This is a genomic window from Prauserella isguenensis (genome assembly GCF_014191605.1).
Taxonomy (GTDB): Bacteria; Actinomycetota; Actinomycetes; order Mycobacteriales; family Pseudonocardiaceae; genus Prauserella; species Prauserella isguenensis.
Genome location: NZ_JACHWU010000007.1, coordinates 1 through 113,164, shown reverse-complemented (window position 1 = coordinate 113,164; position 113,164 = coordinate 1). Strand labels below are relative to the sequence as shown.

General features: G+C 66.5%; 108 protein-coding genes, 1 tRNA gene and 1 pseudogene (1 of these 110 cut by a window edge). 51 read left to right on the top strand and 59 right to left on the bottom strand.

Translation table 11 applies throughout. From position 1 onward, the window contains the following. Both FHS23_RS20785 and FHS23_RS20780 read right to left on the bottom strand, forming a co-directional pair. A protein-coding gene (locus FHS23_RS20785) for a M24 family metallopeptidase (protein WP_183658746.1) crosses the window boundary here: on the bottom strand, positions 1-1,100 show its 5' portion. Its footprint begins 175 nt before the window's first position; only the first 1,100 of its 1,275 coding nucleotides appear in the window; it begins with the start codon at positions 1,098-1,100; its stop codon lies beyond the left edge, outside the window. A 53-nt stretch (positions 1,101-1,153) separates the two neighbouring features. Beyond that, a complete protein-coding gene (locus tag FHS23_RS20780; protein WP_183658744.1) occupies positions 1,154-1,888 on the bottom strand; it encodes an SDR family NAD(P)-dependent oxidoreductase in 735 nt (244 codons plus the stop codon). A 101-nt stretch (positions 1,889-1,989) separates the two neighbouring features. On the opposite strand from FHS23_RS20780, the gene FHS23_RS23845 reads away from it, so the two are divergent. The 4 genes from FHS23_RS23845 to FHS23_RS20760 all read left to right on the top strand — a co-directional run bounded on the left by FHS23_RS23845 (position 1,990) and on the right by FHS23_RS20760 (position 4,821). Continuing rightward, the gene (locus tag FHS23_RS23845; RefSeq protein WP_183658742.1) at positions 1,990-2,823 is read left to right on the top strand and encodes an MmyB family transcriptional regulator; all 834 of its coding nucleotides are present in this window, start codon (positions 1,990-1,992) and stop codon (positions 2,821-2,823) included. A 254-nt stretch (positions 2,824-3,077) separates the two neighbouring features. Next, the gene (locus tag FHS23_RS23840; protein ID WP_343054141.1) at positions 3,078-3,236 is read left to right on the top strand and encodes a hypothetical protein; all 159 of its coding nucleotides are present in this window, start codon (positions 3,078-3,080) and stop codon (positions 3,234-3,236) included. A 112-nt stretch (positions 3,237-3,348) separates the two neighbouring features. Continuing rightward, the gene (locus FHS23_RS20765) at positions 3,349-3,591 is read left to right on the top strand and encodes a hypothetical protein (RefSeq protein ID WP_183658740.1); all 243 of its coding nucleotides are present in this window, start codon (positions 3,349-3,351) and stop codon (positions 3,589-3,591) included. A gap of 18 nt (positions 3,592-3,609) precedes the next feature. Then, a complete protein-coding gene (locus tag FHS23_RS20760) occupies positions 3,610-4,821 on the top strand; it encodes an MFS transporter (RefSeq protein ID WP_183658738.1) in 1,212 nt (403 codons plus the stop codon). A gap of 186 nt (positions 4,822-5,007) precedes the next feature. Here FHS23_RS20760 and FHS23_RS20755 read toward each other — a convergent pair whose 3' ends face one another. Beyond that, positions 5,008-5,589, bottom strand: a complete 582-nt coding sequence (locus FHS23_RS20755; RefSeq protein ID WP_183658736.1) for a TetR/AcrR family transcriptional regulator — start codon at positions 5,587-5,589, stop codon at positions 5,008-5,010. 640 nt (positions 5,590-6,229) lie between these two features. Between FHS23_RS20755 and FHS23_RS20750 the strand changes: the two genes are divergently transcribed. The 7 genes from FHS23_RS20750 (at position 6,230) to FHS23_RS20720 (ending at position 13,935) form a co-directional block, all read left to right on the top strand. Then, a complete protein-coding gene (locus tag FHS23_RS20750; RefSeq protein ID WP_183658734.1) occupies positions 6,230-7,162 on the top strand; it encodes a LysR family transcriptional regulator in 933 nt (310 codons plus the stop codon). A 103-nt stretch (positions 7,163-7,265) separates the two neighbouring features. Next, positions 7,266-8,456, top strand: coding sequence for a cytochrome P450 (locus FHS23_RS20745; protein WP_183658732.1), 1,191 nt, complete (start codon positions 7,266-7,268; stop codon positions 8,454-8,456). A gap of 31 nt (positions 8,457-8,487) precedes the next feature. Then, entirely contained in the window at positions 8,488-8,814 is a 327-nt protein-coding gene (locus FHS23_RS20740) for a 2Fe-2S iron-sulfur cluster-binding protein (protein ID WP_183658730.1), read from the top strand. After that, a complete protein-coding gene (locus FHS23_RS20735) occupies positions 8,792-10,060 on the top strand; it encodes an NAD(P)/FAD-dependent oxidoreductase (protein WP_183658728.1) in 1,269 nt (422 codons plus the stop codon). The genes FHS23_RS20740 and FHS23_RS20735 overlap by 23 nt, the downstream gene beginning before the upstream one ends. Positions 10,061-10,085: 25 nt before the next feature. After that, complete coding sequence (locus FHS23_RS20730) at positions 10,086-11,285, top strand: cytochrome P450 (RefSeq protein WP_183658726.1); 1,200 nt, start codon at positions 10,086-10,088, stop codon at positions 11,283-11,285. A gap of 80 nt (positions 11,286-11,365) precedes the next feature. Beyond that, positions 11,366-12,763: an MFS transporter gene (locus FHS23_RS20725; protein WP_183658724.1), complete on the top strand. Its 1,398-nt coding sequence runs from the start codon at positions 11,366-11,368 to the stop codon at positions 12,761-12,763. Positions 12,764-12,906: 143 nt separating this feature from the next. After that, positions 12,907-13,935 carry an AraC-like ligand-binding domain-containing protein gene (locus FHS23_RS20720; protein ID WP_183658722.1) on the top strand — a complete coding sequence of 343 codons (1,029 nt, stop codon included), beginning with the start codon at positions 12,907-12,909 and terminating at the stop codon, positions 13,933-13,935. Here FHS23_RS20720 and FHS23_RS20715 read toward each other — a convergent pair. Together FHS23_RS20715 and FHS23_RS20710 are read right to left on the bottom strand one after the other, a co-directional pair. Continuing rightward, positions 13,914-14,216: an EthD family reductase gene (locus FHS23_RS20715; protein WP_183658720.1), complete on the bottom strand. Its 303-nt coding sequence runs from the start codon at positions 14,214-14,216 to the stop codon at positions 13,914-13,916. The two genes, FHS23_RS20720 and FHS23_RS20715, sit on opposite strands and share 22 nt — an antisense overlap. After that, positions 14,216-15,475, bottom strand: coding sequence for a styrene monooxygenase/indole monooxygenase family protein (locus FHS23_RS20710; RefSeq protein ID WP_183658718.1), 1,260 nt, complete (start codon positions 15,473-15,475; stop codon positions 14,216-14,218). Before FHS23_RS20710 ends, FHS23_RS20715 begins: the two co-directional genes overlap by 1 nt. A 333-nt stretch (positions 15,476-15,808) precedes the next feature. Between FHS23_RS20710 and FHS23_RS20705 the strand changes: the two genes are divergently transcribed. Further along, positions 15,809-16,309, top strand: coding sequence for a flavin reductase family protein (locus FHS23_RS20705; protein WP_183658716.1), 501 nt, complete (start codon positions 15,809-15,811; stop codon positions 16,307-16,309). A gap of 52 nt (positions 16,310-16,361) precedes the next feature. On the opposite strand, the gene FHS23_RS20700 is transcribed toward FHS23_RS20705, so the two are convergent. The 7 genes from FHS23_RS20700 to FHS23_RS20670 are packed head-to-tail and all read right to left on the bottom strand — an operon-like array spanning position 16,362 to position 26,255. Then, on the bottom strand, positions 16,362-17,759 hold the full coding sequence (locus FHS23_RS20700; RefSeq protein ID WP_221219890.1) for an aldehyde dehydrogenase family protein: 1,398 nt from the start codon (positions 17,757-17,759) through the stop codon (positions 16,362-16,364). 30 nt (positions 17,760-17,789) lie between these two features. Further along, the gene (locus tag FHS23_RS20695) at positions 17,790-19,691 is read right to left on the bottom strand and encodes an FAD-dependent monooxygenase (protein ID WP_183658711.1); all 1,902 of its coding nucleotides are present in this window, start codon (positions 19,689-19,691) and stop codon (positions 17,790-17,792) included. Between the two features lie 55 nt (positions 19,692-19,746). Further along, entirely contained in the window at positions 19,747-21,213 is a 1,467-nt protein-coding gene (locus FHS23_RS20690) for an NAD-dependent succinate-semialdehyde dehydrogenase (protein ID WP_183658709.1), read from the bottom strand. Next, positions 21,210-22,283 (bottom strand): 3,4-dihydroxyphenylacetate 2,3-dioxygenase, encoded by a 1,074-nt coding sequence (gene hpaD, locus FHS23_RS20685; protein WP_183658707.1) that lies wholly within the window; start codon positions 22,281-22,283, stop codon positions 21,210-21,212. The genes FHS23_RS20690 and hpaD overlap by 4 nt, the downstream gene beginning before the upstream one ends. 29 nt (positions 22,284-22,312) lie before the next feature. Then, entirely contained in the window at positions 22,313-23,806 is a 1,494-nt protein-coding gene (gene hpaE / locus FHS23_RS20680) for a 5-carboxymethyl-2-hydroxymuconate semialdehyde dehydrogenase (protein WP_183658704.1), read from the bottom strand. Continuing rightward, the gene (gene dapA / locus FHS23_RS20675) at positions 23,803-24,762 is read right to left on the bottom strand and encodes a 4-hydroxy-tetrahydrodipicolinate synthase (RefSeq protein WP_183658702.1); all 960 of its coding nucleotides are present in this window, start codon (positions 24,760-24,762) and stop codon (positions 23,803-23,805) included. The genes hpaE and dapA overlap by 4 nt, the downstream gene beginning before the upstream one ends. Then, complete coding sequence (locus tag FHS23_RS20670) at positions 24,759-26,255, bottom strand: fumarylacetoacetate hydrolase family protein (RefSeq protein WP_183658700.1); 1,497 nt, start codon at positions 26,253-26,255, stop codon at positions 24,759-24,761. The genes dapA and FHS23_RS20670 overlap by 4 nt, the downstream gene beginning before the upstream one ends. A 128-nt stretch (positions 26,256-26,383) precedes the next feature. On the opposite strand from FHS23_RS20670, the gene FHS23_RS20665 reads away from it, so the two are divergent. The 4 genes from FHS23_RS20665 to FHS23_RS20650 all read left to right on the top strand — a co-directional run bounded on the left by FHS23_RS20665 (position 26,384) and on the right by FHS23_RS20650 (position 31,874). After that, positions 26,384-27,061: a GntR family transcriptional regulator gene (locus tag FHS23_RS20665; protein ID WP_221219889.1), complete on the top strand. Its 678-nt coding sequence runs from the start codon at positions 26,384-26,386 to the stop codon at positions 27,059-27,061. A gap of 724 nt (positions 27,062-27,785) precedes the next feature. After that, on the top strand, positions 27,786-29,942 hold the full coding sequence (locus FHS23_RS23835) for a LuxR C-terminal-related transcriptional regulator (RefSeq protein ID WP_183658698.1): 2,157 nt from the start codon (positions 27,786-27,788) through the stop codon (positions 29,940-29,942). Positions 29,943-30,066: 124 nt separating this feature from the next. Beyond that, positions 30,067-31,362, top strand: coding sequence for a styrene monooxygenase/indole monooxygenase family protein (locus FHS23_RS20655; protein ID WP_030532039.1), 1,296 nt, complete (start codon positions 30,067-30,069; stop codon positions 31,360-31,362). After that, positions 31,359-31,874 carry a flavin reductase family protein gene (locus FHS23_RS20650; RefSeq protein WP_183658696.1) on the top strand — a complete coding sequence of 172 codons (516 nt, stop codon included), beginning with the start codon at positions 31,359-31,361 and terminating at the stop codon, positions 31,872-31,874. Before FHS23_RS20655 ends, FHS23_RS20650 begins: the two co-directional genes overlap by 4 nt. Before the next feature lie 481 nt (positions 31,875-32,355). Here FHS23_RS20650 and FHS23_RS20645 read toward each other — a convergent pair whose 3' ends face one another. Further along, positions 32,356-33,957, bottom strand: a complete 1,602-nt coding sequence (locus FHS23_RS20645) for a BCCT family transporter (protein WP_183658695.1) — start codon at positions 33,955-33,957, stop codon at positions 32,356-32,358. 235 nt (positions 33,958-34,192) lie between these two features. Here FHS23_RS20645 and FHS23_RS20640 point away from each other — a divergent pair, with 235 nt between their 5' ends. Genes FHS23_RS20640 through FHS23_RS20605 form a run of 8 tightly spaced genes read left to right on the top strand, consistent with a single transcriptional unit; the run spans position 34,193 to position 41,111 of the window. Then, complete coding sequence (locus tag FHS23_RS20640; RefSeq protein ID WP_183658693.1) at positions 34,193-34,894, top strand: GntR family transcriptional regulator; 702 nt, start codon at positions 34,193-34,195, stop codon at positions 34,892-34,894. A 1-nt stretch (position 34,895) separates the two neighbouring features. Beyond that, positions 34,896-36,029, top strand: a complete 1,134-nt coding sequence (locus FHS23_RS20635) for an LLM class flavin-dependent oxidoreductase (RefSeq protein WP_183658691.1) — start codon at positions 34,896-34,898, stop codon at positions 36,027-36,029. Next, on the top strand, positions 36,026-36,649 hold the full coding sequence (locus FHS23_RS20630) for an amino acid synthesis family protein (protein WP_183658689.1): 624 nt from the start codon (positions 36,026-36,028) through the stop codon (positions 36,647-36,649). Before FHS23_RS20635 ends, FHS23_RS20630 begins: the two co-directional genes overlap by 4 nt. Then, positions 36,646-37,200 carry an amino acid synthesis family protein gene (locus FHS23_RS20625; RefSeq protein ID WP_183658687.1) on the top strand — a complete coding sequence of 185 codons (555 nt, stop codon included), beginning with the start codon at positions 36,646-36,648 and terminating at the stop codon, positions 37,198-37,200. The genes FHS23_RS20630 and FHS23_RS20625 overlap by 4 nt, the downstream gene beginning before the upstream one ends. Before the next feature lie 2 nt (positions 37,201-37,202). Continuing rightward, positions 37,203-37,970, top strand: a complete 768-nt coding sequence (locus FHS23_RS20620; protein ID WP_221219888.1) for an alpha/beta fold hydrolase — start codon at positions 37,203-37,205, stop codon at positions 37,968-37,970. Beyond that, complete coding sequence (locus FHS23_RS20615) at positions 37,967-39,493, top strand: aldehyde dehydrogenase (RefSeq protein ID WP_183658683.1); 1,527 nt, start codon at positions 37,967-37,969, stop codon at positions 39,491-39,493. The genes FHS23_RS20620 and FHS23_RS20615 overlap by 4 nt, the downstream gene beginning before the upstream one ends. 11 nt (positions 39,494-39,504) lie before the next feature. Then, on the top strand, positions 39,505-40,029 hold the full coding sequence (locus tag FHS23_RS20610) for a flavin reductase family protein (RefSeq protein WP_183658681.1): 525 nt from the start codon (positions 39,505-39,507) through the stop codon (positions 40,027-40,029). Beyond that, positions 40,026-41,111, top strand: a complete 1,086-nt coding sequence (locus tag FHS23_RS20605) for a 3,4-dihydroxy-2-butanone-4-phosphate synthase (protein WP_183658679.1) — start codon at positions 40,026-40,028, stop codon at positions 41,109-41,111. Before FHS23_RS20610 ends, FHS23_RS20605 begins: the two co-directional genes overlap by 4 nt. A gap of 865 nt (positions 41,112-41,976) precedes the next feature. Here the strand turns inward: FHS23_RS20605 and FHS23_RS20600 are convergent. Then, entirely contained in the window at positions 41,977-42,171 is a 195-nt protein-coding gene (locus tag FHS23_RS20600; protein ID WP_183658677.1) for a hypothetical protein, read from the bottom strand. Between the two features lie 381 nt (positions 42,172-42,552). Between FHS23_RS20600 and FHS23_RS20595 the strand changes: the two genes are divergently transcribed. The 7 genes from FHS23_RS20595 (at position 42,553) to FHS23_RS20565 (ending at position 49,264) form a co-directional block, all read left to right on the top strand. Further along, positions 42,553-43,323 (top strand): SDR family NAD(P)-dependent oxidoreductase, encoded by a 771-nt coding sequence (locus tag FHS23_RS20595; protein ID WP_183658675.1) that lies wholly within the window; start codon positions 42,553-42,555, stop codon positions 43,321-43,323. Positions 43,324-43,374: 51 nt separating this feature from the next. Next, the gene (locus FHS23_RS20590; RefSeq protein WP_183658673.1) at positions 43,375-44,754 is read left to right on the top strand and encodes a GntT/GntP/DsdX family permease; all 1,380 of its coding nucleotides are present in this window, start codon (positions 43,375-43,377) and stop codon (positions 44,752-44,754) included. 23 nt (positions 44,755-44,777) lie between these two features. Beyond that, positions 44,778-45,716 carry an NAD(P)-dependent oxidoreductase gene (locus FHS23_RS20585; protein ID WP_183658671.1) on the top strand — a complete coding sequence of 313 codons (939 nt, stop codon included), beginning with the start codon at positions 44,778-44,780 and terminating at the stop codon, positions 45,714-45,716. Then, positions 45,713-46,609, top strand: coding sequence for a transketolase (locus tag FHS23_RS20580; protein WP_183658669.1), 897 nt, complete (start codon positions 45,713-45,715; stop codon positions 46,607-46,609). Before FHS23_RS20585 ends, FHS23_RS20580 begins: the two co-directional genes overlap by 4 nt. Continuing rightward, complete coding sequence (locus FHS23_RS20575) at positions 46,606-47,628, top strand: transketolase family protein (protein ID WP_183658667.1); 1,023 nt, start codon at positions 46,606-46,608, stop codon at positions 47,626-47,628. The genes FHS23_RS20580 and FHS23_RS20575 overlap by 4 nt, the downstream gene beginning before the upstream one ends. 56 nt (positions 47,629-47,684) lie before the next feature. After that, on the top strand, positions 47,685-48,344 hold the full coding sequence (locus FHS23_RS20570; RefSeq protein ID WP_183658664.1) for a GntR family transcriptional regulator: 660 nt from the start codon (positions 47,685-47,687) through the stop codon (positions 48,342-48,344). 362 nt (positions 48,345-48,706) lie between these two features. Continuing rightward, positions 48,707-49,264, top strand: a complete 558-nt coding sequence (locus FHS23_RS20565) for an FCD domain-containing protein (protein ID WP_183658662.1) — start codon at positions 48,707-48,709, stop codon at positions 49,262-49,264. Between the two features lie 295 nt (positions 49,265-49,559). Here FHS23_RS20565 and FHS23_RS20560 read toward each other — a convergent pair whose 3' ends face one another. From FHS23_RS20560 to FHS23_RS20515, 10 genes are all read right to left on the bottom strand, one after another. Next, positions 49,560-50,939, bottom strand: coding sequence for an MFS transporter (locus FHS23_RS20560; RefSeq protein ID WP_183658660.1), 1,380 nt, complete (start codon positions 50,937-50,939; stop codon positions 49,560-49,562). A gap of 64 nt (positions 50,940-51,003) precedes the next feature. Next, positions 51,004-52,119: an alcohol dehydrogenase catalytic domain-containing protein gene (locus FHS23_RS20555; RefSeq protein WP_183658659.1), complete on the bottom strand. Its 1,116-nt coding sequence runs from the start codon at positions 52,117-52,119 to the stop codon at positions 51,004-51,006. A gap of 55 nt (positions 52,120-52,174) precedes the next feature. Continuing rightward, complete coding sequence (dmpG, locus tag FHS23_RS20550) at positions 52,175-53,182, bottom strand: 4-hydroxy-2-oxovalerate aldolase (RefSeq protein ID WP_183658657.1); 1,008 nt, start codon at positions 53,180-53,182, stop codon at positions 52,175-52,177. Further along, the gene (locus FHS23_RS20545) at positions 53,179-54,126 is read right to left on the bottom strand and encodes an acetaldehyde dehydrogenase (acetylating) (RefSeq protein ID WP_183658655.1); all 948 of its coding nucleotides are present in this window, start codon (positions 54,124-54,126) and stop codon (positions 53,179-53,181) included. Before FHS23_RS20545 ends, dmpG begins: the two co-directional genes overlap by 4 nt. A gap of 29 nt (positions 54,127-54,155) precedes the next feature. Continuing rightward, positions 54,156-55,097: a 3-carboxyethylcatechol 2,3-dioxygenase gene (locus tag FHS23_RS20540; RefSeq protein WP_030532045.1), complete on the bottom strand. Its 942-nt coding sequence runs from the start codon at positions 55,095-55,097 to the stop codon at positions 54,156-54,158. Next, entirely contained in the window at positions 55,094-55,981 is an 888-nt protein-coding gene (locus FHS23_RS20535; protein WP_183658653.1) for an alpha/beta fold hydrolase, read from the bottom strand. Before FHS23_RS20535 ends, FHS23_RS20540 begins: the two co-directional genes overlap by 4 nt. Then, the gene (locus FHS23_RS20530; RefSeq protein ID WP_183658651.1) at positions 55,978-57,780 is read right to left on the bottom strand and encodes an FAD-dependent monooxygenase; all 1,803 of its coding nucleotides are present in this window, start codon (positions 57,778-57,780) and stop codon (positions 55,978-55,980) included. The genes FHS23_RS20535 and FHS23_RS20530 overlap by 4 nt, the downstream gene beginning before the upstream one ends. Before the next feature lie 113 nt (positions 57,781-57,893). Next, on the bottom strand, positions 57,894-58,694 hold the full coding sequence (locus FHS23_RS20525) for a 2-keto-4-pentenoate hydratase (protein WP_183658649.1): 801 nt from the start codon (positions 58,692-58,694) through the stop codon (positions 57,894-57,896). 64 nt (positions 58,695-58,758) lie between these two features. Further along, positions 58,759-59,382, bottom strand: coding sequence for a cysteine hydrolase family protein (locus tag FHS23_RS20520; RefSeq protein ID WP_183658647.1), 624 nt, complete (start codon positions 59,380-59,382; stop codon positions 58,759-58,761). 20 nt (positions 59,383-59,402) lie between these two features. Then, entirely contained in the window at positions 59,403-60,476 is a 1,074-nt protein-coding gene (locus FHS23_RS20515; protein WP_183658645.1) for an LLM class flavin-dependent oxidoreductase, read from the bottom strand. Positions 60,477-60,663: 187 nt separating this feature from the next. On the opposite strand from FHS23_RS20515, the gene FHS23_RS20510 reads away from it, so the two are divergent. Both FHS23_RS20510 and FHS23_RS20505 read left to right on the top strand, forming a co-directional pair. Next, on the top strand, positions 60,664-61,383 hold the full coding sequence (locus FHS23_RS20510) for a GntR family transcriptional regulator (protein WP_221219887.1): 720 nt from the start codon (positions 60,664-60,666) through the stop codon (positions 61,381-61,383). Positions 61,384-61,753: 370 nt separating this feature from the next. After that, positions 61,754-61,939, top strand: a complete 186-nt coding sequence (locus FHS23_RS20505) for a hypothetical protein (RefSeq protein ID WP_183658641.1) — start codon at positions 61,754-61,756, stop codon at positions 61,937-61,939. Between the two features lie 257 nt (positions 61,940-62,196). Here the strand turns inward: FHS23_RS20505 and FHS23_RS20500 are convergent, their stop codons facing one another. From FHS23_RS20500 to FHS23_RS20490, 3 genes are all read right to left on the bottom strand, one after another. After that, complete coding sequence (locus FHS23_RS20500; protein WP_183658639.1) at positions 62,197-63,384, bottom strand: class I SAM-dependent methyltransferase; 1,188 nt, start codon at positions 63,382-63,384, stop codon at positions 62,197-62,199. Next, positions 63,381-63,776: an NADPH-dependent FMN reductase gene (locus tag FHS23_RS20495; protein WP_183658637.1), complete on the bottom strand. Its 396-nt coding sequence runs from the start codon at positions 63,774-63,776 to the stop codon at positions 63,381-63,383. The genes FHS23_RS20500 and FHS23_RS20495 overlap by 4 nt, the downstream gene beginning before the upstream one ends. Before the next feature lie 88 nt (positions 63,777-63,864). After that, the gene (locus FHS23_RS20490) at positions 63,865-64,653 is read right to left on the bottom strand and encodes a TylF/MycF/NovP-related O-methyltransferase (RefSeq protein WP_183658635.1); all 789 of its coding nucleotides are present in this window, start codon (positions 64,651-64,653) and stop codon (positions 63,865-63,867) included. Between the two features lie 119 nt (positions 64,654-64,772). Here FHS23_RS20490 and FHS23_RS20485 point away from each other — a divergent pair, with 119 nt between their 5' ends. After that, positions 64,773-65,459, top strand: coding sequence for a PIG-L deacetylase family protein (locus FHS23_RS20485; protein ID WP_183658633.1), 687 nt, complete (start codon positions 64,773-64,775; stop codon positions 65,457-65,459). 18 nt (positions 65,460-65,477) lie between these two features. Here FHS23_RS20485 and FHS23_RS20480 read toward each other — a convergent pair whose 3' ends face one another. Next, the gene (locus tag FHS23_RS20480) at positions 65,478-66,884 is read right to left on the bottom strand and encodes an MFS transporter (protein ID WP_221219886.1); all 1,407 of its coding nucleotides are present in this window, start codon (positions 66,882-66,884) and stop codon (positions 65,478-65,480) included. Positions 66,885-66,955: 71 nt separating this feature from the next. On the opposite strand from FHS23_RS20480, the gene FHS23_RS20475 reads away from it, so the two are divergent. After that, positions 66,956-67,282 carry a DUF6176 family protein gene (locus tag FHS23_RS20475; protein WP_183658631.1) on the top strand — a complete coding sequence of 109 codons (327 nt, stop codon included), beginning with the start codon at positions 66,956-66,958 and terminating at the stop codon, positions 67,280-67,282. 11 nt (positions 67,283-67,293) lie between these two features. Here the strand turns inward: FHS23_RS20475 and FHS23_RS20470 are convergent, their stop codons facing one another. Further along, the gene (locus FHS23_RS20470; protein ID WP_183658629.1) at positions 67,294-67,746 is read right to left on the bottom strand and encodes a MarR family winged helix-turn-helix transcriptional regulator; all 453 of its coding nucleotides are present in this window, start codon (positions 67,744-67,746) and stop codon (positions 67,294-67,296) included. A 137-nt stretch (positions 67,747-67,883) separates the two neighbouring features. Between FHS23_RS20470 and FHS23_RS20465 the strand changes: the two genes are divergently transcribed. Together FHS23_RS20465 and FHS23_RS20460 are read left to right on the top strand one after the other, a co-directional pair. Then, on the top strand, positions 67,884-68,144 hold the full coding sequence (locus FHS23_RS20465; protein WP_183658627.1) for an acyl carrier protein: 261 nt from the start codon (positions 67,884-67,886) through the stop codon (positions 68,142-68,144). Then, positions 68,141-68,464 (top strand): antibiotic biosynthesis monooxygenase, encoded by a 324-nt coding sequence (locus FHS23_RS20460; protein ID WP_183658625.1) that lies wholly within the window; start codon positions 68,141-68,143, stop codon positions 68,462-68,464. The genes FHS23_RS20465 and FHS23_RS20460 overlap by 4 nt, the downstream gene beginning before the upstream one ends. A gap of 721 nt (positions 68,465-69,185) precedes the next feature. Here FHS23_RS20460 and FHS23_RS20455 read toward each other — a convergent pair. The 10 genes from FHS23_RS20455 to FHS23_RS20410 form a co-directional block, all read right to left on the bottom strand. Beyond that, positions 69,186-70,490, bottom strand: coding sequence for a M20/M25/M40 family metallo-hydrolase (locus FHS23_RS20455; protein ID WP_183658623.1), 1,305 nt, complete (start codon positions 70,488-70,490; stop codon positions 69,186-69,188). Between the two features lie 83 nt (positions 70,491-70,573). Continuing rightward, a complete protein-coding gene (locus FHS23_RS20450) occupies positions 70,574-71,422 on the bottom strand; it encodes a class I SAM-dependent methyltransferase (RefSeq protein ID WP_183658621.1) in 849 nt (282 codons plus the stop codon). Between the two features lie 40 nt (positions 71,423-71,462). After that, complete coding sequence (locus FHS23_RS20445) at positions 71,463-72,239, bottom strand: AfsR/SARP family transcriptional regulator (RefSeq protein ID WP_343054138.1); 777 nt, start codon at positions 72,237-72,239, stop codon at positions 71,463-71,465. A gap of 152 nt (positions 72,240-72,391) precedes the next feature. After that, positions 72,392-72,769 (bottom strand): antibiotic biosynthesis monooxygenase family protein, encoded by a 378-nt coding sequence (locus tag FHS23_RS20440; protein WP_183658617.1) that lies wholly within the window; start codon positions 72,767-72,769, stop codon positions 72,392-72,394. After that, the gene (locus FHS23_RS20435) at positions 72,750-73,478 is read right to left on the bottom strand and encodes an SDR family NAD(P)-dependent oxidoreductase (protein ID WP_183658615.1); all 729 of its coding nucleotides are present in this window, start codon (positions 73,476-73,478) and stop codon (positions 72,750-72,752) included. Before FHS23_RS20435 ends, FHS23_RS20440 begins: the two co-directional genes overlap by 20 nt. A gap of 2 nt (positions 73,479-73,480) precedes the next feature. After that, entirely contained in the window at positions 73,481-73,948 is a 468-nt protein-coding gene (locus FHS23_RS20430; protein ID WP_183658613.1) for an SRPBCC family protein, read from the bottom strand. Between the two features lie 35 nt (positions 73,949-73,983). Beyond that, entirely contained in the window at positions 73,984-75,198 is a 1,215-nt protein-coding gene (locus FHS23_RS20425; protein WP_183658611.1) for a beta-ketoacyl synthase N-terminal-like domain-containing protein, read from the bottom strand. After that, entirely contained in the window at positions 75,195-76,457 is a 1,263-nt protein-coding gene (locus FHS23_RS20420) for a beta-ketoacyl-[acyl-carrier-protein] synthase family protein (RefSeq protein ID WP_183658609.1), read from the bottom strand. Before FHS23_RS20420 ends, FHS23_RS20425 begins: the two co-directional genes overlap by 4 nt. Then, positions 76,444-76,911, bottom strand: coding sequence for a cupin domain-containing protein (locus FHS23_RS20415; RefSeq protein ID WP_183658606.1), 468 nt, complete (start codon positions 76,909-76,911; stop codon positions 76,444-76,446). The genes FHS23_RS20420 and FHS23_RS20415 overlap by 14 nt, the downstream gene beginning before the upstream one ends. Next, positions 76,911-77,249: a TcmI family type II polyketide cyclase gene (locus FHS23_RS20410; RefSeq protein ID WP_183658604.1), complete on the bottom strand. Its 339-nt coding sequence runs from the start codon at positions 77,247-77,249 to the stop codon at positions 76,911-76,913. Before FHS23_RS20410 ends, FHS23_RS20415 begins: the two co-directional genes overlap by 1 nt. Before the next feature lie 115 nt (positions 77,250-77,364). On the opposite strand from FHS23_RS20410, the gene FHS23_RS20405 reads away from it, so the two are divergent. Further along, positions 77,365-77,796 (top strand): anthrone oxygenase family protein, encoded by a 432-nt coding sequence (locus FHS23_RS20405; RefSeq protein ID WP_183658602.1) that lies wholly within the window; start codon positions 77,365-77,367, stop codon positions 77,794-77,796. Here the strand turns inward: FHS23_RS20405 and FHS23_RS20400 are convergent. Both FHS23_RS20400 and FHS23_RS20395 read right to left on the bottom strand, forming a co-directional pair. Continuing rightward, the gene (locus tag FHS23_RS20400; protein ID WP_183658600.1) at positions 77,786-80,614 is read right to left on the bottom strand and encodes a cytochrome P450; all 2,829 of its coding nucleotides are present in this window, start codon (positions 80,612-80,614) and stop codon (positions 77,786-77,788) included. The two genes, FHS23_RS20405 and FHS23_RS20400, sit on opposite strands and share 11 nt — an antisense overlap. A 36-nt stretch (positions 80,615-80,650) precedes the next feature. Continuing rightward, entirely contained in the window at positions 80,651-81,709 is a 1,059-nt protein-coding gene (locus FHS23_RS20395) for a methyltransferase (RefSeq protein ID WP_183658598.1), read from the bottom strand. 352 nt (positions 81,710-82,061) lie between these two features. Between FHS23_RS20395 and FHS23_RS20390 the strand changes: the two genes are divergently transcribed. The 4 genes from FHS23_RS20390 (at position 82,062) to FHS23_RS23830 (ending at position 85,689) form a co-directional block, all read left to right on the top strand. Beyond that, positions 82,062-83,111, top strand: coding sequence for a cytochrome P450 (locus tag FHS23_RS20390; RefSeq protein WP_183658596.1), 1,050 nt, complete (start codon positions 82,062-82,064; stop codon positions 83,109-83,111). 11 nt (positions 83,112-83,122) lie between these two features. After that, positions 83,123-84,274, top strand: coding sequence for a glycosyltransferase (locus FHS23_RS20385; RefSeq protein ID WP_183658594.1), 1,152 nt, complete (start codon positions 83,123-83,125; stop codon positions 84,272-84,274). Beyond that, entirely contained in the window at positions 84,267-85,241 is a 975-nt protein-coding gene (locus FHS23_RS20380) for an aldo/keto reductase (RefSeq protein ID WP_343054137.1), read from the top strand. The genes FHS23_RS20385 and FHS23_RS20380 overlap by 8 nt, the downstream gene beginning before the upstream one ends. Before the next feature lie 70 nt (positions 85,242-85,311). After that, positions 85,312-85,689 carry a phosphopantetheine-binding protein gene (locus tag FHS23_RS23830; RefSeq protein ID WP_183658592.1) on the top strand — a complete coding sequence of 126 codons (378 nt, stop codon included), beginning with the start codon at positions 85,312-85,314 and terminating at the stop codon, positions 85,687-85,689. A gap of 244 nt (positions 85,690-85,933) precedes the next feature. Here FHS23_RS23830 and FHS23_RS20370 read toward each other — a convergent pair whose 3' ends face one another. Further along, complete coding sequence (locus FHS23_RS20370; protein WP_183658590.1) at positions 85,934-86,296, bottom strand: DUF2218 domain-containing protein; 363 nt, start codon at positions 86,294-86,296, stop codon at positions 85,934-85,936. Positions 86,297-86,326: 30 nt separating this feature from the next. Next, on the bottom strand, positions 86,327-87,475 hold the full coding sequence (locus tag FHS23_RS20365; protein ID WP_183658588.1) for an NsdA family TPR-like regulatory protein: 1,149 nt from the start codon (positions 87,473-87,475) through the stop codon (positions 86,327-86,329). Between the two features lie 421 nt (positions 87,476-87,896). On the opposite strand from FHS23_RS20365, the gene FHS23_RS20360 reads away from it, so the two are divergent. After that, positions 87,897-88,127 (top strand): hypothetical protein, encoded by a 231-nt coding sequence (locus tag FHS23_RS20360; protein ID WP_183658787.1) that lies wholly within the window; start codon positions 87,897-87,899, stop codon positions 88,125-88,127. Between the two features lie 267 nt (positions 88,128-88,394). Here FHS23_RS20360 and FHS23_RS20355 read toward each other — a convergent pair whose 3' ends face one another. The 5 genes from FHS23_RS20355 to FHS23_RS20335 are packed head-to-tail and all read right to left on the bottom strand — an operon-like array spanning position 88,395 to position 92,263. Beyond that, positions 88,395-90,527 carry an FtsK/SpoIIIE domain-containing protein gene (locus tag FHS23_RS20355; RefSeq protein WP_183658587.1) on the bottom strand — a complete coding sequence of 711 codons (2,133 nt, stop codon included), beginning with the start codon at positions 90,525-90,527 and terminating at the stop codon, positions 88,395-88,397. After that, complete coding sequence (locus FHS23_RS20350) at positions 90,524-91,312, bottom strand: hypothetical protein (protein ID WP_246382512.1); 789 nt, start codon at positions 91,310-91,312, stop codon at positions 90,524-90,526. The genes FHS23_RS20355 and FHS23_RS20350 overlap by 4 nt, the downstream gene beginning before the upstream one ends. Further along, positions 91,309-91,638 (bottom strand): hypothetical protein, encoded by a 330-nt coding sequence (locus FHS23_RS20345; protein ID WP_183658585.1) that lies wholly within the window; start codon positions 91,636-91,638, stop codon positions 91,309-91,311. The genes FHS23_RS20350 and FHS23_RS20345 overlap by 4 nt, the downstream gene beginning before the upstream one ends. Continuing rightward, the gene (locus FHS23_RS20340) at positions 91,635-91,985 is read right to left on the bottom strand and encodes a WhiB family transcriptional regulator (RefSeq protein WP_183658583.1); all 351 of its coding nucleotides are present in this window, start codon (positions 91,983-91,985) and stop codon (positions 91,635-91,637) included. The genes FHS23_RS20345 and FHS23_RS20340 overlap by 4 nt, the downstream gene beginning before the upstream one ends. Continuing rightward, positions 91,982-92,263, bottom strand: coding sequence for a helix-turn-helix domain-containing protein (locus FHS23_RS20335; RefSeq protein ID WP_183658581.1), 282 nt, complete (start codon positions 92,261-92,263; stop codon positions 91,982-91,984). Before FHS23_RS20335 ends, FHS23_RS20340 begins: the two co-directional genes overlap by 4 nt. A 147-nt stretch (positions 92,264-92,410) precedes the next feature. On the opposite strand from FHS23_RS20335, the gene FHS23_RS20330 reads away from it, so the two are divergent. Then, the gene (locus FHS23_RS20330; RefSeq protein ID WP_183658578.1) at positions 92,411-92,797 is read left to right on the top strand and encodes an XRE family transcriptional regulator; all 387 of its coding nucleotides are present in this window, start codon (positions 92,411-92,413) and stop codon (positions 92,795-92,797) included. Between the two features lie 147 nt (positions 92,798-92,944). Next, positions 92,945-94,084, top strand: coding sequence for an NsdA family TPR-like regulatory protein (locus FHS23_RS20325; RefSeq protein WP_183658576.1), 1,140 nt, complete (start codon positions 92,945-92,947; stop codon positions 94,082-94,084). Here the strand turns inward: FHS23_RS20325 and FHS23_RS20320 are convergent. Continuing rightward, complete coding sequence (locus FHS23_RS20320) at positions 94,070-94,618, bottom strand: NUDIX domain-containing protein (protein WP_183658574.1); 549 nt, start codon at positions 94,616-94,618, stop codon at positions 94,070-94,072. The two genes, FHS23_RS20325 and FHS23_RS20320, sit on opposite strands and share 15 nt — an antisense overlap. A 654-nt stretch (positions 94,619-95,272) precedes the next feature. Between FHS23_RS20320 and FHS23_RS20315 the strand changes: the two genes are divergently transcribed. Continuing rightward, positions 95,273-99,328: an AAA domain-containing protein gene (locus tag FHS23_RS20315; RefSeq protein ID WP_183658572.1), complete on the top strand. Its 4,056-nt coding sequence runs from the start codon at positions 95,273-95,275 to the stop codon at positions 99,326-99,328. Next, positions 99,328-100,179 (top strand): hypothetical protein, encoded by an 852-nt coding sequence (locus tag FHS23_RS20310; protein WP_183658570.1) that lies wholly within the window; start codon positions 99,328-99,330, stop codon positions 100,177-100,179. The genes FHS23_RS20315 and FHS23_RS20310 overlap by 1 nt, the downstream gene beginning before the upstream one ends. Before the next feature lie 182 nt (positions 100,180-100,361). Here the strand turns inward: FHS23_RS20310 and FHS23_RS20305 are convergent, their stop codons facing one another. Both FHS23_RS20305 and FHS23_RS20300 read right to left on the bottom strand, forming a co-directional pair. After that, the gene (locus FHS23_RS20305; protein WP_183658568.1) at positions 100,362-101,651 is read right to left on the bottom strand and encodes a tyrosine-type recombinase/integrase; all 1,290 of its coding nucleotides are present in this window, start codon (positions 101,649-101,651) and stop codon (positions 100,362-100,364) included. Positions 101,652-101,734: 83 nt separating this feature from the next. Beyond that, a tRNA-Ile gene (locus FHS23_RS20300) sits at positions 101,735-101,808 on the bottom strand. Positions 101,809-102,177: 369 nt separating this feature from the next. Between FHS23_RS20300 and FHS23_RS20295 the strand changes: the two genes are divergently transcribed. Beyond that, positions 102,178-103,293 (top strand): WD40/YVTN/BNR-like repeat-containing protein, encoded by a 1,116-nt coding sequence (locus tag FHS23_RS20295; protein WP_183658565.1) that lies wholly within the window; start codon positions 102,178-102,180, stop codon positions 103,291-103,293. Continuing rightward, the gene (locus tag FHS23_RS20290) at positions 103,290-103,610 is read left to right on the top strand and encodes a MoaD/ThiS family protein (RefSeq protein WP_183658563.1); all 321 of its coding nucleotides are present in this window, start codon (positions 103,290-103,292) and stop codon (positions 103,608-103,610) included. The genes FHS23_RS20295 and FHS23_RS20290 overlap by 4 nt, the downstream gene beginning before the upstream one ends. A 58-nt stretch (positions 103,611-103,668) precedes the next feature. Here FHS23_RS20290 and FHS23_RS20285 read toward each other — a convergent pair whose 3' ends face one another. Further along, positions 103,669-104,949 carry a cytochrome P450 gene (locus tag FHS23_RS20285; protein WP_183658562.1) on the bottom strand — a complete coding sequence of 427 codons (1,281 nt, stop codon included), beginning with the start codon at positions 104,947-104,949 and terminating at the stop codon, positions 103,669-103,671. Positions 104,950-105,075: 126 nt separating this feature from the next. Here FHS23_RS20285 and FHS23_RS20280 point away from each other — a divergent pair, with 126 nt between their 5' ends. Beyond that, entirely contained in the window at positions 105,076-106,146 is a 1,071-nt protein-coding gene (locus FHS23_RS20280) for an LLM class flavin-dependent oxidoreductase (RefSeq protein ID WP_183658560.1), read from the top strand. Here FHS23_RS20280 and FHS23_RS20275 read toward each other — a convergent pair. Further along, a complete protein-coding gene (locus FHS23_RS20275) occupies positions 106,107-106,499 on the bottom strand; it encodes an SCO5389 family protein (protein WP_183658558.1) in 393 nt (130 codons plus the stop codon). The genes FHS23_RS20280 and FHS23_RS20275 overlap by 40 nt on opposite strands. Before the next feature lie 277 nt (positions 106,500-106,776). Continuing rightward, positions 106,777-108,012: a metallopeptidase gene (locus FHS23_RS20270; protein WP_183658556.1), complete on the bottom strand. Its 1,236-nt coding sequence runs from the start codon at positions 108,010-108,012 to the stop codon at positions 106,777-106,779. Positions 108,013-108,353: 341 nt separating this feature from the next. Here FHS23_RS20270 and FHS23_RS20265 point away from each other — a divergent pair, with 341 nt between their 5' ends. Next, positions 108,354-109,046 (top strand): hypothetical protein, encoded by a 693-nt coding sequence (locus tag FHS23_RS20265; protein ID WP_183658554.1) that lies wholly within the window; start codon positions 108,354-108,356, stop codon positions 109,044-109,046. Here the strand turns inward: FHS23_RS20265 and FHS23_RS20260 are convergent. The 5 genes and pseudogenes from FHS23_RS20260 to FHS23_RS23395 form a co-directional block, all read right to left on the bottom strand. Then, positions 109,028-109,912 (bottom strand): mycobacterial-type methylenetetrahydrofolate reductase, encoded by an 885-nt coding sequence (locus FHS23_RS20260; RefSeq protein ID WP_183658552.1) that lies wholly within the window; start codon positions 109,910-109,912, stop codon positions 109,028-109,030. The genes FHS23_RS20265 and FHS23_RS20260 overlap by 19 nt on opposite strands. Before the next feature lie 151 nt (positions 109,913-110,063). Beyond that, entirely contained in the window at positions 110,064-111,524 is a 1,461-nt protein-coding gene (gene ahcY / locus FHS23_RS20255) for an adenosylhomocysteinase (RefSeq protein WP_183658548.1), read from the bottom strand. Between the two features lie 248 nt (positions 111,525-111,772). Further along, positions 111,773-111,946, bottom strand: a complete 174-nt coding sequence (locus FHS23_RS20250; RefSeq protein WP_183658545.1) for a hypothetical protein — start codon at positions 111,944-111,946, stop codon at positions 111,773-111,775. A 2-nt stretch (positions 111,947-111,948) separates the two neighbouring features. Further along, positions 111,949-112,926, bottom strand: coding sequence for a carbohydrate kinase family protein (locus tag FHS23_RS20245; protein ID WP_183658543.1), 978 nt, complete (start codon positions 112,924-112,926; stop codon positions 111,949-111,951). 112 nt (positions 112,927-113,038) lie between these two features. After that, a pseudogene (locus tag FHS23_RS23395) lies at positions 113,039-113,164 on the bottom strand (methionine adenosyltransferase domain-containing protein); the annotation flags it as partial.

Below are 113,164 nucleotides of genomic sequence, written 5' to 3'. Positions count from 1 at the left end.
AATACGGTGGAGTGGTCGGTCTCAGGAGGGTAGGCGTCGGCCCCTGCCATCTGCCTGCTGAGGTCCGCGGGGAAGCCGCTCACCCCGACAAGGGGGTTGAGCGTGTGGACCGCGGGACCGAACTCCCAGCCGTCGGCCGCGTTCAACGGCGCGCGCATGGCGTCCACGACGTCGCCGAACGTCCGGCCGGGCCGCATCGCCTGAAGGCCCGCATCGTAGGCCGCGCGGGCGACCGTGGCAGCACGCTGCAAGTCCTCGTTCGGTTCACCGATGGTGATCGTGGCTTGGTGCTGGGTATGGCGACCACCGAAGTTGGAGAACACCTCGGCGGAAATGATGTCGCCGTCGCACAGGGTCCGCGGGGCCTGCGGACGGTAGCTCCACTGCGGCAGGCCCGAGGCGAGCGGGGCGGGGCCCGACCAGAAATGCATGGCTGCGGGGGTTGTTCCGTACGCATACCCTGCAGCCATTCCCGCCGCGTACACAACGCTCTCGGAGACACCAGCGGCAGCAGTGTCGACCATCGCGCGCACCATGGCGTCACCAATGCTCGCGGCGTAGCGCACGACTGCGATCTCCTCGGCGCCCAACGGCATCATGAGTCGGAGCAGAGCCGTCGCGACCGGCTTGAAGGCCACGTGGGGAAACTCGTCCAGAAGAGTGGACCAAAGCCGGTACGGCACGATGCCATCGGGATGCCATGGGGCATGGGGCTCCAGACCGACGACGCCGACCGTTCCCTGCGCCAACCTGAGTTCGTGGAGCGTGTCAGCGATCGCACGGGAATCGCGAGACGTTCGAATATTCTGCGGCTGGATCCAGAGGACGTCACCTCGGCGCGTGGATTCAAGATGATCCTTCGTGAACATCTCCATGGGAAACAGTACGACCGGCTCACCCTCATACGGGAAGACGAGAGTCGTTCCGGGCCTGCTGTTGGTGAACCACGTGTCGTACGCGAACGGCGCGGGGCCTGCGTCTTCGTGCTCGCCGAAGACGAGCAACGCGTCGAGGCCTTCGCGCTCCATGAACGTGCGCGCGAGGTCCCATCTGCGATCGCGCTCCGCTATCGAGAACGTCGGTACCGCCATGTCGTTCATATCGCCCTCCTCACCGTCTTCGCCACCATGGGTCGACATCTCGAGATTCGCCCTCACCAAGGGACGACGCCCTCGCGGTCGCGGTACTTCCCGGTCGGCCCGGGCGAGGTGGCGGCGAACTCAACGATGGCGTCGGTGCCCTCAGTGACAGTCTGCGTGCCCTGGTTGTGGTTGAGATCAGTGGCGGTGAAACCCGGATCGGCCATGTTGAAACGAATGTCCGGAATACCTCTGGCGTACTGGGTGGTGATCATGTTGAGGGCGGCTTTGGAACCCGGATACATCAGTTGAGGGAAGCCGCCCTTCCGCTCGCCGTCTGCAGTGACTTTCTGGGACCCGGCGCTACTGGAGACCATCACCACTCGTGGATCGTGCCCGGCGCGCAGCAGCGGCAGGAACGCATGGGTAACCCGAACCGGGCCCAAGACATTGACGCGGAAAACGGGGATGAGGTGCTGCGGCAGCGTCTCCTCCGGACCGATCAACTCACCGGTCACGCCCGCATTGTTGATCAGCACGTCCAGGTGATCGGTGTCCTCACCGACGGCCTGGACGGCGGCGGCGACCGAGTCGTCGGATGTGACGTCCAGGGGCACGAACGTCACGTCCGCGCCGCCGGCCACCAGCCGCTCGGCCGCCCCACGGCCCCGGATCGCGTCCCGCGCGCCGAGGAAGACTCGCCAGCCGAGTTCGCCGAGCCGGCGCGCCGTCTCGTAGCCCAGGCCCTTGTTGGCGCCGGTGATCAGAACAGTGGTCGCGGTGCTCGAGGCACCTCCTGGTTCGCTCATGCCCTCGAGAATGGCCGCGCGGCACAAAGCTATCCAGATACGCCCGAGAGTAGGAGCGGCGGTACCAGGATGGGGTGCACCGACCGAGTAGAATTTGGACGGTGGACCGTGTCGAGCTCGCCAATGTGCTCAAGGCCGCGCGGGCGCGACTCGCGCCTGAGCAGGTCGGCCTCACGCGCGGCCCTCGACGGCGGGTCGTCGGCCTGCGCCGCGAGGAGGTAGCGCAACTCGCCGGACTCAGCGTCGAGTACGTGGTTCGCCTCGAACAAGGCCGCGGCCCACACCCGTCGCCCGAGGTGATCACCGCGCTGACCCGGGCACTCCATCTCGAGCACGACGAACGCGACCAAGTCTTCCGCCTCGCCGGCAGTGCACCGCCACTCGCCGATCGGGTCGAGATGTCGGTCCGGCCCAGTGTGCTGCGGCTGCTCCAACGGCTCACCGATCTACCCGCCCTGGTGCTCTCGGCCAAGGGGGACGTACTCGCACAGAACCCGATAGCCTGCGCACTCCTCGGCGACCTGAAACGCTGGCCCGACGGCCAGTGCAACATCATCTGGCAGCGGTTCCTCGGCACCGGCGTCGCTCGGGTCTCCCCCGACCCGGAAGAGGACGAGGCGTCGGCGCAGCAGTCGGTCGGGGTGCTGCGCACCGCGCTCTCGCGTTACCCGCACGACCCGGACCTGCGTGCACTGATCGAGGGGCTCATCGCCGGCAGCGAGCGGTTCTGGACCATGTGGGAGGAAGGCCGCTCCACGATGCGGCGGTCGATGCGCAAGACGATCGACCACCCCGACCTCGGACGGCTCGTCCTGGACTGCGACACCCTACTGCTGCCCGACACCGACCAGTCGATGATCGTCTACTCCGCTGCCGGCGCACGCGAGGCCTCGGCACTCGACACACTGCACACAATCTCCACCGGCCACTGCTGACCGCCGCGGGGGCGTGCCCACTGTCGAGCTACGCGGTGGCCGGGACGGGGATCAGTGCGCCATCGAGCCGGCCTGGTTCCGCCATTACCGGTGCCGACTGTTGACGCCCCAAGGCGGTCCATTACCAGCCCGCCTCGACGCTTAACACGAACTCGCCGAACGGTTCGAGGTCAGCCGCGGAACCGTACGCGGCCGCGCCGTCCGAGCTGCAGCGCCGCGAGCTCATCGCCGCCCAGACCGGCGTCGGCTTCTTCGTGACGTTCGGCGGTGTCGAACTGGACCAGACCGTCGGCTGGGCGACCGCGCTCATGCGGTCGGGTTTCGACATCCGCGCGGAACTGCTCGAGTCCGGTGCCGCACCGGACGAGGCAGGCCGCACAGGCACGACGAACGGCGTTCCGACCCGAGGTTGACGCCCGCGGCCACTCACTCACAACCCTGTAGGGCCAGTCTGGCCAGCGGAGCCGGGGTCGGCACCACGCCACGCTCACCGTCGGCTCGTAGCGACTCGATCACGAGCGAGGCATGACGTCGCGCGGCCCGCTCGCGTTCCTCGGCCGGCAGACCGACCAACCGACGGCCACCCAGCTGGATCAGCACGAAGTCGTCGAGCACGAAATCGGCGCGCAGCCCGCCGGCCGCTCGCGCGCGAGCGGCCAGGTCGCCGAGTATCGGCACCAACCGGCGGCGATGCTCGGCGAACACCCCGCCGCGGTGACCACCGGCCAGCACCGCCCCGCCGATACAGCCTTGCGCGAGAGTGACTAGTCAGTATCGTTTCGGAGCATGCCACAAACTGACAACGGCGTCGCACGCACGGTTGCCGCAGGGTTCACCGCGCTGCTCGTCGCGTTCGGGGTCGCCTACGGCTTCGGCGTGTTCCTCCCGGCCATTGCGGCCGAGTTCCAGTCGGGAGCCGGCCAGACCGCGGGGTTGTTCTCGGCGACGGCCTTCGTGTTCTTCTGCCTCGGGGCGCTGACCGGCCCGCTGGCCGAGCGCCACGGGGTCCGGCCACTGCTGATCGCCGCGGCGCTACTGCTGGCCCTGGGACTGTTCGGCACGTCGATCGCGCCGAACCTGCTTGCCGCCTACCTGACCTACGGCGTAGGCACCGGACTGGGTGTCGGCTGCGTGCTGGTGCCGGTGGTCGGTCACGTCGGCGCGATCGCCCCGCCGCCGCGGCGAGCACTGGCCGTCGGGCTGGTCGTGACCGGGATCGGGCTCGGCACGGTGTTCGGGGCCCCACTGGCCCAGTGGCTGATCGGCACGCTGGGCTGGCGGACCGCTCAACAGCTCCTCGCCGTGGTGGTGCTCGTGACGCTGCTGGCCTGCTCGGTGCTGGTCGTGGAACGCCCGGCAACCTCTGGGCGAGACCGGCCGCGGTATCCGCGCGAGCACATTCGCAGTGCTCGGTTCGGGTGGCTGTGGGCATCGACGGTGCTGGCCAGCACCGTGCTCTACACCCCGTTCGCCGTGCTCCCGACGCAGGCCGCGACGCTCGGGATCTCCCCGGCGATCGCCGCGAGCCTGATCGGGCTGATCGGGCTGGTCAGCGTGGTCGGGCGTCTGGTCATCGCCCGCGTCCGCCGACCACAGACGCTCCTGATCACCCACACCGCGGCGGTCGCGGCCGCGGCCGTCGCCACACTGTTGTGGGCCCACGCCAGCAGCGTGTCCGGCCTGGCGGCGTTCGTGGTGCTGTTCGGCCTGGGCTACGGTGCCTTCATCGCACTGCTGCCGCTGGTGCTCGCGGCCCTGTTCGCCACCGACCGGCTCTCCAGCCTGCTCGGCCTGCAGTACGTCGCCAGCGGAGTCGGCGCCGTACTCGGCCCCACCGGCACCGGCCTGATCGCCGAACACACCGGCACCTGGACCCCCGCCCTGTGGGGCCTGGTCGCCGTCGGCGTCGCCGCGTGCCTGGTCCTGCTCGTCACCGTCCGCCTTGCACGACCACAGCTACCAGCCAGCGGACATCACAACCTCCAGGAGGTCCCGTGAAGGTGCCCTCGACCGCCCTGTCGCCCGGTCGCCCCCGCGTTCGGATCGCTGCGACGCCATTTTCCCGACAGCACCGAAGCCACGCGACTGGCCCGCACGGCGGGACCCCATCGGCCACACCGTGTCGCCTGCTCGCACATGCCCGTTGAACACCAGTGAGACTGGCTCCTTCCCCAGCCAGAGCGGCTACGGCTGGGGAAGGAGCGCCCGCAGCATCACCTCGGCCACCTGCCGGGCCTGTCCGGCCGGCTCAGCGCTACCGGCCCACTGCGCCGTCACCGTGGCGCCCTCGAGCAGCAAGAAGATCCCGGAAGCCACCGCCGGCGGATCCGCGGCCCCGGCCTCGGCGGCCTCCGCGCGGATGAACTCCTCGATCCGATGCTTGTGCGCGACCACCAACGACCGAATCTCGGCGTCGCCTTCCGAGTACTCCGCCGAGGCGTTCAAGAACGCACACCCGCGGAACTCCGGGGTTTCGAACCACTCCCGAAGTGCATCGAACATGGCCAACAGCCGCGTCTCGGCGGTGTCGCCCAGCTCGGCGACCCGCCCGGCGAACCACCGCCACGACTCCTCGTCGCGACGCTGCAAGTACGCCCGAACCAGATCCTGCTTAGATGGGAAGTGCCGATACAAGGTCATCCGAGACACCCCGGACGCCTCCACGATCATGTCGATCGACACCGGCCGGATGCCACGCGCGTAGAACAGAGTCGCCGCAGCGTCCAACAGGGCGCGACGGCTCCGGCTCTCCTCCGATCTCACCATCGCTATACACAACCACACCAACAGCTGCTTGTTCCGCGCCATTCGCCGGCCCTACGGGACTCGTCGCCCACCTGCGACGTCAGTTGCGGCTCATGACGCCTTTCTGACGGTCACCCCTCCTTGGTGAAGTGGGCCCGCCGTTGTTGCCCAGCACCAGCCCGTGCACCGTCTGTCGGGCCTGGGAGGTCACCGGTCAGGCGACGTAGCTGCACAATCGTGTTCCCCGTAGGCCTTGCGCCCGCGTCGTCCGTGCCGTTGATCTTCTCGCGCAGACACGTCCGACATCCCGTCACCAGTTCCGTACCGCCGGAACGCGTGCGAGCCATACCCGGCCGCCACTCCGGACCCAAACCCGCACCCAAGAGTCGAAACCCAGATGGGCGATCGGTCGAACATGCAGGTCACAAAGGTGGGCCGGATCGGACTTGAACCGACGGCCCGTTCGCACCCACATCCGCACCCACGTCGTGGCCCGAGCTTCGGCAGCGGCTTGCGTAGCGACCTTGTCGAAGATCGACATGCCCGCTCACGCAGCTCGGGCAGGTAGTGCTCCGACGTATGCCCTGGCATGTCTTCCGGTTAGCGTTGGTTCCACACTGTGCTTTCAACGATGAAGCCAACCGACCACCTGAGGTTCACAATGCCGAGCTACACGCTGCGCCAGCTCGAGTACCTTGTCGCCGTCGCGGATGCGGGGTCGATCTCGGCAGCCGCGGGCTCACTCCATGTCACGCCGACGGCCGTCGCCTCCGCGATCACCGAGCTCGAACGCACTCTGCACACGCAGCTGATGGTCCGGCGCAAGGCTCACGGGGTCGTCCTCACCCCGACCGGAACGTTCCTCTACAACCGCGCCACCACTCTGCTCCGAGACGCCGGGGAACTACAGCTCGCCACGGCGAGCGGCGGGGCCGAACTGGTCGGTCCCCTGGTTCTGGGCTGTTACGCAACGCTGGCGCCGACCATCGTTCCGACGCTCACGCGCTGGGTCGCCGAGCAACACCCTTCCATCGACTTGACCGTCGTCACCGGTAGTCAGGCGGAGCTGCCGCACCGGCTGCTCGCCGGGTCGCTCGACCTGGCGGTCGGCTACGACATGGGCCTGCCAGCCGGACTCGACTCGGTCGTACTGTATGAAGCTCCGCCGTACGTGCTCTTGCCGGAGGACCACCCCGCTGCGTCGGCCGAGTCGGTCAGCCTGGCCGACCTCGCCGCAGAGCCGATGATCCTGCTCAATTTCCCGCCCGCCCAGGAACACACGCTGATGCTCTACGCGGACGCGGGCGTCACGCCGAACATCGTGCAGCGGACCACGGACTTCGAGCTCACGCGCTCGCTGGTCGCACACGGCTTCGGATACACGATCCTCATCCAGCGGCCCGCCTCACCCACGACCTACGACGGCACGGCCCTCGCCGTCCGCGAGATCAGCCCGTCCGTCCGGCCCGCCGTCGTCCGCATGATGTGGCCCCACGACGTGCGGTTGACCGACCGAGCGAGTGCCCTTGTGGACTTCGCCCAGATGAACGGCCACCTGCTCGACCCGCGGACTCGCCAGACCGGACCTCCGTGAACCAAACCTGAAGTTCGGTCCATGCCAATTTTTCGGAAGTTTACTTCGAGAGGCAGCCGAACTCACACTTCTGACCAACGGAGTCAGAAGGGACACGTCAACGATGACCGTGGACACGACACACCCGCGATCCATTCCCTCGGCGGACTGGGTCACCATCCCCGATCTCTACGCGGACCCGTACCCGATTTACCGACGCCTCCGCGGCGAGGCGCCCATCCACTGGGTTCCCGCAGTCAATCGTTACCTGGTCATCGGGTACGAAGCCTGCCACACGATCGAGCTCGACCAAGAACGATTCACTGCGGACGAGACCAACTCGCTGATGAAGCGTTCCATGGGGCACAGCATGCTCCGCAAGGACGACCCGGAACACGACATCGAACGTAAGGCCTACGGTGGAGTGCTCCGCCCCAAAGCGATCAAGCAGGAGTGGACCAGGGTCTTCGAGCAGAGCTTCGCGACGTATCTGGGACGGCTCCGCGAGGTCGGTCCCGGCGCGGACCTGGTCAAAGAATTCGCCGCCCCGTTCGCCGCGGAGAACCTCCGCGTGATCATGGGTTTCGAGAACGCCACGCAGGAGGACCTCCAGCGGTGGTCGCAGACCATGATCGACGGGACCGGGAACTACGGCGACGATCCCGACGTCTGGGCCGCGGCCGAACGCTCGTCCCACGAAGTCGATGTGGCCATCGACGAAATGCTGCCGATCCTGCGCGACCGTCCGAACGGCAGTTTGCTGTCAGTGCTCGGCGCATCCGGGATGCCGCTGGAAGCGCTGCGAGCGAACTTCAAGATGACGATCGGCGGCGGGCTCAACGAGCCCCGGGACGCGGTCGCAACGACGGCCTGGGCCCTACTCAGTCACCCGACACAGCTCACCTCCGTGGTCGCCGACGGGCGCTGGTCCGATGCGTTCGAGGAGTCGATCCGCTGGGTGGCTCCGATCAGCATGTACCCGCGCGAGGCCACCCGGGACACCGAGCTGTGCGGTCTGCACATCCCCCAGGGCGCGCGCCTGGGTATCGCGGTCGGTGCGGCGAACCGGGACCCGGACGTCTTCGTCGACGCTGAGTCCTACGACATCGACCGCCCCAGGAAACCCCATCTCGCCTTCGGCGGGGGCAATCACTTCTGCGCGGGAGCCTGGGTCGCCCGCGCCTCCGTGGTGAATGTCGCCCTGCCGGGCCTGTTCCGCGAGTTGCCCGGCCTGCGGCTCGATCCCGACCGGTCCGCGGTGTGCGGCGGCTGGGTGTTCCGCGGCGTGACCTCGCTGCCCGTTCTCTGGGATTGACCCGCCGAACCTGAACTTTCGAGGAGTTCCCATGCCCAAAGTGATCTTCCACCACGACAACGACGAGACCGATGTCGTCGAATCGCCCGACGGCACTTCCGTGATGAAAGTGGCTCTGCAGAACGACGTCGCCGGCATCGTCGGCGAGTGCGGCGGCCAAGCCATGTGCGCGACCTGCCACGTCTACGTCCGCGACGGCTACCTCGACCGGTTGCCGGAGATCAGCGAGGACGAAGAAGAGATGTTGGAGTGCACAGCCGCACCACGGGACGAGACCCGGAGCAGACTCGGGTGCCAGGTGGTCCTCGGCCCGGATCTCGAGGAGGTCGAGGTCGATGTGCCCACCTCCCAAGTCTGAGGCGGCCACCACGAGCGTTGTCGTGATCGGTGCCGGCCACGCGGGCGTTCAGGCAGCCGAGGCCCTCCGAACAATGGGCCATGCCGGCCCGCTGACGCTGGTCGGTGACGAGTCGGCGCCTCCCTACCAACGGCCGCCACTGTCGAAGGAACACCTCGACACGGCCGATGCCGAACCGCTTCCCTTACGGGGAATGCAGTTCTTCGCCGAGCAGCGGATCGAGCTGTGCACGGGCGCATCGGCCACGATGATCGACCGGTCAGGCAGAAGGGTTCACCTGTCCGACGGGCGCCAGCTGCCCTACGACAGCCTCGTCATCGCGTGCGGTGCCACGAACCGCAGCCTGCCGGTACCCGGATCCGACCTCGAAGGCGTCCACTCCTTACGCACCCTCGCCGATGCCGAAGCCGTACGGGCCGCGATGGCCGGATGCGACTCCGCGCTCGTCGTCGGGGCCGGGTTCATCGGCCTCGAGTTCGCAGCCGCCGCCCGGAAGCGCGGCCTTCCCGTCACCGTGGTGGAGGCAGCCGCGCGGCCCCTGGGCCGGGCATTGTCCGCCGAGATGGCCGAGCACATCGCCGAGGCTCACCGCAGCACCGGAGTCGACCTGCGACTCGGTACGGGCGTGACCGCCTTCCTGGGTGACAACGGTCGGGTCCGCGGCGCGATCGGAACGGACGGCACCGAGTACACAGCCGACCTGGTCCTCGTGGGCATCGGTGTCGTCCCGCGGGACGAGCTCGCCATACAGGCTGGGTTGACAGTGGACGACGGGATCGTCGTCGACGAACACCTCCGCACGAGCGACCCCGATATCTATGCGATCGGGGACTGTGCCAGCTTCCCGCATCCGTTGCAGGGCAACCGGATCCGTCTCGAGTCGGTGCAGAACGCCACCGACCAGGCCCGGCACGTGGCGGCGGCGATTCTGGGCCGCGAGGATCCCGGCGGATATCGGGAGCTGCCGTGGTTCTGGAGCCACCAGGGGCCGATGAAGCTGCAGATCGCCGGCCTCCGACTACCCGACGACCGTGCCCTCGTCCTCGGCGACCCAGCCGAGGGGAAGTTCTCCGTGTGCTCCTACCGCGGGGAACGGCTCGTCGCAGTGGAATCGCTCAACCGACCTGCCGACCATATGGCCGCCCGCAGGCTGCTCGCCGAGGGACGTGCGCCCGCACCGGAGCGACTGGACGACCCTGGCTTCTCCCTGAAGGTCTTCGCCCGCGCGCTCGAGCCCACACCCTGAGCGCATCACACCACGAGGAACCGCCATGACGACGACCACCACCGAGGCGCCCATCGCCGACTGGGTCGATCCCGCGGAGCTGATGCGCGACCCCTACCCCACCTACCGACGGCTTGTGCACGAGACGCCCGTCGCCTGGGTGCCCGCTCTCGGCCGGTACCTGGTGACCTCGTCCGCGGCCTGCCGTGCCATCGAGGAAGACCAGGAAACGTTCTCCGCGGCAGTGCGCGGTGGCGGCGCGACCATGGCCAGAGCCATGGGCGCGACTCCGATGCTGCGCAAGGACGATCCCGACCATGCCCGGGAACGGACAGCGATCAACACGTCGCTGCGCCCGAAGAGCCTGCGAGCGCACTGGGCGCCGATCTTCGAGCGGAACGCGCGGAACCATCTGGAGACGCTGCGCTCGTACGGCCCGGACGAGGCCGATCTGAACCGGGACTACGCAGCGCCGGTGGCGTCGCAGAACCTCATCGACCTGCTGGGGCTCAGGCACGTGACCGTCGACGATCTCCGCCGGTGGTCCCACGCATTCATCGCAGGCACGGGAAATCTGCTCGACGACGCGGAGATATGGCGTCGCTGCGACGCAGCTCAAGACGAGGTCGACGCGCTGCTCACCGAGCTCATCCCGTTCTATCGGAAGGCTCCCGACGAATCCATCACCTCGGCGCTGATCGCGAGCGGTCTTCCCGTCGAGCAGGTCACCGCGAACGTCAAACTGGTTATTTCCGGCGGCATGAACGAGCCTCAGCACGCCGTAACAAACGCGGTATGGGCACTGTCCCACCACCCCGCACAGCGCCGCCGTGTCCTTGCCGACCCGTCCCTGTGGGCAAGGGTGTTCGACGAGGCAGTCCGCTGGCAGTCACCGATCGGCATGTATCCGAGGGAGACCACCCGGGCGGTCACCCTGCAAGGAGTGCAACTCCCGGCCGAAGCGCCCGTCGGAGTGGTCGTCGGCGCGGCCAACCGCGACCCAGCCGCGTTCGCACGTCCCGACGAGTTCGACATCGACCGTGAGCGCAGGCCGCACCTCGCGTTCGGCAGCGGTGTACACCTCTGCGCCGGCCACTGGGCCGCCCGGATCGCCATCGGCGACGTCGCGGTCCCGTTGCTGTACGAAGAATTACCCGGCCTGGGCACCGACCCGAGACGGCCCGAGACCTGGGACGGCTGGGTCTTCCGTGGCTTGACCACGCTGCCCGTGACCTGGGACGCGTGACAGCGGGTCCCGCGCGTTCCCTTCCACCGTCTGCCGGGCCCACCGGCGGCACCGTTTCGCCTCAACGAAGAGGAACAGAAATGACAACATCCCCACCCACTGCAAGTACGACAGAACAGAACTCACGGCGAGTCGCCTTCGCGACGGTCATCGGTACGACCATCGAGTGGTACGACTTCTTCATCTACGGCACAGCCGCCGGACTCGTGTTCTCCCAACTGTTCTTCGCTCCGGCGGGCTCGGAGATCGGGCTGTTGCTGTCGTTCGCGACCGTCGGTATCAGCTTCGTCTTCCGGCCGCTCGGCGCGTTCCTCGCCGGCCACTTCGGCGACCGCATCGGCAGACGCGCCATGCTCGTCATCACCCTGGTGATGATGGGCGGCGCGACGGCACTTATCGGTCTACTGCCCACCTACGAGAACGCGGGTGTGCTCGCCCCGGTCATGCTGCTACTTCTCCGTATCTTGCAGGGCATCTCGGCCGGTGGAGAATGGGGCGGCGCCGTCCTGATGGCCGTCGAGCACGCGCCGCCGCATCGTCGCGGCCGCGCGGGAGCGTTCCCGCAGATCGGCGTACCGCTCGGGATGCTCCTCGCCTCCGGTGTCACCGCGTTGATGACCGGCGTGATCGCGCCGGGACAAGCCTTCCTCGACTGGGGCTGGCGGATCCCGTTCCTGCTGAGCACAGTGTTGATCGGCGTGGGCTACGTGGTTCGACGCGCCGTCGACGAAAGCCCCGTGTTCGCCGAGATGGCAGCGAAGAAACAGCGGACCAAGGCGCCCATCGTCGAGCTGTTCCGCAGGCATTGGCTGCTCATCGTCCTCGCCGCCTTCGTCTTCGCCGGAAACAACGCCGCGGGGTACATGACCACCGGCGGCTTCATCACCAACTACGCCACCGACCCCGAAGGAGAGGTCGCGCTCGAGCGAACCCCAGTGCTGCTGGCCATCACCGGCGCTGCTGCCCTGTGGACCCTGACGACGTTCCTGTCGGGCATCATGGCCGATCGCTTCGGCCGGAAACGCACCTACCTCATCGGGTACGCCAGCCTGATCCTGACCGTGGTGCCGATGTTCGCCCTGGTCAACACCGGCCACATCTGGCCGCTCTTCCTGGGCCTCGCGCTGTTCACCATCGGTCTGGGTCTCGCGTACGGGCCTCAGTCAGCGTGGTACGCCGAGATCTTCCCGGCCTCGGTGCGATTCTCCGGCGTGGCCATATCGTACGCACTCGGCGCGATCCTCGGAGGTGCCTTCGCACCGATGATCGCCACAACGCTCGTCCAGGCGACCGGAAGCATCTACACGGTCGCCGGCTACCTGCTCGCTATGTTCGCACTCGCCGTCCTCGCCTGCGCACTCCTGCGAGATCGCACAGGTATCGACCTCGGTGTCGACAACCAGGCCGAGCAGGAGCGCGGGGCGACCGTGTTCTCGGCGGCCCGTTCCTCGGCCGACGAGCCGGCGCACGTGCGGTAAGTCCTGGCCGCCCGCCAGAGGGAGATCGACCTCGTCGACGGGGCGGCCCGGCCGGGCTCGGCGTTCGCCGCGACGCCGTGCCCGGCCGCGCACGGTACTGTCCGGGTTCGAGCGTCAGCGTTGTCGCTAGGGAAGGAGCGTGCATGACCGGATCACCGGTCGCAGGTGTGCGCCGCGAAGCACCCCTGCCCCCGGTTGCGTTCGCCACCGAGTCGGTACTCGCGTGGCAGCGCGTGGTGTCGTCGTCGTTCGTGCCCCTGGTGGTCGACGACCTCAGCGACGGGCGGTTCGCCGGCACCATTCGCGGCCGGGTCATCGACGGCGTGTTCTTCTCCCGACTGCGGGTCAGTCCGCACGAGGTGCACCGCACACCGGCGCTCATCGAGGCCTCCGAGCGGCTGTTCTACAAGATCATGCTGCTGGTCGAGGGCCACGGCGAACTCGTGCAGGACGCACGCAGCGCGACGATGGTGCCGGGAAGCGTGAGCGTCTACGACACCGCCCGGCCGTACGATCTGCGCTTCCCGGATCACGTGGACGCCGTCGTGATCATGTTTCCGCGCGATCTGGTCGACCCGAGCCCGGACCACGTCCGCGCGATCACCGCGATGTCGCTGGGCCCGGAGGAACGACTGACGAGGCTGGTCACCCCGCTGTTGACGGAGCTCTCCAGCGACTTCGGCGCGCTGGAGGGGCCCGTCGCCGCACGGGTGGTGCGCACCGCCGTGGACCTGATCTCTGCGCTGTTGAGCACCGCCGCCCTGGCACACACCGCGGAGGGCGACCACGAGCATCTGTCGCTGATGCTGCGCATCCGCCAGTACATCACGGACAATCTGGGCGACACCGACCTCAATCCCGACAGCATCGCCCGCGCGGTCTACATCTCCACGCGTCACCTACATGCCCTGTTCCACGAACAGGGCATGACCGTCTCAGCCTGGATCCGCCAACAGCGCATCGAGGCAATCCGCCGCGAACTGGCCGATCCGCTGCACGCCAACCGGTCGATCGCCGACATCGCGACGAGCTGGGGCTACCCGGACGCGTCACACTTCTCGCGCACGTTCCGCCACCAGGTCGGGGTGTCCCCCAGCGCGTTTCGCCGCGCCGCACGGGGGCACCCGCGGCGCGGCGAACCACGGCCGGCTCAGGGAGAGGCCACCGGGTAGTCGAGCACGATCGCGCCGCCGGTGGCGTAGTTCGGCACATCGGCCTGCACCGCTTCGCCCTCCGGCGAGGACAACGCCGCCGCCAGCGTCTCGGCATCGGGGAAATCGGCCTCGAACACGGCGAAGTAGGCCTCCTCCGGCGCCGAACGTACAGAGAGGCTGTAGCGCCAATCGAGCATTCCCGGCAATTGCGCAGCCAGCGGCAGGTGCGTGTGCTCGTAGTACGACCGGAACGCTTCGGGATCGGTCGGGTGCGGGTAGAGGACCAGCAGTTTGTGCATCAGTGCGCCTTCGCGTCGGTGGGATCCTGGCCGATTTCGGCATGGCGGGCGATCGCGGCGTCCACCCGTGCGGGCGTGGCCACCATGTCGCCGTTGCGGTGGGGATAGCTGAAGTTCTCGGTGAACTCGTCGCACAACGTGCGCATCTGCGACATCGCGCCGATGAGCTTCTGCAGATGTGGCGGCGTGGGCGTCTCGATCATGGTGTTCACCCACGTACTCAGCCCGTCGACGCGTTCCCTGCGCCGCAATGCGACCTTCTGCGCGAAACGCTCGTCGACCACTCCGTCCTCGATGATCGCGTCCGCGGCCACCTGCGCCTCGAACGACGCGGAGTTGGCGCCCTGCCCCGTGACCGGGTCCACGGTGGCGTGCGCGTCACCCAGCGCCAGCACGACGGTCCCGTCGGTCAACGTCCGGTAGTCCTCGCGCACCACCGGACGCACCGCGCCCTGCAGGATATCGCCGGGACGCATCAAAGCGAACCGGGATTCGTCGATGCGTTCGAACACCGTCGGATGGTGTTCCTTGAGCTTCTCCAGGGTCAGCCTGCGGTAAGCCTCGGGATCCGAGGACTCCTTTTGCGTCATCAGCACCTCGAGATCGCCGCCAGGAACGTTCTCGCACAGCAACGCGCTGGCCCAGCCATCGAAGGTGGTGATGGGCAGGTCAAGCAGTTCGCCGTGGCCCGGCGAGATGCTCATGGTCACGGCGCGCGGTTCGGTCTGCGCCACACCGTCCCAGAAACCCACCGCCAGGTGCCGCTGCGGCTTCGCGTACGGCGACGCGTCGGGCCGTTCACCGAAGTACTCCGCGAACGAGCGTTTGCCGGCGGCGACCACGATCAGGTCGTGCCTGCGGGCGAGCTGCTCGAAATCGGCCGGTTCGACCGAGCGCTGTTCGATGGTCCCGCCACGCTCCTCGTACTCGGCCATCAACCGCGGCAGATAGATCCGGTAGTCCAGAACCCGCGAGGGGCGCAGGAAATCACCGCGGAACACGGGAGGACCGTCCGGAACGTTCAGATGGTGGTAATGCACCTGGTAGCCGTACTCGTCGACAGGCCAGAAATTCACCCCCATCGCGCTTTCCCTGGCGACGGTCGGCGCGTGGTGCGAGACACTGTTCTGCGGTGGTCCCGACGCGATCTGCTCAGCGGTCTGATTTGTGTAGATCCGGGTGGGAACCCCGGCCTGCTGGAGCAGCAGGGCGAGGTGCAGCCCCGCCGTGCCCGCTCCGATGATCCCGATATCTGGCATCTGCGTCTCCTCGTTGAGCCGTGCCCGTGGTAGCGCCGACGTGGTCGGCCGCAGTCATCCTGACGCGCGGAGTGCGTCCCGGCACAGCCTCACGCGCCACTGTTCACTCAGGCGCAGAAGCGGTGCACTGGCTGTCAACTCGCCGCACCGGCCGCCCTGCGATGCCCGGGTCGCACTGTCCAACGGACGCACGCGTCTGTGCAACCACGGCAAGGCAGCGGAATCGGGGTAGCGGCCGCCACCTCCGGTCTCGGACGCTGCGTGACGTCGATGTACATCCGGCGCCGAGTCCACCGAATGTCGGCGACCCCGAGAGACGAGGAGCGATCGACGATGACCGCACCGTCCACCGCCGCTGCTGCCTACGATGACCCGGCCGAGCTCGCGCAGGTGCTGCGCGGCTGCCTCGGCCGGTTCGCGACCGGCGTCGCCGTGGTCACCTTCGACGGCGTGTCGAAACGCCACGGGCTGACGGTCAATTCGTTCACCTCGGTGTCGCTGGACCCGCCGCTCGTGCTCGTGGCCATCCAGCGGTCGGTCCGCGCGCACGCACTGCTGGGCAACAGACCATTCACCGTCAACGTGCTCGGTGCCGACCAGCGCGACGTAGCGATGCACTTCGCGGGCAAGCCGAACCTGGAGCCCGACTGGGTCGAAGGCGCACATGCTCCCCGGCTGGCCGACCCTGCCTCGTGGTTCGAATGCACGCCCTGGGCCGAACATGATGGTGGCGACCACACCCTGTTCCTGGGCCGTGTCGAACATTTCGGCCATCGCAGGGGCGACTGCCTGGCTTTCGTCGACGGTGGCTTCGTGACCATCCCCGACGCGTGAGCACGCGCAGGGCCCCCGGGTTGCCGGGGACCCTGCGCGGGATCTCGTCCGGTCAGCCGCTGATGACCTGCGGCTGGCCGAGCTGTTTGAGCCCTTCGACGCCGAACTCGAGGCCGTACCCGGACTGCTTGGCACCGCCGAATGGAACACGGGGATCGATCGCCCCGTGCTTGTTGATCCAGACTGTGCCGGCCTGCAGGCGCGCAGCGATCGCCTTGGCCCGCTCCCGATCAGCGGACCACACCGAGGCACCCAGTCCGACGTCGAGTCCGTTGGCCATCGCCACCGCGTCGTCGACCGACGAGTACTTGACAACCGGAAGAACCGGGCCGAACTGCTCACGCGCGACGAGCGGGTTCGCATCGTCGATGTCGGCCACGATGGTCGCCGGATAGAAGAACCCGCGTTGGTCATCGGCCGGATTCCCGCCGACGACGATGCGGGCGCCCGCGTCCTTCGCGGCCTGGACCAGGTCGGCCACGATCTCGTACTGTGCCTTGTTCTGCAGCGGCCCGAGTACGTTCTCCTCGTCGAGACCGATTCCCATCGGTGTGGCCGCCGCGACGCGCGCCAGCGCGTCGACGACGCTGTCGTAGACGTCCTCGTGCACGTACAGGCGCTTGAGTGCGGCGCACGTCTGGCCGGTGTTGATGAACGCACCCCAGAACAGGTCCTCGGCGATGCCCGCGGGATCGACGTCCGGCAACACAATGCCGGCGTCGTTACCTCCGAGTTCGAGGGTCAACCGCTTCACCGTGTCCGCGGACGACCGGATGATGGCCTTGCCGGTGGCAGTCGAGCCGGTGAACATGAGCTTGTCGATACTCGCATGGGCTACCAGCGCCTCGCCGATCTCGCGACCGCCCGAAACCACGTGGAGCACATCGTCGGGTAGCTCGGTGTTGAGTACGTGTACCAGCGCCAGTACCGACAGGGGCGTGTACTCGGATGGCTTCAGCACCACGGTGTTGCCCATCCGCAGCGCAGGCGCCAACTGCCAGACGCTGATCATCATGGGCCAGTTCCAGGGTCCGACGGCGCCCACGACCCCGAACGGCCGGTAGTGCAGTTCCGCGTCCTCGCTCACTGTCTGCGGTTCGAGCTCGAACGAAGCGGTGGCGCGCAGCCACCCCGCGCACGCATCGACCTCGAACCGCGCATTGGGGCCGTTGAGCGGTTTCCCCTGTTCCCGCGACAGCAGCTCCGCGAGTGCCTCCGCACTGTCGGCGACAGCCTGCGCTGCCCGCGTGAGCAGGGCGCTGCGCTCGGCGTGTCCCCGTGCTTCCCACGCCGGTTGGGCCGCGCGGGCGGCCTCGACAGCCGCATCCAGATCCGCACGCTCGTGCTCCGGTGCCCGCCCGACGGTCTCACCGGTGGCCGGGTCGATGATCTCCCTGCCATCGGAGGACGGCTGCACAACGGCGAGCAGGTCTTCGGCCTTCGCGAACATGGCGTTCTCCATTCTTGACGGACCGGCGGTTCAGACGCCGGGGTAGCGCTCACCACCGGCGACGCTCTCGAAGAACGTCGCGAGTTCGTCGGTGGCCTCGAGCGGAAGGATGGTGGCGACGTAGTGATCCGGGCGGACGACGACGAGCACGCCGTCGCGGTCGATGCCCCGTCCGTCGAAGATGTCATCAGCCGGATCGGCGGCGTAGACCTTCTCGTAGTCGACGCACGCATACGGACCGACCTGCGGCAGGTACGCCCTCGGCACCGCATTGATCTCGACACCGACGTGGTCCTGCTGGTAGACCACCTTGACGTCGAACCAGGCATCAATGTCGGCGTCCTCGGGCGTGTAGGCCAGCGGCGACTGCGGCGAGGAGGTGATCCACTCGGCGAAGTCCCATACCTTCGAGGGCTGTCCCGCCTGCGGGCGGTCAGCGAAAACGTACATCCGCCAGCGCCCGTCCGCGCGGTGATGGTGACCGAGGTGCACCGGGTTGGCATCGCACAACCGCGTCACTGGGTGCGACTTGAAGCGTTTGCCGATCGGAAACCCCGTTGCCAGCTCCTGGTACATGGCGTCGCCCGTGATCAGCGACGGCTCGTACTGGGTCATCAGTCCGGCCGGGAACTCGGCTGTCTTCACGTAGAAGTCGGCCAAGGCGTTCGAGTCACCGAGCTCGTCGGGTTTGGCGGCCATCATGCGCGACCATTCCCTGTCGAAGTCGATCAGGTTCTGCGCGATGACCTGCCGTTCGGCCGAGTAGGTGTCCAGGAGCGACTCCGGGGCACGGCCGTCGAGCACGTGCCCCAGCTTCCAGGCGATGTTCCATCCGTCCTGAATGGACACGTTCATGCCCTGTCCGGCCTTGGCGCTGTGGGTGTGGCACGCGTCGCCGGTGATGAACACCCGCGGTGTGCGGGTGCCCACGAGTTCGGCGGGGACGTCGTCGAACCTGTCGGCGAGCCGGTGCCCCACCTCGTACACGCTGCGCCAGCAGACGTGTTTCACGGTCAGTGTGTAGGGGTGCAGGATTCGATTCGCCCGCGCCTCCACCTCGTCCTGGGTGGTCTCGCGGATTTTTCCGTGGTCGCCCTCGGAGACTTCACCGAGGTCGACGTACATCCGGAACAGGTGGTTGCCCTCGCGCGGGATGTGCAGAATGCTCCCGCCGTCGTGGGACTGGATGGCGCATTTGGTGCGGATGTCGGGGAAGTCGGACTCGGCGAGCACGTCCATCACGCCCCAGGCGTGGTTGGCCTGGTCGCCGACCAGTTCCCGTCCGATCGACTCACGCACCCGGCTGCGCGCGCCATCACAACCGACCACGTACTTCGCCCGGACGATCCGCACCTGCCCCTCCTCCGGGCCCGTGCTGTGTCGCAACGTCACCGTGACCGGGTACTGCCCCTCGTCGGCGACCTCGCAGGTGACGAACTCGTATCCGTAGTCGGGTTCCAGCCGCGCCGGTGCGTTGCGCGCGGCCTCCGCGAAGTAGTCCAGCACGCGCGCCTGGTTGACGATCAGGTGCGGGAACTCGCTGACGCCCGTCGCGTCGTCGGGAGCACGGGACGTCCGGATGATGTTCTCAGGATTGTCCGGATCCGGTGCCCAGAAGCACATCTCGGTGATCCGGTAGGCCTCCTCGGTGATCCGGCCGGCGAACCCGAACGCCTGGAACGTCTCGACGCTGCGCGCCTGGATACCGTCGGCTTGCCCGACCTCCAACCGTCCCGGACGGCGTTCGACCACCCGCGTCACGATGTTCGGGAACTGCGCGAGCTGGGCGGCGGCGACCATTCCGGCGGGACCGCTACCCACGATGAGGACGTCGACCTCGTCGGGAAGCTCGTCCGGCCGATCCACACCGGTCCCGGCAATCGGCTGAACGCGGGGATCACCGGAAACGTAGCCGTGATGGTGGAACTGCACGATGTCTCCTCACGTCATTGCGAGAAAGTCGGCATTTCTGCGCTGCGAACAGCCCTCACGCGTAGGGGTCGGGCGTCAGGGTGTACTTGGTCTCCAGGTACTCCTGGATCCCTTCCCGGGAGCCCTCGCGGCCGAGACCGGACTGCTTGACGCCGCCGAAGGGCGCGGCCGCGTTGGAGACGACCCCGATGTTGAGGCCCATCATCCCGGTGTCGATCTCATCGATCAGGCGTTGACCGCGGCGGGTGTCGCGCGTGTAGGCGTAGCCGACGAGTCCGTAGGGAGTGGCGTTGGCGAGTTCGATCGCGCCCTCCTCCGAGGAGAAGGTGGCGATCGGCAGCACCGGCCCGAAGATCTCCTGCCGCATCACCTCCGCGTCCGATGGCACGCCGGTGAGCACGGTCGGCTGGTAGAAGGTGCCCGGCCCCTCTCCCCGGGACCCGCCGGTGCGGACACAGGCGCCGCGATCGACCGCGTCGTCGACGAGGGCTGCGACGTTGTCGACGGCCTTGCGGTCGATCAGGGGCCCGATGTCGACGCCGTCGTCGGTGCCGCGTCCGGTTCGCATTCCCGCGACGCGCTCGGTGACGCGCCGGGTGAACTCCTCGGCCACTTCCTCGTGGACGTAGAACCGGTTGGCTGCGGTGCAGGCCTGGCCGATGTTGCGGAACTTGGCGGCCAGCGCGCCGTCGACCGCAGCGTCGAGGTCGGCGTCGTCGAAGACCAGGAACGGGGCGTTGCCGCCGAGTTCCATGCTGGTCCGCAACACTCCCCCGGCGGCCTGCTCCAACAGCCGGACGCCGACCTCCGTGGAGCCGGTGAACGACAGCTTCCGCAGTCGCGGATCGCTGATCAACGGCCCGCACACAGCGCCGGACTTCGTCGTCGTCACGACGTTGACCACGCCCTCCGGCACTCCCGCCTGCTCCAGCAGCCGGGTCAGCATCAGGGTGGTCAGCGGAGTCAAGGCGGGTGGTTTGATCACGACCGTGCAGCCCGCGGCCAGGGCCGGTGCGATCTTGCGGGTCGCCATCGCCAGCGGGAAGTTCCACGGCGTGATCAGCAGCGACGGCCCGACCGGCCGATGGGTCACCACCATCTGACCGCTGCCGTCGGGACTCGTGCCGTAACGGCCGTCGATACGGACGGCTTCCTCACTGAACCAGCGCAGAAACTCTCCGCCGTAGCCGACCTCGCCGCGTGCCTCCTGCAGCGGTTTGCCCATTTCCAAGGTCATCAGCAGGGCGAGGTCGTCGGTGTGCTCCTGCACCAGGTCGAAGGTGCGTCGCAGGATCTCGGCGCGGCGCCGGGGCGCGGTGCGGGCCCAATCCCGTCCCGCTCCCGCGGCCGCGTCCAACGCGGCCATGCCCTCGGCGGGTGACGCATCGGCGACCTCGGCGATCACCGCTCCGGTCGCGGGGTCATGCACCGGAAAAGTGGCGCCGTTTCCCGGAATCCATTGTCCGGCCACGAACAGTTCGGTGGGAACACGCCCGAGGAGGTCGCTCTCTGCCGCGGTCATAGCGAGGCTCCCAGTTTGAAGCCCTTATCCTCGTCGCCCTTGCGGGTGTAGGAGAAACCGTCCGCGCCGACCGTGACGGCCATTTCGCTGCTGTCGGTGCGCTTCTCGAGCGGCTGCGGGTTGCCGTCGAGGTCCAGCACCGGTGAGGCCTCGGTGTACCAGGACGGCACGACGGGGTTGCCCCACCAGTCGCGCCGCTGGTTGTCGTGGACGTCCCAGGTCACCGTCGGGTTGTCGGGATCGCCGGTGTAGTAGTCCTGAGTGTAGATCTCCACCCGGTGCCCATCGGGGTCGCGGATGTAGAGGTAGAAGGCGTTCGACACGCCGTGACGGCCGGGCCCGCGTTCGATCACGTCCGACATCCGGAGCGCCCCGAGCTTGTCGCAAATGGACAGGATGTTGTGCTTCTCGTGCGTGGCGAAGGCGATGTGGTGCAGCCGCGGTCCATCTCCGCCGGTGAGAGCGGTGTCGTGCACGGTGTCCTTGCGCCGTAGCCACGCCGCGTAGGTCGTTCCCTCGTCGTCCTGAATGTCCTCGGTCACCCGGAAACCCAAGTCCTCCAGGTATGTCCGCCCCGTCGGGACGTCTGGGGTGACCTGGTTGAAGTGATCCAGCCGCACCAGTGCACCCGGGGTGTAGAGGTCGTAGCGCCACGCGAGCCGCTCGACATGCTCGACGTTGTAGAAGAACTCGTACGGGAAGCCCAGCGGGTCGGTCACGCGCACGGAATCGCCGATTCCCTTGGCGAAACCGCCGGCTCGGCGTTCGGTGCGGCACCCGCGCGCGGCGAACCACTGCTCGGCGCGGTCCACGTCCTCCGGGGTGCGCACCCGGTAGGCGAACGCAGCCGCCGCGGCCACCGGTCCCTTGCGCAGCACCAGGTTGTGGTGGATGAACTCCTCCAGCGTGCGGAGGTAGATCGCCTCGTCGTCCTCCTCGGTGACCACCAGACCGAGGACGTCGACGTAGAACTCGCGTGCTCTGGCCAGGTCGGTGACCACCAGGTCGAGGTAGGCGCAGCGCACGATGTCCGGAGGCGTCAGATCCGCCGGAGATTCCGAGACAGTCATCGTTGAACAGTCCTTCGTATGCGTGGCGCTCAGGCGCCGAACTTCGGGGTGTGGGCGGGAGCCAGCGAGATGTGCATGGCCTGCTGGTCCGAGTAGAAGTCCAGCGATCGGTACCCGCCCTCATGACCGAGACCGGAGGCCTTCACACCGCCGAACGGGGTACGCAGGTCCCGGACGTTGTGCGAGTTCAACCACACCATGCCCGCGTCGATGCGCTGGCCGACGTTGTGGGCGCGTTCCAGGTTCGAGGTCCATACGTAGGCCGCCAGTCCGTACTTGACGTCGTTGGCCAGCTGCAGCGCTTCCTCATCGGTGTCGAACGGCGTGATCGCCACGACCGGACCAAAGATCTCCTCCTGGAAGATCCGCGCCGTCGGCGGCACGTCCACGAACACCGTGGGCTGCACGTAGTTTCCGGATTCCAAACCCGCTGGGCGTCCACCGCCGGCGGCCAGTGTGGCTTCGGTCTTGCCGATCTCGATGTATTCGGTGACCTTCGCGTAGTGCTCAGGGTGCACCAACGCACCGATCTCAGTGGCCGGGTCGTGCGGATCGCCGACCTGGATGTTCTTCGCACGTTCGACGTACCGGCGCACGAACTCGTCGTAGATGGAACGCTCGACCAGGATTCGGCTGCCGGCTGTGCAGCGCTCCCCGTTGAGCGAGAACACGCCGAACACGGTCGAGTCGATCGCCGCGTCCAGGTCGGCGTCGGCGAACACCACCGCCGGACTCTTACCGCCGAGTTCCATCGACAGACCCTTGAGTGTCGGCGCGGCGTTGGCGAAGATCAGGCTGCCGGTGGCGGACTCGCCGGTGAACGAGATCAGCCGCACGTCCTCGTGCTTGACCAGCGCGTCCCCTGCTTCCTCCCCGTAGCCGTGCACGATGTTGAACACCCCGTCGGGAACCCCGGCCTCGCGGAAGATCTCCGGCCACAAGCCGGCCGACAGCGGCGTGAACTCGGCGGGTTTGAGCACCACCGTGCACCCCGACGCCAGTGCCGGTGCCAGCTTCCAGCTTTCCAGCATGAACGGCGTGTTCCACGGCGTGATCAGCCCCGCGACGCCCTTCGGCTTGCGGTTGACGTAGTTGACCTGCTTGCCGGGCACCTTGTAGGTGTCGTCGGCCTGAGCCACGATCAGGTCGGCGAAGAACCGGAAGTTCTCCGCGGCCCGTTTGGCCTGCCCGAGCGCCTGAGTGATCGGCAGCCCGGTGTCGAAGGTCTCCAGCTCAGCGAGCCGCTCGTTGCGGGTCTCGACGATGTCGGCGATACGGTTGAGGATCCGGGCGCGTTCCCGCGGAAGCATTCCCGGCCACGGCCCCTCCTCGAATGCCTGGTGGGCGACGGCGACGGCGCGGTCGATGTCGGCCTGCTTGCCGGCGGACGCCTCCAGGTAGGTCTGGTTGGACACCGGGTCGAGGACCTCGAACGTGTCACCGTCGAGGCTATCGACGAACTCCCCGCCGATGAAGTGCTGAATGCGCTTGGGCAGGTTCTCCGGTACGTGCTGAATGCTCATGCTCGGTTCCCTCCGGCGATGGTGTCGGTGTCTGCGACCGGCGACAGATAGTCGGCGCCCTCGTCGAGCAGTGCGCGGATCTTGTCCTTGCCCGCATCGGTCGGGGTGATCAGCGGCGAGCGGACGTGGCCGGAGCGGATCAGACCGCGCTGGGCCAGCACCCACTTCACGGGTGCCGGGTTGGTCTCGACGAAGATCAGGTCGACCAACGGGTGCACGCCGTAGTGGATATCCAGCGCCTCATCCATACGTCCACTGTGGAACGCCTCGTACATCTTCTTCGTCGCGCCAGGCGCGATGTTGGCCGTGGCGCTGACGAAACCCGTGCCGCCCAGCGCCAGCAGCGGCAGGCACAGCAGCTCGATCCCGGACCACACCAGCAGATCCCTGCCTGCGGCCTTGATGACGCGGGAGAAGTGCTCGAAGTCCTTGGTCGTTTCCTTGACTCCGACGAAGTTCGGTACGTCCCGATGCAACCGGGCCACCGTTTCCGGTGCGATCTCCACGGCGGTGCGGCTGGGCACGTTGTAGGCGATGATCGGCAGCTCGGGGTACTCCTCGGCCACCGTCTTGTACCAGACGTAGAGCGCTTCCTGCGTGGGACGCGCATAGTACGGGGTGATGACGAGTGCCGCGTCCACGCCCGCGTCGTAGGCCGCACCGGTGAGCGCGATCGTCTCGTCCAGCTTGGCCGATCCGGTTCCCGGCACGACCGGCGCACGCCCGTCGACCGTCTTGAGGACCGTGCGGATCGCGTCTGCGCGCTCGTCGATGGTCTGCGCGCTGGGTTCGCCCGTGGAGCCGCCGATGGAGACCCCGTCGGAGCCCTGCTTCAGTTGCCAGTTCACCAGGTTGGCCAGGGATTCGTGGTCCACCGCGCCGTCGTCGGTGAACGGGGTGATCACCGGGGCGATCGACCCTGTCAGTTGCTCGGGGCGGGTGCGCCAGTTCGTCATTGCGTTCCTTCCTGTCCTGTTCGCTCCGCCTCGTAGCGGCGACGCCATTCGCCGGTCAGCGGGTAGAGCCCGTCCACCGCTGCGCCTTCGGCGACGCGGGCGGCGATCCACTCCTCTTCGGCCTCCTGTTCGATCGCGGCGTCGAGCACGTCGTCGAGGAGCGCGGGCGGGATGATCAGCACGCCGTCGTCGTCGCCGACGACGACGTCGCCCGGTTGCACGGTCGCGCCGCCGCAGGCCACCGTGATGTCGCTGTCCCACGGCACATGCTTTCGCCCGAGTACCGCGGGGTGCGGACCGTTGGAGAACGTAGGGATCTGCAGATCGGCGACGGTGGTGTAGTCGCGCACACCACCGTCGGTGACGATGCCCGCCGCTCCCAACACCTGCGCACGCAAGGCGAGGATGTCACCGACGGTGCCGGTACCGCGTTCCCCGCGCGCCTCGACCACCAGCACGTCGCCCGGCGTCAGCGCGTCGAACGAGCGCTTCTGCGCGTTGTAGCCACCGCCGTGGCTGCGGAACAGATCCTCCCGTGCCGGCACGAACCGCAACGTGCGAGCGCGTCCGATGAGTTTGGTGCCGGGCTTGTTGGTCCGCACGCCGTCGATGGACACCTGGTTGTAGCCGTGCTTGCGCAGTTGGGCCGACAGCGTGGCCACCGCGACCTGCTGCAGCTTGGCCCGGTGTTCGTCAGTGAGTTCGAACGGAGCAGGCAGACCGGCGGCCTCGGCGCTGCCCCACGCCTCCGCGCGCTGGTGGTCGTCGACCGACGGCTGTGCACTGAACTCCGGCAGCGGCTCGGTGCCTTCCACGACGGTCGTGCGCAACCTGCCGGTCGTGTGCTCGGTGCCGGGCACGTCCACCTCGACCTCGACGACGTCACCCGGCGCGACCACCGACGCACCGGCCGGCGTACCGGTGAGCACGACGTCACCTGGTTCGAGGGTGATCAGCTGGGACAGGTCGGCGACCAGCTCACCGAAGGGAAAGACGACGGTGCCCGCCAAGTCGTCCTGGACCAGCCGGTCCCCGACCCAGGCACGGACCCGCAGGGCCGCCGGGTCGAGCCGGTCGGCGGGAATCAGGTCCGGACCGAGCGGCGTGTAGCCGTCGCCGCCCTTGGACCGCAGGTTCGAACCCTTGTCCGCGGCGCGCAGGTCGTAGAGGCCGAGGTCGTTCGCCGCGGTCACCGCAGCGACGTGCGCCCAGCCTTCCTCCTTCGAGACCCGCCGGGCTGTTGTGCCGATGAGCAGCGCTATCTCTGCCTCGAAGGCCAACAACTCGGCACCGGGCGGGCGTTCCACCTTCCCGTCGGTGGCCGCCAGGGACGTCACCGGCTTGAGGAAGTACGACGGCTTCGACGGCGCCCGGCCACGCTGGGCTATCCGCGACGGGTAGTTCAGGTGCACCGCGATGACCTTGCCCGGCCGCCCGACGAGCGGATGGTGAGCGAGGCCGTCAGCTGAAGAACGCACTGCATCGGACGACATGCCGCAGAATCGTATACGATGCCATATCTGATCTCAACAGAAGACGGACACGCATCTCCGGACACGCATCTCCGGGCACGGACCACGGTCCGGCAAAATGGAGCGTCACATCGTCGAAACGAGGGCTCATGACTAGCGATGCACCGGCCGAAGGCATGACCGCGAGCAAGTCACAGCTGGCTTACGAGTGGCTCCGCGACCGGATCGTCTCGCACCGCTTCACGCCCGGCTATCGGTTGGTGCTCAGCCAACTCGCCGCCGAACTCGGCGTGAGTACCGTCCCGGTCCGTGAGGCCGTCCGCCGACTGGAAGCCGAGGGCCTGGTCACCTACGAGAAGAACGTAGGCGCGCAGGTCGCCCTGGTCGACGAGGGCGAGTACGTCACGACCATGCAGACTCTCGCCGTCGTCGAAGGCGCCGCCACCGGCTTTTCCGCACCACTGTTGACCAACGAGGACGTCAGTAAAGCGCGCGAGATCAACCAGCGCATGCGCGACAGCCTCGAGCACTTCGACCCGCGTCGCTTCACCGAGCTCAACGAGGAGTTCCACAAGGCCCTGTTCCTGCACTGCCCGAACGAGCATCTGATCGACTTGGTGCACCGCGGTTGGAGCCGGCTGCGCATGCTGCGCAGCTCCACCTTCAGCTTCGTTCCCGGCCGCGCCGTCGAGTCGGTCACCGAGCACGACGAGCTGGTCGACCTGATCGAGAACAAGGCCGACCCGATCGAGATCGAACTCGCGGCCCGCCGCCACCGGACCGCCACCCTCGACGCCATGCTGACGTTCCAGCACGCCCACGACTAGCGTGGGACGCACCGTAGCCCGACGGACAGAAGCACATCCGGTCGCTTCACCTGTGCTGAGGTGGCGAAGTCCCCAGCCGTTAAGGGCACGTCCGACACGTCCACAATTCAGTTTCGGTGTTTAGTTAGTTTTTTGAGCTTTACTTGGTTAGATGTGGTGGCTCACACTGTGGCCGGTCCTGCAAGGAGGGCGACGCCAACGAGGACCGTGGACATGAGTGAGTCGCGGCCGACCCCCGACGGCCCAGTGGGTAAGGCCCCCGAATCTCCACTCCGGGCGTTCTGCTGTCGGTTCTGGGCGCATCCGGGATGCCTGTCGAATCCTTGCGGACCGACATCAAGATGACGATCAGAGGGGGTCTCAACGAGCATCGCGACGCTCTCCTAACGACGGTCTGGACCCTTCCGGCCCACCCCGATCAGCTGGCGAGTGTGCGGTCTGGGGACCGCTGGTTCGACTCCTTCGAGGAGTCCATCCGCTATACAGCCCCGCGCGCTGAGACCGATTTGGCGACGGGGAGAACATAGGCTGTTTACACCCTCAACGACGCGGGGAGAACACAATGAGCGGGGCTGCGGGGCGTGTACCCGCCCAAGTGACGAGTTTCGTCGGCCGTGACGACGAACTGTCGGCCGTGCGGGAGTCGCTGGCACAGTGTCGCCTCGTGTCCTTGGCCGGCCCTGGGGGCGTGGGCAAGACGCGCCTGGCTGTTGAGACTGCGCGAGTGCTCGACAGCGAGGTTCCGGACGGCGCCTGGTTCGTGTCCTTGGCTCACCTGACCGACCCGGCACAAGTGGCGCAAGCAGTGGTCAATGCGCTGGCAATGAAATTCTCGACGACCAACGTCGTGGACCACCTCGTGGCCAGCCTCATGGACCGGGACATGCTGGTCGTGTTGGACAACTGTGAACACGTCCTCAGTGGTTGCCAGGCCTTCGTTGCCCGCGTACTGAGCATGGCGCCGGGAGTGCGTTTCCTGACCGCGAGCCGTCAGGCGCTGGGCATCAGCGGTGAGCGCGTCGTCGAAGTACGCCCTCTGGTGGCCCCGGACCCCGACGCCGCGCTGCGGGTGCAGGACGCGAGCCGCTATCCGGCGATCCAGTTGCTCGACGAACGCGCCAGCGCGATCAGTTCCCACTACCGGCTGACCGACGAGAGCATCGACCTGGTGGCACAACTGGTGCGGCGGCTCGACGGGCTCCCGCTGGCCATCGAACTCGCCGCCGCCCGTTTGCGCTCGCTGTCCCTTCGCGAACTGCTCGAGCGGGTCAGCGACCGCTTCCGGATACTCGGCGGCGGCGATCCGACGGATCTCCCACAACACCGCACACTCCGGGCGCTGGTCGAGTGGAGCCACGAGTTGTGTTCACCGGACGAGCAACGCCTCTGGGCGCGGATGTCGGTGTTCACCGAGAGCACCGATCTGGCGTCGGTCGAGGCGATCTGCGCAGACCACGAATCCACCGACGTGGTGGATACCCTCGATGCACTTGTCGCCAAATCCATTCTCATCACCGAGACGACGCCCTGTGGACTGCGGTATCGGATGCTGGAGTCGATCAGCGAGTACGGCCGGGAACGGCTACACGCCAGAGGCGAGGAGCAGACGCTGCGACACCGCCACCGCGAGCACTTCCTCGAGCTGGCCAACCGGGCCGGCGCCGCGTTCTGGGGCCCGGACCAAGCACGTCACCTCGCGCATTTGACGACCGAACTGCCCAACTTCGGCACGGCGCTCGACTCGTTCGGCGGTGACGATGACAAGCAGGCGCAACGGAACGCTCTGGCACTCGCCGCCCGATTACGGATTCTGTGGGTGATGGGCGGCCACTTGCAGGAAGGCCGGCGGCGTCTGGAACAGGCGCTCGCCGCTCACACCACGGCGTGCCCGGAACGCGTGGAGGCGTTGTGGTCCTGCGCCTGGGTTGCCCTCCTGCAGGGCGACCAGGACGCAACACGAGACCGCCTGGACGAATGCGCGAGCCTCAAGGCCGCCGCGGACCCGCACACCCGCAGCTTCTGCGCCACCTGGCAGGGATCGCTTGCCCTGTTCCAAGGCGATCTCGACGCCGCCGTGGAGCACTTCACCGCGGCGGCGGCCGGGCACCGCACGGAAGGTTCGGCTGAAGGCCTGCTCATGTCGCTGTTCCAGCTCGCACTGACCCACGCGTTGCTCGGTAACCCGACCGAAGCGCACCGGCTGTGCGACGAAGCGGTGGCTGGCAGCACCACCATCGGCGACGACTGGGCCCACTCCTACGCACTGTGGACCCGCGCGCACGTCGCCGTGGCCGAGGGCCGGCTCGAGGATGCGATCACAGCCGGATGTCAGAGCCTCGAATTGAGCATGCCGCTGGACAACCAGCTCGGGATCGTACTCGTGTTCGAGGTACTCGCTGTCGCCTCGGTGGCAGCAGGCCGCCATCATGAGGGCGCCACACTCCTGGGCCTGGCCGAGACGGCGTGGCGCAAGGTCGGAACCGACCTACAGGCTTTCGGTCCGCAACTCGCCAACCTCCGCGGCCAGGCCGCTGCGCGGGCCCGCGCAGCGCTGGGCGCCGCGAAGTTCCAGCAAGCGCATCGGGAAGCCGCAGGTTTCAACTACGCCCAGGTGTGTACCTATCTCGACATTCTCGCCCGCACCTACAGCGATGACGCGGACGTCGCACCAGCCTCGCCGGAACCGATAACCCTGACCCGGCGCGAGCGCGAGGTCGCGGCGCTGGTCGGCAAGGGCCTCAGCAACCGGGACATCGCCGCCCGGCTCGTCTTGTCCCACCGCACCGTCGAAGGGCATGTCGAGCACATTCTCGCCAAGCTCGGTTTCCGATCACGCGCCGAGATCGCGGTGTGGGCGACCACCCGCGAACCCACCACGTGACCGGTTCCGAACGAACCACGTGGTCCACCCACGTGGTTCCCCGGATCTCCTGACCTGAACGGAGTCACATCCTTGTGAACAGACGCGATCCGCAATGCGGATCCACACCTACAAGGAGGTAGACGTGCGTTCGATCGCCATCATCGGTGCCGGCCAAGGTGGGCTGCAGCTCGCGTTCGGCTTGCTCAGCGACGGGTATGAGGTCACGGTGTACTCCGACCGCACTCCGGAGCAGATCGCCGCCGGCCGCCTGCCTTCGAGCAACGGCCTCTTCGGACGTGCGGTCGCTCGCGAGCGCGCTCTCGATATCTGTTTCTGGGACGGCGAGCCGCCGCTGATCGAACAGACGGATGCCAAGCTCACCGACCCCGAGGGTCACCTCGCCGTCGAGTTCACCGGCCGATTCGCCCAGTACGGGCAGTCGGTCGACCAGCGGTTGAAGTTCAGCACCTGGCTCGAGGCATTCGCCGGTCGCGGGGGCAAGATCGTCTACGGTGCGGTCGACCTGGCAGGTCTCGACGAGATCGCGGCGGTCAACGACCTCACAATCGTCGCCGCAGGCAAGGGCGAGATCGCCAAGATCTTCTCTGTCGACCAGACACGGACGACCTATCAGCGCCCGCAACGCTCGATCGGCATGATCTCGCTCATCAACACCGAGCACCCGGCACCCGACGGCGTCTCCTACAACATCCGGCCCGGGGTCGGTGAGGCGTTCGGAATCCCGATGCTCACCGCCGCCGGACCAGCCGTCACCTGGGTGATGGAGGCTCTGCCCGGCGGCCCCATGGATCGCTGGTCCCAGGCCACTACGGCCGAGGAGATGCTGGAGCTGACGAAACGCACGTTCGCCGACTTCTTCCCCTGGGAAATGGCGCGCTACACCGAGGCCCACATCTCGGACCCGAACGGATGGTTGTGCGGAGCCGTGCCCCCGCTGGTGCGTGAGCCGATCGCCCTGCTGCCATCCGGCCGGAAGGTGGTCGGCATGGCTGATGTCCTCGTGCTCAACGACCCGTGTTGCGGTCAGGGCGCCAACAACGCGAGTACGCACGCCGAGGTCATGCATCGGCTGATCCTCGACCGTGGCTCACAACCGTTCGACGAGACCTGGATGCAGGCCACCTTCGACCGGTTCTGGGACCAGGCCCAGTACCCCACGAAGTTCACGAACACGATGCTGGCCTTCAACAACCCGGGCTCCGCCCCGCCCGAGCACGCGATGGAGCTGCTCGCCACCGCGACGCAGGTGCCGGAAGTCGCCCACCGCTTCGCCAACGCCTTCAATGACCCCTCCGACCTGGAGAGCTTCTTCTACGACCCGGAATTGACCACGCGGTACCTCGCGGAGGCACGCGCACGCCACGAGTTGCGACTGCGCGGGCGCGCCGACCTGAGCGCGGCGGGAGGGAAGGGATGACGACTCTCGAGGAACGGCCGCTGCTCCCGGCAGACGACCCGCGGCATTATCGGCGCGCGCTCGGCTGCTTCCCCACCGGCATCACGGTCATGACCGCCGCGCACGCCAACACCCGGGTCGGGGTCACCGCGAACTCGTTCGCCTCGGTCTCGCTCGACCCGCCTCTCGTGCTGTGGGCGCTGCGAACCGACTCACCAAGCCTGTCCGTGTTCCACGACGCGAGACACTTCGCCGTGAACGTGCTCGCCTGGCACCAGGAAGACCTATCCCGGCGCTTCGCCAAACCGGCCGACGACAAGTTCGACGGCCTGACAGTCACTGAAGGCCTGGGCGGTGCGCCCCTGCTCGACGGGTGCGCCGCGCGGTTCGAAACTCGTATCGCACATCAGATCCCCAGCGGGGACCACGTCCTGCTCGTCGGGGAAGTCATGCGCTACAACAACTTCCACCGCGAGCCCCTGGTCTTCCTACGGGGCGACCATCTCTGGCTCGACCAGCCCACCATCGGCTGATCGCGAGAGGAACCCACACACGCGAAACCAGCGATGCGACCGCGCTGGCGACCTCCGGAACGGATGCGAGCCATACCCGGAGCGACCACTCCTGAGCCAAACCCGCGCCCAAAGGTCGAAACCCAGCTGGGCGACCGAGTTAACATGCAGGTCAGAAGGGTGTGCGGGGTCGGACTTGAACCGACGGCCAAAGGATTATGAGGCCGCCAAATCACCCGTCAGGAGCAGAAACCGCAGGTAGCGCGGTGAACCGTCGGCTGCATCGTCGCACCCGAGGCACCGGGTAGCACCAGTTCATGGACAGGACCATGGACAGGACTCGCATACGGCGCTGCGCCGGGCTATACCACCCCGTCCGCACCCCACAGACCCTCCGAAACTAGGTACGGCAGGAAGCGCAACGCCGTCCTAATCTTCCCGGTACGACACCGATGCGGCACCCATTCGAGATCCGTGCTTTAGCTGCTCGAGTCGGCCCGCGCTATTCCCGGGAAGTCGCCACCTCGGGCAGCTCGGACCCGGACAACTCGACTGGCGTGGCGGGCCGGCTCGGCGATACCGGCGCGCCGACCTGGGGCCCCTCGGACATCAGGTCCTTAGCGAACGCCACCGCGACGGCGACCACGATGACGAGGAATGGTGCCGAGCTAACAATCACCATCTGCTGTAGTGACTCCAGCCCGCCGGCCGCCAACAGAGCGATGGCTGCCGCCCCGGTCACGGCACCCCAGAGCGCCAGCACTCGGCGCGACGGTTGCTCCGTGCCGTGGCTGGTTAGCATGCCGAGTACGTACGTGTTCGCGTCGGCTCCGGATACGAAGAACACGATCACCAGCAGGATCGTCACGATCGATGTGATGGCGGTCAGCGGCAGCGAGTCGAGAGTCGCAAAGAAGGCAGCGTTCGTGTCCTCCGCGGCTGCGGCCCCGATCGCCGTCTCGCCACCCATGTCGCGATTGATCGCCGTACCACCGAAGGCCGTGAACCACGCCGTGAACACCACAGTCGGCACGAGCAGCACCCCGGTAACGAACTCGCGCACTGTCCGTCCCCGCGAGATACGGGCCAGAAAGACCCCGACGAAGGCCGCCCACGACAGCCACCACGCGAGCATGAAGTACGTCCAGTTCTGCATGAAGCCCAGGTCTCCGCTCGCCGGCGTGATGAGGCTGGTCGCGACGAGCTCGCTGAGGTACCGGCCGACCGACTCCACGTACAGGTTCGCCAAGTAGATGGTCGGGCCGACGATGAGGACGAACACGAACAAGGCCCCACCGAGCCCCATGCTCGCCTCGGACAGATAGCGAATCCCCTTGGCGACACCGGTCAAGGCCGACGCGGTGAACAACAACGTGATGACCACGATGATGGCGAACTGCACCGGCAGCGAGTTCGGGATGCCGAACAGACTCGTCAGCCCTCCGTTGATCTGCAGAGCCCCGAGGCCGAGGGAAGTCGTGGTGCCGAACAACGTCGCGATGACGGCGAACACGTCGACTCCTTTACCCGCAGCTCCCTCCACACGGCGCCCCAGTAACGGGCGCAACAGCGCGCTGACGAGCCCGGGCCGCCCCCGGCGGAACATCGACCACGCCATAGCCAGCCCGACGACGGCGAAGATGCCCCAGGCATGCAACCCCCAGTCGAAGAACGAGAACTGCATCGCCGTGACCGCCGCGCCGGAGGTCATCGGTGCTGCGAGCCCGTGAGGCGGGGCAGCGAGGTGGCTGATCGGTTCCGCCACCCCGTAGGAGACCAGGCCGATCCCCATGACGGCTGAGACGATCATCGCGTACCAGGTGACACGACGGAACGCCGGTCGATCGTCGTCCTTTCCCAAACGCAACCGGCCATACCGGCTGCATGCCAGCACGAGAAGGAACACGAGGAAGCCGAGCGACGCCGCCAAGTAAGCCCACCCGAGCCCGCGCGTGATCCCGTCGAGAGCCGTGGCACCCGCTACCGCAAGCGAGTCACTCGCGACAGCGCCCCAGACGACGATCGCCAGGGCCAGCGTGAGCGAGACGTACAGGACAGGTCCGGGACGCCGGCGAACCGGCGGCACGGTCAAGAAATCGGACATCGTTGTCTCCGTCGAGATTCTCCGTGGGACCGCGGGAAGGAGCGTCCGCGCCGCATCCCGGTTCCGGGAGTGCGCATGACGCGTCAATGTGGCATGCAAGCTGACGACTGGTCAATGCCAACCCGGAAAGTACGAAAGACCCTCGTTACCCGGAAATTGGGAGTTTTCAGCGGCGGCAAGCGTAGGAAGGTAGACATCTTGACGCCGTACAGGGATCCGCCGTAGCTTCTCTTGCATGCAAGAACCTACCGAGGTTGTCGGGCGGAACGGGGCGCAGGCGCGGGTTCTGGCCGGTGTGCGGAGCGCGATCATCGAAGGTCGGCACGCTCCCGGCGAGCCACTCTCCGAACTCGCCCTCGCCGCCGAGTACGACGTGTCCCGGACTCCGGTTCGAGAAGCGCTCAAGCAGCTCCAGATCGAAGGACTGGTCGAGGTCCGCGCACGAGTCGGCACGTTCGTCCGTTCCCCGAGTCGGCGCGAAGTCGTGGAGCTGTTCGAGCTCAAGGAGATGCTCGAAGGCATGGCCGCACGACTGTTGGCCGCCCGCGGGCCGGTGCCCGTCCTGGACGAGATCGAGGACAACCTCGAGCGCTCCGGGCGGGCCGTGGCACAGGGCGACACCGAGGATTACGCGCGCCTCGTACACGGCTTCCACGAACTGCTCGTCGTCGGGGCCGACAACTCACAACTGGAATCGCACTACCGGACGCTCATGAACCAGCTCGCCTACCACCGGCTGGTATCCGCATCGCTGACCCGGCCCGGCCGACTCGGCGCGTCGCTGGCAGAGCACCGGAACGTGCTGGAGCTGATTCAGGAGAAGGACGGCTTCGGAGCCGAATTCGCCATGCGTGACCACGTCCGTTCCAGTGAACGGGCGACCCTCGCCGCCGACGACCCTCTCGCCGGAGGCACGCCGCTGCGGAAGGAAGTGTGACATGCGGTTCTCGATCTTTCACAACATCGGAGCGCCGGGGCGGCTCGGCGACGTCGCGACAGTCCTCGACGAGGTCCGAGAGATCGCGACGTTCGCCGACAACGCGGGCTACCACTCCATCTGGTACACCGAGCACCACTTCGGACACGAGGGCTTCGAACTCGTCCCGAATCCGCTCATGGTCGGAGCCGACATCGCGGCGCGCACCTCCCGTATTCGCATCGGGCAAGCGGCCAACATCGTCACGTTCTGGAATCCGATGCGCCTCGCCGAGGACATCGCGATGCTCGACCAGCTCTCCCGCGGACGCGTCGAGGTCGGTGTCGGACGCGGTCTGTACGGCCGGGAGGCGATGAACCTCAACCCGCTCGCCGACCCTCGGGACCAGGAACAGAACCGCGAGCTGTTCGAGGAGACGATCGACATCCTCCGCAAGGCGTGGAGCGGCGACTTCTTCTCCCACAACGGACGGTTCCACCAGTACCCAGCGCCGGGTGTGTCCTGGGACCATCCACTCTCGCCAGCCTCCCCGGAATTCGTCGGCGACGACGGCACGATCTCCGCCATGAAGGTCGTGCCGAACACGTTCCAGGACCCTCACCCGCCGCTGTCCCAGGTCATCGACAGCCCTCGGTCGATCCAGAGTGCGGCCAGAGCCGGCATGAACGGCATGTTCTGGATGCCACCCGTCTCCGAGCTGAAGGGCCGGTTCGAGCTCTACCGCGACACGCTGTCGGAGGCCACCGGCGTCGAACAGGAACTGGGCACCGGGCTGTCGCTCGTCCGCGACGTCTACGTGGCGGACACGATGGAACAGGCCCGCGCGGACTTCGAGGAAGCGCTCCTCACCTCGTATCGTTGGGTGTGTCACTGGCGAGGCCTCGGCAATATGCGTGAGGTCGGTGAGGACATCACGGGCCGCGAGCTGGACTACGATTTCCTCGCCGAGCGCAACCTTCTCGTGGGCACGCCCGACTACGTGGCCGAGAAGGTTCACGAGCTGCAGCAGGAACTGAACCTGCAGGACCTGCTGTTGTGGACTACGCACCCCGGCATGGACCACGGCAAGGTGATGCGCAGTTTCGAGCTGTTCACCGAGAAGGTCATGCCCCAGTTCGCGGAGAACCCGGCGTGAGTGGGAGTATCCGCCGGATCGTCACGGTGACCGACGAACCGCTGCACGAGGCGGGAGAGCCGGTCCGAGTGCCGGTGCGCCGCGTCGCAGCCGTCGCCGTCGTGTCCAACCCATGGGTCGGCCGCGGGGTCCTGAACGACCTGTCCGCAGAGGTGTCGGCGCTCGCCCCGGAGATCGCACACGCCCTGTCGGACCGACTGGTCTCGGCGCTGGGCGGCGCCGAACACGTCGAGGCGTTCGGGAAGGCCGCCCTGGTCGGTGTGAACGGAGAAATCGAGCATGCCGGCGCACTGATCCACACACCGTACTTCGGCGACGTGCTGCGGAGGCGCACGGACGGCGAATCGATCATCGTCTTCGCCGATCAACGATCCGGGGCCGGAACTTCCCTGCCGGTCCCGATCTGGCACAAGAATCACGCGTCCACCCGGTCGCACTACCAGACCGTTCCGGTTCGGGTGCCCGATGCGCCGCGGCCCGACGAGATCGCGGTGATCGCCGCGGCGTCGGACGGACCTCGTCCGAACGCACGCATCGGCGACCGGCGCACCGACACCGCGCTCGCCGATCACATCCTGACCGGTCATCCCGTCGCTGCTGAGAAGGAGCCACTGCCATGAGCACCGTCCGCGCCATCCACACGATCGTCGACGAAACCCACATCGAAGGGGGCAAGCAGGTCGACCCGCCCGCCAGGATCGCGGTCGTGCTCGCCGCCGTCGAGAATCCCTGGGCCGATAAGGGCTTCGTCCAGGATCTCCAGCCCCTCATCGACGAAGTCGCACCACAGCTGGGCAAACTGCTGAGCGACCGCGTGGTCGGCGCTCTCGGCACTCCGGTCGAAGCCTACGGAAAGGCCGCGATCGTCGGGCTGGACGGCGAGATCGAGCACGGCTCCGGTCTGATCCACACACTCAAGTTCGGCAACCACTTCCGCGACGCCGCACAGGCGACGACTTTGCTTCCCGCGGTGGAGAAGCGTGCCGCCGCAGGCTCGACGTTCGACATCCCCCTCAAGCACGTCACCGATGCGACGATCCGCTCGCACCACCAGACGGTCGAGGCACGGATGCCGGACGGGCCCCGTGCGAACGAGATCGTCATCGGGCTCGCCGCCGCCGCGCAGGGCCGTCCGCAGGCCCGGCTTGCCCCGCTGACCTCGGAGCAGTGAGCATGCCGGCCGATGTCGTCCTGCTGCACGGTGTGGGACTCGACCACACGATGTGGCGACGTGTCGCCGGCCCCCTGTCAGCCTCCGCGCAGCGAGTGCACACCCCGGATCTGCTGGGGCACGGAACCGCGTCCGACGCCGACGACGGCACCACGCTCGCGGATCTCGCCGCACCGATCACGGGCCTACTCGGCTCGCTGCCTAGTCGGGCCCACCTGGTCGGATTCTCACTGGGCGCACTCGTGGCCACCCGCGTGGCACTCGACCGCCCGGACGAGGTGTCGTCGTTGACACTCGTCAGCGGGGTGGCCGACCGACGCCCCGAGGAACGCGCCGCCGTGGACCGACGCCTGGCCGACGCCGAATCCGACCTGGCCGCGACGTTCGACGCCGCGATCGATCGCTGGTTCTCGCCGCGGTGGCGCCGAGCCGAACCGCGGTTGGCGGCGGAGACCCGTGCGGTACTCGCGGCCAACCGGCCGGCGAGCTACCTCGCCTGCTACCGGATTTTCGCCGAAGCGGACGCCGAGGTGTGGCCGGAACTACCGGACCTGCTTGCGCCGGTGCTGGCCATCACCGGAGCCGACGATCCGGGATCGACACCTCGCATGTCCGCAGCCGTGGCCTCTCGCGTACCGAACGGCCGCTCGGCGGCCGTTCCGGGAGCGCGCCACCTCCTGCCGTTGGAACGTCCGGACATGGTCACCGCAGCCGTCCTCGCACAGATCGAAACTCGACCCTTCGCCGTTGCTGGAGACACCACATCATGAGCACCACAGCTGCTGCCCAGTCGTCGTCCACCGGTTCCGCACGCCTGCCACGGTGGGAACACCATATTGCGGGAAAGGAGACCGCTCCGGCCGACGGCCGCTACTTCGCCAGCGACAACCCCACTACCGGCGAGGCCTGGTACGAGGCCGCGCGCGGCACAGCCGCCGACGTCGACCGTGCCGTAGCAGCCGCGCGGAGTGCATTCGAGTCGCCGCACTGGCGCAGGATGTCGCAGACGGCGCGCGGCGCCCTGCTGCGCCGCGTCGGTGAGCTGGTCGGCGAAAACGCCGATCGTCTCGCGCGCATGGAGTCGACCGACAACGGCAAGCTGCTCCGTGAGATGACGGCGCAGCTGGCGAGCTTGCCCGAGTATTTCCATTACTACGCCGGTCTCGCGGACAAGATTCACGGCGAAACGATTCCCGCGAGCAATGTCGACGTCCTCAATTACACGAGCCGGGAACCGGTGGGCGTCGTCGGCGCGATCACGCCGTGGAACTCACCGCTGACGCTGACAGTGGCGAAACTCGCCCCATTGTTGGCCGCGGGCAACACGGCCGTGGTGAAACCGTCGGAACACACCAGTGCCTCGATGCTGGCGCTTGCGCCACTGTTCGAGGAGGCAGGCTTTCCACCGGGCGTCGTCAACGTCGTGACCGGCATGGGTGACGAGGCGGGAGCGCGGCTGGTGGATCACCCCGACGTCGCGAAACTGTCCTTCACCGGCAGCACCGCGACCGGAGCGTGGATCGCCGAACGCGCCGGCAGGCGGTTGATCCGTGCGGGTTTGGAGCTGGGAGGCAAATCGCCGCAGCTGGTGTTCGGCGACGCCGATGTGGCGAGTGCCGCGAACGGGGTGATCGCGGGGATCTTCGCCGCCGCCGGTCAGACCTGCATTGCGGGTAGCCGGGTGTTCGCCCACCGCAGTGTCTACGACGAGCTCGTCGAACGGGTCGTCGGGAGGGCACGGACCATCCGGATCGGCGACCCCTTGGCGCCCGAGACCGAGCTGGGACCACTCGCCATGCGTGCGCAACTGGCCAAAGTGGAGGATTACGTCGCTGCAGGGCGCGCCGAGGGTGGTCAGGTCGCGCACGGCGGCAGGCGTCCCAAGGTCGGGCTCGGCGGCTGGTTCCACGAGCCCACCGTGTTCACCGACCTGCCGAACGACGCCCGATTGTGCCGGGAAGAGATCTTCGGCCCGGTCGTCGCGATCATGCCTTTCGACGCCGACGCAGAGGCTCTGCAGCTCGCGAACGACACGGCCTACGGCCTGGCCGCGGGTGTCTGGACCACGGATCTCTCACGCGCACACCGTGCCGCAGGCGCACTCGACGCAGGGACCATCTGGGTCAACATGTACCGCGCCATGTCACCGATGTCGCCGCGGTCCGGGTTCAAGGCTTCCGGACTCGGCGTCGAGCACGGCTCCGAGGTGATTCGGGAGTACACACGGTTGAAGAGCGTCTGGATCAACACCAGCGACGAACCCGCCGGCGACCCGTTCGTCCTGCGCTCCTGAAAGGAAAACTCATGAGTCTGAGCACGACCGTCGCACCGAACGGAACGGTCGACACCGATGCCGTGCGCGCGACGTTCGCCCGGTTTCCGAGCGGTGTGACAGCCGTCTGTGCGCTTGACGCCGACGGAACTCCGATCGGGTTGGCTGCCAGTTCGTTCGTGGGTGTCTCGCTCGATCCGCCACTGGTCGGCGTGTGCGTGCAGTACACGTCCACAACGTGGCCGCGGCTGGCGCACAGGCCTCGGTTGGGACTGTCGGTGCTCGCCGCCTCACAGGACCTGACGTGCCGCCAACTCGCCGCAAAAACCGGTGACCGATTCGCAGGACTGGACTGGCATGCCACCGACGACGGCGCGCTCCTACTGCAGGGCGCGACCGCGTGGCTGGACTGCTCGATCGAACGAGCCGTTCCCGCCGGAGATCACGAGTTCGTGCTGTTCCGAGTGCACGAACACGGAGTCCAGCCACAGTGCGGCCCACTCGTGTTCCACGCGAGCCGGTTCCACACCCTGTCCGAATTGGAAGCTGCATCGTGACGGCTCAGCTCGAGCGGCCGATCTCTGCTCCGGAACCGTCCAGTATCGCTTCTTCGGTTACCGCGCTACGGTCAGGAGGCCCCGTTCTACTGGTCAACGACGAGCGTCCCGAGGTCGCCGATGTGCTCCTGCCTGCTGCTCTGGCCGAGACCGAGCAGGTGGCCTGGATCGTCCGGCACACGTCCGGCCTGTTGCGGACCCCCATGCCCGTCGACCGTGCCGACGCGCTCTACCTTCCGGCCATGGTGCGCGAGAACCAAGATCCTGCGACAGTATCCTACGCCGTGTCCGTCGATGCGGCGAACGGGATCGGCACCGGCATCAGTGCTCGCGATCGCGCTCGGACAGCTCGGGTCCTCGCGGACCCTGATTCGGGCCCGGAGACACTGTGTCGCCCCGGCCACGTGCTCCCCGTCCGTGTCGGGCCCACCGCTGGGCCTACGCCGGACACGGCCGCAATCCGGCTGTGCCGCGAGGCCGACCTCCCTCCGGTCGGCCTGACCGCAGGCCTTGTCGAAGGGGCCGAGGGACCGGCCGGCTCGACGACACCCGGGCAGCCAGAGATCGCCGCGCTGGCAGACCGGTACGGACTTCCCGTCGTCGATATCAACGACGCATGGTTCGGAAGCCGTTGCGGCGGAATCGTGCCCGCCGCAGGGATCACAGCCAGACCGCGTGGGAAGCTCACAACCCCGCACGGAGACGTGTCGGTCGTGGAGTACCGGGACCGTCTACACGGTGTCGAACACCTCGCGATCCACGGCGACCTCGCGGCCGAACCACCACGCCTGTCCGTGCATATCGGATGCGCAATCGGAGACCTACTCGGAAGCAGCGCATGTGCGTGCCGTGCCAATCTGGATGCCGCAGTCTCCACGACCGCTCAAGACGACGGCGTGCTGGTATATCTACGCGCCAGACACGAGTTCGGACTGTTCGGCCACTCGTCCAGTGCCGCCGACGCTCCTGCCGCTCTTGTCGCGGCTGTCCTGGCCGATCTCGGCATACCCCGGATCCAGCTGGAGCATGACGCACCGATATCTCGGCAGCATCTGACGGCTCGGGGCGTCCAAGTCACCTGACCCCGGGCGGGCGCCGAGCGGATCGTCCGAGCTTCCGAACGCGCCCGGAACCGAAGGGATTCCAGGCACAGCCGTCGATCGCGGCGGTGATCGCGGCTCGTTGCATGGTAAGTGCCGCAGCGGCAGATGTTGCGCAAGGTGTCGAGGGGCTGCGTCGACCAGATCCAGATGTGCTCTGGCACACCTCGGCGCAGACGCCCAGAGGTATGCGCATACCGGCACCGCCCGCTGGACACCATCCGCACCGCGCTGCGCCAGACACCTGAGCCAGAGGCCACCCGGACGCACAGCTGGAGGCGTTGACCAAGCCGACCGAAACCGACCCAGACCGTTGCGGCCGGTACTCGAGGCCGCTCGGGCGACAGTCGAAAACGAGGGCAGCGACAAACGCTGACTCCACGAAGATCATGAACAGGACGGAGACAGGATCGTCCGGACAGACCGTTGGCACAGGTCAACGGGCATTTGCATCTTGTGGACCGGGTCGAACTTGAGCCGACGGCCAAGGGATGCGAGCCCGCAAAATCACCTGCCCTGGTCTGCGTCTCCTGCCACCCGGCGCATCGGACACCTTCACCTACGGCATCCGCGTCACCGGCACCGATTGACGACGACACGCCCTGCCTGCCATCAGTACCGAACCGATAGTGAGCAGCTGCAGACACAGTCGCCGGACGCCGGGTGAACACCCGCCAGATGATGCCAATACCCACCGGTTCCGGCGGAGTGTCCATGCCGACCGCCGTGCAGGTGAAGGATCGCAGGCCACCGGCGCCGAGTCGTAGCGGGCGCGGGTCCGTCGTCGAACGTGACATCGACACCGCGCCATCCTGCGCGATTGCGACCACCGACAGTCCGAACGGGACTATCCGCCCGCCTCGGCCGCGCCCGTCACGAGAACTTGGGCCGGCGGGGGCCGGTGCAAGCCGAGGGCCGCCAGCATATTAGCACCGCCCCTGCGGTGGTCCTCGAGTTCGACGAGCACCGTGCCCACGTCGTACGGCGCCCGCAGGCCGAGCGTGTCGTAGCCGTAACCTGCGCGGGCCACTGCGTCCCACACGCCGAGATCCCGGAGAACTTGCAACGCATCGCCCTGCAGCTTGATCGCCGAGCCGCGACTCCGACCTGAGCCGCAAAGGCATCGTCTCGCAGCTCACGAGCCAGTCAGGCAGGCGCCGACATGGTCGCTGAACAATCAACCGCGGCATCACCTGGTCGGGTGTATGCGCCCGACTTTTCGGCCTCTCACGCCACCACCTCTCACCTGGTCGGGCGACCACGCGGCGCTCTCACGCGGTGACAACGACGCGGGGCCCAACGGCCACGCCCGCTAATCACTAGACGGTACTCATGACCATCACAGGGGTTGACTGTTAACAGTCAACAACTCTAGCGTGCTCGCCACCACAGCGCCCCACCCGAACAGGAGCAAAGGAGCACCATGAGTCCGCAGCGCACCGCCGTCATCACCGGAGCGAGCAGCGATAACGGAATCGGCATCGCCACTGCGCGACGCTTCGCCCGCGAAGGCTGGGCTGTCGTGGTCCTCGACCTGGCCGGGGACCAGGCGGAGGTAGTGGCGAAGTCCATCGCCTCCGAGCACGGCGTAGCCGCGTTCGGACACGCAGTGGACGTCGCCGACGAGACCGCGGTCGACGCAGCACGGGACGCAGTGACCGCCGAGGTCACGGCCGGCCGGCTGCCCGAGATCGGTGCCGTCGTCAACATCGCCGGCATCACCTCGCCGGTCGACTTCCTCGACACGACCCTCGACCTGTGGCGCCGGGTGATGGACGTCAACGCGACCGGGACCTACCTGGTCACCAAGGCTTTCCTTCCCCGGATGGTCGACAGCGGATGGGGGCGCATCGTCAACATGTCGTCGGTCTCCGCTCAGCGCGGCGGCGGAGTCTTCGGCAAGGTTCCCTACTCTGCGGCGAAGGCCGCCATCCTCGGTTTCACCAAGGCACTGGCCCGTGAGCTCGGACCGACCGGCGTCACCGTCAACGCGGTCACTCCCGGCGCGGTGGACACCGACATTCGGGTCGGCAGCACTGCCGAACAGGAAGCACAGATCGCCGGCGCCATTCCGGTCGGCCGCACCGCGACGACCGAGGAGGTCGCGGCGGCCATCACCTTCCTCTGCTCAGCGGATTCCTCATACCTGACTGGCGTCACCCTCGATGTCAACGGCGGAAGCCACCTGCACTGACGACCTCCACTGACCATCGGCCAACGTCGCCCGATCCCCCCGGAGAACCCCGTGGACGCTTTACTTCTGACACACCTGGGCATCACGGTTATCGGCATCGTGCTGATGATCGTGGCGCTGCGCATCAACCCCGTCATCTCGCTGGTCGTCGGCGCGCTATACCTCGGCGTCGCAGGCGGCATGGGATTCGCCGACTCCGTCAGCGCTGTCACCGACGGATTCGGCGGCCTGATGGCGGAAGTCGGCCTCATCATCGGCTTCGGCGTGATGATCGGGACGACCCTCTCGGCCACCGGCACGCTGCAACGCGTGGTCGACAGGTTCCTCGCTCTCGCGGGCCCGAAACGGTCGCCGTACGTGCTGGGCCTCACCTCCGGCATCGTCTTCCCGGCGATCTACTTCGACGTCGCACTGGTGATCCTCGCTCCGATCGCCGGCGCGATCGCCAAACGAACGGGCCGCAGCCTGGCCACACTCGCCGGATCCCTCGCGATCGGGCTCGAGGTGGGTCTGCTGATCGTCGTGCCGGGCGTCGCCGCCGTCACCATCGCCGGCCCGCTGGGCGTCCCGCTCGGCACAGTGCTGCTGTGGGGCCTGCCGCTCGGGATCGTCTTCATCCTCGGCAGCATCTTCCTGCACGACCGGCTGATGAGGCTGATCTTCAACCCGGACACCGACCGCGAACCCGACTTCGACGACTCGTTGTTCGCGGTGGCCGCGGCCGACACCACTACGTCGCGTTCCGACGGTCCGGGCGCAGCGCGAAGCCCGGCGGTCAAGACGCGCCAGCAGCCGCTCCTCGTGGCGATGCTGCCGGTCATAGTCCCGATCGTGCTCATCGTGATCAACACCATCGGCGAGGTCACAGGCAACTCGATCCCGTTCCTCGCCTTCCTCGGTAGCCCCGTCGTCGCCCTCATCATCGGCTTGCTGATCGGCATCGTGCTCGCCGTCCCGGTCGTGGGGCGCGACGGCATCGACGACCTGATCACCAAGGGCGCCCAGACCTCCGGTTCGATCCTGCTCTTCACCGGCGTCGCCGGTTCGCTCGGTGAGGTGATCAACAAGGTCGGTATCAGCGACATGCTCGGCAGCGCTTTCACCGCCAACGCCTCCATCCCGGTCCTGCTCGCCTGGATCGTCGCCGCGGTGCTGCGGCTTGCACAGGGCTCGGCGTCGGTGGCGGCTATCACCGCGGCCACGCTGCTCGCGCCGATCGTGGGCACAATCTCGGCCCCGGCGATCCTCATCCTGCTCGCCGCCGGCACGGGAGCGGCGTTCGGCGGGCACGTCACCGACAACACCTTCTGGATCTTCAAGCAGATGCTCGGATTCACCGTCAAAGGCACGTTCAAGATCTACACCCTCGCTCAGTCCACGTTCGCCGTCGTCGGGCTCGGCGTCTGCCTCCTGCTGGGCCTCGTGCTCTGAGTTCCGGAAAGGAGGACACGACGATGACCCCGCCGACTCCCCAGGCCATCACCTTCATCGGCATCGGCGCCATCGGGCTGCCGATGGCCACTCAGCTCGGCTGCGCCGGTATCGACGTCACCGCCGTCGACACCGACCCCGACCGGCTGCAGCACGCCGCCGGCGAGGGGATGCGCACGACGACCGACACTGCTTCCGCGGACGAGGCCGAGGCCGTGATGTGCATGGTCGCCACCGCCGAACAGCTGCGGACGATCACGCTCGGTCCCGACGGCGTGCTCGCCCGCATGAGCCCGGGCAGCACGCTTGTCGTGATGAGCACGGTGGGCCCCGACGCCGTGGCAGAGCTGGTCGCCGGGGCTCCCGAGGGCGTGAGCGTCCTGGACGTTCCGGTCACCGGCGGCGTATCCCGTGCCCGCACCGGCGAGCTGCTGCTCTTCGCCTCAGGACCACCCGAGGCCCTGGCCCGGCTGCGCCCGGCGCTGGACCCGCTCGGCCAGGTGGTCGACTGCGGCGCCGAGCCCGGCCGTGGACAAGCCATGAAGGCGGTGAACCAGCTGCTCTGCTCAGTCCATCTGGTCGCTGCCGCCGAGGCGCTCGCTCTGGCCGAGGCCCTCGGACTCGACCCCGCGGAGGTTCTACCGGCCGTCGCCGGTGGCGCCGGCGGGTCCTGGATGCTCAGCGACCGTGGTCACCGGATGCTTCAAGGTCCGGACACCGAGGTGACCAGTGCAGTCAGCATCTTCGTCAAGGATTCCGGACTGGTGGCCGACATCGCGGCGACGGCGGGACTTGACACGCCGCTGCTCGAGGCGGCGGCCGCCAGGTTCCGTGCCGCCGCCGACGCCGGCCTGGCGGAGCAGGACGACTCACAGGTCATTCGCACCTATTGCGCACTCACGCCCACATCGTTCGCCCACAACGACCCCGCAACCGACCTCACTACTGGAGATACCAGATGAATACAGAGGACAGCGCCCGCGCGACCGGCGAGAGGATCCCTGCCGAGACCACAGTCACCCGTCAGAAGCGGCTCGAGCGCATCCGCGAGGCTGCGTTCAACATCCGCAGTAGCGCCCTCATCCAGGCGGAGGTGCAGGGGCAAGGCTATATCGGGCAGGCGCTCGACATCGCCGACGTGCTCGCCGTGTTGTACGCCGACCAGCTGGCACTGCGTCCTGACGACCCGGAGTGGGAGGGCCGCGACCGCTGCCTGCTCTCGATCGGGCACTACGCACTGGCGTTGTACGCCGCCCTGGTCGAGGCGAAGGTGCTTCCCGCAGAAGAGCTGGACACCTACGCGACCGACGACTCGCGACTACCGATGTCGGCCATGGCCTCCTATACACCGGGGGTCGAGATCTCCGGTGGCTCGCTCGGCCACGGGCTGACGATCGCCAACGGGATCGCCATGGGCCTCAAGCGCAAGGACAACCCCGCATTCGTCTACAACATTCTCTCCGACGGCGAGCTCAACGAGGGATCGACGTGGGAGGCCGCTGCGGTCGCCGGGCACCACGAACTCGACAACCTGATCGCGATCGTGGACTTCAACGACCAGCAGGCGGACGGAAAAAGCAGCGGCGTACTCGGGATGGAACCGGTCGACCAGAAGTTCGAGACATTCGGATGGATCGCCCGCCGAGTCGACGGCCACGACCTGCCGGCCCTGCTCACCGCCCTGGAGGAGCTCCGGGCCGAGGAGGCCGGCAAGCCACGCTGCCTCGTCGTCGACACGAAGCTCGGCAAGGGCGTGGAGTTCCTCGAGACCAGGGAAAAACTGCACTTCATGCGGGTCGCCCCCGACGAATGGGCCACGGCCCACCAGCAGCTCAAGGAGTCCTACGAAGCATGAGCATTCACACCAGCACCGCCGCGACCGCCCCGAAGCGGCTCACCTCCGACGCGATGAGCGCGTCACTGGCCCGCGAGGACCAACGCGTCACCGCCGCACCCCTCGGTCATGCCCTGGTCGAACTGGCCCAGGAGGACGACCGGATCATCGGACTATCCGCCGACCTGGCGAAATACACGGATCTGCACGTCTTCCGTGACGCGATGCCGGACCGCTTTTACCAGATCGGGATGGCAGAGCAAGCACTGGTGGGCTCCGCCGCCGGCCTGGCGCTGGAGGGGTTCGTCCCCTTCGTGTCGACGTACTCGGTCTTCGCCACCCGCCGGGCCTACGACTTCCTCTGCCTGGACATTGCCGAGGCCGGTCTCAACGTCAACATGGTGTGCGCACTACCGGGGCTGACGACCGGCTACGGACCCTCGCATCAAGCCACAGAAGACCTCGCGATCCTGCGCGGCATGCCCGACCTGACCATCGTCGACCCGTGCGACGCCGTGGACATCGAACAGGCAGTGCCGCAGCTGGCCGCGCACGACGGCCCGACGTACACCCGCATCCTGCGGGGCAAGGTGCCACGGGTGCTCGACGAGTACGACTATTCCTTCGAGCTCGGCAAGGCCAAACTGGTCCGGGACGGTGCCGACGTGCTCCTGGTGTCCACCGGGTTGATGACCGAACGTGCGCTCGAGGCTGCCCGCGAACTGGAGGCAGACCGGATCGACGTGGCCGTCCTGCACGTCCCGACACTCAAACCCCTCGACGAGGAGACGATCCTGCACGAGCTGGGCAAGGACCGGCTGGTGATGACGTGCGAGAACCACACGGTCATCGGCGGCCTGTTCGACGCCGTCGCACACACGCTGGTACGTAACGGGAGCGGCCGGCAGGTCACCCCCGTCGGCCTGCCCGACGAGTTCCTCAATGCCGGCGCGCTGCCTACGCTCTCGGACCGGTACGGCGTCAGCACCGGCAAGCTCGTCGAGCGGATCCGCGCCATGCACGGCGCCGCACACCGATAGGTCAACAGTCAACAGGCCGGGTAAGCTGGGCCCGGCCGACGACAACGAAGGAAACGATGAACAGCACCTCCGGAGCTCTCGCCGGGCTCGAACGCACCAGCCTCCGTCAACGCGCGCTACTCGCGCTGCGACGGGCGATCAGCACCGGCGAGCTCGCGCCCGGCACCCACCTGGTCGAGACCGACCTCTCGGAGAAGCTCGGCATCAGCCGCGGCACGCTACGAGAGGCGATGCGCCAGCTGCAACAGGAAGGCATCATCTCGACCAACGCCAAGGGCGGCCTCGCGGTTCGGACCCTCGACACCGAGGAGATCGTCCACCTGTTCGCAGTCCGGGCGGCCCTCGAGTCACTGGCCGCCGAGTCCCTCGCCGGTCGCCCCGACCGGGACTCCGCCGTGACCGTGCTACGCGAAGCCGTGCAAGCGATGGTCGATAACCAGGACGCCGAGGTCGGCGAACGCATAGAAGTCGACCTGACCTTCCACCGCGAGCTGTGCCGACTCTCCGGCAACACCGTCCTGCTGCGCTCCTGGGAGGGACTCGAGGGGGCCATCCGGATGTCTGTCATGTGGGCCGGCCGCGACCGCGCCGTCGCCAACATGGCTGTCGGCCCCCACGTCGAGATCGTCGACATCATCGCGAGCGGCGAGGCCCACAAGGCCCACGAATTCGTGCGCAGCCACATGGACGAGGCCGCAGCCAACCTGGTGAGTTGAGTCTGCGGCCCTCTCCCGGGGCCGTCGCCGGGTCGAGGTGAACCCGGCGCCTGTGAATGCATGGTCGTTGCCGCGCAGTCAGGGCAGCTGCGCGGCAAAACAGCCGAAGGCGGCATGCCGGATTACGGCGGATGCACGCCAACGGCCGCTACACGATCGCCGATCTCACTGAGTTGTTCATCATTCCCACGCTTGACCTGCTTGTTGGGTTCCAGTCGTGGTCGCTAACTGGCAGTGGGGACGATGTCCTGTTAGGACAGTAGTTCATACTCGATGGGTGTGTTGTAGCCGAGAGCGGGTGGCGCCGTCGTCGGTTGGCGCGATCGACCTGCGTCCGCCCATCGCGCACAATCTCGTGTCGGGTGGCCGAGGCCAAGGAGGTTGGCGTCGCCGACCTCACCGTGTGGCGCCCCGGGCTCTTCGACCTCAACCGCACCTTCCACGAAACGATCATGGGATGCAGCCACAACACCGTCCTCATCGACGCACTCAAATGCGTCGACCGGCTGCGCAGGCTCATTGAGTACCGGTGCTCCCGCGACCGGGCCCCTCCGCTGCCGCGAACCCATCGAAATCGCCGACCTGCTTTCGACGAACACCGCGCAGAAGCGTCCGAGGCGATGCGCCGACACCTCGACACGGTCAATATCGAGAAGGTCAACGAGGGTCAGCAACTACTCGGCGCACCGGCCCACAACTCAACCCGGCCAGAACTGTCGAACCGCTCTGTCACCACCGGCACTGCGGCACCGGTAGCACCAGCTTTGCGCGACGCCCGTCAGACACACGCGGCAGGAACCCCGCTTCCAGGGCCGACGCACTGCACGAATCCCTTGCTCTACAAGCGGCACCTGCGGGGCCACCGTTCGGTACCAGCCCAACACGCGGGACGAGCCCCAGAGAGCGGAGCCGGATCGTGAACATGCAGGTCAGAAGGGTGGGCCGGGTCGGACTTGAACCGACGTCCAAAGGATTATGAGCCCGCAGAATCACCCGTCAGGAGTAGAAGCCGCAGGTTGGACGGTAAATCGTCGGCCGCCCTGAGGCATCAAGCAGAACCTATTCATGGACAGGACCATGGACACGCCGCCGCCCATACAGAAGACATCCAGCGTATCCCGCGTCTCACACTCCGACATCTGTAGCGCAGTTCTCAGGACCGACTACCCGAGGGGGCAGCCGGTCCTGAGCCGTGGGCGGCTGGCGACCATGCAGCTACCGCGCAGTACTGACCCGTTCGTGGCTGCCCGGCAGCTTGTTCCCGTCGCGGTCGGCAATCAGGTCGGTGTGTCGAGACTCCGGAATGAGCACGACCGCGATGAACGAAATCACTGCCATCGCGGCGACGTAGCCCGCGATGATGTAGCCGGACTCGGTGAGTTCGAACAGGGTCGTGGCAACGATCGGGCTCAACGCAGCACCGAACACACCTGCAAGTTGGTACCCCACCGATGCACCGCTGTAGCGCACCTGTGTCCGGAACATCTCCGAGAACATCGCCGCGGTGGGGCCACCGGCCAAACTGAGCGCCAAGCCGAAGATCAGCATGTGGCCGGCCAGCATCAGCCCGAAGTTCCCGGTGTTGAACAAGGCGAACGCAGGAAAGATCAGCACGCCCATCCCGATCACCCCGGCCAGATAGACGGGTTTGCGTCCGTACCGGTCGGACAACGCACCGGCAAGGATGTGGAGCACTGTGCTGACGATCGCCGAGGCCATGATGACGCCGAGTACCGTGGACCGCGACGCTTCGACCACGGCCGTTCCATAGGTGGCGAGGTAAGAAATGAAGATATACGCCACTGTGCTCTGGACCAGGAAGGCACCGGCCACGAGCAGCACCTGTCGTGGATTCTCACGCAGCACCGTGACGATCGGAGCACGCGTCTGCTTCTTCTCGACCTGTACTGCTTGGAATGCCGGGCTTTCCGAAACCCGCAGTCGGACCACGAGGCCCACAGCGATCAGGACCGCGCTGGCGAGAAACGGGATGCGCCATCCGAAGCTCATGAACTGCTCGTCGGGAAGGAGCGAGACGAGGAAGAACGCTCCCGTCGCGAGGAGCGTGCCCAAGGGTGCCCCGGCTTGCGGCCAGCTGCCGTAGAAGCCGCGGCGCCCCGGCGATGAGTGTTCGACGGCCATCAGCACGGCGCCACCCCACTCACCGCCCACAGCCACACCTTGCACGAGGCGCAACACGACCAGCAAGGTCGGGGCGAGCACGCCTGCTGCGGCGTAAGTGGGAAGCAAGCCGATGGCGACCGTCGACAGTCCCATGATCATCATGGAGAGCACGAGCATTTTCTTCCGGCCGACCCGGTCGCCGAAGTGTCCAAAGATGACCCCACCGGCGGGGCGTGCCACGAAGCCGACTCCGAAGCTGGCAAAAGCCAGCAGGGTGCCGATGAACGGACTCGTTTCGGGGAAGAACAGTTTCGGGAACACCAGCGCGGCAGCGGTGCCGTAGATGAAGAAGTCGTAGAACTCGATGGTGGTACCGGCCAAGCAGGCGGCTGCGACTTTCCGAACCGGCGTTTCGGAAGTGGAGGTAGCTGTGGGGCCGGAATCCGCGCAGGCCGGAGGTACTTCGGACATGGCGCGTCCCTTCAACATTGGAGGAAACAACGATCTGTACTACAGAGCGGACCAGTCGTGGTGGTCAGGATTGCGGTGCGGCGATGAAGTTGGTGAAGCCGCCATGCCGCGCGGGGAGGCCTTCGTCAAGGGCGTCGTTGATCTGTTCCAACGGGAAGACGTGATGCTCGAACACGGACAGGTCCAGGGCTCCGGTACCCGCGAGCTCGGCCATCTCCTGAGCTTCTCCGGTCGAGAACCACAGGCTCCCGAGCACGCTCTGTTGGGCGCACATCATGGCGAACAGATCGAGCTGGGGGCGTTCCATCATGCCCCCGATGTCGACCGCGACTCCGCCTCGACTCAAGGCGGACACCGCATCTAGGAACGACTCGGCTGGAGCGCCCGGCCCGAGAGCGTCGATGACGATGTCGACGCCGTCGCCGTCGTTGTGTTCGCGCGCCCAGTCCCGGACGTCTGCGGTGCCCGCGGGTAGGACAGCGATCCTATCCGGTGCTATCGCCTTGACATCGTCGAGCAGAGCCGCGTTCCGACCCGTGCCGAGGATCCTCGTCGCCCCGAGCGCGAGCGCGTTGAGACAGGCTCCGAGACCGAGAGTGCCGCTGATGCCGTCGATCAGCACGGTACGGCCCGGCCCTGCTCCAGCCTTACGAAGCGCGGAGTAGGACGTGCCAAGGTATCCGAAGCGCGCACCCGCTTCGAAACTGACGGTGTCGGGCAGCTTCACCAGGTTCTGTTGTGGTGCGGTGAGGTACTCGGCAAGGCCGCCGTAGGGGTAGGCGTCGAAGAGTCGCTGTCCGCCCGGCCCGAAGGCGAAGTACCCCATGAAGGTGTAGTCGTCGCAGTTCTGGTCCTCGCCGCGCCGGCACGCCCGGCAGCCGCCGCAGGAGAGTCCGGGGTTGACGTAGACACGGTCGCCCACGGAGACACCAGTGACCTGTTCCCCTACTTCGGTGACCACTCCGGCCGCGTCGAGTCCGAAGACGGCGGGCAGCTTGGGCAGCGGCAGGTAGGGAAACCACTCGGCGTACGTTGCCAGCACGTTTTTCAGGTTGGGCACGATATTGCAGGCTTTGACCGCGACGACCACATCGGTCGACCTCGGTTCGGGAACCGGAACCTGTTCGAGTTCCATGGGTTCGCCGATGGCGTGGAGGCGGGCGGCGAGCATGGTCTGCATGGATTCTCCTGTCACGACGGTGTGGCCGAAAAGAAGAGCTGTATCGGGATTCCGGTCAGTTCCGGTTGGCGAGGTCCAGCGCGACGTCGACGATCATGTCTTCCTGACCTCCGACGAGGCCGCGGCGACCGACTTCGACGAGGATGTCGCGGGCATCCAGTCCATACTCCGTAGCGGCGCGTTCGGCGTGCCGCAGGAAGCTGGAGTAGACGCCGGCGTAGCCGAGCGTCAGTGTTTCGCGGTCGACCCGTACCGGCCGGTCCTGCCAGGGGCGGACGAGGTCGTCGGCGGCATCTTGGAGCGCGAACAGGTCGCAGCCGTGTTGCCAGCCGTGCAGGTCCACAGTGGCGATGAATGCCTCGATCGGGCAGTTGCCGGCTCCGGCTCCCTGTCCGGCGAGAGACGCGTCGATTCTCGTGACGCCTTCCTCGACGGCGACGACGCTGTTGGCCACCGACAGGGAGAGATTTTCGTGGGCGTGGATCCCGATCTGGGTTTCGCGTTCGAGGACATCGCGGTAGGCACGGATGCGGTCGCGCACGCCGGTCATCGTGAGTCTGCCGCCGGAGTCGGTGACATACACGCAATGCGCCCCGGCATCTTGCATCTGCTTGGCCTGTGCGGCGAGAGCGGCAGGAGGCGCCATGTGCGACATCATGAGAAAGCCGGACACGTCCATCCCGAGCTCGCGAGCTGTGGCGATGTGCTGGGTTGCGATGTCGGCTTCGGTGGCGTGGGTCGCTACCCGTACGGACCGCACTCCCAGGTCGCGGGCTTTGCGGAGGTCGTCCACGGTGCCGATGCCGGGCAACAGCAGGGTGGTCAGCTTCGCGTTGCGTACGACATCGGCGGCGGCGCTGATCCACTCGCCGTCGGTGTTACTGCCCGGGCCGTACGTCAAACTCGACCCGGCGAGCCCGTCACCGTGTGAGACCTCGATCGCGTCGACACCGGCGCGATCGAGCGCCGCTGCGATGGCGCTCACCCGCTCCGGGGCGAGGCGGTGACGAATGGCGTGCATGCCATCGCGCAAGGTGACGTCCTGAATGTAGAGCGGGCTCATCGAGCGACCTCCGCGGTGATGTCACGCTCGGCGAGCTGTTCTCCGGTGCGCAGCGCCGCCGACGTCATGATGTCGAGATTGCCGGCGTAGGCCGGTAGGTAGTGGGCTGCACCCTCGATCTCGAGGAACACGGACACTTTCCACGTCGGCCGGCCACGTCCCGGGCGGATCAGAGTGTCAAGAGGTTCGTCCTCGTCGACCGCATGGATCTGCACGTCCTGCTTGAGCCGGTATCCGGGGACGTAGCGGGCGACGTCCCCGACCATGGTGCGTACGCTCGCGCGAAGGGCGTCGGGATCCGCATCGTCGACGAGAGCGAGCACTGTGTCCCGCATGATCATCGGCGGCTCGGCGGGGTTGAGCACGATGATCGCCTTACCGCGTTCCGCACCGCCGACCACTTCGATGGCCTTGGCTGTCGTCTCGGTGAATTCGTCAATGTTCGCGCGGGTGCCGGGCCCTGCCGACCTCGATGCGATCGACGCCACGATCTCGGCGTACCGGACCGGCGCGACTCTGGCGAGGGCCGCGACGACGGGAATCGTGGCCTGCCCGCCGCACGTCACCATGTTGACGTTGCCCGAATCGCGGTGCTGCTCGAGATTGACCGCCGGCACGACGAACGGTCCCAATGCGGCCGGGGTGAGATCGACGACGGTTTTGCCGTGGGGCCGGAGCTTCGCCTCGTTCGCCTGATGTGCCGTCGCCGAGGTCGCGTCGAACACGATCGCGACCTCGGCGAACTCGGGCAACGCGAGCAGGCCGTCAATACCGTCCGCTGTCGTTGCGATGCCCAGGCGCGCGGCGCGGGCGAGGCCGTCGGAATCTCGGTCGATGCCGACCATGGCACCCATCTCCAGCGTGTCCGACAGCCGGATGATCTTCATCATCAGATCGGATCCGATGTTTCCCGATCCGATGATGGCGACCTTGGTTTTCGTCATGGCAGTGCTCCTCAGCAGGCGTGGTTAGCTCACGCCGGCAGTGCCGTCGTCAAGCCGAATCCGGCGATGAGCTCGCGGATCGGGCGGTAGTAGCTGTACTGGACCGCGTACGGTCCTGCCGCGCCGAGGGCGGCGTAGGCTGCGATCCAGGTGCGGACCTCGTGGGACGAGTTGCCGGCGGTGCGGGTCATCTCCTCCGGGGTCCAGGCATCGAGCGGCGAGAGATCGCCGGAGGCAAGGATGCGCAGCAACTCCTTGTCCCACTCCGGCGCGAGATCCTGGATCGTGGCGGTGCCGGCGGCGAACTCCCGCGCGGCATCGATCACGCGTTGTTGTCTTGCGGCGCGAGCATCGGGAGAAAGCGGTCCGCCGTCGCCGAGTAGCATGCTTCGCTGGTCGGGTGTCGCGGTGGCCAGCCGTGGCACCGGCGGGTCGTGCGAGAGTCCCCCGGAGGCGATCAGCAGGACTTTCTCGTCTCGCGTGGCCAGGAACCGGCCGATGGCTTCGCCCAGCAGTCGCACCCGGCTGAGCGGCGTGAACGGGGGCGCGACCGAGTTCAGAAACACCGGGACGAGCGGTTTCGCGGTTATGTCGCCGTAGAGGATCTCCATCGGCTGTACCGCGCCGTGGTCGACCTGCATGTCCAACGACACGGCCAGGTCGATGCCCTTATCCAACACGTACTCGGCCAGTTCACGCGCGAGTTCCTCGGGCACGTCGAGCCGTCCGGCTTGGCTGCCGTAGTCGCCGATGCTCTCGGCCGAGTAGCCGATGCAGAACGGCGGCATCAGCCGGTAGAAGAAGCCGTTGTAGTGATCCGGCCCGAAGTTCACCACAATGTCCGGATCGAACTCGCGCACGAACGTCCGTGCCTGCTCGAACGCGTTCTCCAGCTCGGCTGACACGTCCGGAGCGAGCTCGACGTGATGGAGCAACGGGCTGTGGCTGGTGGCCACGAGCGCCAGGCTCATGCCGTACCCCCGTTCCCGCAGCCCAGCAGGAAGTCCAGATGGAGTCGATTGAAGGTCGGGGTGTCCTCGTACTGGGGCCAGTGCCCGCAGTTCTCCATCACGGCCAGCTGTCCGTTCGGGATCAGGGACGCGATCCTCTTCCCTTCCTCGACCGGGCCGGAGGGATCCTTGGTGGTCCAGATGACCAGTGCTTCGGCCCCGATGGCCCGTAGGTCGTCATCGGAGAGCATGTTCCGTTTACGGATCTCGAGGTCCTGCAGCGCCATGTTCATCTCGCAGGCCTTGGGCCAGTCCGGCTGCTGGAAGATCGCCTGTCGGGTGCGGATGAGGTCGTCGGTGACCATCGACGGGTCGGCCATCAACCATTCCAAACGGGCCTTGACCCGCTCCCACGAAGGGTCCTTCGCAGCTTCCATCGAAAGCGTGTAGAGCCGTTCCATGACCTTCGGATCGGCGCGAGTTCCACCCGGCGTGTTCAGGACGATCTTCTCGACCCGTTCCGGATGCTCGATCGCGTAGCGCGCGGTGACCCATCCGCCCAGGGATTCGCCGCTGAAGTAGGCCGTGTCGACCCCCAGCGCGTCCAGGACGTGGTTGACCTGACCGATGTAGTGCGGAATCTCCAGCGGGTGGTCCGGTTTGGACGAGTAGCCGTGCCCGATGAAGTCGATCGCCCAGACGGAGAAGTGCTGCGCGTGCGCCGCGAGGTTACGCACGTAGGCTTCGGCATGCCCGGTGATTCCGTGCAACAGCAGCAGAACCGGCTTGGATGTGTCGCCGGCGTGCAGGTAGCGCGTGCGGTACGGCCCTGCCTGCAGAAACCCTTGGCTGAACTCGACTTGTTTCAGGTCGTCCCAGACACTGGTGTACGGACGGGTTGTCATCGAGGTACTCCCTTGTTCAGCACTGCGGAGAGCGCGTTTTCCAGTTCGTGCAACGCGAGCGCGTCGTCCCAGACGGACGCCGACCGCCGCCACGCGACGTAGCCGTCGGGGCGCACGAGAATCGCGCCCGCTTCGTCGACCTCCCGGACGGCCCGCCAGTACCCGTACGGGTCGAGCACTCCGTCCTCACCGACGACGATCGTGCGCAGGAAGGGGAGGTCGAGTTTCGTCGCGGCGTTCTTCCACGCCTGGCCACCGAGGCCGGTCAGTAGCGTCGTCCGGCCACCGCCCACGAGGTCCAAGGTCGAGACCCGCTGACCGTCACGGCCGACCAGCCATGCGTGCGGCAGCTTGGCTCCAGGCCGCGTGGTGGCCTGCAGGTACAGCTCCGGATCACGCTCCCACCGCTCAGGGCCGGCGGCCGAGTCAGGGATCACCGCATCAGATGTGTATCGCTGGTTCAGCTCGACGCCGTGCGCGTTGAACTCCGTGTTCTTCAGTTCCAGGGCCTCATACAACCGCTCGCGGAGCGCGACGCCTTCGGAGCTCGCTTCCTTCAGTTTCACCAGGCCGTCCCGAACCGGGTCGTCGCTGTCACCGGCGAACCACTCGCGCAGTCCCGCGTAGTCCTTGCGTGACTGGTTCGCCCTGGCCACCACCTGTTTGCCCACCGGCATGCGCTCCGGGGTGTACGAATCCAGCAGACCCGGGCCGGCGTGCCCCTGCACCACGTAGGCGACCTTCCATGCCAGGTTGTGCGCGTCCTGGATCGAGGTGTTCGAGCCGAGCCCACTGGACGGCGGATGCCGGTGCACCGCGTCGCCCCCGCAGAACACACGCCCCGACTGGTAGCTCGTCGCGTACTGCTGATTGACATACCAACACGACCGGGACACGATCTCCGCGTCCAGGTCGGGGTCACCGACGAGCGTTCTGATCTGTTCGAGCACGACGTCCTCGGACAGATCCGGCTCGCCGTCGGCCATGTCGAAGCCCCACCCGGCGATCCATTGATGCCAGGGCTTGATCGCCCGCAACAAGCCCATGCCGATCTCGCCGAAGCCGGCCTTCGAATTGAAGATCCAGTGCAGAATGCTCGGACGGTGTTCCGCGTACCGGCTCAAGTCCGCATTGAAGAGGACGTATGCCGTTCCGGCGCGCGCCAGCTCACCCTCGAAGGGCAACCCGATCTGCTCGGCCACGCGCGACCGTGCCCCGTCGAACGCCAGGAGATAGCGCGCCCGTTGCTCGAACACGTACCCACTGCGCACATCCCGGAATCGCACGGTGACACCGGACTCGTCCTGCTGGTGGTCCAGATACTCGGTGTGGAAACTGATGACCGCGCCGCGTTCAGCGGCATTCTTGACGAGTACGGGCTCCATCAAGGGCTGCGGAACATCCAGCATCGTGCAGGGGCTGCCTTGCAGATAGTCGCCGTACCGCCGATCACCGGTGCCCCAGGTCTGCAAGCGAACGATCTCCTCGCCCGCGAGACTGGTGGTGAACAGCGTATCGCCCATTTGCTCCCACGGTGTGGCGTACTTGCGTGCTTCCTGTTCGACACCGAGATCGCGCAGCACCTCGACCGCGCGCTGATTGGTGATATGCGCCCGCGGGGAGTTCGCCACCCAGGGAAACATCGACACCGCATGCACGCGCACGCCGTAAGTCGCCAGCGCCAGAGCGGCCGTACCACCGGCAGGACCAAGGCCGACCACGACGACGTCGGTGTCAAAACCCTGATCGTCCCGGCAGAACGGCACGAACTGGGGCTCAGGGAGATTTGGGGCATCCATGACACATTTCTCCAAGAATCGAGCGCGGCGTGAGCGTCCGCTCGCCGCTGGCTGTACTGAAATGCTAGTATTTCAGTACAGCTGACACAAGACCCGTCTCCGCATTTCTCGGACTAGCGCCCGGCCGCGAACTCCGCCACCACGCGACCGATGCCGGTAATCGTGGCCGTGTAGGTCTCGCCCGGCACGACCGGGACCATCGGGCCGAGCGCTCCGGACAGCACGACGTCGCCGGCCCGGAGCGGCTCACCGAGCTCCTGCTTGGTCCGTGCCAGCCAGCACAGTGCCGCCACCGGGTCGCCCAGGCACGCGGAGCCGGTGCCACTGCTGAGGCGTTGACCACGTGCGTCGGTCATCGTCATCTCGATCGTCCGCAGGTCCTGATCTCGCAACGGAATGCGCTCCGTGCCGAGGACGAACAGTCCGCTGGAGGCGTTGTCGGCGACGGTGTCGACGATGGTGATGTCCCAGTCGGCCACGCGGCTGTCGACGATCTCGAGCGCGGCCACCATGTCGCCCGCGGCCTCGCGAACGGCCCTGTCATCGAGCGGACCGTCCAGGTCACCGGAGAGCACGAACGCCACCTCGGCCTCGATGCGCGGCTGCAGGAGCCGACGATTGTCGATGACCTGCCCCTCCGGGCACACCATGTCGTCGAACAGCACGCCGAAGTCGGGTTGGTCGACACCGAGCTGCTGCTGCACGGACGGAGCAGTCAGGCCGATCTTGTGCCCGATCGGGTGCGCTCCGCCTGCAATCCGCGACGCGGTCAGAACCTGCTGTACTGCGTAGCCGGTGGCGGGGTCGGGACTTGGCAGCAGGTCGCGTACCGGGGCGCACGGGATTCGGTGGCGCCGCGCCTGGCCGAGCCTGGCCGCGGCGTTCTCGATACTCGTCGAGTCAATGTGGGTCATGATTGTTCTCCATGCCCGTGAGCCCGCCGCGCCTGGCGCCGTGCCCGTGGACGACTGTTCGGTATCACGCGGGCGCGGCAGCGGACTGCGCAGTCATCGCACCGAGGACTTCGTCGGCGGTGACCACCTCAGCGAGCAGTCCCAGCGACTCCAGGGATGCGGCGTGCGCGGTCTCGGATCCGGCCGAGCAGGCGTCGGATACGACGAGGGTGCGGTAGCCCAGGTCGGAGGCCGCGCGAGCAGTGCCCTCCACCGACACGTTCGTGGCGACCCCCAACAGCACGACGGTGTCGATACCGGCTCCGCGCAATACAACGTCGAGTTCGCTGGCGTGGAAGCCGGTCACGCGTTGATGGGTCACGACGACGTCGCCATCGTGCGGCGCGGTTTCGGGTGCGAGGTCGGCGCCGACCCCGCCGTCAACGAGACATCCGACCTGCGCGACCATGCCGAGCAGGGGTGAGTTCGCGACGAGATCCGGGTAACCAGGCCGGAACGCCACCCGGGTGTACACGACCTTCGTGCCCGCTCGGCGTGCGCCGTCCAACACGCGACGCGCTGTGTCGAGCACATTCGTGCGCTCGACCTCGGCGCGGAAGAACTGCGCGAATGCACCGTCGGCGCCGACGATGTCGTTCTGCAGGTGCACGGCCACAACCGCGGTGCGGCCGGGATCGATCGAAACCATGTGAAGACAGTCCTTTCCTGTCATACGTCGGCGAGGATGGAGGAACCGATGTCGGCGATGTCGCGTGAAGCGGTGAAGGGGTTCGACAGGAAGACACTGACCATGTCGCACCCTGAGTCGAGCATCAGCTGAGTCTTTTCCCGTAGCTGGTCCGGCGTGCCGTACAGACACCAGTAGTCGACCAGCTCCTTGGTGATCAGCGGGCGGTGCGCGGGATCCAGCCCGCGTAGGTACTTCGCCCAGACATCCAGGTGATGCGGAGCGTCCTCCGCGGCGGGGTCGCCGAGGTAGGCCATGGCCGCCTCCGTCGAGGCATTGACGATGTCCTCACCGAGCTCGTCGACGTGCTCGCGCATGAACCCCGCGTTCGTGATGCAGGAGCTGATGGGTCCCGAACCGAATCCCTCATCGATTCCGTGCTCCCAGTCCTGCCCGGGACGCAGCTGATAGAACCACGACAGTGCCACGAGCTTGACCGAACCCGGCGGACGTCCCGCATCGGCGACGGCCTTGTCCAATTCCCGGCGCACCACGCCGATCATGTCCGGATTCGGACCGAGGCAATAGGTCATGTAATCGGCATGCCGCGCGGCGAGCGCGAGCCCCTTCGGGCCGCCTGCCGACATCCACACCTCGACCGGATCGGCCAGGTTGTACCAGATCCCGTTGGAATCAAGGAACTCGATCTCACGGTCTTGCCCCAACCACTGATGCGACACCCGCTCCCCGGCGAGCAGACCACGAATCGTCTCCAACGCCGAATCCATTTCCGACATCTTCGCGGGACGACTACCCATGGACCGAAGAGCGTTGTTCGCCGTGCCCATCCCCAAGAACGTGCGCGCCGGCGCCAGTGCGTTCAACGTCGCGATGGAGTTCGCGGTCACCGGTGGAATGCGGGTCAACGGATTGGTGACCCACGTCCCCAGCTTGATCGACGACGTCTGCTGCGCCGCCAACGCCAGATACTGATACGGATCACTGAAGAGCAGAGGCCCCTCACCGACACCGAAGTGACTCGCGCCGGCGTCCTCCGCCTGTTTCGCCAGGTCGACGTTGTCGATCTTGGCGCAGGTGCCAATGCAGAACTCCATCAGCTGCTCCTTTGCGGCTCCGAGTTCTTCGTGCGATCGCAGCACCCCGGGCGACCGGCACGCTCCACCGAAGAATACTGGAATGCTAGCGTGTTAGCATCACAGTACGAGCCGGGGTTCGCGGACACAAGAGGTGACTGACATGCCAGTTCCGTCGACGGAGGTACGGAGCGGCTACGCTGGCGCCGTGGATCTCCCCGAAGCAGCCGGTTCTGCCCTACGCAAGTCGGGCAGTCGCCTCAACAACGCCGTCTACGACCAGCTCAAGGACAGGCTCATGGAGGGCACCTACGCCGCCGGTGAGCGACTGTCGGCCGAAGCGCTGCGCGTCGAATTCGGCATCAGCAAGCAGCCCGTGATGGAAGCTCTACGCCGCCTTGCAGGCGACGGCATGGTCGAGATCGTCCCGCAGGTCGGCTCCCGCGTGATGACCTACCACCTGCGCGAGGTAGCCGACTTCTACGTCATGTTCGGGGGATTCGAAGGAACCATCGCCGGAATGGCCGCACAACGGCGAACCAACGCACAACTCGAGGAGCTCGACTCGATCTCCAACCGGGTGGATGCACTGCGAGCGGAAGCCGACCCCGACAAGCGCTCCCGTGGCTACCGCGTGTTGAACCGAGAGTTCCACCACGCAATTCACGCCATGGCACACTCACAGATCGCGGCCGAAACGAGCCGCCGCCTATGGGACCTGTCGGACTTTCTCATCAACACCACCGGCATCCCCCAACCCCTGAGCAGCGCGCTCGACGGTCGGCACGCCGACCACGAACAGATTCGAGAAGCCATACACGCCCAGGACCCGGAATGCGCGCGCCGCGAGATGGAACGACACATCGTCACCACTGTCGACGTCATCCACAACGAGGCCCGCGCAGCCGAGAATCTGGACGCCTCCTAACACGTCGCGCTGACGCCGACACCACCAACCAGCCCAGGGCAGACCATTCCGGGACTAAGCCGCCGGGTGGACGGGGCACAGTGAGCCACTCCCCCAGCCCCTTCCGAACACCTCGAACCTGGACGCTGCCATGGACAAACAACCAGGCATCAGCGATAGCCGCACTGAACATGCAGGTCAGAAGGGTGGGCCGGGTCGGACTTGAACCGACGGCCAAAGGACTATGAGGCATCCGGCAACCGTCGCACAGCGCTCTTAACAGCGGAAACGCCTGCATGGGACGCCACGATGGGTGCGAACGAGGCACCATGAGGAACCGTTTCGCACCCACGCTCGCACCCACGGCCGCGCAGCGTTGTTCCACGGTGCGATGAGCGACGTCAGCAAGCAGATGCTCGCCGCTGCCCTGCTGCGCGCGCCCACGGAGATGATGGTCTACGACCGGCCGCAAATCGTGGCCGGAGCGCCGCCGACGCTCGACGAGCGGGGGCGACAACCGTTGCGCGATTTCTTCACAGTCCTGCCCGCAGGCGGCGATCTGTACCTGCCACCCTGAATCCTGCGTAGCAGGGACGACCTCGAGGCGCACGCGATCCTGTGCAACGTCCGGAAATCCATGGCGCCGGCTGCTCGGATGGCGGCGATCGACACCCTGATACCGGCCGGGAAACGCGCCGCACCTTGGCAAGACCCTCGACATCACCATGCCGGCCCAGCGCGGTGGAAAGGAGCGTTCCGCAGCCGACCCGACGCCAGTGGACACCGTTCAGGACACCCTCCCCCTAGTTTGTAGTTTTGTGGAGGACGACCGGATCAGGAGGACGACTGATCGGTATTTTCCCAACGTCGCATGAGGTTTGCGAATGGTGATTCCTCGACGTTTGGTCCTTTTTCGATGAAACACAGGTTGTGGTAGATGTGCACACCTCGGATCCAGTGGTCGGTTGGTTGTTCCGCTCGTGCGTCTACGTGAAGAAATTCCTGGTGGTGCAGGCCGTCCAGGAGTGTCTTAATGAAACCCATCGTATGTTTCGGATCGGTAAGGTCGTAGTCGTCGCCGCTGAACATCGGTTTCCAGTACGAAGTCTGAAGATCCTCGATGACATACAGACCGTTAGGATTCAGTTGGCCGAACAGGAACTCGAACGACGCAAGCACGTCGGCGCTCACGTGGCTACCGTCGTCGATCACGATGTCGAAGGGTCCTGCCTGGTCCGCCAATGCGGTCAGAGCCGCCCGATCGGATTGGTCCCCGCGTACTGTCACGATACGCGCCTCATCGAGCGAACTCTTGTCCGCGATGTCCAGTCCGTACAGAACCGCGCGGGGAAAATAATGCTTCCACATGCGCAGGGAAGCGGCACCAAGCCCGGTTTCGTCGAACCCGCCGACACCGATCTCGAGCACATTCAGCCTTCGTTCGCGCAGGGGGCCAAAGTGGCGATTGTAATGCTCTGGGTACCGGTGTAGTGCGCTCCACTTGTCGGTACCGCACTCTGCCGCGAGTTCCGCGAGATCCGCGTGCTCGCTGCGCGATAAGGACCGGATTATTCGCTGCACGATAGGGTAGAAGGCCGTGGGGACTGCTTCGCTTGGCCTTCCCGCCGCGGCCATCACCGCCATCTCGGGCCAGCGTACGGCCTGGCTCACAGTAGCGGCCAGCTCACGTGGCCCATACACGGTGCGGACCGCCTCGTATAGGTCCTGAGATACAACGGTGACCGGCAGATGCGCCGGTTGGTCGGCACCGACACGAACGCCTCCGCCCTCGACCGTGATCATGGTAGGGAAAGACTGGTCTGTGCACTGGAACTCCAGTATTACCCTTACCGGTGTGGACATCCGCGGCCCGAGTTCGTCGAGACGAGCCCGGAAGCAGACTTCCCCTGTGAGCAGGGTTGCGACTCGAGCCGAGCCGAGGTCGTCGACCGTGGCACGCAGGGTCGTCTCGGAACCTTCAGCGGCGGCGAGCAGCCTCATCACGTCTTGGGTGTCCGTCACTGTTCACCTCGGGTCGACATCGGTGCGAGGGACGGTGGTGCATCCGCACCGAGTACGCCGAACTTTCGCACTCGCAGCGGCTTCAGCGCGGCAGCCGACGCGATCACCTCGGCGATCATCTTGTGGCCTAACCCGAACTGACTCTCCCCCGAATTGCATCCATCCTGTTCGTCGAAGTCCGCTGCGAACGATAGACCGGACTGGGTCCATACGTCCGCCAGCTTCAGCTGGCCGCACACACTGCGCAGATGCTCGACGGCGCGAACTCCCCCTTGACCGGCATAGCCGACCAAACCCACGGCCTTGTCGGCCCATTCGTACTCGGGTGTGACGACGACAAGCCCGTCGCACTGGCCGACCGTGGCAGACCACCGTGCAACCTGCGGGTTCACGGGTGACCTGCCTCACCTGCGCGCAACCGCTATCCCCGTCCTTGCGGTCGGGTCGTCCCGACGACCAGGCCCAGTACCGGTTGCTCGGTCACGACGCGCCAGCTTTCGCCGACACGCCCGATTCGACACGTGGCGTCGCGCTGCCTTTGCGCCACCACACTGCGTCGTCGTCGATCGAGTGGATCGGGTCGGTGATGTCACGTTGGTCGCGGAACTCTCGGACAGCGTCACTACACATCGGGAGCGAGTAGTCGTCTACCACGATGATTCCCCCCAGGGAAACCTTGTCGTAGAGGTTGGTCAGGATCGACGTGGTCGACGAGCGGAGGTCGGCGTCCATCCGCAGCAGGGCGATTCGGTCGATCGGTGCTGCGGGGAGTGTGTCTTCGAACCAGCCGGAGAGGAAGGCCACCCGATCATCCAGCAGACCGTAACTGCGGAAGTTCTCTTCAACGGTCTCCTGGGACACGGCAAGTACATCGTTGAACTCATGTAGGGCGAGTTCGCTGTCTCCCGCCGCACCGGACTCCGGCATCCCGTGGAATGAGTCCGCGACCCAGACACGCCGCGCTGGGTCGCCGTATACCTCCAGCAACGCACGCATGAAGATGCATACCCCACCGCGCCACACGCCGGCCTCCACTAGGTCGCCGGGAATCCCATTGCCCAGGATATGCTCGACAGCCGACCGGACCTGCCTCAGGCACCGTGATCCGGCCATAGTATGCGCTACGGAAGGCCAGTCCTTTCCTGTCTCGCGCAGCCGCTGGTCGTATTCCCGGCCCACGAGATAGTGCGGGCCAGCAGGCGGATCACGGTAGATCTCATTCGTCAATACGCGCTCAAGCAGATCGAGATATCGGGCGTTGCCGTTCATCGAACCTCCGTCCCTGGCCGGTCACCCCATTCTCTTGTCGGATTCTGGGGTATCGATCAATGCCAGCTTGAACGGCGGGACCCGACCGCGACATGCCCCGCTGACGGTGCACTCACCCCATGACCGAATCCACGGAACCAGGACACGCACTGGCGATCGTTGCCCACCCCGATGACATCGAGTTCTCGGCGGGCGGCACCGTAGCGGGCTGGGTGGCGCGGGGGTGGAAGATGCACCTCTGCGTGGTCACCGACGGGGAGCACGGGACCTACTCGTTGCCCGCCGACCGCAGGGCCGAGCAGCTGGCATCCGCGGATACGCTGGGAATTACCCGGGTGCACTTCCTCGGCATGGACGACTCTCAGGTGGAGCCTACGCTGGAGTTGCGGGCAACGGTCTCCGAGCTAATCCGCTCGGTCCGGCCACGCCGCGTCCTCACGCATAGCCCCAAGTACGCATGGGTCTTCCCTCCAGCGAGCCACCCCGACCACCGAGCCGTCGGCGCGGTCGCGGTCGACGCCGTGTACCCGGGCGCACGCATCCCGGGTAGCTCCGGCGGTGCCCTGAGCGAGCCGTGGTCGGTGAGCGAGCTATGGCTGTTCGGCGATCCGGAGGCCAACCATTTCGAGGATGTCACCAACTATATGCCGGGGAAGCTGGCGGCGCTACGCTGTCATTACTCCCAGCGGACCGGTGGCAGCGAGACCGAGACTGGGTTGCGCGAACGGATGGCCGCCGCCGCCCAGTCGGCAGGGATGCCGACTGGGCGGCTCGCGGAACGGTTTCAAATCCTCGCCTATCCGTGAACCGCCTGGGCACATCGGCTACCAGCCACCGCCGTCGTTCTTGAGCTCTGGGATGTCGCGCGGACGGCTCAGCAACGCGGTCATCAGGAGCAGGGCAGCGATGCCAAGCACCCAAGCCGGAGCTGCGGCGCCCTGCGGGGCGAGTAGCACAATCCAGCCGAAACCGGCCGCACCCAGCGCACCGCCAAGCTGACGGGTGAAGGTGATGGTGCCCATCACTTGGCCGATCTGCCCTGGCTCCGCTGTTGCCTGGCCGGCAAGCGTCAGAACCTGCAGTGAGAGACCGAGCGCTGCACCGGCCAGGGTCAGGCCCATCACCGCGACTGGGATCGCCACAACTTGCGGCAGCAGCGGCAACACCGTCAGCAGGACCAAGCCAGCGACACCGATCACGAGCGACACTGTTGTCCACATTGTGAGATTTCGGTTGCGGCGGACTAGCAGCGAGAAGAACAGCACGATCACGAGCTGGCCACCTGTGAGCGCTAGCAGCATCGCACCGCTTGTCTCCGTGCTCACTCCCGCGCCGGACCTTAGTGCGAGTGGGACGAAGGTGAAGGTACCGAACAGCGTGATCCCGATCAGGAGCGTCGTCACCAGAGTTTGCCGCAACGTTATGTTCCGGAGCAGTGACGCTGTGATCAGCGGTTCGGATGCACGGCGTTCCCGCCAAATGAGGAACACCAATGCGCTTATCGTCACCACCACTAGCGGGACCGCATACGCCGCGTTCCGCGCGAGCGTCTCGCTCGAACCGACTCCGACTAGTGCGCTTCCTCCGATCACAATCGCCAGTGCGCCGGGGTAGTCGAACCGTTTCAGGGAGCCATGGGACGGCTCCTTCGGCAGGCCCCACACCCCTACCAGCAGAGCCAGCACACAGATCGGCAGGTTGATGTAGAAGATGGAGCGCCAGCCCCACGCCGAGGCCAGGAACGCACCCGCAGGAGGGCCGGCGAGCGAGGAAATACCAAAGACTGCCGTCACCCAGATCTGTCGCCGTACGAGTTCTTCCTTGTCGAAGATGACCGCCACGGCGCTCACCGCGGTGACGATGAGTCCGCCCGCGCCGATGCCCTGCAGCGCCCGGCCGGCGATCAGCACCCCGGTCGTCGGTGCGACCGCGCACAGCAGCGAGGCCACACCGAACACCAGCACCGAGGCGACGAACGTGAACCGTCGCCCCAACACGTCGCCGAGCTTGCCCCACACCGGGGTAAAGACCGTGACCGTCAGCAGCGTGCTCGCGGTGACGCCGGCGATTGCGTCCCCGAGCTGGAGGTCGTCGCTGATCACCGGTAGGGCTGCCACCACTATGTTCGTGTCGAGTTGGGCCATGAGCAGGCCCATCAGCAGCGCCGCGAAGCTGAGGTTCACGGCGAGCGCGGGGGCTCGCTTATTCGTCTCGGTAGCGGTAGTGTCCACGAGTGCACTATATGTGTGTACGACCCATCTATCAAAGGGTCTGAGCAGTGATATTGAGAGGGGTCGGACAGGTGGAGTTCCGCTGTATCAAGGTGCGGCTACACCCGGGCAGACGCGCACGCGCGGTCGAGTGGATGCGGAGTTTCGGCGAGCGCTACAGCGAGGCGGTGGAGGCAATGAACAACAACGGGCTGCGGCACGAGGTCGTGTTCCTCGGTTCCGACGCTGACGGCGACTACCTGCTGATGATGCAGGCAAGTGACGACTTCGCAGCGACGACACGCGCGTTCCTGAATTCGACACTGCCGATAGACCGTGAGGCCTTGGCCGTCCTCGACGACATCGGCGAGCGCGGGCAGGAACTACCAGTCCTCGTGCAGCTCCACGCAAACGAGTGAGCTGACGGCAGTCACCCCTGGTCGATGAGGCGGTGGCAAAAGTCAACCAGCAGCACTTCGAACACCTTCTTCGACTCCTCCGACCAGCCCTCGGTCGCCTGTTCGTAGACCTTGGTCTGGTACTCAACAGAACTGCGCAGCAGCTGCCGCCCTCTCGCGGTCAGCCGCAGGGCCGTGGAGCGCCGATCCGATTTAGATGGTACCGACTCGACATAACGCGCCTCCACGGCATCGGCGACGAGCCTGCTCGCAGTCGACGGCGCAACGTGCATGTAATCGGCAACCGAGCGCACCGTGACTTCGCCGGGCTCTGGGCGCTCCTGGCACCCCCGAACGGCCTGGACGACGAGGATACCTGAGAACTGTCGTTGATCCTGCTGAACCGGTGCTCTGCCCAGCAGCCGAATCGCACGAAACAACGTCGGCCCAGGGAGAGAGTCCAGCGACTTCGCAGCGCGTTTCATGGGGCAAATCCTAGCCGGTGTCTTGATACGAGGTCACGAAACACCCACCAGTCCTCGACCTTTGGGTGACAAGCGGGGTTCAAGGTTGTCTCCAGCGACGCGGAGAATACTTGAGGACATCGAGAATAGGAGGTGCCATGACAAACATTAGCGAGAGTTCGCTAGTCACAGCTATGAATGCGATTTCCGGTGAGGAGTTCACAACTAGAGGACCCGACGATCCGCTCGACCGAAATTTCGACGAGATCGGATTTGACTCCCTGGCCCGTCAGGAACTCATGGGACGAATTGAGCGAGCTCACGGAATCCGGTTCAGCTCCGACCTCGTGCTGAGCGCCACATCCACCCCGCGCGAATTGCTAATCGCCGCAATCGAGCAGGAAGACGTGCGGGCGTGACCGCGGCAATACCGGGCTGGCGCATCGTACTCGAGCTGGACATCGTGCCGGAGCTGACCGCGGAGTTTGAGAAGATCTGGACCGAAGTGGGCACTAGCGTCTCCGCTGATCCGGCGAACCTTGGCCAGTGGTTGCTACGCGATGCTGTTCAGTCGAACATCTACTATGTCATAAGCGATTGGACGGACGAAGCGGAGTTTCGGCGGTTCGAAGGGTCGGAACGGCACCTGCGCCACCGTGAGCTCTTACACCCGTACCGCAGAGGCGGCTCGATGAAAAGCATGGCCGTGGTATCGCACCTTCCGGGCGAGCGAGGGTGACTCAGTCAACCGGACCCGACATGGCCACGTTGATCAACTTCTGGTGAGATCGAGGCGTTGTCCCGCGGTTTGGTGTGCTGGAGCCGCGGCGTTTGCGCACTGATATGGAGTGCTTCCCTGTCGGTGGGGCATGGTGAGGCGCCCTGCCCGGAGCTCGCTCCTGGGCAGGGCGCCTCGTTCTTCGTCGGTTCATTTCCCTGGTGGAGTGTCGGTATGCGAAGCGCGGTCTGGATTAACGTGCGCCGGCTGGTTACCGCAGGACGGTGTTTCGGCTGGAGCGATGTTCCGCGTTCAATGACGAACGTCGTGGGCCCCTCTGCACTTGTTAAATGGAGAGGGCTCCTTGCTCCTAGTGCGCTCGCGGGTTGCTCCTCGCACTGAAGCCTCGGCCCGCAACCGCCAAGAGCCGAACAAGCGGCATCCCTCCGAATCTCCGCGCCCATCGCCGGTGCGCGCCGGAGGGTGTTAACGTGGCGCACGCACAGCGCAGCGAGCATGAACGGCGTCGGCACCCGCCAGCACCGGCGCACCGTCACCGGACGGAGAGATGTCGCCCTCCTGCCCCAACGAGAGCAGCAGACCCACCCCAACTCGCCGTGGACCACTCCATAGCGTCTATCGTGAGTCAATCGGGAAGCGAAGCGCCATGTAGCGCACCTTCCGGGCGATCGGGGTGACTCAGTAAAACGGGAGGGTCAGCACCGTGGTGACGCGCCAGCCCTCAGGTGCAGAAGCGCAACAACATGTGGCGAAAGAGCTCCTCGGAATGCCGGAGCTCATCGATCCGGATGCGCTCGTCGGCCCCATGCATCGCTGTCAGTGTCTCATCATCGACGAAGTACGGGTAGAGCCCGTAGACCGGGATTCCCTTCTCCCGCCATGGTTTCGCGCTCGTCCCGCCCTCGAATACGACCGGGGCGGTCGCGACCCCGGGGTGAACTTCCGCGACGGCGTGTTCCCAAGCTTCGAACACCTCATGCTCGGCCGGTGCGTGTGGGGCCGTCCAATCCCGCTGCCACCGTTGCAGGGTTTCTCGTTCGTTCTCCCAGGGTGGGCCGACGACCGAGATCTGACCGTCGGCACCCACGCACTCGCGTACCAGGTCGATCACTTCCTGTGGCGAGCTACCACCGGGTGTGAACCGCAACTGTAGGAGCACCGACGCAGTCGACGGGACGGCGTTGGCGCGTTTGCCACCTTCGGCCACCACGAAAGCCAGCGTGCTGCGCAGTAGCGCGTTATGCAGGGCTGGGTTGCCCGATGTCGCGAGGACGTGATCACCAGCCGCATCGAGTGCTGGCTGGGTATGCGCGGCCAGCAGCTGCTCAACGGCCCCCGCGAGTGCGGGATCGTCCGTCGCCTCCCGTAGGCGCTCGAAGTACGTCCGGTTCAGCGACACGAGCCGCACCGGTAGGTCCAGCCGTTCCAACCTCGCGATAAGATGGGCGAGCGAGCCGATCGCCGAGCGCGGCACCGGCCGCGATGAGTGCGTTGCTGCCGCCGTCGTGGTCACCCGGAGCGCACCAAAGGTCCGTTCGGCGCAGCTCATCGACGCGATCATCGGGGTCCTGCCGTCCGTGCCACACAGCGCCCAGCCACCCTCTGTGACTACGGCGCCAATATTCACTAGTTCGGGGTGCTGTTTCAGCAGCCACGAGGTCCCGTGCCACCCGCCCTCCTCGTCACAGTCGTAAAGCACGACGATGTCGCGGTCGGGCACGGCTCCTTCGTCGACAAGGCGCAGGCATGCCGTCGTCACGGCTGCGAGCATGCCTTTCATGTCCAGCACACCGCGTCCCCTGAGGAAGCCGTCGTGACGACCCGCAGCGAAGGGTTCGGTCGTCCAGCCGGGCTGCACATCCACAACGTCGGTGTGACACAGGAACATCAGCCCGGGTGTCGAGGTTCGTCCGGGGATCCGCACCCGAAGGTGCGTGTTGCCCTCCTTCGGTGTGGGAAACCGCTGTGTCTCCACCCCCCGGGAGGCCCACAGGGCTTCCAGACGCTCGACGACCGGAAGGGTCAAGCCACCCTCACCCTGGTGGGAGGTGTCCATTTGCACTAGCTCGGCGGTCAGCTCTACGACATCGACAGGCTCGCCCACCATAGTCACTGCCCTGTCTCACACAGCACATACCGCACCCGGACCGGCAGCACCAGCCTGCCCTGTGCATCGCGCCGTTGCTCGATCACCGCGGCGGTGCGTGCTCGCACAGCCGCCACTTCGTGTGCTGGCACGTTCACCCACGCCTGCCGCAGTCCCGTCGACATCGTCCAGGCGTTCCACCTGTCACCACTGCCGAGCTCCACTTCGGACTCGTGCTCGGTAACGGTGACCCGGGTGAATCCGCGTTCCCGCAACGCTTCCGAGGTCGACTCTGGCGTCTGATTCCATGTGATGATCCCCCGTTCGCGCGGGTTCGGCAGGTCGGTGGGGAAGAATGGTGCCAGCTCCGCGAACGCGTCGCGTGGTACGAGATCAGGTAGCCCGTCTTCGTCAACCAGTTCGCTGTAGCAGAACCGGCCCCCGGGTACAAGCAGCCGCGGGTAGCGGCCCAGGCAGTCCGGAGCCGATGAGAAGTGCATGACGCTGAAACCAGCCTGCACCACCTCGAATGAACGCTCGGGGAAATCGGGGCGCTCACCGTTCATCGTGGTTGCGCGCGCATTCGTCATCCCGTGTTCGGCCAGCAGACCGTTCAGGCGCCGCACCATCGCTGGGGACAGGTCGATCCCGGTGACGAACCCGGCCGGCCCCACGCGTTCTGCAGCCGGAATCAAGGATGAGCCCATGCCACAGCCGACGTCGAGCACACGATCGCCTCTGGCCGCGCCGGCCAGCTTCGTCAGCTGCATACCCAGTGGGGTGAAGAAGTCGACGCCCGATCGGTCGAACTCGGCGGCGGCATCGTCGAAAACCCGCGTAATGGTCTGCGTGTGCTGATCTTTGGCAGACATGGCGGTTGATTCCTTTCGCGTTGAGGTTGGCTGCGGGACCTCAGGAAGCGTGGCTTTCAAAGTAGAGCGCCTCACTCTGGGCGGCTTGCAAAGCGGCCGACGGCTCGATCCCGATCTCATCGATCAGGCGACGGCGGATGTCCTGGTAAACCTTAAGCGACTCGCTCCGCCGGCCCGAGCGGCTCAGTGCGCGGATCATCTGCGCATGCAGCCCCTCGTGGAGCGGATGGCGGACGATGAGGGGCGACAGGTCGGAGACCGCCTCGGAGAACCTGCCGATCAACAGCAGGTGGCGAACCCGCTCCTCGTGTATCAACAACAGCAGCTCGTCCAGATGGCGGACGTGTGCCTGGAGCACAGGACCCTTTTGAACCCCGCTGAGTGCCGGTCCGCGAAACATCGAGACGCACGCGTCATACCGCTGGGCCGCCTCAGCGTGCCGCTCGGTCGCAGCCGCCGCAGATGCCCGGGAGATTTCATTCTTAAGTTCGAAGACATCGAACTCGTTCTCGGCGAGCCGCAGTTCGTACCCCAGAGGTTTGGTGATCAGCCGCTTGTGGGCCTCCCTACGGTCCCCGCCGCAGCCGGGCGCATGGGCGAACGCCGTCCGCAACTGGAAGATGTAGGTCTGAACGGTAGCCGGCGCGCTCTGCGGCGGAGCAACATCCCACAGTTCCTCGATCAGCGTTTCCTTGCTGACCACGTGGTTGGCATCCAACGCGAGCAGAGCCATTAGTTGTCTAAGTTTCGTAGCGAATGGCGTTAATGTGCAGTCGCCGTCTTCGACCTGCAAATCCCCCAGAACGCAAATTCTCACGAAGTTCCCCTCAGGCTAGCTTCGGAAATAAGTCCCAACAGTGTTTCCATCGGCCACAGACCGGGGCGAGTCTATGAGATAGCTGCGGCAATGACAACCAACATGTGTGTCGCGCACGCATATACCTGGGTGGGCGCTCCGATTTATCACCCTTATGGCGGCACCACTTCTCGCCCATCGGGCCACGCGCCGTCGCTCTCACGCGATACCAGCAGAACGTCGAACTTCGGCATACGTAATGGATCTTGAAAAGGACGCATCCCTGCTGTTAGGGAACGATGCTCGCTTCCCTGCTCCCAAACTTCGAACTCTGCTCGGCTGGCCCATTCACTGAGCACGGCGAAGCACCCAGGCATACTCAGCGAGACGAGCAATTCACTGCCCAGCAGTCCGGGCGTTCCGCGCAGTAAATCACCGATCCGGTCAAATAGCTGCTCAATTTCTCGGGGCTCGCCATTTTCTGGGTAGCGGCACCACAGCAGCACTTTCACCCGCCCGGTGGTTTCGGGTTCACATTCCGCCGTCGACATTGATCACCTCGCCTGTGACGTAGGAGGCGCGTGGGCTTAGCAGAAACGCGACCACCTCGCCCACCTCGTCCGGACGGCCGATCCTGCCCAGCGCCGCCATGTGCTCGTACCGGGCGCGAGCCTCGGGTGGCAGCGCATCGACGGCTGGCGACTCGATGACGCCGGGAGCGACAAGGTTAACCCGCCAGCCTGCCGCACCGCGCTCCTTGCACACGCTGCGCATGAGGCCCAGCAAGCCGGCCTTCGCCGCCGTGTAGTGCGCTCGTAACGGCACCCCGACGGTCGCGACCTTCGAGCCGACGTAGACGACGGCTCCGTCGGCAGGCAGCAGCGGTATCGCCGCCTGAGTGAGGGCGAACGCAGTGGTCAGGTTGATGTCAAGAACGCGTTGCCACTCCTCCACCGCGAGGTCATCGAGCTTCACGTGGCTGATTGCGCCAGCGCAGGTGACCAGACCGTCAAGGCTGCCCTCGCACCCCGCGAGCAACTGGTCCCGGCCGGTGTCGGTGGTGATATCGGCGCGGACCACACGGTGGCCCACTTGGCCCAGCGCCACCAGATCCTGCAGGGTACTCTCCGCCTCGTCCTCATCCTGGTGGTAGCCGGCCACGACGGTGGCGCCATGCCTGGCCAGCGCTACCGACACGCCACGGCCGATGCCGCGGGTACCACCGGTCACCAGGATCCGCCTGCCTGTCAGGTCGGTCATGCTCACACTCCTTCGCCGTTGGCGGCGGCTCGTTCCTCAAGCCGCTGTTTGATCAGGTCCATCTGCACGCGGGTGTTCGTATTGATCCGCGCGCGCATTGCTTCGTCGTCGAGCGGTGCGTCGTCACGCATGTGAAAGTGCTGCTGCCACAACATTTCGGTGCCGCCGTCGCGTTCGGTATAGCTCCAGAAGATGTCCATGTGCTCGAACGGGCCGGGCTCGATCCGCTTGGCCCGGACTGTGCGGGTCTCGGGGTCGGGGCGCCGTTCGGAGACCCACGTCCAGGTCCGGCCTTGCTCATCGGGGGTGGTGGTCAGGCGAAACACGATTCGCTCTGATGTTTGTTCGAGCACCTCGGCGGCGGCGTACTCCGAGTAGAGCGACGGCCAGTTCGCGACGTCGTTGGTAACCTCCCAGACGAACTCGAGGGGTGCGTTGATGAACACGGCGTTCTCGGTGAATGCGGCCATAAATCCTCATTCCGTTGTCTTTTGCCTGCGGTTGCTTACCGCTTGGTGTTCGCTCCCGCCTTCAACACCACGGCTGAGTTGAAGCCGCCGTGTCCCCGAGCCACCACTAGGGCGGTGGTGAACTTCCCTTCCCGGGCATCACAGACGAGGTCAAGCAGGGGGTGGGCCGACGGGGCGTTGGGGGTCGGCGGGAGGACGCCGTAGCGCATGGCGAGCAAGGCTGTCGCGGTGTCCACGGCACCGCCTCCTGAGTAGAGCCGACCATAGCCGGATTTGGGGGCCGTCACCGGGACTGCGCGGGAGCCGAAGACCCTGGCCAGGGACTCAGCCTCTGCGCGGTCCCAGTCGGGGACTGCCGCCGCGTCGGCGAAGACCACGTCGACCTCGCCGGGGCGTACCTGTGCCTGGGTGAGGGCTTGATCGATCGCGGTGGGCAGCGACGAGGACCGATCGCTCTCCGGCGGTGGGTCGAACGACGCACCGAAGCCCTCGAGGCTGCCGTAGGGTTCGGCGGACCGGGCGCTGGCGGCGGCGGGTGTCTCCGCAACCAGGACCGCGCCGCCCTCACCTGGGACCCAGCCGTCGGCTTTCTCGTGGAAGGGCCGGTAGGCTTTCTCGTGATCGGTTTGGCCGGACAGCAGCCCACTGGACCACTGACACACCATGCCGTACGGGCTCAGCGCCGAGTCTGTGCCGCCGCACAGCATGATCGACGACGTCCCGTCGGCGAGCGCCTGGTCGGCCACGGCGAGCGCATCCAGCCCGCCCGCGCCCTCGGCGACGACCGCGTCGCATTGGCCGCGGATGCGGTGGTGGATCGAGGTCTGCCCGGTGGTGGCGGCGTAAAACCAGGCGATTGACTGGTAGGCGCTGACGTGCTGCGGGCCTTGGGCCCACAGCGCGCTGATCTCTCGTTGGCCGAACTCGACTCCGCCCGCTGAGCTCGCCAGGGCGATTCCCGCGTCGTATTCGGCGACGGCCGCCAGATCCAGCGCAGCGTCGTCCAGAGCGAGGAGGCTCTCCTCCAAACCCTGCCGGGTCCACACATCCGTCTGTGCGATCAGGCGGGACGGTATGCCGGTGGCCCCGTGGTCGCGCAGCTGGCCGGCCAGTGTGAACGGGTAGGTGCTGTGATCGAAGCGGGTCAGTTCGCTCAGGGTCACGGTGCTCGCGGACACGGTCTTCCAGAACTCGTCGAGTCCCTTGCCTGCAGAGGTCCACACTCCGATCCCGGTGACGACGGCAGTCATGCTCGCCCACCGTCGTGGGCGAGTGCGACCGCGCTTTGGAACCCGCCAAATCCGGACCCGACACTGATCAGGGCGCGGATTCGGGCGGCGCGTCCGGTTTCGGGAACGTAATCGAGGTCGCACTCGGAATCGGGGGTCTGGTAGTTGGCTGTGGGGACAATGAACTGGTGCCGCAGCATGAGCGCACAGGCTGCGAGTTCCAGGGTGCCGATGGCACCGAGTGAGTGGCCGATCATGCTCTTAATGGAACTCATCGGCACGGATCTGGCCCGGGCACCCAGTGCGGTTTTGACGGCCGCCGTCTCGTGCCGGTCGTTCTGCTTGGTGCCGGATCCGTGGGCGTTTACATAATCGATCTCGTCCGGGTCGAGTTCGCTTGCCTCAAGTGCTGCGCGGATCGCCTCGGCCATCTCGCGGCCGTCGGTACGCAGGCCGGTCATGTGGTAGGCGTTGGCACGGCTGTGCGCTGCGAGCAGCCGCCCGTAGAGGTCGGCGGCGCGGTCCTCGGCGCGGTGCGGCATCTCCAGGACTAGAGCCGCCGCGCCCTCGCCCAGCACAAAGCCATCGCGATCGCGGTCAAAGGGACGGCTGGCATGCGCCGGGTCATCATTGTTCGGGCTGGTGGCCTTGATGGCATCGAAGCACGCGACTGTTATCGGCGAGATAGGAGCGTCGGCACCCACGACGACCACCGCGTCGAGGTCGAAGCCGTGCAGCATCTGCAGGCCGTGGCGAGCCACGTCGAGACCTGAGGTGCAGCCGTTAGATACCAGCCGGCACGGTCCCTCGGCGCCGAGCGACCAAGCGACATCGCGGACAATGCTGCTGGGCACAAGGTGATCGTGCAGGCGGCCGCTCGCAGGCTCCAGATCGACCAGCCAGCGCGAGCCTCGTTCACTGAGACGCACGTACTCCCGCTCGAGGGCGACAGTGCAGCCGACCGCGCTGCCTACCACCACTCCGATTCGTCCGGGTGTGGTGCGGATGCCCGCGTCGTGCCACGCTTCGGTGGCCGCGGTGACCGCGAGCTGGTTAGCCCGGTCCGCGTCACGCAGCCAGGTATCGGCGACTGCAGCGGAGTCGAACTCACACTCAGCAGCCACTCGTGACCGAAACGGCGCCGGGTCGAAGCTGCTGATCGTGCGTGTTGCGGTCCGGCCCGCGGCGAGTAGCTCCCAGAACGCGTCACGTCCGGTACGGCCCGGGGCGACGGCGCCAACGCCCGTGATTGCGGCTGTAGCGGGACTACTCGTGGACATTCCGGGGCTCCTTGCTCCCGGATATGATCGCGGATCCCTGCATCGCCTTAGGCTCTGTCGCTGCGGGCGCCGGCTCGGTCTCCACGTGCCCTAATCCAGGCGAGGGTGCGACACCATAAAGACTGAACACCACACGCGCGAACACGGTGGATTCGTTCAGTACCTGGTGTCGCGCGTTGCGGGGGACTCGGATCGCGCCGCCCGGCTCGAGCGGCACGTGGTCGCCGTCAATCCCCACGACAACAGAACCGGAGGCCACGTACAAGCACTCCTCGGAGAAGGGATGGTAGTGCTCGCGGAACACCTCTCCCGGAGCAAGGTCGAGCACACCGAACAGGCCATCCTCGCAGCCGGACGACGGCCCGAACAGCAGCCGCATCGATCCGCCCCGGTGCGTGCGCGCAGGCACGTCATCGACCGACTTGTGACGGGTTTCCAGGTCTTCCGCAGTCATCACTGTCCCTCCTCGGACGACCAGGTGTAAAATTCATTCGCCATGGCGTCACCCGCCGTCCGCCATTCCGGCGAATACGGGGTTACGAACGTCGAAAGACGCTCGTTCACCTCCTGGAAGTCCGGGTCGTCGCGCACCTGTTCGAGTGGTCCGAGGACCGGTGCGTCGGCGTCGATCAGGTGCAAGTACAGGTCGCGGTAGTGGAACAGCGACCGCCTGCGCACACCGAGCCGGTGCGGCAGATTGGTGGCGTCGGATTCGGCGAAGATCCGGCCGATGTCCGCCAGCGAACGCCGGTCAGCGCGGGCGATGATCAGTGTCCGATGTTGTCCTGTCACCGGGTTCCTCCTTCGGGGAAGTCGTGCGTCATCAGATCGTTGCTGTGGGTTCTCCAGTGAGGGTCTAGGCCGGATTCTCAAGGGCGGCCGGTGCTGGTGCCGTCACTGTGGTCGCATGCGTGATTTGTTGACTGTTCTGGTGCTCGTGGGATCTGGTGTCACCGCTGGTGTTATGTGCTGCGTCGCGTTGAGCCTCGTACCGGGTTTCCGCGCACTGTCCTACGAGGACTACGTCGAGGCCCACATCGTGTTCGGCAGGCACTTCGACAAGGTGATGCCCCCGGTCGTCGTGCTCACCGTGCTCGGGATGGTCGCTCTGCTCTTCATTGCGGGGCCGTCGCTGCTGCGTGTGGCGGCGCTGGCTTGTCTGTTCGCAGTGTCCTTGGTATCGCAGTTTGGGAACGTGCCTATCAACCGACGGGTCAAGTCGGGCCGGGCCCCTGTGGCCGAAGACCCACGCGCGGCATGGCGGCGCTGGCACTTCGTCCGGCTCACCGCCTCGGTCGCGGCCCTGGCGCTGTTCAGCGTGCAGGTGGTCACTGGCTGACCGACCACCGTACCGGCAGGCTGTCGAGGATCACGTGAAGCCCGGGCAGGTACACCGGCTCGTGGCCGGGTGGCAGCTCCAGGTCGGGCAGCCGCTGTGCAAATCTGCGCAACGTCAGCGTGAGCAGCTGTCTGCCCAGCGCTTCGCCGACACAGGAGCGCGGGCCGTGCCCGAAACCGAAGTGCTCGGTGCGCCCCCGGTCCAGCTTGATCTCGTCTGGGTCTGGGAACACCTCGCCGTCCCGATCGGCCGACTGGTAGCTGATCATCAGCTCTGTCTTCGGCGGCAGCGTCACCGCTCCGACTCGCACGGATTTCGTGGTACGCCGCATGAGTCCGCGCACCGGGCTGCGGTAACGGACGAGCTCATCGGCCGCCGCGGTGGCCAGTCCCGGATTGGCCACGAGCCGCTGCCACAGCGCGGGGCGGCGCAGCAGCTCCAGCAAGCTGGTGCCGAGTGCGGCCGTGGTGGTGAAATGACCGGCGGCGATGAGTCCCGTCATGCCATCGACGACTGCTTTTCGCTCGGCCACCGAGAGCGGTCCGGTGCCCGAGGCCATGGCGGCGACTACGTCACTGAAGAGGTCTTCGCGGGGCCGCTGCCAGCGTTCCTGTCCGTACCGGTCTAGCAGCTGCTGATAGCTAACAACCTGGCGGGCAAGTGCCATCTGGTCGTCCGCAGGCAGCTGCGCGGCGACCGAGTGGAGTTTCATGAACCGGTAGGTGCCGTCGACGAACTCGTCGTAGTCCTCCGGGGCGATGCCGAGTATCGGCGCCTTGACCCGCACAGGCAACTGCCGAGCGAACTCGGCCATGAGCTCAGCCTCGCCCCGACCGGCGAACTGGTCAATCAGAACGTCGATCTCGGCGAGCACCGCCTCCTCGCGCTGCGCGATCCGTTCCGGGTCAAAGGCCTTCATGATGGGGGTGCGCACGCGTTTGCGGGCTTCGTCGACCGCGTCCTCGCGAATGGCAACCGGGACTTCCGAGAAAGTCTTGGCAAGCTCCGCGTAGGCTTCGTCCGTGAGCCGGGCGAGCCGGTCGGGCACCGTGGCGAGGCTGAACGCCTTGGTGTTACCCAGGATCGCCTTCACATCCTCGTGCCGTGTCACGATCCAGGCATCCAGTTCGGGCGAATGAAACACCGGTTCGACGGTGCGCGCCTCGGCCAACAGCTCATCCTGGGGGTCGACGCCGAAAGGCCGGAAGCGGGTGCCGACAGGGTCGTCCTCGCCGAGCCGCTCGGCCAGGTCGACTGCAGTCAGCACGTCCGTACACTCCGGCAACCCCGCCCAGGTGGCCGCGATGAACCCGTCCGGCCGAATCAGCACGGTTCCGCCCTGGTGGAGTCCGTAGACGCGACGCCACTCGCCGTCGGGGTCGGAGCACTCTCCGCCGGGTCCGATCAGGAGTGCATCGAGCGGCCGTGTGGACTCGGCGAGCCCGGCCGCGAAGTCCCCGGACCCGTGGTGGTGGCTGTCGACCAGGGCTGTGAAGCGGCCGTAGCGGCAGAGATCGTGGAGCGCGACCGGACCGCTGGAGCAAGCCAGGGTGACGTGCGGTGCGCGGCAGCCTGGTTCGGCGATGCGCTCCCGAGGATCGTCGACGTGGCAGTCCCGGCCTCGGGCTGGCATGTCGTCCGGGTAGCGGTAACCGAAAGACACGGCAAGCTCGTCGAGCATTCGGTCGGAAACGTCTTCGATCGCACTACCCTGCCGGATGGTGAACCGAAGCATCGATTGCGACACGACCAGGTGGGCAACCGGCAGCCGTTCGGTCTCATAGGAGTCGAGCAGTCCCGCCGAGGCGTGGCCGTGCACTACGTGCGCGATCTTCCAGCAGAGGTTGTGCACGTCCTGGATCCCAGTGCTGGCACCGAATGCACCGGTCGGCGGCATGACGTGGGCGGCGTCTCCGGCGATGAACACGCGACCTCGACGCAATCGTTCGGCCACCCGGCCCGCGATCTCCCACGGCAGCAGCTCGTCGCTCAGGATTTCGACATCGAGATCCGGCACGCCGACGCCGGCGCGCGTCTTGCGCACGCACCACTCGCGGTCGAACTCGGCCGGATCTTCGCCCTTCTCCGGGTAGTACGAAACGTTGAAGACCCAACGATCGATGTTGTCCAGGGGCATGAGGGTCCCCTTGAACCGGTCGTTGAGCACGTAGGCGGCGATGATGCGCCGGTCTCGCAGGTAGGGCGTTAGGTCGGCGCGGAAGAAGTAGCTGACCATCGAGGAGAGCGTCCCGGGCCCTTCGGTCGCAATGCCGAGCTTCTCGCGCAGAGGGCTGCGCCCACCGTCCGCGGCGATCACGTAGTCCGCCGATACCTCGTGCTCGGCGCCGGTCTCACAGTCGTGCAGCCCGACGCGGACACGGTCTTCCTCCTGCGTCAATTCGGTACACTCGGTGCCGAATCTGATCTCGCCCGCACCGCCGGGCAGCTGTTCGAGCAGCAGCGGTTCGAGGCGATTCTGGTCGATCAGGGACCAGCCGTGCGAGCTGACGAGCTTCACCTCGTCTTGTGACGCTCGGGGCAGGCGGATCCGCTCCTCACCTGCGAGTGAGTGGACGTGGATGAGCTGGTCGTTGATCGCGATAGGTGACCGATTGTCCGCCAGTGCCCGGCCGAGGCCGAGCGAGCCGAGTACTTCGCTGGCACGGGGGTTGATCGCCCGTGCCTTCGGGTGCCGTGAGGTGGTCGAGTGCCGGTCGACCAGCAAGAACTCAATATCGAGTCGCGCCAGACACAACGCTGCTGACAAGCCGGTGAGGCCTCCGCCGACGATCAGCACAGGAACATGGGTGTCGGTCACTGCTGCACCTTTCATGGTCATCGTGGAGGGACGCGGTCAGCGCTGGGCGACGACGACGGAGTGGTCGGCGAGCACCCGATGGGAGCGGGGGGTGTGGAAGCCGGCGTCTAGGAGCCATCGGGAGCACTGCTCGACGCTGTATTCGGAACCTCCGCCAGAGGCGAGCATGAAGGTGAGGCTGTAGAACAGTCGGTGCAGGTCGAGCGGCGATCCGTCGATCATGCGGTCGTAGACCACGATCATCCCGCCGGGATTGAGTGCCCGATGTGCGTGCTCCATGAGAAGAACGCGGTTCTCCGGGCTCCAGTCATGCAGCACGTGCCCGAACACGAGCACGTCGACCCGAGGTAGGTCGTCGGCGAAGAAATCGCCCGCCTGGAAGGTGACGCGGCCGGTGGTGCCCAGTGCGGTCATGTGCTCGTCAAAAAACTGCGCGGACTGGGCGCGGTCGAGGCAGATGCCCTTCAGGTGCGGCTGAGCGAGCACGAGGTGCGCGCTGAGGTTGCCGCGGCAGCCGCCGATGTCGGCGAAGCTAGTGAACCTGTCCCACGGCAGCAGCCGGGCCAGCTCGCCCGCCATCGCGGTGCTGTGGGAGTCCATGGCCGTCATGAATCGGCGTACCCGGTCGGGTTCGGTGTGCACGTTGACCCGGAACAGGTGGTCGCTGTCGTCGGGCGGGATCGGGGCCTGGGCTTGCCCAGTGCGCAGCGCTTTCGTGAGCTTGCCCCATGCCGGGTAGAAGGTGTCGTTGGTCGTCTCGGCGAATCCGCCCACATAGGTGGGCTTCGCGCGGTCGAGGTACTGTTCGCTGACGGCGCTGTTGCGATAGTGCTCGCCGTCCTTGACTAGCAAGTCGAGCGCGACCAGCGTGTCCAGGAAGTGCCGGCTCAGCCGGGGATGCAGGCTCAGCTGTTTACGGAGTTCGTCCTCAGTCATTCTCTTGCCGTCGGCCAACGTCGAGAACAGGTCGATCTCGACTGCGGACATGAGCGTTTTGGAACCGCAGTAAGCGAGCAGCACCTCGTGGAAGGCCTGCGGTGTCGCGGCCGTGGTGTCCTGGGCGGCTCTGGTCGGGCCGGTGTCGGTCGTCTTCACCTCGGGTACCTACCTTCGGGCGTGGGTCCGGCGTCGTCACCAGCGCACCCCGCGGCACTCCAGTACACCGTGATTGCCGGTAGTCGATCGCAGCTCGATCCCCGCACAACGGCGGAGGAGAAGTGTCTGGGGCGAACCCAGGACAAGGAGGCTGCCGATGTCTGGAATCGCACCCGAATCCGACTCGGTCGGTGATGAGTACGATCCTATCGAGCTACAACAGTCCCCTTGGGGCTTCTACGCCAGGGCACGACGGGAGGAACCAGTCTTCTACGCGCCCGCAACTGGCGCTTACATGGTCACCCGGTACGACGACGTCCGCCGTGTTCTCGGTGACGTCGAGGTCTTCTCGATGGCCGGGGTCCTGCGCGTGATGGAGGTGCTCAGCAACGACGCCCGGACCGAGCTGCAGAAGGCATTCCCACCGTTCACGCCTGACGAGGAGCCCGGCGACGCCGCTCGGTTGAAGGCGCGCGAGCCGATCGCCCGCGCCTTCAGCCCCGAACGGGTGCGGGCGATGAACGCCGAGCTGACGGCGACGATCTCCGCATTGCTCGACAGGCTCGACCAGCGCGGACCGGGTGACCTGATGACCGCTGTGGGCAGGCCGCTACCGATCCACGGCAAGGCGCTGGCTCTCGGTTTCCGCGACGAGGATCTCCCAGCGCTCGTCGATGGGGCGTACGCGCTGTCGGTGCTCAGCTCCGCAGGGGCCTCCCTGGATGGTGCGAAGCAGCTCGAACTGGCCGGTGCGGTCGTGCCGTATCAGCGCCTGCTCACCGACTACGTCACCGAGCGGATCGCGTCCCCTGGCACCGACCTCATCTCCCAGATCGTGACGGCCGTACAGGACGGCGGCTCCACCCACACTGCGGCGGTGGCGCGTACAACCGTGGAGACCCTGATCGCGCTGATCGGGGCTGGGCAAAGCACCACCACATCATCGCTCGGTCTCGCGGTCCACCGGCTGTTGTCCGACGGTGCCAGTTGGCGAGCACTCGCAGCAAACCCGGGCCTGGCGCCGCAGGCAGTAGAGGAACTGCTGCGGTTGGACTCCCCGATTCAGGCGCTCAGTCGGCGCACGACCTGCCCGGTGACTCTCGGGGGTGCCGAGCTGGAGAGCGGCACCAACGTGATGGCTGTGTTCGCCTCCGCCAACCGCGACGAAGCAGAGTTCGGGGACAGCGACAGTCTGCGCATCCGCCGCACCCCCAACCGGCACTTGACCTTCGGGCACGGCCCGCGATCCTGCGTGGGGATGCACCTGGCGCGGCGGCTGCTCTCCGGCGCGATCGGCGAGCTCGCACAGCGGTTCCCGGATCTGCGCCCATCGGGCGAAAAGGCATTGAGGCTGTGGCCCGGGATGCACCGACTGGTCCGCGCGCTCGACGTCGAGTGGTGAAAGGAGATCCTATGCGTGTCCTGGCCGTGACGAACCCCGCCGAAGGCCACTTCTTTCCGATGGTGCCGTTCCTATGGGCCCTGCGTGCCGCCGGGCACGAGGTTCTCGTCGGCGCTGCCGAAAGCTTCCTACCGCACGTCACCGGGGCGGGCATGGCCGGCGCGGCCACCGCGCCGCCAATGGAGATGGTCGAGATCATGCGCCCGGACACCGGTGACCGCGCGCCCCAGCAACCCCCAACAGAAAGCGCCGCCCGCGCGGGCACCGGCGAGGGGTTCGGGCGGCTCGCGATGCTCAACCACACCGGCGTCGGCGAGATCTGCGCCACCTGGAAGCCCGATGTCATCGTCGGTGAAACCTCGGCCTACGCGGCCGGGATCGCCGCCTCCCGGGCCGGCTGTCCCCACGTCGAATTCCTCTGGGGCATCCCGCTGCACACCGATATCCACGGCGCGGGGCTGGAGGCACTCGCTCGCCAGGAGCTCGAACCGGCACCGCCCATGCGGACCATCGGGGTGTGCCCGCCTTCGTTCCTGGTGAGGGGCCAATCCAATCCAGACTGGGCCATGCGCTACGTGCCCTACAACGGCCCTGCCCATATGCAGTCCCGGTTCCTCGCCCAGCCCGAGCGGCCCCGTGTCCTGGTGACGCTGGGAACGGTCCTGCCCCGGTACGGCGACGTGGGGACGCTGGTTTCGGACCTCGTTGCCGCCCTGAACGAGCAGGATCTGGACGTGGTCGTGGCAATGCGGGAGTCGGACAGGGCGAAGCTGGGCGACCCGGCGAAGCTACCAGGCCCAGTTCGCGAGGCGACCTGGATGCCGCTTGCCGCCGTCGTCGGCACGTGCGCAGCCGTCGTCCACCACGGCGGATCGGGAACGACCATGACTTCGCTTGCGTACGGCGTCCCACAAATCGTCGTCCCGCACTTCGCCGATCAGTTCGTGAACGCCGCTCACCTGGTAGCGGGCGGGTGCGGTGTCCGAGCCAGGATCTCGACACCGGCCTCCGAGATTGCCGGGCTCGTCGACCAGGTCCTAGCAGACCCAGGCTACGCCGAACGAGCCGCCACGGTAGCCCGGGACTGCCAAGATCAGGCCGCACCGGCGCAGATCGCAGGTCACCTCACACGATCACTGACGGAAGGACGCAACAGTGTCTAAGCCGAAGACCTCCGCACAAGACCTGGGCCTGGGCTGCCTGAGCATGATCGGCGCCTACGGCGTAGAGGATCCCAAACAGGTTGCCGCCACCATTCATGCCGCGCTGGACCACGGAGTCGGCGTCGTCGACACCGCCGACTACTACGGCGATGGCGCCAACGAGGAACTTGTCGGTCGGGTTCTGGCCGGGAACCGGGACGACATCAGCATTTCGGTGAAGACAGGTATCCGCCCGGACCCCGACCGCGGGAAGATCCTCGACGGCTCTCGGGACTACCTACATGGCGCGTGCGACGCCTCACTCAAGCGCCTCGGCACCGACCACATCGACCTCTATAGCCTGGCCTGGGTGGACCCGAACGTGCCCGTGGAGGACTCGGTCGGCGCGCTGGGAGAACTGGTGCAGTCAGGCAAGATCCGCGGGATCGGCCTGTCGGAGGTCGCTGTCGGCACGCTTCGGCGGGCGTGTGCGGTGCACCCGGTCTCCGCGCTGCTGACCGAGTACTCGCTCTGGCAACGCCACGCCGAACCGGCGATCCTTCCCACGGCGGAAGATCTCGGGGTGCGGCTGTGGGCGTATGCGCCGCTGGGGCGCGGCTTCCTGACCGGAACGGTCTACGGCATCGACCACCTCGACGAGGGCGACTGGCGCCACAATTTCCCACGGTTCCTGGACGAGCACGTCGGGCGCAATCTCGCACTGCTCGGCCCACTGCGTGGGGTCGCGGATCGCCATGGGGTGACGATGGCCCAGGTTGCCCTGGCCTGGGTGCTCTCGCGACCTTCCGCCCCCCTGACCCTTGCCGGATGCAAAACTCCCCAGCATCTGGAGGAGAACCTCGGGGCAGTGGATCTCACGTTGGAGGAAGAAGATCTCCAGTGGCTTGAGGGCAGCTTCCCGGCCTCGTCGGTCAGCGGGGATCGCTACGCTCCGATGGTTGCAGCACTGATGGACGACGACTCGTAACGGGCCCGGAGGCGGCCAGGCTCGCTCCACTGTACTGGTGAGTGTGAAACCATACCTGTGAAGTTCCGGCGTGACAGGGACCGACCAGTCGCGGCGACACGCCGCAAACGTAGCTGCGAATCAGCAAGCAGGTCGTCACACGAAACTGCAGATTGCGATAAACGACGAAAATAATCCGGAGGGGGGCCATTACATGGTTGCGCCCACCGCGACCCGCGAAGCCATCGAACAAATGGTACTGGAAGTATTCACAGAGCAAGGGGCCTGTGCCGACCGCATCGACCCGACTGCGCTTTTGTCGCTGATCGGAATAGATTCGCTTGGAATTGCGGAAGTTGCAGTAGTAATGAACGACAAATTCGACCTCGAGATCGGGCTCTATGATCTGGAAGGTGTCACCAGTCTGCAAACGTTGCTCGCAGTTGTCTTCGATAAGGCAGGCTGCTAATGGCCGTGCAGGGCCGAGCGGGTCGTCGACGGTGTGCGAGGTCCAGGAATCCGCCAGAACTCCCAGGAACCTGCAGGCGGAACAGCGCCCGGTGCTGTCGGGAGAGCGGGAGCTGTTCCGTCTCGGGCTGCGTTCTCGACACCAGAGTGATCACTCCCACCAGCGCGAGCACGCCGGTCACGGAGATGATCCAGAACACCGGCCGTCGTCCCAAACGCGGAACGGCTGACCAGATGAGTGCGGTTCAGGGGCCCCACGTGACGGTGAGTGCGTCGCGGCGTCCGAATCGTTCGATGTCGCGAGTCAGGGCCTGTTGCGCCCGCTTTAGTGCGCGGGGTTCGCTGACGTCAAGTTCAATGACCAGCCCGTGAGGGTGCGCATGCAGGGTGCAGGTGCCAAATCCGAAGTCGGCGAAGCCGTAGGTGTCACCGCTGGTTTCGACATGCATGCCGCGGTTACTCAGGTGCTTACATAGCTGGCTGAGATAGCGGCGAGCTCGACTGGTTTCGGTAAGTCCTGTGGCAGTGGGCATTGAACCTGCCTTCCGCGGTAACGTATGCGTCGTGGAGCGATCCTCCCCGAACTCGTCGGCGATGACGACAATCACGGTTCCGCCCTGAGGCGGAGTTCAGACGACTCACGCCTGACGATACAGCCGTTTCTGCTGGCGGACGGAACCGATCTCGCTTGCCAGCATTCGAGCTCGGCTCGCATACTGCTCGGCACTGGAATGTTGCCGCTGCCGTTGCAGTGCACTGGCGAGGTCCACTCGCAGGGAGGCCTCAGCACGAATAAAGGTCGGGTCCAATTGTCCTAACGCCGCCACGAGGACTTCAGCCGCGCCCGAATCGCCGAGGCGGGCCAGAGCATGACCGCGCCAGCGAGCAAGGTGAACCTCATCTAGTGCGACATACGGCCCCTCGTTCACCTCGACCTCATGCAACGCAGTCTCGGCCTCGTCGAACGCACGGCGGCACTCAATCTCGTCCTGCGCTGCCGCTAGCGCTTCTCCGTGGGTCGCCGCTAGCCACGCACGCAAGCCAGCCGGCACCGCTCGCGTCCGCAGGTCACCGAGGAGCGCGACGGCATCCCGCGCACGGCCGACATCCACCAGTACCGTCGCCTGCTCCGCCCTGGCGTGCACCTCGTATCCCGGATCGCCGGATTCTCGGGCGGCACTGATCGCCTGGTCGTAGTAGCGCCACGCTTCCGATACCCGGCCGGCGTCCAGCGACTGCCAACCCGCGAGGGTGCAGACCTCCGACAGCAACTTCGCCAACGCCTCCCGGCGGCTCGGCTGCAGGCTGTGGCGGAGCAGGCCGTCGACCTGCTCCGCCTTCACCACGGTCTCCTGATGCGCCACCACAACACCGAGTTGGCGATCCAGCCGCCGTATCGTCCACAGCTGCTCGTGCAGCAGACGGATTACCTCGTCGTCCACACGTGCAGCACTGCCCAGGCGGTCCCGGAGTTCGTCAGCCGACGCAGTCTCCTGGCGATCAGCATCCGGCGGACTGAGTAACTCCGCGATCGGCAGCTCGAAGATGCGTTCCAGCAACCGCCGCGTCGCCGGGCGCACCTTGCCCAGCGGTTGCCCACCCGGCCCGCGGCCCGACACCAGGCGTTCCAGGTGACGGAGGCTCAGCGTGCCCGGCTCGCCGTGCTGCCGCGCGAAGCCGTCCGCATAGTCGGCGAACTCCTGCAACGTCATCCTCCGAACGTCGCGGATCTGCTGCTCGAGCACGGTCCTCGGCTTCGGTGCTTCGCCGGAGCTGCTGCTCTCCATATGTCGGCCTCGTGTCGGGTTCCTGTCGTATCGATGTCGGTCGAGCTGACATCAAGCTGATTTCAGTCTTACATATCCCGTTGCTCCCAGCTATGAAGGTGAGCGATTTGAGAGAATTAGCCACACAAGACCGGCCCCGGCTGTACGTCGTCTGGCACCGCTGCGAGGTCGACCGGCAGCAGCACGCGGTCACCGACAAGGCATTCGCCGACGGAGTCCGGCAGCAGACCGGTGTCTACGACGCCTTGTGCGGACAAGCGGTACACCCGGGGTCGATGCTCCTGCCACCCGCGCCCCGGTGCCCAACCTGCGAGCAGCGCTGGACCGCCCATACGACTCCCGTTCGATCCGAGCCGCGACGCGGCCGACGGATGATGATCAGCCGCCTTCTGCGCAGGGCGCGGCGAGCGGAGTTCACATCGTGAGCAGCACCTACTATCTCGGACGTCCGTTGCCGGGTGTCGTCGGCGAGACGCGGCGGATGTGTCACGTGTTTCCGGCGCAGACCAGCGTTCCCACGCGACTCGTAGCCCTGTGCGGGGTGTCGTTCGATCGCGAGCAGCTCGAACTGCTCGACGGGCCACGCGGCATGCCCTGCGAACCGTGTCTCCGGTCCGTTCCGCGCCCGCGGCATGAGGTGCAGCTGACGTGAACGAGGAAATCCTGCGCCGCCTGGCAGCCATCGAGCGACAGCTCAACGAGGTCATCCGACTCCTGGACATCCTGATCGCGAGTCCCTGGCCACGGTGTGACGGCGATCCGCCACCGCCTCTCGAGGAACCGTGTCCAGAGCCCCGCAGGAGCGATCGTGACGGCTCCGAATGGTGGCGTCACTGCCGTCACCGACGTTGTTTCCGCAGGTAAAAGCCATGCCCTGGGCGTCACACGTGCTGTGACGCCCAGGACGCCTGTGACGGCATCACGGATCACCGCCGTCACGCTGCAACGCCGCCATCCGCCGCAGGTCGGCGACGACATACCCACGGACCTGCCGCAACTCACCGTCCTCGGCCGGGACACGGCGCCGCTCCGACGAGCAGCCCAACTCGGTCATCTGCCGACCGAAGGCATTCGGGTCGACGTCGAGTGCGTCCACGAGCTCTGCCGTGGGGATGAACTCCCGGTCCCCTGCGTGCTCGTTGACGTACTCCAGCACCTCCGCGAGCGGCTCCGGCAGCTCCGCCATGACCTTGGCCTCGGAACTGATCGCCTTCGCCTCGGCAACAGGGTCCACCCGCACGGCCGTGTCCTCTCCCGTCGCATGGCCCGTCAGCGTCCCCGCCGCCTGCCGCAGCGCCCGCCCACGACGGCAGATCTCCTGCCAGTCCTCTCCCGGCATGTAGTAGGTCCGCACCGTCATTGCGAGCACGTCCGCGCCCGCCTCAGTCTCTCCGTCGGGACGCAGGATGCCCACGCCCTTGTGCGAGGGAAGCAGCCGACTGCTGTCGTGGCCGCGCGTGTTCATCTGCTCGCCGAGCACGATGTTGCTGTCCCGCCAATCCATGACACGCAACGCGAAACGCGACCCGAGCACCGCCCGCAGTCCCGACGGGATTGTCTTCGAATCCGGCCGCTGTGTGGCGAGAACCAGCACGATTCCCGCGGCCGGCGCCTTCTTCGCCAACCAGGTCAGCAGTTCGCCGATGTATTCCCCCGCCGGTACGTTCTTGCCCTGCACCTCGATGGGTGTCCGGTCCTCGAGCGGCACCTGCACCTCGTCGATGAAGAGCGCCGTGATCGGCATGTTCAACGCCGTGTCCCGCGACATCGCCGGTGTCACCTTCGACTCCGGACAGACCTCGTCGTCGAGGTCACGCATCCGCCGATACCGGTCCTGCACCTCGGCCACCAGCTCCACCAGCCAATCCTTCAGCGCGACAATGTGCTCCGCGTCGTCGCCGGACAGGAAGCGGTGAGCCACCTGTTCAGCCGCCATCCAGTCCTTGCCGGCCTTGAAATCCGCCACGTACAGCCGCGTGTGCGGGTCGAGGATCAGCCCGGCCGCTGCCAACCGTGTGGCGAACGTCTTTCCCTGCCTCGGAATGGCACCGACCAGCAGCGACGTCCACACCAGCGGCAGGTCGATCTTGCGATCCCGTGCGTCCCGTCCGAACGGCACCGGCTTCCAGGCGTCCCAGTGCTGCACGTTCACCAGCGGCGTGCGCAACGGCGGCTTGGCATACGGGTCCTCATCGGCGACCCACATCGCCACCCGACCAGCGTGTCCACCGTTGCCACGCACGCGCTCGACCATCAGCTGGATCTCGTCCACCGCCAGCGCCGAGGCCAACGCCTCCCGATGCTTCACCACGTCCGCCGCCTTGCGCGTGGCCGGCAGGTCGACCGTCACCGACCAGCCGTCGCCCACCCGGGACGCCCGCTGCACCAGGCGTAGGGACTCGTCCTTGCCGAGCAACTTGGCATCGCGGAACGCATCGACGAGGATCTGCGGATCCATCGTCCACGTCAGCGCACGCGAACCCGACAACGACGGTTTGCGTCCCGGCTGGCCGTCCTTACGTCGTCCCAGGACTGCCAATGCCACGCATGCGACACCACCGATGGTCCACAGTGGAACCTCACCCCACACGTAAGCGGCCACGGCAATGAGCACACCCGCCGCAACGGATACCGCACCCGTCACCTTCCACCGGAACAACGTCAGTTCACGGATCTCCGTGAACTTGTCGGCGAGCTTCTGGGATTCCTCGGCCGCCTCACGGTAGTCCCGCACGGTGACCCACCGCCGCCATAGGCGAAAGCCGGTCACGAGGCCGCGGCCCACCGCCCGCAGCAGGCGCCACGGCGAGCGCAGCACCACGGTGATCCAGTCCTTCACGAGCTGTGTCGCCTGCTCGTGCGTCTTCAGGCTCACCGGTACCCGTGGGGATGCCTGCCACCACCGCTTCAACCGCAACCGCCACGGCAACCGAACGGACGGGAAAGGCTGGTCCTCCACGAGTTCGCCGTCGAGGATCGCTCTGTCGACATCCCGTGAACGGTCCGGTGCCACCTCGGCCCCGACGTTCACGGAATCCGTGTCGTCGTTCATGGCCGGTCACCTCCCGACACGACCTCCGCGGCGAGGGCTTCGGCGAGACGCGACGACAGTCCGCGCGAACATCCGGTCGCCTCACGAATCCACGCCGGAGTGATGACGACCTCCGGCGTCCATGCCTGCCGTGCCTCGTCGAGGTAGTCGTTGAACAGCTTGCGACGCACCGGTTTGCGGACCTCTGTGGCGGCAGGCCCCGGCCGATCACCTTCCCGTCGGGCCTCGCGTACCGCCGCGTTCACGGCGTCCGTCAGCTTGTCGCGCAGATCCGTCACGGCTTCGGCGGCCACGAACACCAGCAGCGGCGGCACCGAGTGCAGGACGATGCCCGCAGGAGAACCGTTCGCGTACGCCTCCCAGGTGTTCATGACATAGGTTGCCGACAGCGTGAACCACTTCGCCCGGCGCACCCACGGCCCGGTGGCGATCTGGTATCGAGCGGTCACCTGTTCGGCGCGGAGGATCGCGAGGAGCACGAGGGACACCGTCGGATCGAGCAACCACGCTGCAAGCCACGGCAGCGACCACGCGCCCGCATCGCCGGCAGCGAACGACTGGACATTCGTCATCGTGAACGCCAGCCCCAGTACGATGCCAGCCCAGCACAACCGATCCACCTGCGTACGCACCCGCTCGACCCGGAGTGCGACGACATCCGGATCGGTCTGGTGGGCACGCAGCTCGGCAGCGTCCGCCGCGTCGCGGACGAGCACGTCGGCCTTCCGAGCGGGGCCGGGTGGCCGCCCGTCGGCGGCCACCCGGTTCGATCCGTCCCCACTCATCGCCGATCACTCCGCCTGGTGGTCGTGTCCAGCGACGTGACCGTCAGCATGCGGGTGAGCACGTACGCCGCCAGCAGGTCCGGCAGCGCAAGCACCACGATCAGCAGCGTCGTGTTGCCCGGGTTGGCGATGACGAGCCACTGCACGCCGACGAACGCAGCCGCCATGAGCCCGACGCGGCCGACCAGCGACACCACCCGGGCTCCCGCACGTGCCTTCTCCGCCGCCTTCCGCGCGCGGGCCCTACCGGCCCGCCACACGAGCGCCAGTGCCAGCAGTACACCCGCACCTGCGAGAACCTGCTCGGGAGTGAGGTCGATCGTCATTCGTCGTCACCTCCCCAGACGCCCCGGTTGACGTGCCGCCACTTCCAGACGCGGTGAACCCGACGGCGATCGGTATCGGAGAGGGCGCCCCAGATCCCGAGCGTGTCCTCACCGGCCTCGCGCAGCTCGAGTTCGAGGCATTCCTGAATGACGGGGCACCCCGCGCACGCCCACGAGGCGAGCGCCCGATCGGGGTCGGCCGCACCGGTGAGATCCGGAAGGAGCTCCCGGTCGAAGGCCCAGAAGCACAGGCCGTCCCACCTGACGATGCTGCGGAGAACCTCGTCGGGCACGTCAGCCAGGTAGTCGAGGTCGGCGGCCAGCTTGTCGTAGTCGTCCTGGTTCATCGGGCTTCACCCCCGTTGAGGCGGGCGATCTCCCGAGCGGTCCGACGCTGCGCGATCATGCGTGCCGGATCGACGCACTGCCCGGACTCAGCGGCGGCGGTGACGAGCTGTTCGAGCGCCGCCGCCGGGATGACGTAGCGGTAGCGGACACGGACCGCGGGGAAGGCGTCCTCGCGGATGGCCCGGTAGAGGGTGGACGGGTCGACGCGCACGATCCGCGCCGCCTCTCGGACTGTGTAGAACACCGGCGCACCAGTATTCGGCATGGGGGTATCCATGAACGAATTCCTTAGAGGTATTTCAGCTTGATTTTGAGCTGATTTCAGCTTGAATGAAGACAGAATTAGGCCCGTTCGCGCGAGCCAGGGGCACGAAACCGCAATGAAGCGCTAATCTCGGCGCCGAGGCGGACCACGGAGGAATTGGTGACCGAGGACTGGACGGCTGTCGCGCGGGCGATCAACGAGCGCATGAACGAGCTCGGGTTGCGCCAACGCGACCTCGCCGACCGCTCCCACGTGTCTCAGGCGATCGTGCGGGAGATCCAGCACCGCACCGTCGAACGCCGCCGCAGTGCGCGCACCCTGGAGGCGCTGTCGCTGGCGCTGGAGTGGCACCCCGGTCATCTCGCGGCCGTCCTCGCCGGCCGGAAACCGTTGGCACCGGGCGAAACCGGTGATGACGCCACCGACAAGATCCTGTCCCGCCTGGGTGCGATCGAGGGCCGGCTCGACGAGATCACCGCGCGCCTGGACGAGCTCACCAAGGCCGGCACCCGCGACGTTCCGCCACCGAGTCGACGCCCCCGGTAGGTCCGCGATGGCTGCCCTGCGCCGGTTGAGGTCTGCGTTGTTCATGACCCAAGAAAACGCCAGGAAAAGCCCTCTGCGCAGGTGGCGCTGGTTAACTCCCGGGCCATTAACCCGCGATAACTTCACTGGTCAGAGGGGTTATCGGCGATGAGTTATGCGACGAAATTGCAGCGGGTTCGGAAGGCCGAACTCGGACTGAAAGCAGCCGAGGTCATCGACCTGTTGATCCGGTGCGCCGACAATCGCGGCATTCCCATCATGGAAGCAAGCAGCCTCAAGACGCGGCTGTCCCTGTGGGAGAACGGTCACGCCACGGTCAGTGAGCCGTACCGGCGTCTGTTCCGCGAGATCTACGGCCGCAGGAACAGCGACCTCGGCTTCCCGGACGACGAGGATGACAACGAAGTCGGCGAGCTACGTTCTCGACTCGCGTTGGCGCGCAACGTCGACGAAGGCGCGGTCGAGGCCTTCCGTCAGCAGGTCGACAACGCACGCCGTGCCGACAGGCAGTTCGGCGGTGTCCTCCTGCTGGAGCAGTTGCAGCACCTCATCGACCAGATAACTGGACTGCTCCGGCACAGCACCGCCCGTGGCCAGCGCGAGGCGCTCGCGGGCGTCCTCACCGAGGCATCGACGTTGGCCGGCTGGGTCTCGCTCGACCGCAACGCCGTGAGCCAGGCGTGGAACCACTATGAGCGGGCGAAGGATGCCGCACGCGAGGCGGGCTCGACCGCCATGCTCGCGCATGCGTTTGCCGAGCAGGCGTTCGTCCTCATCGACATCGACGAGCCCCGCCACGCGGTCGAGCAGTTGGAACATGCCCGAGGACTCGGCGCCGACCACGTGTCACCACTGTTGCAGGCATGGCTGTCGGCGGCAGCGGGCGAGGGCTTCGCCGCGTTCGGTCAGTCGGACGCTGCGCTGACGGCATTCGACGACGCGACGCACCTGTTGCCCAACGACCCGCAAGACCCGACGCTGCCGTTCCTGTTCCTCGGTGACTCGCACCTTGATCGTTGGCGCGGGAATGCGCTCGCCAAGGTGGGCGACCTCGGGGCGGTGGACCAGCTCGCCGCCGCCCTGCCGCGCCTGCCCAAGGCGTTCGTACGTGCCCGCGTGGGCATGATGGTCGACCTCGCCTACGCGCACGCTGCGGCCGGCAACCGTGACGAGGCCCAAACCTATGCCAGGCAGGCGCGCACCCTCGGCAAGCAGATCCGCTCGGATCGCCACCTGCGCAGGCTCAGTGGCCTGGTCCTGCCGACGAGCCGGTCACGCGCGTCGTGAGTTCAGGTAGTACAGCAGCGCCACCAACGTGCCGGATCCCAGCAGCTCCTGCCGCCGCGCGAGCTCGTTAACGCGCGACAGCGGCACCCACTCGACGGTGCCGACCTCCTCGGTGTCCGTCGGGTCGCCGATGTGCTCGGCCCCGTGCCAGACATAGACGTCGACCGGAGCGGTGACCTGGCCGGGCAGCGGTTCGAAGCTCACGAGGTGTTCGCCCTCGCCGGTCGGCTTCCAGCCGCTCTCCTCCGCGGCCTCCCGAGCCGCGGTCCCAGCTGAGTCCTCGCCGTCGTCGACGAGCCCGCCGAGCAGCTCGTACCCCCATTGCCGGGTCGCGAACCGGTACCGCCAGAGCATCAGCGCCTCGTCGCGGTCGTTGACCACGAGCGCAATCGCGATCCGCGCCAGGTGGACGACGTGATACTCCCAGCGCTCCCCGTTCGGAGCCTGCACGTCGGTCAAGCCCAGCCGCACCCACCGGTTGTCGTAGACCAGCCGCTCACCGAAGGTCTGCCATGCGCCACGTTCCTCAGCCACGACCACAGGCTACGGGTCCGGGACAACGGCCACGGTGGGTAGCCGACGACCGTGGGCGCTGAAGACCTCAGACTTTAGTCCGCCATGAACTCAGGGGCGACGTCTTCGCGGTCCGCGGCTCTCCTACCGAGGTCGGCCCACGAGGCGGCCGCAAGCCATCCTCGACTGCCACAACTGGGCCACACGCGAAGAGCTTCGGATCGCAATCGTGGCCCGGACCGAAATATCACAGGCGCCGCAGACGAGCCCCAATCGGCCGCTTGCCATCGAGCCCGAAGCAATCATGGTTACACCGGCCGACCAGGCCGCCTGAGCAACCGTCACAGAAGCCTTGAGTAGCCCCGGACACACTTACTCTATTCGAGCGTTCATTGATCAACTCAGCACCCATGCTTTTGCGCGCTGTTCTAACCTCCTCGCGGCTATGACCATCAGCCAGACCAAGGCCACTGTGGCCAGCAGCTCAGCTGTCCAGGCCCATCTCCCCGCTGTTCGGGTGAATCTTTGCGATGCTCCTCGACGGCCCTCGAACTCGTTCCCGATTGTTTGATGACAGACACCGATCTCAGGCGCATACTGAACGGCTCACCACCAGACGGTGGGCCCTGGCTCAGCTACGCGCGGGCAGGTCGACCGTTCTGATGGAGGTAGTGCATGGCCAGCCCTGCCGGCGACATGCGGCACCAACTCGTACAGCGACAGTCGGACAAGTGGACCAAAGAGCTAATCGATCTTGATCACACCAACACGTTGGTGAAGTTCAAACATTCGAAGACTGGAAGTCTGGACCTCACCAGCAGCGATCCGGATCAACTGACCAAACTCCTTGCTGGCGAGAAGTCCTCATTGAAGTCCTTGTTCCCGGACGTCAACCAACACAAGGACGCATGCTCCCGCGCCCGTCAGATTCACCGAAAGATCAGAACCTTCCGCGAAGAGCAGGGCGTCGAGGTTGGGCGTCTGGCATGCGGGTTCGTCAAGGTTCGATCGGTCAAGGCAGGACCACGTCCGACCTTGCCCTTGTATGCGCCCTTGTTACTCCGCCCCATCGCTCTTGAGGTCAAGACCGCATCCGGAAGCGACTTCAACCTCACGGTCGACTCCGAAGAAGATCTGAACCCAGTCCTATTGCATGCACTGACTCGTGAGTACGGACTCGACCTCGCCGTAGACGACATCACAGAGAAAGTTGCCACACGACTGACCGAGCTTGTCGAGTTCAAAGACCGAGTTGACGGCGCGTTCGGCGTCCTCGACGAACTAGCCCGAGGCGAGGGGCTCGATCTACAACTTGAAGACGGTTGCGCGATCGGCATCTTCAACTACCAGAAGCTTCCGATGGTACGCGATCTGCAGTCGGCGGGCGACTTGTTGTCCAAGCACGAGCTTGTTGCTTCACTGGCGGGACACCAGGAGTCCATCCTGCAGACCAGGACCGAGGCCAGCAACTACTGTCGGACTTCGCCGGACACCCAAAGACCCGAAGACGAGTTCCTCGTAATCGACGCGAACTCCTCTCAGTATGAGGCAATCGACGTTGCCCTAAGCGGGCACCACCTGCTACTCGAAGGGCCACCTGGCACCGGAAAGAGCCAGACCATCGCTAACATCATCGCCGGTGCCGCCGCACGTGGGCTCAGCGTCCTCTTCGTCGCCGAAAAGGGAGCGGCCATCCAGGCGGTGACTGACCGGCTCGAGGCCGTCAAGCTCGACGATCTGGTACTTGACCTGCATCGTAAGGCGACCGACAAGAAGCATGTTGCCCAGCAGCTAGCTGACAGCTTATCTCGACTCTCCCAGGAACCGACCGTCGACGTCAGCACGCTCCACGAGCTTGTCGCCACCCGCCGGAAGAAGCTCAACGACTACGCACAAGCGCTCCACGACGTGCGTCAACCGTGGAATCTCAGCGCCTACCAGGTACGCGAGAAGCTGTTACAGCTCGGCGATACATACCGCTCGCAGTGCGCCTTTCGCGGCCATCAGCTGCGCGATCTGCATTCTGACGTAGTAGCCAAGATCGAAGAGGGCTTGAGGAGCTTCGTCCACCAGGGGGGACTTCGGATCCTCAACGAGGAGTCCCCTTGGGCGCAGGCCGAAGTCCGAGACGAAGAGGACATGGAGCAGGTTCTAGGCGAGCTGGACAACCTTACGAGCAGGACGCTCACGAGCAGTAGCGAAAGAATGCAGAAGCTGGTCAACCAGGTTGGCCTTCCACTCCCATTGGAGATCGCCAACTGGGAGCCAATACTACGGTTGCTCGACGATGTCACTCGAAGCGTTGACCGGTTCGGAGCGACGATCTTCGGCGAAGAGCTCGACGAAATTCAGTGGGCAACCGCCCCCAGACCGGAGCGCAAAAAGCACCGTCCGAACATGTCCTGGCAGAAGCGCCGAGGATGGCTCAAACACGCCCGCTCACTTTCAACTGAGGGTATACGCAAGAAAAGCGAGCTCCACGAAGCCCTCACCGAGGTTGTACGGCAACGAGACGAGTGGCGGCGAATCGGCGGCCCCGAGACGCGGCCTGCTCAGGTGATCGGCCTGGCTGAGATGATGGCCGAATACCAGGAACTCCGGCGACAACTGGCGGCAGTAGCCCTCTCCACCAAGGTCGACGATCTCGATACGAAGCCGATCTCCACTGTCACCAAGCAGCTCAATGAGCTCTACGCAGACCGCGACATGCTGTTTCGACTACCCCAGATCAACGGCCTGCGGCAGCGGTTCACCGCGATGGGACTTACTCCTTTGCTGCAGGAGTTCGCCCAAGACCAAGTTGCACCGGACGAAGCGGCATTGATTTTCCGTCACACCTGGCTTCGGTGCCTCGATGACGAGTTCCGCATGCACAGCCCGGCGTTGCGCGAGTTCACACCCAGTCAGCACGACCGCTACGCCAGCGAGTTCCAGGACGCCGATCGTCGACACCTGGAGGCCTCGGCTGCACGCATCCGGCACAGGGTTGCCGTAACGGCGCGGCAAGCCCGCGATGACTTCCCAGATCAGACCAAACTTCTCCGCAAGGAATCCAGCAAGAAGACCCGGCACATGCCGCTACGCAAGCTGGTCGAGCAAGCGCCGGACGTGTTGCTCGCATTGCGGCCCTGTTGGGCGATGTCGCCCTTGGTGGTGAGTCAGACACTCCCCCCGTCCCGACTCTTCGATCTTGTTATCTTCGACGAGGCAAGTCAGGTAAGGCCGCACGAGGCGATCACCTCCATCATGCGCGGTGAACGGCTGGTAGTGGCCGGAGACGAGAAGCAACTCCCACCTTCCGAGTTCTTCGACCGGCAGTTCGAGAGCCACGACGACGAGGATGAAGAACCAGATGACCTCGCCGATTACGAGTCGATCTTGACATCTCTTCGTGCTGTCGTGCCGACGACGCGCACGCTCCGCTGGCACTACCGCAGCCAAGACGAACGTCTGATTGCCTTCTCGAACAAGGAGATCTACAACGGCGATCTTGTGACGTTCCCTGGCTCACAGCAGGAGAATCCCCTGCGGTTCGAACTGGTCGAGTCTGATACGGCATCTCCTGGACAGGCAGGGCTACCAGAGGAAGAAGTTCGACGGGTCGTCGACCTTGTCCTGGAACACGCTGAGACTCGACCGAGCGAGAGCCTCGGTGTCATCACTCTGGGAACCAAGCACCGAGACCGGATCGAGCAGTCGGTCAGAACGGCGCTGCAAAACCGTCGCGATCTCGACGCCTTTTTCTCTGAAGACGGTAATGCGACGAACCGGTTCTTCGTGAAGAACATCGAGACCGTGCAAGGCGACGAGCGCGACGCGATCATCTTCAGCATCGGTGTGGCACGCAGCGCGACGGGTCGCGTAAACCGGACTGGCTTCGGGGCCCTGAACCGGAAGGATGGAGGCCGACGTCTCAACGTGGCTGTTACCAGGTCGCGAGTCAGGATGACCGTTGTCAGCTCTTTCCCTTCCAGCGCACTCACCCCTGACGATTCGCCCACCGGCACCGAGCTGCTGCGGCGCTTCCTCGAGATGGCGGAGCGCGGTGCTGACCCGGCAGAAGTCGGTCGCGACGCGGGAACCGAGTTGAACGGCTTCGAGCAAGACATCGCCCGCCGGCTCGCCAATGAGGGCATCGACGTCTATCCACAATGGGGAGTCTCAGACTATCGAATCGACTTTGCCCTGGCACACCCCGTGAATCCGAGCCGGATGGTTCTGGCAGTTGAAGCCGACGGCGACAGATACCACCAGTCGGGCAACGCGCGGGACCGGGACCGGCTCAGACAGGAACACCTGGAGCGGTTGGGGTGGCGGTTCCACCGAGTCTGGGCATCGGCTTGGTTTGCTGACCCCGAGGGCGAGACACGAAAGATCGTTGATGCCTGGGAGAAGGCGGTCGCCGACGTAGACAACCCCACTCATCCTACTCCAGCAACCCTACATGCAGCCGCTGACACGGATCCCGAGCCCGAACCATCAGCTGACGAACGCCGCGGGCCAAGACCCCCGCTCCGCGCACCGAGAACGAACATCGACCACTACGAGGAAGCGGAATTGATCGCGCTTTTCCGCTGGTTACTGCGAGATGGTTTGCACCTTGACCGTCAAGAACGTATTTCCCAAGCGATGCGGGAACTCGGCTACGGGCGCAAGGGACGAAAGATCGTTGAACGACTGACTCGCGCTGCGGAGATCGCGCAGCACCTAGCAGACAAAGAGGTGGATTGATGTTTCCGCTGGACCCAAAGACGGTCGAACGGGTCGCCTCCATCGTGGTTGACGCGGGTGGGAGTTACGAACGGAAAGGGTGGCAACTGGAGCAGCTCTTCTCCGCCGCGGGCTGGGTGGACCCGCCAGAATACGATGGTTCGCCTCGCGTTCCCTGGGTCATCGAGCAGCTCACCGAACGCGCATCCGACCGCTCATCCATCGAACGGTTCCTCTGCCGTATCTGCGATCCCTTGGAGTACGACGAGGGGAAGCCGGCAGCCGAGCTGTTTTGTCAGGCCATCAACGAGAAGCTTAATCCGGAATACCTCGCGATTACCTACGTCGGCGGCCGCCCAGTGCTCGGCGAACTGACCGACGATGGGGACGAGCCGATGTTCGTCCAGCCTTCGGACATCGAGCAGAGACTGCGTGCACTCATCCACAACAAAGCAACGGTGGATGTTCTCGTGAAGAGGGCGAAGGAAGCCGACATCTGCGCCTCGGCTGGAGCCTACACTTTCGCGATCATCGGCATCGGCAGCTTCGTCGAAGGAATGCTACTGGCATTGCTCACCGAACGGGACGAGACAATCAGGGAAAAGGGATTCGTCGGAGCAAATGGGAAAACTCAGCGGGCAGACCGCGCGGGCCTCGAGCTGTTGATCGACACGGCTCGATCCAAGAACTGGATCCAGTTCGCCTCTGCTGATTTCATGCACAAGGTCCGTGATTACAGGAACTTCGTTCACCCCCGTAAGGAGCTCGCCGAACAGCCCGATTTTGACCGGGAGAGCGTGCGACTCTGCTGGGCGCCGGTGCACGCCGTGCTGAACGACGTCGAGGAACGTCTGGACCCGATCGGCCGTTAACAGCAATCCAAGCAACCGCGTCTCGTGGGATCGAGGTTTGCAGGAGGTGGACGACCCCCGGACCCTGCCGCGTACACCGGACAAATGGATCTGCTGATCCTCCCACGTCGAATGACCGCCTGACTCAAGCGCGACCTACCTTTCGGGGCAGGAACACACTCCACGGCCGGCGACGGATCCGGTCACTCCTCGACACTGCCCTTCGGCGGCCGTTTCGGCAGTCGAGAACCCAGGATCTCCGCGGCCTTCCGGTCGCTGGCCGCCACCCAGGCCGCGTATACGCGGAGCGTGGTCGCTCCTCCCCCGCCGTGGCCCAGGCGGCCTGCCACCGTGCGCAGATCGACGCCCGCCGACAACAGTTCGGTCGCTGAGAAGTGGCGCAGTGCGTGGATGTGGGTGTTGACCGGCGGCTTCAGGCGTGCAGCCATGCGCTTGTACCGGCGGGAGATTGCGTCCGGCGGATACGGCGTGGTCGCATCCGCGCTCCGCGCGCCCATGAAGACGAACATGTCCTCATCGAGTTCCACGCCCACCTCGGCGAGTTCTTCGCGACAGTTTTCCTTGTGCGCGCGCAACAACGTGACGGTCTCGGAGTCGAGGGCGACGCGGCGCATCTGGTGCGTCTTCGTGTCCTTTTCCAGCCCTCGGCCCTTGCTCTGCACATAGGTGTGGCGGATCTCGATGATCTCGGCATCCAGGTCGACCCGTGACCAGCGCAACCCGGCAACCTCGGCTCGACGCATGCCCGTGGTCATGACCAGCCAGACGAGCGTGCCCCAATCATCGCCCAGCTCGAACGCCGCCTCCACCAGCCGAGCCGCGTCAGCCGGCGTCGGAGGCTGGGGATCCGGCGGGCGCAGCTTCGGCCGCTGGGCGTTCTTGGCCGGATTGCTCTCGATCCACTCCCACCGCACCGCCGCATTCAGCACGCTGCTGATGATCGAGTGGATCTGCCGCACGGTCGAGGCCGCCATCGGCTTGCACCGGTGCACGACGCACTCCGCCACTGCACAGTCGTGCTCGTCCTTCGCCTTGTGCTTCTCGATGAACGGCTTCCCATCGCAGCGCATCCGGCACCGGCGCAGGTCCGCGTAGAGGTTCTCCAGCTGCCGCGCTCCGAGCTTGTTCACCGCGACATCACCGAGCACGGGCTTGATCACGCGGTCGATGTATCCGACATAGCTGTCCCGCGTGCTCTGCTCGATATCGGCAGTACGCAGCCACTCGTCGACCGCGTAGTCGAACCGCACCGTCGAGGCCGTCGACCGCTGCTTCAGCACCCTGGCCCGCAACTGCGTCAGCGTGTTCTCGGCCTTGCGCCAGGCTGCATCGTCCGTGCCGCGGATGTTCTCGCGCAGATAGGTCCGTCGACCCGTCACCGGGTCGTCCCCGGCGTACACCACGACGCGCAGACTCCCGCCGCGCTGCTCGATGCGACCGCGCTGGCGGCCGTCGGAACGTCTCCGAGCCATGCCCGGAGGCTACTCGCACCCAATTTCGCACCCAAGGGGTTCAACCCAGATGGGCTACAGCGAGAACATGCAGGTCACAAGGGTGGGCCGGGTCGGACTTGAACCGACGGCCAAAGGATTATGAGTCCTCTGCTCTAACCAACTGAGCTACCGGCCCCCACGCCGATTTCCGGCGCCAGCTGCACTATATCCATGCCGCCTCCCCAACTCCGCAGCGATCCTGCCTCCGCGCCGGGGCGACCACCGACGGGTCGGAAACCCGCCGGCTCCCCGGCCGCCGCGACCGTCGCGCCTGCATGTCGAACGGCAGTTCCTCAGAACTGTCGGTGCCCGCTCGTACGCTCCACAGCGACGTCACCGCAGCGCACGAACTCAGCCACACCCGTCCATCTCCCGCGCTCGGCTACAGACGACAACGCCATGATCTTGCCTGTGTGATGTACGGTTGTTTTTGAAAAGTGATCTCAGTTACAGTACTGTCCAGTGCCTCCGACACCTCCACCATGACTCGAGAAGGGGACTCAACATGGCCGGCGTACGCGTACTCGTGGGCACCCGTAAGGGCGCCTTCATCCTGACCGCCGACGGCACCCGCCGTGACTGGAAGGTCGAAGGCCCGCTGTTCGCGGGCTGGGAGACGTATCACCTGGCAGGCTCGGCGCAGAACACCGACCGCATCTACGCCTCGGCCTCCCTCGGCTGGTTCGGCCAGCAGATCCACCGCAGCGACGACGGCGGCACGACCTGGACCCCGGTCGGCAACGAGTTCACCTACGACGGCGACGTCGGCACCCACCAGTGGTACGACGGTTCGCAACGCCCCTGGGAGTTCACACGCGCCTGGCACCTCGAACCGTCACTGTCCGACCCGGACACCGTGTACGCAGGCGTCGAGGATGCCGCCCTCTTCCGCTCCGTCGACGGTGGACAGAACTGGCAAGAACTTCGCGGCCTCCGCTGCCACGAATCCGGCCCCGACTGGCAACCCGGCGCAGGCGGCATGTGCCTTCACACGATCATCCAGGACCCGCGCGACGCCGACCGCCTGCACGTCGCGATCTCCGCCGCAGGCGTCTTCCGCACCGCCGACGGCGGCAAGACCTGGCAACCCGCGAACCGTGGCCTGAACTCCGGCCAGATCCCGCAGCCCGAAGCGGACGTCGGCCACTGCGTCCACAACCTCGCCCGGCACCCCGAGCGTCCCGACACCCTGTACATGCAGAAGCATTGGGACGTCATGCGCAGCGACGACGACGGCGCCACCTGGTACGACATCGGCGACGCGCTGCCCACCGACTTCGGCTTCCCCATCGACGTCCACGCACACGACCCCGACACCGTGTATGTCGTGCCCATCACCAGCGACGAACAGCACTTCCCCCTCGACGGCAAACTCCGGGTCTACCGCAGCCGCACCGGAGGCGGAGACTGGGAACCACTCACGAACGGGCTGCCCCAGGAACACTGCTACGTCAACGTGCTGCGCGACGCCATGGCCGTCGACCGCCTCGACGACTGCGGCATCTACTTCGGCACCACCGGTGGCCAGGTGTACGCCTCGCCCGACGCCGGCGACACCTGGGCGCCCATCGTGCGCGACCTGCCGTCCGTCCTGTCCGTGGAAGTGCAGACCCTGCCATGACCGACCCGGCCACCACCACCGCGATCCGCGTCCACCTGCCGACACACCTGCGCAAACTCGCCCACATCGACGGCGAACTGACACTCGACGTGCCGGGCGCCGCCACACTCGGCGGCGTACTCGACGTCCTCGAAGACCACTACCCGGTCCTCAAAGGGACCATCCGACACCACGGCACCGACAAACGCCGCGCGTTCGTACGATTCTTCGCCTGCGAAGAAGACCTCTCCCACGAACCGCACGACACACCGCTGCCCGAACCCGTCGTCCGCGGCACCGAACCGCTGTTGATCATCGGCGCGATGGCGGGCGGCTGACACGACACCCACCGACCAGGCAGGCGGGGCGATCACCGGGCCGCCCCGCCGAAACCGGTCAGGCCACGTAAATCGGCAGCTTCTCCACGCCGTACACGATCGACGTCTGCCGGAACTCCAGCTCAGCCGGATCCGCCGCCAATGTCATGTCCGGAAAACGCCGCACCAGCGCCGAATACGCGGCGCGCAACTCCAACCGCGCCAACTCCGCACCCACACACCGGTGCGCGCCGTAGCCGAACGCCAGATGCTGCGTCGGCGACCGCTCGCCGTCGAACGCCTCCAGATCCACCCCGAGCGCACCGTCCCGGTCCGCACCCGACAACGACACCACGACCATGTCGCCCTTACCGATCGTCACACCACCGACCTCGATGTCATCACGCGCGAACCGCGGGAACGCCACCTGCACCACCGACAGGTACCGCAGCGCCTCCTCCACGAACAGGCGCACCGCCTCGTCGTCCTCACGCACCCGGCGCCGCGTCTCCGGATCCCGCAACAACACCAGCGCACCCAGCGACAACATGCTCGCCGTCGTCTCGAACCCGCCCGTCAGCACCCCGTCGGCCAACCCGGCCAACTCGCGATCGTCGATCTCGTCGCCGTGCTCCCGGATGATCATGCCGATGAGCCCGTCGCCCGGATCCTCACGCTCCTTGCGCACGACCCTCATCAGATACTCGAGAGACTCCGAGATCGCCCCCACCGCGGCACCCGCGCCCGCGAACAAATCGAACCGCGCCACCGCCAGATGCTGGAACTCCTCCCGGTCCTCGTACGGCACCCCGAGCAGCTCACAGATCACCAGCGACGGAATCGGCAGCGCGAACTCCTCCACCAGATCCACCGGATCGCCCGACTCGGCCTTCTTCGCCATCGCATCCAACCGATCGGCGACGATCTGCTCGATCCCCGGCCGCAACCGCGACAACCGACGCATCGTGAACTCCGGCGTCAACAGCTTCCGCAGACGCGTGTGCACCGGCGGGTCCACGAACCCCAGCCCACCAGGATTGTCATCCGGATTCATACCCAGCTCGGCCATGAGAGTGCCGAAATCGTTACTGAACGCCTTCCCGTTGCCGAGCACGGCCTTCGCCTCGTCATAGCCGCTGACCAGCCACAAGTTCAGCCCGAACGGCACCGGCAGCTTCCGCACCGGCTCCGTCTCCCTCACCTCCGCGAGCTCGCCCACCGGATCGAGCCCGTGCCGCCGCAACGGCATCAACGCCGTCTCGGGCAACACTTTCTGCAGGTCGAGGCCGCCCTTGCGCTGCGCTCGCGCCAGGTACAGCCGCGTAGCCCACGAGGTGACGCGCGATCGAAGTTTCCCCACACGTCGACGGTACCAACTCACCCACTCCGGTGACCGGCAGGTAGCCCCCGTATACACCCGCCGACCTGCGGTCCCGTCACCCTCCGGTCCACATCGGACGATGCAACTCACGTAGGGTTACGACCCGTGAAATTCGGGATATTCCTCCTGGGCGCGGTGTTCGGCGACGACGACCCCGGCGCAGCGCTGCACACCGCCGCCGACGCCGTCCTGACCGCCGAGAACGCCGGATTCGACGAGGCCTGGATCGCCGAGCACCATTTCATGTCCTACGGCACCTGTCCGTCGGCCATCACGTTCGCGGGCCACGCCCTCGGCGCGACGAACCGCATCACCGTCGGCACGGCCGTGAGCGTGCTGTCCACCACCCACCCCGTCGCCCTCGCCGAACAGACCCGCATGCTCGACCGGCTCTCCGGCGGCCGCTTCACCCTCGGCGTCGGGCGCGGCGGCCCGTGGGTCGACCTCGAAGTGTTCGGCACCGGCGCCGACGCCCACGACCACCACTTCGCCGAACGCCTCGACCTGCTCCTCACGAGCCTGACCGACGACCACGTCCGCGGCGACGGGCCCAGCCTGACCTTCCGCGAGGTACCGCTCACCCCGCCCGCACTGACGCGGCCGCACCCGCCCGTCACGGTCGCCTGCACATCCGACGACACCGCCGCCCTCGCCGCCGAACGAGGACTGCCCATGCTGCTCGGCATGCACGCGAGCGACGACGAGAAGGCCCGCATGGTCGCCGCCCACGACCGCGCCGCGACCCGCACCGGCAGCGCCCGGCACGTCGCCCACACCTCCACCGTGGTCGCCCACGTCGGCCGCGACCGCGCGTCGGCCGTCGAGGAACTACGCTCCTCGCTCCCCCGCTGGCTCGGCCCCGGACTCGCCGGCTACGTGCCGGTCGACGACCGGCCGCGCACACCCCGCGACCCGGTCGAGTACGCCGAACACCTCTGCCGGCTACACCCGGTCGGCGATCCCGCGTACTGCATCGACCGGCTCCGCACCGGCATCGCCACCACCGGCATCGAACGCGTCCTGATGCTTGTCGAGGGCGGCGGCTCCCGCGCACGCACGCTGGCCACCATCGAGCGCCTCGGCGCCGAGGTGCTGCCCGCGCTCCGCGGGAGCCGCCCGAACCCGACCCGACCGACTCAGCAGTCGCGCAACTCAGGGCTCTGGTTCAACAACTGACCCCGCACCGACACGAACTCGCGGTACTCGTCGCCGTCGACGGCACCCGGACGGAACGCCGCGACCCGGTGACAGTTCTGGAACGCCAACTTCACCCCGAAGTGCCGCTCCAGCCCGCCGCGGATCGAGTCCGACGCCAACGCGCGCAGCAGTTGGCCACGCTCGGCCTCGGACGGCGGCGGCGTCGCATGGTCGGCGAACGGCCCGCCCTCGGTCTCCAGATCCGCGACGACACCGGTGATGATCTCCCACGCGTACGGCAACGACTCCCGCACGCACGCGACGAACTCGGCGTCGTCGACGCCTCCGCTCTCCGCGCGGTCCAACAGCTCGGTGGGCACATTCAGCGACATGGATCGGCCTCCAGCCTTCCTCGCACTCGGGATTCGGACCCGTCACCGCCGTTCGGCGACGAGCGACCTCGTCCAGTGCTACTGAAACCGATGTTCATGTGCAACAGAACGGTGGTGGCGCCACCGGGACGGACGACGACCACCACACGGCCGGACGCAGCACGGCCACGCGGAGCTACCGGTTTCCGGCAGGGGCGCAGCCCGCGGGAAGTCGGCGCCACAAGGCCACCGGCGCCCGCGACCGGCCGCGAGCGAAGGCAACCGAGGAGGCGAGGACCTACCGGCTCCCGGCGGCCTCGGTCACACCCTCGACGACCCTCTCCGCCGCACCTCGCGCCTGTGCCTCAGGCCTCTCCCCTTCGGTTGCTTCCACAGCGCCCACGCCCACAGCGCCCACGTCCACAGCGCCCACGTCCACTGCGCTCGCGTCTCCGGGGCTCGCGGCTTCGGGGCGAGCGGATTCGCCACACGGCCCCGCCGGCGACCCGGCGCCGGCGGCCCCGTCCCGCGGTGCGGGCACCGCCTCGGCGACCGACCGCAGCTCGCCTGCCACGCGCTGCGTCACGCGCCCAGGCTCCGCCCCGAAGCCCTGCTCCCCGGCGCCGGCAGGCCACACCACCGGCCCCGGCTCAACCCCGGACCGCGCCGCTTCCACGTGGGCCTGCGTTCCCCCACGGTTCGGCTCCTCCTCGCGCTCCGGATCCTGCTCGCGCACCGGCTCCGGCTCCACGTTCACAGGGTCGGTGAGCTCGCCGACCGCGCTCAGGATCGCCCGCGTCTCCCGCAACCGCGCGGTGAGCGTGCGCTGCACGCCTTCCAGCCGCTCCACCCGGGCGCTCGCCGTCGCGACCACCTCGGCGGCGTGCTCGCGCGCCTGCGCCAGCACGGCCGTCGCCCGGTCCGAGGCCTCCTTCTCGCGGCGCCGCACCTGGCGTTCCGACTCGGCCCGCCGCGCAGCCAGCGCCCTGCCGAGCTCCTGTTCAGTCTGTTGGCGCCTGCGGGCGGATTCCTCGTCGAGCCTGCGCCGCTTCTCCTCGGCCGCACGCTCACGCTCCTCGGCCTCGGCCTCCAGGCGGCGGGTCCGCTCCGCGAACTCGGCCTCCAACTGCGTGCGGCGGTCGTCCAGTTCGGCAAGTACGTGTTCGTACCGGCGACGGAGGCGGCGTGCCTCCTCGTCGGCAGCGGTGCGGGTGCGTTCGGCACGGCTGCGCGCGTCCTCCACGATCTCGGCGGCTTCGACGTGCGCCAGCTCGACCAGTCGCAGCATCCGTTCCGACAGCCCGTCGTTCTCGATCGGCGTGCGGCACACCCGGTCGAACTTGTGCCGCAACGCGGTGTGGGAGTCGCGCAGGTCCGCCAGCTCTGCCGCCAGCGCCTCGGCGCGTCGCTGTTGCAGCGACCGATCCGTTGCCATGGCGCGGTTTTGCTCCTCAAAAGCGGTCAGATGACGATCGACGGCCTCGCGGTCGTACCCCGCGAACGTCATCCGGAACCGGTTCTGCGAAACACCCATGCCAACCTCCACTGCGCGCCGACGACGTTCGCCGGATCCGAATCCACCAGACACCACGCGCTGCCTCACCCACGAGGAGGCAACGTATGGACGGATCGGTTCGTCCGGCGTACCAAGGGAAAAGTGACCGCCTGCGGTTGACCGCCGGCTCCCCGCCGAACCGACGATCACGACCGCCATCGACACTACCCGAACTCTCCGCCCGCCCACCGCCGAAAACCGTGCGGTGACACGACATCCGACAGCGATGACGACCGCGCCGGCGCCGGAGGCGACGGCCGACGGCGACGAACTCGGCCGGAACGCGCACCGGGCGCCTCCGGCCGCGGAAGGGAGCGAGCATGGAGCAGGCCGGACTGACCCATCACGACTGTGTTGCCTTGATCGGCGATCGGGCCCGCCGCGTTACCGCGACGATCTCGGTCGACGGCGGGGAGCCCGTCCCGCTCGCGGCGTACGCCTGTCCCGGCGGTGACCTGCTCGTGCCGACCGGCACCGATCCGTCGCTTCCTCGGGCCGCCGTCAGCAAGCCGGTCACCGTCGAGTTCACCGAAACGGCGGGCCGGGGCGACGAGAACTGGACCATCAGCGGCACGGGCCTCGCCCAGCCGCTCTCCCACCACGACCGGCCGCACGACGATCACCCGCAGGCCATGCTGTACGCCTTCGACAACGGCATCCGCGTGCTCATGGCGCGCCTGTCGGCCGTGCGTGCCGAGGTGACCGCGCTCCCGCAGCAGCGGAGCAGCGAGACGCCGCTGCACCGGCCGCACTCCCACCGTCTCGATGCCTCGTCCCAGGCGTCGCACCGGCTGCCGACGGGCAGGCACCGGGCGCGCGGGCGCCGCGGCGCGACGACGATTGGGCCGCGCCCACCGTGGGTAGCCCACGGCACGGCGGAGCGGAGCACGAAAAATCCCGGGGCCTCGCAGGCGGATCTCTCCGCAGGCGAGACCCCGGGATCTGACGGGGAGTCGGTGAACACTGCAGGCCCTGCCGCCGCGCGGCGGCAGGATCAGCGCAGCGGCGAGTAGTAGTCCAGCATCTCGGCGAACACCTCGAACGCCGGCTTGGACACGCCGAGCGGCACCTCCAGGTGGACGCTCAGGTCGAACCCGAGATCGCCCACGCCGTCGATGACGCGCTTGTACAGGTCCACGAGCTCGCGCTTCTTCTGTTCGAACGGCATCTCGGCGAGCCGCGCGACGTACTCCTGCTCCCTCTTGACGACCTCGTTGCCCGGATCCTGGATCAGCCAGTCGATGAGGCCGATCTTGGTCTCGATCTTGGGCACGAAGCCGAACGACAGCAGGATGTCCGGGCGGTGCTCGGAGTGCTTCGCGAAGTCGCGCAGGAAGCCGACGATCGCGTCGGAGTACAGCAGCTGCGTCATGCCGTAGGTCGCGCCGCGGTCGCACTTGAAACCGAACCGGCCCTGCTCCCCTTCCCGCGTCGGGATGAGGATGGCGCCGCGGTTGGGCACGACGTCGGTGAACTCGGCCAGCGCGTCGGTCGGCGCCATGCCGGAGCCTTCGCCGTCCGCCATCGTGCGGGGCACGCCCACGAAGACGATGCCGTCCATCCCTGCATCACGCAGGGAGTGCAGCCGCTCGGTGAGCTGGGGCTTGTCGTGGAACGCCGTGACCTGGGTGCACAGACCCCGTACGTCGTCCAGCTCGCCGCTGACCGAGTTCCAGAAGTCCAGCACGTCCATCCGTGGCTTCAGCTCCACGGGACGGTCGGACTCCTCCTCGATCATGCCCGGGAGCATCAGGTGTTTGATGGCGCCGTCGAGGCCGGTCTCCTTGGCGACGCGCGCGACCTTCTGACCTTCTTCGACCGCGGCTTGCGGGCCGCCCTCAACCTCGGGCGGGACCAGCTCAAGGGCAATGGTTTTCATGTCGAACCGCCTTCTCGGGTCCTCCGGTGCAGGAACGGTGACTGATTCGGGTTGCGGGCCCGCCCGCCCGATACGGCCGGGCGGGCCCACGCGGTACGCACCGGCGGCCCCGGATGACGGGGCCGCCGGACACGCCCTCACCGCGAAGTGATCAGTACCGGTAGTGCTCCGGCTTGTACGGACCCTCGACGTCGACGCCGATGTACTCGGCCTGCGCCTTGGTCATCTTCGTGAGCTTCACGCCCAGCGCGTCGAGGTGCAGCCGCGCCACCTTCTCGTCCAGGTGCTTCGGCAGCAGGTAGACGTCCTTGCCGTACTCGCCCGGCTTCGTCCACAGCTCGATCTGCGCGAGCGTCTGGTTGGTGAAGCTGTTGGACATCACGAAGCTCGGGTGACCGGTCGCGTTGCCCAGGTTCAGCAGACGGCCCTCGGACAGCACGATGATCGAGTGGCCGTCGGTGAAGGTGAACTCGTGCACCTGCGGCTTGATCTCGACCTTCTTGATGCCCGGGATCGCCTCGAGACCGGCCATGTCGATCTCGTTGTCGAAGTGGCCGATGTTGCCGACGATGGCCTGGTGCTTCATCTTCGACATGTGCTCCGACGTGATGATGTCGAAGTTTCCGGTCGTGGTGATGAAGATGTCGGCCGTCTCGACGACCTCGTCCAGCGTCGTGACCTGGTAGCCGTCCATCGCGGCCTGCAGCGCGCAGATCGGGTCGATCTCGGTGATGATGACCCGGGCGCCCTGGCCGCGCAGCGACTCGGCCGAGCCCTTGCCCACGTCGCCGTAGCCGCAGACCACGGCGACCTTGCCGCCGATGAGGACGTCGGTGGCACGCATGATGCCGTCCGGCAGCGAGTGGCGGCAGCCGTACTTGTTGTCGAACTTCGACTTGGTGACCGAGTCGTTGACGTTGATCGCCGGGAAGAGCAGGTCGCCGGTCTTCACGAGCTCGTAGAGCTTGTGAACGCCGGTCGTCGTCTCCTCGGTGACGCCCTTGATCTCCTTGGCCAGCTTGGTGAAGCGGCCCTTATCGCTGGCGAGCGACTTGCGCAGCGTCTCGAGGACGACCTTGAACTCGGCCGGGTCCTCGTCGGTCGGCTGCGGCACGACGCCGGCTGCCTCGAACTCGACACCCTTCTGCACGAGCATCGTGGCGTCGCCGCCGTCGTCGAGGATCATGTTGGCGAGGTTGCCGTCACCGAAGTCCCAGAGCTGGTCGGTGCACCACCAGTAGTCCTCGAGCGTCTCGCCCTTCCACGCGAAGACGGACACGCCCTGCGGCTTCTCCGGCGTGCCGTTCGGGCCCACCACGACGGCCGCGGCGGCCTCGTCCTGCGTGGAGAAGATGTTGCAGGACACCCAGCGCACCTCGGCGCCGAGCTCCACCAGGGTTTCGATCAGCACAGCCGTCTGCACGGTCATGTGCAGCGAGCCCGCGATACGCGCGCCCTTCAGCGGCTTCGACGCGGCGAACTCGCGACGCGTCGCCATCAGACCCGGCATCTCGTGCTCGGCGAGCCGGATCTGGTGCCGGCCGGCCTCCGCCAACTTCAGGTCGGCGACGGCGAACTCGAGACCGTTCACCTGCTGCAACTTGTTACTCATGACTTCCTTTCTGATCCTGACCCTCGCCTACCGGCACCTACACGACGACGCGCGCCGACGACGCGCTCGTGAGCTGGGATTCCGGCATCGCGATAGGCCTCCTGTGACAGAGGCGCCCTTTCGTTGCCAGGGAAAGTGGCCGAGCGTGGCGGAGGTCCCTCCGCTGCAGCGCCTCTCGGCCCACTCGTATCGAGTTTCCCAGGCTCAATGTTGCGCGGTCAAACATGTCGAAACACCGTCACACCCACTCAGGTGGCGAGGCACTTCGCGATGTCGCATTCGCCCGGGTTTGCGAGGTTGGTGCCGAACGCGTTGGTCTCGATCTCGTCGATCGTGAGGCCCTGGGCCTGCAGTGCAGCACCCCTGCCGCCGTCGGCGACCGGTAACCGCTCCTCGGGAGCCGACAGACCAGCGCTCGCCATGATCAGACCCGCAGTTTGGACTCGATCTCGGCAGCGGCGTCGTTGCCGTAAGCCTTGGCAACACGGTTCGAGAACTCGGAACGGTCGAGCGTGTACTCCTGCGGCCCCACGGCCTCGAGGACGATGCTCGCGAACACGCATCCGACCTGGGCCGCGCGCTCCATCGTCATGTTCACGCCGAGGGCCCACAGGAAGCCGGCGCGGAACGCGTCGCCGACACCGGTCGGCTCGGCGACCTTGACGTCGGGCACCGACGGGATCTCGATGGTCTCATGGCTCTTGCCGGAGATGCGCACACCGTCGCCGCCGAGCGTGGTGACCCAGCTGCCGACGCGGTCGAGCACTTCGGCCTCGCTCCAGCCGGTGTTCTTCAGCAGCAGCGTCGCCTCGTACTCGTTGGTGAACAGGTACGTCGCGTCGTCGACGAGCTTGCGCACGTCGTCGCCCGACATGATGGCCAGCTGCTGCGAGATGTCCGCGGCGAACGGCACGCCGAGCTGACGGCACTGGTCGGTGTGGCGCAGCATCGCCTCGGGGTCGTTGGCGCCGATGAGGGCCAGGTCGAGGTCGCCGACGCGGTCGGCGACGGCCTTGAGGTCGACGTCGCGCATCTCACTCATGGCACCTGCGTAGAACGAGGCGATCTGGTTCTCTTCCTCGTCGGTGGTGCACAGGAAGCGCGAGCTGTGCTGGGTCTCGGAGACGTGCACCGACTTGGTGTCGACGCCGTGCTGCTCCAGGAAGGACCGGTACTCGCCGAAGTCCTGCCCGACGGCCCCGACCAGGACCGGGTTCAGGCCCAGACGGCCCAGCCCGAGCGAGATGTTCCCGGCGACTCCGCCGCGGCGGACGTCGAGGTGTTCGACCAGGAACGACAGCGAGACGTTCTCGAGCGAGTCGGCGACCAGCTGGTCCTTGATCTTGCCCGAGAACGACATCAGATGGTCGGTTGCGATCGAGCCGATGACGGCGATGCGCATAACGGGGTCCACTCCCTCTTGGGTGTATGAAAGCTTACGGGGCGCGCGGAAACGGCGCCGGAGGAGACTACTGGCCGCTGCCGGTCTCCTCCGGCGCCGCATGCGTTCGCCGTCAGGCCTTGGCCGCGTCCTTCAGAGCCGCCGCGCGGTTGGTGTTCTCCCACGGCAGGTTCGCATCCGGACGGCCGAAGTGGCCATAGGCCGCCGTCTGCGCATAGATCGGCCGCAACAGATCCAG

What these genes read in the sequence shown, in the direction of transcription:
- FHS23_RS20490 (WP_183658635.1), bottom strand. Translation starts at nt 64,653, where the DNA reads ATGAACGGCAACGCCCGATATCTCGATCTGCTTGAGCGCGTATTGACG.
- FHS23_RS20610 (WP_183658681.1), top strand. Translation starts at nt 39,505, where the DNA reads ATGAGTCTGAGCACGACCGTCGCACCGAACGGAACGGTCGACACCGAT.
- FHS23_RS20615 (WP_183658683.1), top strand. Translation starts at nt 37,967, where the DNA reads ATGAGCACCACAGCTGCTGCCCAGTCGTCGTCCACCGGTTCCGCACGC.
- FHS23_RS20540 (WP_030532045.1), bottom strand. Translation starts at nt 55,097, where the DNA reads ATGAGCCTGGCGCTCGTGGCCACCAGCCACAGCCCGTTGCTCCATCAC.
- FHS23_RS20450 (WP_183658621.1), bottom strand. Translation starts at nt 71,422, where the DNA reads ATGTCTGCCAAAGATCAGCACACGCAGACCATTACGCGGGTTTTCGAC.
- FHS23_RS20420 (WP_183658609.1), bottom strand. Translation starts at nt 76,457, where the DNA reads ATGTCCACGAGTAGTCCCGCTACAGCCGCAATCACGGGCGTTGGCGCC.
- FHS23_RS20345 (WP_183658585.1), bottom strand. Translation starts at nt 91,638, where the DNA reads ATGACGATCGACCTCACTCCCGAGCAGGTTCTCGCAGGTGCGGGTGTA.
- FHS23_RS20405 (WP_183658602.1), top strand. Translation starts at nt 77,365, where the DNA reads ATGCGTGATTTGTTGACTGTTCTGGTGCTCGTGGGATCTGGTGTCACC.
- FHS23_RS20760 (WP_183658738.1), top strand. Translation starts at nt 3,610, where the DNA reads ATGCCACAAACTGACAACGGCGTCGCACGCACGGTTGCCGCAGGGTTC.
- FHS23_RS20265 (WP_183658554.1), top strand. Translation starts at nt 108,354, where the DNA reads ATGGAGCAGGCCGGACTGACCCATCACGACTGTGTTGCCTTGATCGGC.
- FHS23_RS20295 (WP_183658565.1), top strand. Translation starts at nt 102,178, where the DNA reads ATGGCCGGCGTACGCGTACTCGTGGGCACCCGTAAGGGCGCCTTCATC.
- FHS23_RS20275 (WP_183658558.1), bottom strand. Translation starts at nt 106,499, where the DNA reads ATGTCGCTGAATGTGCCCACCGAGCTGTTGGACCGCGCGGAGAGCGGA.
- FHS23_RS20525 (WP_183658649.1), bottom strand. Translation starts at nt 58,694, where the DNA reads ATGACCCACATTGACTCGACGAGTATCGAGAACGCCGCGGCCAGGCTC.
- FHS23_RS20585 (WP_183658671.1), top strand. Translation starts at nt 44,778, where the DNA reads ATGACCCCGCCGACTCCCCAGGCCATCACCTTCATCGGCATCGGCGCC.
- FHS23_RS20555 (WP_183658659.1), bottom strand. Translation starts at nt 52,119, where the DNA reads ATGCAGACCATGCTCGCCGCCCGCCTCCACGCCATCGGCGAACCCATG.
- FHS23_RS20700 (WP_221219890.1), bottom strand. Translation starts at nt 17,759, where the DNA reads ATGTTCGCGAAGGCCGAAGACCTGCTCGCCGTTGTGCAGCCGTCCTCC.
- FHS23_RS20335 (WP_183658581.1), bottom strand. Translation starts at nt 92,263, where the DNA reads ATGGATACCCCCATGCCGAATACTGGTGCGCCGGTGTTCTACACAGTC.
- FHS23_RS20705 (WP_183658716.1), top strand. Translation starts at nt 15,809, where the DNA reads ATGACCGCACCGTCCACCGCCGCTGCTGCCTACGATGACCCGGCCGAG.
- FHS23_RS20465 (WP_183658627.1), top strand. Translation starts at nt 67,884, where the DNA reads ATGACAAACATTAGCGAGAGTTCGCTAGTCACAGCTATGAATGCGATT.
- ahcY (WP_183658548.1), bottom strand. Translation starts at nt 111,524, where the DNA reads ATGAGTAACAAGTTGCAGCAGGTGAACGGTCTCGAGTTCGCCGTCGCC.
- FHS23_RS20765 (WP_183658740.1), top strand. Translation starts at nt 3,349, where the DNA reads ATGACGTCGCGCGGCCCGCTCGCGTTCCTCGGCCGGCAGACCGACCAA.
- FHS23_RS20720 (WP_183658722.1), top strand. Translation starts at nt 12,907, where the DNA reads ATGACCGGATCACCGGTCGCAGGTGTGCGCCGCGAAGCACCCCTGCCC.
- hpaE (WP_183658704.1), bottom strand. Translation starts at nt 23,806, where the DNA reads ATGAGCATTCAGCACGTACCGGAGAACCTGCCCAAGCGCATTCAGCAC.
- FHS23_RS20580 (WP_183658669.1), top strand. Translation starts at nt 45,713, where the DNA reads ATGAATACAGAGGACAGCGCCCGCGCGACCGGCGAGAGGATCCCTGCC.
- FHS23_RS20745 (WP_183658732.1), top strand. Translation starts at nt 7,266, where the DNA reads ATGACCGTGGACACGACACACCCGCGATCCATTCCCTCGGCGGACTGG.
- FHS23_RS20635 (WP_183658691.1), top strand. Translation starts at nt 34,896, where the DNA reads ATGCGGTTCTCGATCTTTCACAACATCGGAGCGCCGGGGCGGCTCGGC.
- FHS23_RS20310 (WP_183658570.1), top strand. Translation starts at nt 99,328, where the DNA reads ATGTTTCCGCTGGACCCAAAGACGGTCGAACGGGTCGCCTCCATCGTG.
- FHS23_RS20385 (WP_183658594.1), top strand. Translation starts at nt 83,123, where the DNA reads ATGCGTGTCCTGGCCGTGACGAACCCCGCCGAAGGCCACTTCTTTCCG.
- FHS23_RS20425 (WP_183658611.1), bottom strand. Translation starts at nt 75,198, where the DNA reads ATGACTGCCGTCGTCACCGGGATCGGAGTGTGGACCTCTGCAGGCAAG.
- FHS23_RS20730 (WP_183658726.1), top strand. Translation starts at nt 10,086, where the DNA reads ATGACGACGACCACCACCGAGGCGCCCATCGCCGACTGGGTCGATCCC.
- FHS23_RS20710 (WP_183658718.1), bottom strand. Translation starts at nt 15,475, where the DNA reads ATGCCAGATATCGGGATCATCGGAGCGGGCACGGCGGGGCTGCACCTC.
- FHS23_RS20690 (WP_183658709.1), bottom strand. Translation starts at nt 21,213, where the DNA reads ATGACCGCGGCAGAGAGCGACCTCCTCGGGCGTGTTCCCACCGAACTG.
- FHS23_RS20595 (WP_183658675.1), top strand. Translation starts at nt 42,553, where the DNA reads ATGAGTCCGCAGCGCACCGCCGTCATCACCGGAGCGAGCAGCGATAAC.
- FHS23_RS20325 (WP_183658576.1), top strand. Translation starts at nt 92,945, where the DNA reads ATGAGTTATGCGACGAAATTGCAGCGGGTTCGGAAGGCCGAACTCGGA.
- FHS23_RS20740 (WP_183658730.1), top strand. Translation starts at nt 8,488, where the DNA reads ATGCCCAAAGTGATCTTCCACCACGACAACGACGAGACCGATGTCGTC.
- FHS23_RS20750 (WP_183658734.1), top strand. Translation starts at nt 6,230, where the DNA reads ATGCCGAGCTACACGCTGCGCCAGCTCGAGTACCTTGTCGCCGTCGCG.
- FHS23_RS20390 (WP_183658596.1), top strand. Translation starts at nt 82,062, where the DNA reads ATGGCCGGGGTCCTGCGCGTGATGGAGGTGCTCAGCAACGACGCCCGG.
- FHS23_RS20735 (WP_183658728.1), top strand. Translation starts at nt 8,792, where the DNA reads ATGTGCCCACCTCCCAAGTCTGAGGCGGCCACCACGAGCGTTGTCGTG.
- FHS23_RS20620 (WP_221219888.1), top strand. Translation starts at nt 37,203, where the DNA reads ATGCCGGCCGATGTCGTCCTGCTGCACGGTGTGGGACTCGACCACACG.
- FHS23_RS20640 (WP_183658693.1), top strand. Translation starts at nt 34,193, where the DNA reads ATGCAAGAACCTACCGAGGTTGTCGGGCGGAACGGGGCGCAGGCGCGG.
- FHS23_RS20665 (WP_221219889.1), top strand. Translation starts at nt 26,384, where the DNA reads ATGACTAGCGATGCACCGGCCGAAGGCATGACCGCGAGCAAGTCACAG.
- FHS23_RS20290 (WP_183658563.1), top strand. Translation starts at nt 103,290, where the DNA reads ATGACCGACCCGGCCACCACCACCGCGATCCGCGTCCACCTGCCGACA.
- FHS23_RS20470 (WP_183658629.1), bottom strand. Translation starts at nt 67,746, where the DNA reads ATGAAACGCGCTGCGAAGTCGCTGGACTCTCTCCCTGGGCCGACGTTG.
- FHS23_RS20755 (WP_183658736.1), bottom strand. Translation starts at nt 5,589, where the DNA reads ATGGTGAGATCGGAGGAGAGCCGGAGCCGTCGCGCCCTGTTGGACGCT.
- FHS23_RS20505 (WP_183658641.1), top strand. Translation starts at nt 61,754, where the DNA reads ATGAGCGACGTCAGCAAGCAGATGCTCGCCGCTGCCCTGCTGCGCGCG.
- FHS23_RS20440 (WP_183658617.1), bottom strand. Translation starts at nt 72,769, where the DNA reads ATGTCGACGGCGGAATGTGAACCCGAAACCACCGGGCGGGTGAAAGTG.
- FHS23_RS20365 (WP_183658588.1), bottom strand. Translation starts at nt 87,475, where the DNA reads ATGGAGAGCAGCAGCTCCGGCGAAGCACCGAAGCCGAGGACCGTGCTC.
- FHS23_RS20780 (WP_183658744.1), bottom strand. Translation starts at nt 1,888, where the DNA reads ATGAGCGAACCAGGAGGTGCCTCGAGCACCGCGACCACTGTTCTGATC.
- FHS23_RS20715 (WP_183658720.1), bottom strand. Translation starts at nt 14,216, where the DNA reads ATGCACAAACTGCTGGTCCTCTACCCGCACCCGACCGATCCCGAAGCG.
- FHS23_RS20725 (WP_183658724.1), top strand. Translation starts at nt 11,366, where the DNA reads ATGACAACATCCCCACCCACTGCAAGTACGACAGAACAGAACTCACGG.
- FHS23_RS20520 (WP_183658647.1), bottom strand. Translation starts at nt 59,382, where the DNA reads ATGGTTTCGATCGATCCCGGCCGCACCGCGGTTGTGGCCGTGCACCTG.
- FHS23_RS20650 (WP_183658696.1), top strand. Translation starts at nt 31,359, where the DNA reads ATGACGACTCTCGAGGAACGGCCGCTGCTCCCGGCAGACGACCCGCGG.
- FHS23_RS20625 (WP_183658687.1), top strand. Translation starts at nt 36,646, where the DNA reads ATGAGCACCGTCCGCGCCATCCACACGATCGTCGACGAAACCCACATC.
- FHS23_RS20535 (WP_183658653.1), bottom strand. Translation starts at nt 55,981, where the DNA reads ATGACAACCCGTCCGTACACCAGTGTCTGGGACGACCTGAAACAAGTC.
- dmpG (WP_183658657.1), bottom strand. Translation starts at nt 53,182, where the DNA reads ATGAGCCCGCTCTACATTCAGGACGTCACCTTGCGCGATGGCATGCAC.
- FHS23_RS20315 (WP_183658572.1), top strand. Translation starts at nt 95,273, where the DNA reads ATGGCCAGCCCTGCCGGCGACATGCGGCACCAACTCGTACAGCGACAG.
- FHS23_RS20415 (WP_183658606.1), bottom strand. Translation starts at nt 76,911, where the DNA reads ATGACTGCGGAAGACCTGGAAACCCGTCACAAGTCGGTCGATGACGTG.
- FHS23_RS20305 (WP_183658568.1), bottom strand. Translation starts at nt 101,651, where the DNA reads ATGGCTCGGAGACGTTCCGACGGCCGCCAGCGCGGTCGCATCGAGCAG.
- FHS23_RS20355 (WP_183658587.1), bottom strand. Translation starts at nt 90,527, where the DNA reads ATGAACGACGACACGGATTCCGTGAACGTCGGGGCCGAGGTGGCACCG.
- FHS23_RS20250 (WP_183658545.1), bottom strand. Translation starts at nt 111,946, where the DNA reads ATGGCGAGCGCTGGTCTGTCGGCTCCCGAGGAGCGGTTACCGGTCGCC.
- FHS23_RS20430 (WP_183658613.1), bottom strand. Translation starts at nt 73,948, where the DNA reads ATGGCCGCATTCACCGAGAACGCCGTGTTCATCAACGCACCCCTCGAG.
- FHS23_RS20545 (WP_183658655.1), bottom strand. Translation starts at nt 54,126, where the DNA reads ATGACGAAAACCAAGGTCGCCATCATCGGATCGGGAAACATCGGATCC.
- dapA (WP_183658702.1), bottom strand. Translation starts at nt 24,762, where the DNA reads ATGACGAACTGGCGCACCCGCCCCGAGCAACTGACAGGGTCGATCGCC.
- hpaD (WP_183658707.1), bottom strand. Translation starts at nt 22,283, where the DNA reads ATGACTGTCTCGGAATCTCCGGCGGATCTGACGCCTCCGGACATCGTG.
- FHS23_RS20530 (WP_183658651.1), bottom strand. Translation starts at nt 57,780, where the DNA reads ATGGATGCCCCAAATCTCCCTGAGCCCCAGTTCGTGCCGTTCTGCCGG.
- FHS23_RS20645 (WP_183658695.1), bottom strand. Translation starts at nt 33,957, where the DNA reads ATGTCCGATTTCTTGACCGTGCCGCCGGTTCGCCGGCGTCCCGGACCT.
- FHS23_RS20350 (WP_246382512.1), bottom strand. Translation starts at nt 91,312, where the DNA reads ATGAGTGGGGACGGATCGAACCGGGTGGCCGCCGACGGGCGGCCACCC.
- FHS23_RS20670 (WP_183658700.1), bottom strand. Translation starts at nt 26,255, where the DNA reads ATGTCGTCCGATGCAGTGCGTTCTTCAGCTGACGGCCTCGCTCACCAT.
- FHS23_RS20245 (WP_183658543.1), bottom strand. Translation starts at nt 112,926, where the DNA reads ATGCGCATCGCCGTCATCGGCTCGATCGCAACCGACCATCTGATGTCG.
- FHS23_RS20340 (WP_183658583.1), bottom strand. Translation starts at nt 91,985, where the DNA reads ATGAACCAGGACGACTACGACAAGCTGGCCGCCGACCTCGACTACCTG.
- FHS23_RS20570 (WP_183658664.1), top strand. Translation starts at nt 47,685, where the DNA reads ATGAACAGCACCTCCGGAGCTCTCGCCGGGCTCGAACGCACCAGCCTC.
- FHS23_RS20485 (WP_183658633.1), top strand. Translation starts at nt 64,773, where the DNA reads ATGACCGAATCCACGGAACCAGGACACGCACTGGCGATCGTTGCCCAC.
- FHS23_RS20515 (WP_183658645.1), bottom strand. Translation starts at nt 60,476, where the DNA reads ATGGAGTTCTGCATTGGCACCTGCGCCAAGATCGACAACGTCGACCTG.
- FHS23_RS20435 (WP_183658615.1), bottom strand. Translation starts at nt 73,478, where the DNA reads ATGACCGACCTGACAGGCAGGCGGATCCTGGTGACCGGTGGTACCCGC.
- FHS23_RS20270 (WP_183658556.1), bottom strand. Translation starts at nt 108,012, where the DNA reads ATGGGTGTTTCGCAGAACCGGTTCCGGATGACGTTCGCGGGGTACGAC.
- FHS23_RS20260 (WP_183658552.1), bottom strand. Translation starts at nt 109,912, where the DNA reads ATGAAAACCATTGCCCTTGAGCTGGTCCCGCCCGAGGTTGAGGGCGGC.
- FHS23_RS20560 (WP_183658660.1), bottom strand. Translation starts at nt 50,939, where the DNA reads ATGTCCGAAGTACCTCCGGCCTGCGCGGATTCCGGCCCCACAGCTACC.
- FHS23_RS20575 (WP_183658667.1), top strand. Translation starts at nt 46,606, where the DNA reads ATGAGCATTCACACCAGCACCGCCGCGACCGCCCCGAAGCGGCTCACC.